We start from the raw sequence: 115,343 nt of genomic DNA on the forward strand, positions 1-115,343 counted from the left end.
CGTAAACTCTGAAGAAACAGATAACAATATTGAGTTTGTGTCATTAAGAGACCAAAAAATGCCTAAGGAGTGGGCGTAACGGTTGATGGTTGACAGTTGTTGGTTGTTAGTTTGCCTTTGTTTCAACCTTATGAGTGTAAAAATTTATTAAATATTAAAAATCGAAATTATGTCTTTATCTGTTTTGAATACCTACGAAAGTGTAGCTGCTAGTGATGTTACCGTTTGGTTTAAGGCCGCCCCAATTTCTAAGTTTCCTAAAAACGGTGGCGCTTGCATAAAATACAAAGACAAGCAGATCGCTGTATTTAATTTCACAAGAGAAGGAAAATGGTACGCTTGTCAAAATTTATGTCCGCATAAAATGGAAATGGTGCTTTCAAGAGGTATGATCGGGGAAGAGAATATGGAGCCTAAAGTTGCTTGCCCGCTTCACAAAAACACCTTTTCGCTACAAACCGGTGAAAATTTAAATGGTTCTTTGGATGCAATTGCTACTTATCCGGTAAAAATAGAGTCGGACTTTGTGTATGTTGGTTTTTCTGAATAGTTTTGAGTAAATAATTGACTTATGGCGATGACAGATAAATTACTTGTAGCATTTCAAAAATTCGACGCCGCCAATACCCAAGATCCTAATACCGAAATTTTCGAGGGAACTACCTACCCAAAGGAAGTTCTTTACGGAATTCGAATGACCGAACGGTTAAATAAATTTGATGAAAACGCGTCTGAAGCACTACGCCTTACTGCCCGTTGTCAGCATATCTGCAGATGGGAAATACCTAGAGAGTCTTATGAAATGAATCGCGAAGGATACTTGAGATGGCGACAAGAACTTAAAAAATTTCATGCTAATAAGGCATCTTCGATTTTAGAACATGTCGGTTATGATGATGAAACCATAGCTAATGTCAAGTTTATTTTAGAGAAAAAACAACTAAAGAAAAACGAAGAAACCCAAACTTTAGAAGATGTTATCTGCCTAGTATTCTTAGAGTTCTATTTTGAACCTTTTGCGCATAAACACCCTGAAGACAAAACGATTGACATCCTTCAAAAAACATGGAAAAAAATGTCAACAAAAGGTCAAGATGCCGCTTTAAAATTACCGCTCTCTAAATTCTCTTTAGATTTGATTAGCAAGGCACTACAGGCTTAATAGTAAATTACGATTTCTTTATGGCTAATAATGAGCATAATATACCATTAGACACGGCTACATTTATACGTATACGTAAATGGTACTTGTTTGCATTGGCTGCCATTGCTCTTACCGTTATTATTGCCCAAGTGCTTATTCAACTACACTTAAAATCACAATCTGGCGATTCTGAGCTTATAAATGTAGCCGGTAGACAACGTGCCTTTAGTCAGAAATTAGTCAAGGAAACGTTGCTTCTAAAAGAGATTACAGACCCCGAGGAAAAAAAAATGGTCTTGTCTGAAATTGACAAAACGCTTGAAGTTTGGAAAAAATCTCACCTTGGCCTTCACTTAGGTGACGCTTCTTTTAACCTGCCTTATGAAGATGACCCAAAGGTTCAGTTGTTGTTCACCGAACTAGAACCTCATCATGCGGCGATGGTCAAAGCTATTGAACATATTCTTGTAACACACAAACAAAACATAAACACTGCCGTTCAAGAAAATGATCTGAACAACTTATTGATAAATGAGCGTCCGTTTTTAAGTATCATGGATCAAATTGTAAACGAATATGATGCCCGTAGTAATGAACAACTTCAAAAACTAAAGCAAAAAGAGTATTGGTTATTGGCATTTTCCCTATTGATTCTTCTGTTAGAAATCTTTTTTATTTTTCGCCCATTATCCATCCAAATTAAAAATACTATTGGTCATCTAATGGGTAAGGATTTGGAGTCTAAAGGTCAGCTAGATAAAATTCAAAGTTTATACAATGAAAAAGAACGCTCTTTAAAAGAACTTCAAGAACTCAATTTCGTGATCGATAATGCAGCACTATTTGCTAGTATTCGTAAAGATGGTTCCATTGTATTCATTAGTAAGAAATTTTTAGATTTATTGGGGCATGATACGGCACCTGTAAACAAACCCATTTCTGAAATACTTACTATTGAAGAAGGTCAGCAATCGTACCTTAAAGAGGTGTTTAAAATCAATCGAAAAAATGTAATGCGTAATGAAGAGCTGCAAGTGGTAACCACAAAAGGCGCTACAATTTGGTTGGATATGTCTATCGTACCAATGCATCAATCTACATTAGAGCAAGATATTTTAATTCTATGCTCAGACATTACAGAGCGTAAAGAAAATCAACTTAAAGTACAGCAATTGACCAAGCAGAATTTTGAGGAGCGCATGCAACAAAAGAAGGTGCAGGCAAGCCAAATTGTAGAGGGTCAAGAAGAAGAACGCAAGCGTATTGCCAAAGACATTCATGATGGTATTGGGCAAATGCTAACCGCTCTTAAATTTAATATTGAATCTATAGATATTGAAAATACTGCTAAAACCGGGGAGAAAATCGCCTATTTAAAAGCATTAACATCTGACCTAATTAAAGGAGTTAGAACAGCGACTTTTAATCTTACTCCGCCAGAATTGAGTGACCACGGTATATTCCCAGCAATTCATAAAATGACGACAGAACTGTCTAAATTGACCGGAAAAAATATCTTGTTTAAAAACAAAACTGACGACAATATAAGGTTCGACTCTCTAGCAGAAACGAATATTTATCGTGTTACCCAAGAAGCGGTAAATAATGCCATTAAATACGCAGATGCAAATTACATATTGGTTACCTTAAATTACTCCTATCCTATTTTGAGTGTAGTTATAGATGATGACGGAAAAGGTTTTGACGATACTATTCTTGGTCAATTACCAAAAAATAATAGTGAAGGTGGTATGGGTCTGTTTTTTATGAAAGAACGTATAGACTATATTAACGGCAGACTTTTTATAACCTCTGAAATTGGGAAAGGAACGCGAGTTACCATCAATTACAAAACAGAAGAAAACAAAACACTACATGGAACGGAATGAGCTTTACCCCGTATTTTTAAAAGTATCTAACCTGCATATTTTAATTGTTGGCGGTGGCAATGTTGCGCTAGAAAAATTGACTTTCTTATTAAAGTCGAGCCCAAAAGCACAGGTAGAAATGGTGGCACCCATGTTCCGCGAAGAAACCATTGCACTCGCGAATAAATTCGATATTAAAATGAATGTGGCGAATTTCGATGTTTCTTATTTGAAAGGGAAACATATCGCTATTGCCACCACAGATAATGTACCGGTAAATGAACAGGTATATCATCATTGTAGAGAAAGGCAAATATTAGTAAACGTAGCTGATAACCCGCCTTTTTGTGATTTCTACATGGGTGGCATCGTTACTAAAGGGAATGTAAAAGTGGCTATTTCTACTAATGGAAAATCACCGACCACAGCCAAAAGATTACGTCAGTTTTTTGAAGACGTTATTCCTGAAAATATAGACGACCTCGTTAAAAACCTCAACGAATTTAGAAAGACCATAAAAGGTGATTTCGAAGAAAAAGTCGAAACCTTAAATGAGTTTACCAAAGGGTTGGTGAATAAGAAAGAGGAGTAGGCTATTTCTCAAAACTAAGATGGGCAACGTCGTGACTACAGCTGTAATGCGCATTGTCCGCTGCATAAACTGCTGAATCTGCTGAACTTTGTGCTTCTTTCATTAAACGCTGTGCTTTACGCATGTAGAATTGTAAGTTACCTAGGTTATTCGCCTTAGCAGCATTCTTAACATTTTCAAAAGCTTCGGTTGAAAAATCGCGAGAATCTATAGTATGTCTTTCGGCATCGATAGTATAGCTCATGGCATCTTCTAAACCACAAGTTTGAGAATCGTATTGCGCTTCTGATGCTAAAGTTACAGCTTCATCTGCTGCATTTACTGCCTGCCCCATTAATAGCATTGCTGTTCTAGTATTTTTTCGCGCCGTACTTATAGAGGCGTCAAAAGAAGCAATCTCAACAGCGGTACTCAATGAATCTGAGAGCTGACTAAATTGCGACATGTACTGATGTACATCGCTGATTTCACTTTTAAAAACTTCGCATTGGGCTTGAACATACGTTGATGTAAAAAACAGTACAGCAACTTTTAAATAGGTTTTAATCGTAATCATATTTGGGGGAAAATTTGATTGTTAAAGATACTAACTACATTATTTTACAAATCGTATTATTATTAGGCCAACTGCATAAAATAAAGAAAATTCTTGTTAATTAAACTTTAAGGTTCTCATAACCATTGCTCAAAACAATGCCTAAGTTTCAATACCTTTAACCGTTGAATCGTAGTGCTAAAACATGACCAAAGAATCCATCCAAAAAATACTTTCTGAATTTAATCTCAACGGAAGTTCATTAAATTGGACGCCCTTGACAAGCGGACTCATTAATGACACGTATTTAGTTGCGGATGAGGATGGTAAACAATACATTCTTCAAAAGATAAATACCCAGGTGTTTAAAAATGCTGGTATTCTGATGGATAATATTCAATTTGCTTTACCTGTCCTTCAAGCAGAGGATTACAGCCAAATTACTTTTCTGAATACAACCGCAGGAACCAATCATCTAATTCAGGATAATGATTTCTGGCGGATGATGACCTACATACCCAATAGTACCACTTACAATACAACTACCGAAACCTCAACTGCCTTTGAAGCGGGACGCATTATTGGCAAGTTTCATCAGCTCTTGCAATATTCAGATACGGCACTATTTAATGATACACTACCCAAATTTCATAATCTAGATTTTAGAACTCTAGAGTTTCAAGAAGCAATGCAGAATGCTGATGCGCAAAAAATAGAAATTGCCGGCGTCGCCATTAAAAAGGCACAGTTATTTCTCAAAGAACTTCAATATTTAAATACTAGTAATTTACCCTCTAGAATTTGCCATAACGATACCAAGCTTAATAATATCTTATTCTCTAAATCAAATAATAAAGCATTGTGCCTTATTGACTTAGACACCATTATGAAGGGCTATTTCTTCTATGATTTTGGTGATGCCATTAGAACTGTAGTAAACAATGCTCCTGAAGATGAGCAGAACCACGAACTTATAAATTTTAATGAATCATTGTTTAAAGCTTTTGTAGATGGCTTAGCTGCTAACAGTTCATTTTTAACTGCCGCTGATAAAGACAGTCTACCCTTAGGTACCGTTTTTATGCCATTTATTCATGGTTTACGAGCACTTACAGATTACCTGAACAATAACAAATATTACAAAGTCACTTACGAGAATCAAAATTTAGATCGTTGTTACAGTCTCTTTAATTTTGCTGAAAAAGCATTAGCTAAAAAAGAGTTTATGGCAGCTTATATCGCAAAAGTCCTTGGTTAATTATTTTTCATTAAATCATCTAACAACTTGCGTATTTTTTTACTATTCCAATCTGCAGCGCCAGTTTCTTTTATGATGATTTTTCCTGTAGCATCGATTACATAATTAGTGGGGATACTATTCTCTCGTAATATTTCGGGAGCTTGCATTTGTGGAAAATATATAGGTAGTTCATAACCTCTCTTTTCAATAAACCACTGTACTCTTTCTGGTTCTTCTTGAGTCAATAATATAAAATTGACCTTGTCTCCGTAGTCTTTATACAAATCTTGAATTCCTGGTAATTCTGCAATACAAGGCGGACACCAAGTTGCCCAATAACTGACAAAAGCAACCTTGCCTTTACCTACCGATAAGCTTTGAGTTTCACCTTGTAAATCAACAACGGCATATTGAAACGGAGCAACCTCATTTTGGTCTTTTTCATCTTTAATACTGGGTGACCAAACCGCAACTTTCAGTTTATTGACGGCTACCTGTATTGGTGTTCTAGTCTGCGGAGTGATCAACAACAAAATGAACACGGCAAATATGATATCACTGATTTTAAATTTTCGCTTTTTCATGTAATGTGTGAGTCGAAAAACTTGGTGACTGTTTACAGAGATTTTAATTTGACAAACAAAACAACACTATTTTACCGCTTTAATGTATCATATAGCCTATAAAAAGTATTATTGTTCAAATTATATTGTTATTGTGGCTTCTTACTTTCTTTAAGGAATCCGTTAAATACCACACCAAATAAGGCAAGCCAAAGTAAACGGAAAACCCAAATATTCATGTCAATTCCAAAAAATTGACCTGTATCGCTGTCTCCAACAAAACTATATGCTATTTCAATTATCGCGATGACCATTCCAACAATTGATAATATTTTTCTCATAATTCTAATTTTGTATTCCTAATTAATTGGCTAAAAACTTAACTCTTATTTTCTGGAATCTAATTCCTTTTTTAGCGCATTCATATTCTTTATATTTAGAGGCATGGTGGCAAACAGAGCAATAGGAACCGCCACTAAGGGAGTAAATCCATCGCGAATAGAAATATAGATGAAGAAAATTAAAGAGCATATCAAAACTATTGCTAAAAGCCAAACTATAGTTTTTGCTGCAGTATACTTTTTAAGCAGTTCTTCTGTACTCAATTTAGAGAGCGATTCTTGATTCATGTTCTATAACTTAAATTTATATCACCAGTTTCCTTTCTCGTATAAATCTAAGAAAGCTGCTGTTGAAACTCCTAAAAAATCCACCAAAAAATGAGAGAAGATAGTCCAACGCAAACTGTTTGTCTTTTTGTAAACCCATGCCCAAACAATACCCATAATCAGGGTAGAGATTACCAATTCAAATCCGCTATTGACGACGGAGTTGACTCCGAATGCTGCATGATTAATTGCAAATAGAATCCCAGTAAACAATACTGAAGACCAATTAGACCAGGTTTTGGTATAATCTAAAAGCAGTCCGCGCCAATAGAATTCTTCAATAAAAGGGTTAAATAATGCAAGTAGAATCCATGGTAACCAAATGGTCCAATGATCTAGCAATTGATAGTGCATTAGAAAAAGTGGCAACGGAATTAATCCGACAATTACCGCTATTAATTTCCAACCGAAGGCTCCCCTAACTTTCATTAGCCAATTCGTGATCGACTCTTTTCCTCCGTATTTAAAAATAAAGAAAAGCCAAAGTGCCCAACCTATACCAATCATGGGTATAAATGCCCATTTTCCCATGAACTCGCCGAAACCAAATGCAACCGCAAAATTTACGGCAATAATCAAAAAAGGTGATGCAATTACTAGCTCTCTTTTAGTTATCGCCATTGTTTTACTTTAAAATTTAATTGCAGTTCGCTTGTGTTGCCTTATTCCTCCATTGAATCCAATATTCCTGTAAGCCTTCTGGTGTGGTTTTCAAATCACTAATATGCAGTACATCACCAATCAATAAAACATTGCTTAATTCTTTCTTTCTAGTAGCTAATGACGGGGCATGGTTCCAACCTCCAACATGGTCAAAAGAAGTAAAGGCATTGCATGGTTCGGCAACTGAAATAAAAGGAATTATCAATTTATAGGTAACCGTACCTGAGCCCATACCCAATGTGGTCATTTCAATACTTGAAAAATCAACTTTGATATAAACGCCGCTGTTATAGCATTCTTTTAATTTATCACCAACTTTATGCGACATTGTATTGGAGAACTGATGGGCAACATCAGACCCGTTTATAAATTCCGGTCCATAATACGAACCTTTGCAACCATTTTCATCACATTCAATAGTAGTGGTATTTATATCATTAGTCTGACCATAAACCATAGTAGACAAGCAGCTTAAAATAAAGGGTAATAACAGATAATATCTTAACATAGAAATCCTTTACTTAAGCTTCATTAATACTATTGCTCGTTCTCTTCTTCTTTAGACTTATTGTATTTAGTAAACTCCACTTTTTTATCTTCTAAAATTTTATAAAAACGGCGGTGAGATATTTTTAGATCTTTGGTTATTTGAGCTACCTTCTTCTTTTTCTTCTTATACAGTTTTATCTCTGCCGTTACGGCTTTGTTAAAGTAATATTTGTGAAGCGCGTCTACTACCTCTAGCTCTGTTTTTCCGTTAGTGCTAACGAACTGGTCAATTTCAGATTTTATCTCTTGTAAGCCTTTCATATAGTTACTTATTTTTCAGGCACAGTAGCTGAGAACTTATTTATAAGATCAGCATACTTATCTAAATCTTCTAGAGAATGATTACCATAATCATTAACAACGTCGAACTTTATATTGTTGTTTGCCAAGAAAGTGGCTACTCTTTCAAGCTCTTCGGGGGAACCTTTTATTTCAATTTTTGCCATTATTAAAAATGCATTTTATTAAGTGTTTGCCTAATTTAAGATTATTCTTTTGAATTTAAGCAGTAAAATAACTTAGCTACTTATATTCCTTTTAAAGTTAATCGCTTTATTACAGTTTTCGCTGCTACGCAGTCTAGTCAATGAATTATGTTGAATATTAATTTTTGATTTTTACCTGAATGAGGTAATTGTAAGGTAAGAAGTCTTTTTTTTATCGGCTGCAATAAAAAAAGCCCAATAATAAATAGCAACACTAATGAATTCTGGGGGAACTTTAGTATACCAATATTAAGGGCTGCCTCAATTTAACATTTTATTAGGAAATACAGAAATCAGTTTTTGAATTTAATTTAATGTAATTGCATATAAACTACTTAAAAACCAAGAAAGCAGCCCTTTAGGCTGCTTTCTAATATCTAAAATATTTTTCAATTTGCTTAGTCACCTACATAAGTAAAGGTCGTTAGGTATGTTTCGCTATCGCTACCATCAGCAGATGCGGATGAAACGGTCGCTGCTGTTGGATAATCACCATCATAAGTATATGACATATTAATGGTGTATTCTATTTCACCTTCTTCATTTTTGTACACTATTTGCGACGGATTGTTATTTGGGAACAATGCTTTTGCTCTTACAATTTCTTCTGCCTGTGGAGCTGCTGCAAAATTTAATTTAATTTGATCTAATACATCAATCATTCCTGCTGCTTCTGCGGTTTTGTAAAATGGGTTTGGTTTGTCGTCATAAGAGATTTCTGCTGTGTAATACACTACTTCTTCTTCACCGGTCATATAATCATAATCGTACTCTATAAATTTGATTACAGACGGATTACCATTACCATCATATTCTTCTATTTGTCCGGTTTCAAAAGCGTCATATGGCGATTCATATAATTCTTCTACATTACCGTTATCTACGTTACCGGTTACATTACTTAAATCTCCGTCTTCATAGGTAAAATTAGTAGTGTCGGTTCCGTCAAAGACAGAGGTTAATTGTAAATCGTTATTGTATGAAAATAAAATGTTTCCGTTGTCTTCTGAATCTTCTGCAGACGTTACATTTATTGAGCTAATAAGCTTTGTTTCTACATTTCCGTTAACTTCTTCAAACTCTTCTGAGGTTGACTTTTCACAGCTAAAATTAATAACTGCAATAGAGGAAAGTAATAATAATTGATTAAATGCTTTCATGGTGATTTTGGTTTTAATTTATTTGTTAGGTCTATACTTAACAAACCGATATTAAAAATATTGCATGTCTATATATTACGGTTTTCCGTAATATTTGTAACAAGTCAATAACCATGGTATTTGTAGGAATATTTACTTATAAAAGTATTTTTTAATATTCAACTGTCTAAATAAACATTAGACTAGACCTTTTACAACTACTCTGCAGCTCCTTCAAAAATGGAGTTGAAAATAAGTTTGTACGTTCCTCTTGGTTGCGCTCTAAATTGAGGTCTAAAGGCAAACAATACTACAGCGCCTTTTCCATATTTCGCTTTTACCATAGCTGGCTTTTTAGCGATATATTTTTTCTCGCCCATTGCCCAGCCGCTCATCAACAAATCTTTTTCTGCATAGTTAGCAATAACCTCAACTTCTGGTAAAGGAGCATCTTTGATATCTTCTGTACCGCCTTCTCCTTTTTTATCTTGCTTATCAATTACAAAAGCACGACTCTTATTAAATGAAACCGCTACAGTGTCTTGCATACCAAATGCTAACGGATGTGTGGTATCTATTCCTGTTTTAATCAATGAACCAGGTATAAAGAACTCTGTGCTCTCTGTACCTTCTGTTGCGTCTTTTAATGGTAAACCAAATTGCTCTATGACATAATTACTAGCTTCATCGAACGCTATTAACGTTCCGCCGTTTTTTACATAATTACTTAGCGCTACCGACCCTTCTAAACCGATACCACCAGTAAATTTCTCTGGCATTTTTAACGGGGAATTACCATGTAATATGGACTTTGGTCGTTGCGATGGTAGTATCAATACATCATACTGCGACAAATCTTTTGTTTGAATATCGGTATCATGAAGAGTATCAGTCTCGAACGAATATTCGTCCATTATAAAACGAGTCCATCCTTCATCCATATTAGAAACCCATGATTTGTACAATCCTACTTTTGGCGCATGTACTTTAGTTAGTTCTACTTTTGGTTCTGCGGATAATCCTATTACTTCTAAACCATATTCAGAAGCTAAATCTTCAACAGAAGCACTACCGCCAGAAACAATATAAGCACCTGCCGGATATGTTGTTTTTCCTGATTTAAAGGATGCTTTGGTTTTATATGCCGTACCACCTGCTTTTAATACTTTGTTGGTTACTATAACCGATGCATTACTGTTAGCACTAAGCAAATATCCGAAGGAAGCATTCCCTTTTACAACACCTTCATAATACGATGCTGCGTCTAAAACCTTTTCTGTCTCTACTTCAAAAGGCTCAGCAATTTTATCTACAGTAATTCCCATTTGCATTGGCAACGTCCAACCTGCTAAGTCATACGGAGTATCTGGTGGGCCGCCTGGATATTGAAAACGTGTGGGGTAATTTTGCTTCTCTAACAGATCCATCAAGTACGGTCTAAATGCTTGTGCCGTATAAATTACATAAGCGCCTTTTTCATATTTCTTTCCGTTGACTTCAAAGCTTTTGGTGGTTTTCTCAATTTCAATTCCACCCTTAAGCAACACATTTACCAAGTTCACAGACTCAAAAGCATCCCACTGTTCTTTTCCAATAACATAAGCAAACGGACCTTCTTCTTTTGACTTCTCAATTGCCGAAGCTCCCATTTTGTAAATATTATATAGGTAGTTGCTCTTACGATCTGCTGCTAAATCTAAGGTTGCCCATGTAGCGGTCAACATATAATCTACCGCATCGCGAAAATGAGACTCACCACCTTTCCATGGGTCCGGATACATGATATCTGTACCATCGGTTGGTGTACCGCCAGCAACGGTTTTAGGTAATTTCTCTGGATCATAAAATCTTGGAGTCGGGCTTGTGTGACCCACTTCGGTTAAAATTCCGATCATGTTATGGTAGTAAGGCACAGTACGGCCACCACCGTTCCAGAACATCGTATAAAAATTATCGGCAATAGCACCTGGCATATTCTCTAACGAAAATCGTTTGGTCATTGCAGAACCTAATTCACTGACACCCGCAGTAATAGCTGGGTGAATTCTTGGGTTTACTGGATCTGCATATGGCGGTAAAGATATTTTTGTCCAAGATGGAGAAGATTGGTGGTGGTTATACACAATCTGTGGATACCACTCATTGTACAATATCTTAGTAACATTATACGTCTCTGGCATGGTATTCATGAACCAGTCTCGGTTGTTATCATGACCCATGTAGTAGTGATATAAAATTGGAGGTCGCGATGTTTCATATGCGGTACCTAAATTCTTTTTGTACCAATCCACAACAATGTCCAACCCATCAGGATTCATTACAGGCATCAATATCGTAATGACATTCTCCCTTATTTTTTTCATTTCTGTAGTTTCAGAAGTGGTCAAGGTATACGCCAATTCAGAGGTCATTTGACCATGAGCCAACTCCGTAGAGTGCATACCACCATCAATCCAAACCACAGCTTTACCTTCTTCAGATAGCTTCATAGCCTCATCATTTGAAACCTGAACACGAGCTAGTTTAGTACTAATGTCTTTCCACTTATCTAAATCTTTTAGGTTCTCCTCACTAGAAATAAACAAGATGTACATTTTTCTACCGAGTACGGTGGTTCCTATCTCCACTTTTTTAACACGTTCAGAAGAAGCGTCTAGTTTAGAAAGGTAGTCTTCAATTTGGCTGTAATCTGCCAATTTATAGTCGGCACCAACCTTAAAACCGTAGACATCTTCTGGAGAAGGTACAGTTTGCGCCATCGTCACAGATATGCACGAAATAGCAAGTACAATGGTCAGCAATGCCGCCTTGCACCAAGAGTTTTTTGTAGTCATTTTTCGAATTAGTTTGTTTGAACTAGTAAATTAAGAAATAGTAGAGAGCTAGGTAAATGTAACTAGGAAAGATTGTGTTAAAAGAATTGTTAATTTCTAATTGCGTGATCTGATGGGGGTGTTGTTGAGGAAATGGTTTGTAGAAGCATGTTATGAATCATTTTCTATTGTATGTAAATTCTATGACGAAATGTTATAGTGTGCAAAAATGTGCCAAGAAAACATGAATCGGGGTGCGCAACCTATTGCAGTATATTGTAAAGTCGCTCAGAGTAACTAAATTAGTTATTTTATTAGTATTTGGAATTAATAGTAAGTTCCTCTTCTTTATATGTTACAGATGATATAATTTTCAACCTTTCCAAATTATTTGCAAATTGTTCATTTAAATTATTTCTTAAGAATTTAGTTCTCTTTTTTGGCTTCAAAACTCTGTTGTAATTATCTGGTAATTTTTTTATCAATTCAACAGCCTTTGAAGCATCTAAATTATGAGAGTAGAAATTAAATAACTTTAATCTATCTACTACCGAATCGGTTTTACTAAATAATCCTACCAAAAAAAAGTGATTTAGCCCATATGTTTCAGTATCTGCATAAATATGACATGCAAGTTTAGCTAATTCATCATTGCCAAGAACAAAATCATCGTCTAATCCTATAATGATATTAGACTTTTGCTTGTCAGCTAAAATTTTAGATTTTAGTAACAATATATAATCTGATTCAAATAGACTATAATCCTCTGCTGAGTTTAGGAAAATATCTAAATTCAATTCAATTAAAGTTATATGTAAATTAGGAAAGCCTTCTTTTAACTTTTGAAAATAATCCAAAGATAATTTAATGAATTTTCCTTTTATCATTGATTCCACCTTATCATAAGAAAGACCATTAAAACTTAAACCAATCCAAGAACTATAATATAAATCTCTAACAATTTCATGACTCTCTAGTAACAATTCATTAGAATATATAACAACTAGAGCAAATTCCTTTTTCAATGACTCAGCAATATTTAATTTTTCAAGATTTTCATTACCAAGTGACCGAAAGTTATTTTTTTGGTTCATGAAGTCGATTAACGTTTTATTCAAAGTGTTTTCCTGACACGCCAAATAATAATCATAAACATTTAACCATGAAGGAAAAATAGCAGATTTCTCAATCAGTTTAGTTTTTACTTCAAGACTATTTATTTCTGAAAGTTTTGAAAAGGTATCTGGATATAATTGCAATAAAGCCAACTTGTTTTCTAATGATATAGAATTCGAATTGATGAGTAGTAGCATCGATTTTTCTGACTCTTTAAAATCTCCATCTAAATTTAAAAGAACATTGGATACAAAATAGTCCAAAGAACTGTTTACATAATCTATTAAATTTTCATTTTTAAAATCAATAATTGTCTTGTAAGTTGGTATAATCTTGCTTTTTGTAGATTTTGTTTTTGGTAAATTTTCTAAGATAATTTTAAGATTGTTATGATTGATATCATAATAATTATTTTCAAAAATGTAGTCAAATAAAGAAACTGATGAATCCTTTTGTGGGTAGGAAATAATCTCAAAATTTATATTCAGTTGTTTAATGACCTTTTTTATTTTAGATTCTTCAGAATTATTTTTAAATAGACTAAAAAAATCTTTCTTTTTAGCAATATATTTTTCAAGAATTGAATTGACATTATTTTTTTCTATACCTCTTAAATCAGAATAGAGTAGTATTTTCACTAAATAATCATCAATCTTTTTCTTAGGAAATCTACTTTCCAATTCAATGTGAGTCCAAAAACCTGTCCAAGCGTTAGTCAGATAATTAATAAAAACATCTACTTCGTGATTTTCATAGGAAATGAACTTATCTACAAAATCATTATTATACTTACCTTTTATTGATAATAGTTCCATTATTTTATCAATTTCACTCTCATATTTGAATTTATTTTTCAAAAGGTAGTTTATCAATTGAAAATTAAGAATAGCACTTTTGCTATAATTTCTAATTGATGAGATTTTTTTGATTATATTTTGTAACCTTTCTAACTTATAATCGAAAGGTAAATTCTTGCCACTTATTACGCTCCTAACAAAAATATAATCATTTTTAGTCAAGTTTATTCCGTGAAATAGAGATATATAATCATCATAATTTTCATTGATATTACCATTCAATATTAGACTTCTTACTAGATTATTGTATTTATCCAATGGCGGAATAAAAAATTCATTTAGATACGGTTCTATATTTATTCTTTTAAAAATCTCATTTATTTCTAGGCTCTCTATGTCATTAATCTCATTTCTAAGTATTTGAGCTTGAACTTTTAATGATTCTAATTTAGAAGTCGTTTTATCTTTTACCAAATCCGATCTTTGAATATAAGTTTGATGGTCATTAACAGATTTACTTAATTCAGAAAAAGAAAACGTTTTTAAGGAATTATCTCTAATGTATACGTTTGAATGACTATAAACAACATGCCTATACCTAACTGTATTTTGTATAATCATCTGGTCAAAATTATCATCGTTAGCCAAATCTGCTATGGGTATCCATTTCTGTGCTATTTGTAATTCGGTAATTCCCTTTATCTCATTGTATATCGAGTTAATATAAACTGCTTTTAATTCCCTTATATTTAGGTTAAAATGTTCTTCAACCTCAATGATGCGTTCATTAGTTTGAATCAATTCAATTTCGATTTTTGATTTCAATTCATCTACAAACCTGTTTTTATTCGAAATTAGTCCAAACAAGGCACCACTTCTCTTCCCTAAATCTGAGAAATCACTGGGGTGTATGTTTTTATATATTATAATAGCTAAAAGATTGTCCTGATTCAAAACATCTCCTAAACTATCCTTATACAATTCATACTCATGAAAAATATTAAGGAGTAGTCGCATATCAATGTCATCAATAAAGGTAACAACCTCTTCAATAAAGCTTTGCGAAAAAGAGTCCACTAAACCTGCCTCTTTTATCAAAGTAGTTAATTGCTCATTTGCATTTGAAGGATTAATAAAAGGTATAACGGGAATAATGTAATCGAAAAATTTTACTCTTTCTTTTCCTTTAAAAATATCATCACGAATTCCATAGATGAAAACTATGTGTTTTTTTATAAGTTTCGAATTATTTAAAAGCAGGTTAACTTCTCTAAGTTTGGTGAAAATTTCCGTGTTTTTAAATCTATCTAAATCCTCGATTATTACGATATTAAATTTTGTTTTTTCAAAAAAATAAATAATTTCATCTACATGCTGATTAAGAATAGATTTCGTAATATCTTCTCCTAATTCTAATTCTCCTTTAAGGCTTATTCTGTTTATCTTAGAATTACTTAAGACTCTGATTGTGTCTTTTGTAAATATGGCAATACCTAAGAAAAATGATATAAATAGGACTGTAGCAACTAGATCTATATTTAACCATTGATAATCCCAAAAAACAGGATTAAGTTTTTCTATATAATCAAATTTATATATGATTATAGTAGATATGAGCCATAATACAAACCAAAACATAGACCAAAAAAGGCTAAAATCAGTTATATTAATTATACGTTTAAAACGTGAATCAGGAATTTCTTTTGGGTCAACATGATAGATTATTTGTTGAAGAATACTTAATTCAATTAATCTTTCTATATTATCTGATTCTTCAATTTTAGTTTTAAATGAAGCAAGTGAAATATTTATAAATTTATAATCGTTCTTGTTTCCAGGTTTATTAATATTTTGAAAAGTTTTAAGAATTGTAGTTTTTCCTGAACCATATGAACCTGTAAGAGCAATGTTGGACAATTGATTGCTGTCTATAGCTTCTTTAATCCTATCCAAATATGGCTTTATTCTTAAAATATCTTCATCGGACGTTAGTATTTTAGGAGCAAGTGACCGAACACGATTATTAATAAGTTTCTTTGAAAAGAATAGAAAGTGTGCATATTGCTTTAATAGTCGGAATTTCGTAGTTACTTCACTTATTAAGTTTTTTTTTATCATGCAAGAAATCTTTAGCTTGAAAGAAGCAATGAATTTAGATAATTCTTACAAGAAAAAATGTTTTATGCTACTGACAATGTCCTATTTCAGTATAATTAGCTTGCTAGAAAAATAATATTTCACAAATTTAAGTCTTAAACACATTTATTTTGACAGTCATATATTAGCAGTAAACGTAATTTGAAATTTAACAAACCATACAAAAACCGTACATTTCTAAAAACAAAAAATCCATAACTCCTTATAAATAAGTGTGTTATGGATTTAATCCGTGGTCCCACCTGGACTCGAACCAGGGACCACCTGATTATGAGTCAGGTGCTCTAACCAGCTGAGCTATAGGACCGGTTATAATTCAATATTTCAATTCTTTTTTCACCACCTGTCCCGATAGCTATCGGGAGAGTCAGGTGCTCTAACCAGCTGAGCTATAGGACCGGTAACAATTCTAAAATTGCTCTGTAAAACTTTTTCGATTAAAATCGATAAAGACTGGTGCTCAAACCAGCAATTTCAGAACTCGCGAATTGCGGTTGCAATATTACTACTTATTTTTAATCGACACAAACAAAATAATGCTTACTCCCTAATTTCTTGACACAACTCTATCAACACCCCGTTTGCAGTCTTTGGGTGAACGAATGCAACAAGCTTATTATCTGCCCCTTTTTTTGGCTTTTCATTGAGCAGTATAAAACCTTCTTTCTTTAGCCGTTCCATTTCTGCAACGATATCTTCTACTTCAAAAGCTACATGATGTATGCCCTCACCTTTTTTTTCTAAGAATTTGGCAATAGGTCCGTCTGGTTCTGTGGCAGCCAAAAGTTCTATTTTATTAGGTCCGTTTTTAAAGATGGATGTCATTACACCTTCCGACGCGACTTCTTCTTGTTTATAGGGTGCTACACCCAACAATTTCTCGAAAAGTGCATTAGAATCTTCCAAGTTCTTCACTGCTATACCTAAATGTTCAATCTTTTTCATGCCTTATTTGCTTCAGTGTACACCATATAGGGGTTAAGATACAATTTCTATGTATTTTTGCAGTATGGAAACGCAAAGACAACGTAAAATAGCTGGGGTCATTCAGAAAGATATTGTAGATATTCTACAAAAGGCTGCCATTGATGGCGGACTACGAAGTACGCTTATCTCCGTTTCTAAGGTTGCGGTGACTACCGATTTATCTATCGCGAAAGTATACTTAAGCATTTTCCCGAATGATAAAGCTGGCGAATTGATGGAAGGTATAAAATCTAACCAACCGCTTATTAAACACGAGCTTTCTCAACGCACCCGTAACCAATTACGTAGAGTGCCTGAGTTGTTATTTTATCTTGATGATTCTTTAGATTACATTGAAAATATTGAAAAGTCATTAAAACGCGAAGAGAACCCCATAGAAAACAGAGATTTGTTACCTAAACGTAAAAAATCTTGATCGGTTGAATTTTCCTCTCTATATCGCTAAAAGGTATGTGCGTTCTAAAAGCACCCAGAACGCAGTTAACATTATTAATTTTATCACCTTTTTAGTTATAGTTATTGGTTCTGCAGCACTGTTTATTGTGCTTTCGGCTTTCGCCGGATTAAAAACATTTAGCCTTTCGTTTACCGAATCTTTTGACCCAGATTTAAAAGCTTCTCCCGTAACCGGAAAGATTTTCACCATTACTCCTGAACAAGAACAACGTTTACAGTCTGTAGACGGACTAGCATTTTACTCCAAAGAGCTAGAGGAAAAAGTATCTCTTGAACATAGAGGCAAAAACCATATTGCCTACATAAAAGGTATTGATAGTAATTACACCAAAGTAACCGGTGTTGATAGTACACTGTATATTGGCGACTGGACTATTAATGACACACAAGTAGTAGCTGGTTTGGGCATTGCCAATATTCTTGGGGTAACCATTAATCAGTTTCGTAGCCCAATGCAGATCTATGCTTTTAAACCTGGTAAAGGTTCTCTTTCACAAACTATGAACACATCAACGCTCTATAATCAACTACCCATGGTTATTGGCGGAGTGTATGCTGTAGAGGCAGATTTAGATAATAAATATGTGTTTGCAGATTTACGATTGACGCAAGCGTTACTTGAAAAAGATTCGCTTTCCATTTCTGGAATTAATTTTAAGATGGATGAAGGCATTGAACCTAGTGCTGTACGTTCAGAGATTAAATCCATTCTTGGTGCTGGTGTACAATTAAAAAACAGACAACAACTAAATAGTACGCTCTATAAAATGTTGAATACTGAAAATGTTGCTACATACCTCATTTTTACTTTGGTACTTATTATTGCACTTTTTAATGTTGTTGGCGCGATCATTATGATGATTTTAGATAAGCAGCAGAATTCAAAAACCTTGTACAGCCTTGGTACGACAATTAAAGAATTACGTAGAATTTACTTTGTACAGGGAATTCTAGTAACCGGTTTTGGTGGATTTATTGGTGTGCTAATTGGTGTGCTAATCGTTTGGTCGCAACTTGCTTTTAGCTGGTTGAAAATTACGCCGTCGTTAGCTTACCCAGTAAAATTTGAGTTCATCAACATTGCCATTGTTCTTGCTACCATTATTGTGCTAGGTATTATCGCTTCTAAAATTGCAAGTAGCCGAATCAATAAAAAATTGGTTGATCTTTAAACAGCAGTAAACTTGTGGTCCCCAAACTTTTCCAAGACCTCATCAAAAGCTGCAAATACTGATGCAGAATCATCGCTAGTCACCATTTTCATACGATACTCCTTAAAATTAGGAATGCCTTTAAAATAGTTGGTATAATGTCTACGGGTTTCAAAAACGCCTAATATTTCACCTTTCCAATCTATAGACATCTGTAAATGACGGCGCGCGGCATTTACACGCTCTTCCATAGTTGGTGGAGCTAAATGGGTACCTGTTTCAAAAAAGTGTTTAATTTCCCTAAATATCCAAGGGTAACCAATACTTGCACGACCTATCATTGCACCATCTAGTCCGTATTCATCACGCATTTTTAGGGCTGCTTCCGGCGAATCTACATCACCGTTACCAAATACAGGTATATGCATTCTAGGGTTGTTCTTGACGTCTCTAATAGGGTTCCAATCAGCATTGCCCTTATACATTTGTGCACGTGTTCTACCATGAATTGAAATTGCTGCGCAACCTACATCTTGCAAGCGTTCTGCAACCTCAACAATTCGTATAGAATCATCATCCCAGCCTAGTCTTGTTTTTACCGTAATAGGCAAGCTACTATGCTCTACCATCGCCTTGGTTAAGGAGACCATTAAATCGATATCTTTTAATATACCGGCTCCGGCTCCTCTAGAGACTACTTTCTTAACCGGGCAGCCAAAATTAATATCGATGATATCTGGTTTAGATTTCTCTACAATCTCAACAGACTGTAGCATACTCTCTAAATTTGCGCCAAATATCTGAATACCTACAGGGCGTTCCTTTTCATAAATATCTAACTTCATGACGCTTTTTGCGGCATCACGAATTAATCCTTCAGACGAAATAAATTCTGTATACACGACATCGGCACCTTGCTCTTTACAAAGGGCGCGAAATGGTGGGTCGCTCACATCTTCCATCGGTGCTAAAAGCAACGGGAAATTAGGCAGTTGTATGTCTCCTATTTTGGGCACTGGCGTATTTTAATTTTGGGTTGCAAAGTTATATAAAAATACGGGAAGGTTATTACCAATGGTATTGGATTAATAATAGGGTTTAAACGGCTATTACAAGAGATTGATATATTTGTTTTAGTCATTAAAGAAAAAAGCAGGTAAAGTCTTTATGATTTTAGCCGGCGTTTATTGCCTAATAAGTCTTGGCGTTTGCGGCGCTATGATGGCATAGCAATTATAAACGCTTGCCCTCATCGGTATTCTTCTTCTTAGAATTATCGCGAATTTTAGTGTTGCCGAACTTATATCTAAAGCCTAGAACAAGCAATCGGCTTTCTAACCTAGTACTCGTTGTGTTTTGTTGATCCAGATAATTTCTAGTTGAAAATGTATTTCCATTATTAAAAATATCTTCAATACCTAAAGAAATACTTGCGTCTTTGTTCCAAAAGGTTTTTTTAAACGATAGCCCTACTTTACTAAAAGATTCGAATGTAGCATTACCACTAATATAAGGCGATAAATACGTAAAGGTTACATCAGCAAAGAGCGATTCATCTTTAAGAAGGGTAAAGTAGTTGTTGGCACGAATTAAGGTGGTCCAAGTGGAGTTCTCTACAATTGAATTGGTATTCAAGTCTATAAAGCTGTCTTTGTCACGATAATGGCTAACAAGGGCATATAGATACCAGTACGAAGTAAGTTCTTTCGACACACTTGCGTCTATACCATAAAAATAATTGGTTTCTAAATTTACAAATTGAGTTCTAAGTGTATTGGTTTCGTTGTCTTGAATAATCTGTTGCGCTTGTTCATTCGATTTTCTGTTGACAAATAGCACCACTTTATAATCTCGGTCATACACATAATCGAACTGCACATAATCGCTATACGCCGGTTTTAAATTAGGGTTGCCTTCGTAAAGAGAATTTGCCGTCAAATAGAATTGAAATGGATTAATGCTGCTATATCTCGGTCTTGTAATTCTTCTATAGTATTTTAAATAAAAGGCATTCTTTTCTTTCTTATATGAAAGCGCCATATTAGGGAAAAGGTTGAAATAAGAAGTTGTATTTAGGGAAGCAGACATGTCTAAATTACCTTCGGTGTCAGTATACTCTGCTCTAAGTCCAATATTTAACTTCCAACTTTCCCAATTGTTATTTAAGCTGACATAGCCCGCATAAATTTGTTCGTCATAATCAAACAAACCAGATTCTGTAGGGCTTATTCCGTTAACCGAATCATCAAAACCAGATTGTATAATACTCGCCTCAGAATTAATGGTTGCCACTCTCAAACCCGTTTCCATTCCTGATTGTTTTGATAGTGGTAGCGTAAGGTCTGTTTGAGCGCTAAAAAGATTAATTATTTGATCAGATCCTATATTTAGTGTGTTTTCTGATGTACGATCTGTAAAACCTTGTACAATGTTATTGCTCAATACCTGGTTTTGTTTAGAATCATTGTATGTAAAGTGTACATTAGTAGTGATTTCTGCACCTTTATCATTCAATTTATATACCCAATCTAAATAGTTAGATGTGTTATATGTATCATCTTTTAGAACGTTGAGACCGTCAAGTCTAGCAGTTAAATCGCCATCGATAGTATTGATATCTGTAATTGAGAAATAATCTGTATTTCCGTTCGGTGATAAATTACTGGTAGAAGTTATACTTAAAGTATTCTTATCATTTAATTGAACATCTAAAAAGAGATTGATATTGTGGCTTTTCTTCTTATCGATTATTTTTTGTTCAGCTGTCCAAATTTCGTTCTCTAGTCCGTTTTCCAAGTAGGTTGTTACGTCGGTATATCTCGTCCAGTTTCTGTTGTGGCTAAAGCTATAGTTGGTAGAGAAATCTATTTTTTTTCCTTTAAAAAAATGGTCTGTTCCTAAAGTGTGTTTTGGTAAAACCCCTTGTGAATATCTTTTGAAAATGGCACCATTATAACCGGCAACCAAATTTTTCTTCATTTTAATATTAATCAGCAATCCGCCTTCAGCACTGTACTTGGCTGGCGGACTAGTAATTACTTCAATAGCCTCTACATTACTTGCAGAGCTACCCGTTAAAAGATTTACAATATCGCTTTCTGGTAAGTTCACTAGCTTACCATTGATCATAACATTTACATTGGGGCTACCGTTAATGTACAGGCGATTATTCATGACCATAACACCAGGGGTGCGTTTAAGAACATCCCAAATATCACCATCAGATAGTGCCGTATTTTCAACACTAAAAATATGACGGTCTGCCAATTGTTCTAATACCGGCTTTTTTTGAGTGACCACAACCTCATCTAGCTCTTGAGCACTTTGAAGAATTAAGGGCTTAAGTTCCATATTTTCGGTCACTGATATTTCAGAGGTCTCTACGGTATTTGCTATGTAACTAGCAACAATGTTATAGGTGCCAGCAGTAACGGCTTTAAACTCATAAAAACCGCGGTCATTAGTAACCGTGCCTTTAATGAACTCACCTTCGCCAGTTAGTAAAATTACATTCGCTAAAACAACTGGGTTTTGATTGTCATCTACTACTACACCATTAATAATAAAATCTTGGGAAAACGCTAGAGAAAACGTAAGACAAAACAGTAGTGTAATATAAAAATTCCTAGTCATTTGGTGTTCGTATACCAACTAAATGTAGGAAAGTAATATTGAATTATCTTACAGTATTCTTAAAATTTTCTTAATAAAATTTTAACCTATTGACAACTAAATAGTTATAATTACTCGAGGCGTTCACGCTCTATTTTATCTATATCGCGTTGGTTATCTTCTAAGCGAAAATTACCAAAGTTGTACGTGAAGCCAAATTTTACATATTGGGTTTCGGGAGTCGTTATATAACCATTGTCTTGATCTAAATAATTAGAAGATACATACCCATTATATTTACCCAATAGGTCGTTTGCACTTACACTTAATACAGCTCTATTATTCAAGAACGATTTTCTTAGCCCTGCGGTTAAATTTGTTGTCTCTTCTTGTATATATGAACCTTGCAACCAGCCTGACATATAAACCAAACCTAATTCCCCTTTAAAAGTTCCATCTTTAGATAGCGTTATATAATTAGCAAGGTCTACATACGCTCCATTAAAGTCATTGGTAAAAGAATACTCATCACTTTGTAATGCAATAAATGTTTCCTCTTCATGAAAAAGTGAAATATAACTGTACAAATACCAGTTGTTAGTGATGGACTTACCATATGAAAAATCAAACCCGTAGGAGGTACTTTCCAAAACATTTTGAGTAACATCTCTTAATACTAGATTATCGTTATCTTGAAAAGTAAGTGTAGAAATATACTTGCCATTGTCTCGATAATAGAAGTCAAAGAAGTATTCTTGATTAAGGGTATAGTTCAAATTAAAATTATTGCTAAAAGCTGGGGTTAAATTAGGATTGCCTTCTTCAAAGCTTCGCTCGTTAATATAGGTTCTAAACGGATTCAGATCTTCATACCTAGGGCGTTCTACCTTTCTAGAATAATCAAATGACAAACTATGGTGGTCATTAATGTTGTGCAGAATATAGAATGAAGGAAAAAGCTCGAAATAACTTAACTCGTTAATGTTGGATACATTTACAGAAACCCCAGAACTCTCTGTTTGTTCTGCACGTAACCCTGTTTTTATGCTCCATTTTTCCCAGTCTTTCGAAAGACTAAAATAACCGGCATATACGCTTTCGTCATAACTATAATCATCAGAAAGATTTGGTATAAACTCCGTACCATTATTCTGTAAAAAATAATCTAATCTACTTTCAGAATCAATAAAAGAACTTTTTGCGCCTGTTTCAAAAAATACAGTACCTAAATAATCAGTATAATCTACTTGAGCTGTTTTTATTTCTATCTGCTGATTGGCAATGGTCGAGAAATTAAAATCGCGCAGAAATGAGCCATTAGGTTGAAAATAATCTGAATTTACATTTTGATTTCGGTCTAAATCAAAATTTGTGTAATGTGCATTTACAGTTAAATTTCCTTGGTCTTTAAACTGATGTTTAAAAGTAAGGTCACCCGAAACATTATGCTTATTCTCACTTAAAAAACTAGCTGTAGTAAAAATTGAATCTAAAACTCCTGCGCTGTTTCTAATAGTAGTTTCCTGAGAAAAATCAGCATCCTTTTTTGGCTGATACTGTGCATTACTTGTTAAACTCAGAGAATTCTTTTCATTAAATTGATAATCTACCGATACGCCTGCGCTATGAGTATTAGTGCGTATTATTTGATCAAAATCTGTGTCCCAAATAGAAAAAATACCAGTATCGTTTATATAATTTGTATTGTTCAGCGTATTTTTAAATTCCTTTTTGGGCGTGAAATTATAACTCGCATTTACATTTAATTTTTTGGTCTTGTAAAAATGCGATGTTCCAAAATTGTATTTTGGAAACACCCCTTGTGTATACCCAGCATTAACATTGCTTTTATACCCTACAGATAAATTTTTACTGGTGACAATATTTAAAATTGAACCACCCTCGGCATCATAACTTGCTGGTGGATTATGAATGACCTCAATAGATTTTATATTCTCGCCTTGGTAATTTTCTAACAGACTTCTAACTTCTTCTGAAGACAATTGAACTTTACGGTTATTGATATATATGGTGGTTGCCCTATTACGCACTTTAAGGTCATCGCCCATGACAATTACTCCGGGAGTCTGATTAAGAATATCCCACGAACTACTCTGAGAAATAACCGTATTTTCCACATTAAAAACTATACGGTCAACTTCCCTTTTAACTACAGGTTTATTACTAATAACCGTAACTTCATTAAGTTGTTCTGCCTGCTCCTCTATAATCAAAGCACCTATTTTAGTGTCTTTAAGTATCTCTATCGCTAAGTTTTCTGAGGCTTGACCTACATAAGATGCTTTTAGAAAATAAAGTCCCTCGGTAATGCCAGAAAATAAAAAAGTACCATTTTCGTCTGCAGATGTGCCTTTTACCAACACAGAATCTGATACGTTCAATATAAAAACAGAAGCAAACGCAACGGGTGATTGATGTTGGTTCTTGATTTCGCCTTTTAATTCAAAGGTTTGACTATACCCTACATGGGTCATTGCTAAAAAGAAGCATATAATAGCGGTTAGTAGTTTCAAATGTAATTCGGGGTTGGTGGTCAAATCTAATTAAAAAAACGTTGTAATCCTTTACAATATATGTAATCCAAACCAATCTATACAATAATAAATACGTAACTGCACTCAAGCTTAGCGCTATAAATTAGATTATATTTGCAATTGCTCTTTAAGGCCGGGCATTGATCCTGGTTTAAATTGGCTTTATTATTACTGTTACCGCTATGAAAAACATTAGAAATTTCTGCATTATTGCACATATTGACCATGGTAAAAGTACCCTGGCAGACAGACTGTTAGAGTTTACCGGTTCTGTTACCGATCGAGAGAAAAAAGAACAGTTGCTAGACAGTATGGATCTTGAAAGGGAGCGTGGTATTACTATTAAAAGTCATGCCATTCAAATGGAATATACCTACAAGGGTGAAGATTATATTTTAAACTTAATCGACACTCCTGGTCACGTAGATTTCTCTTATGAAGTTTCTCGATCAATTGCTGCCTGTGAAGGTGCATTGTTAGTGGTAGATGCTGCACAGAGTATTCAAGCACAGACAATTTCTAACCTTTATTTAGCACTAGAAAACGACCTTGAAATTATACCTGTTTTAAACAAGGTTGATTTACCAAGTGCCAACCCAGAAGAGGTAACAGATGATATTGTAGACCTTTTAGGCTGTAAAGCCGAAGATGTTATACCTGCATCTGCAAAAACTGGTATTGGTATTGAAGAAATATTAAGCGCTATTATTGAGCGTATTCCTGCGCCAAAAGGCAACCTAGACGAACCATTACAAGCACTTGTGTTTGATTCTGTTTATAATCCTTTTAGAGGTGTTGAAACCTACTTTAGAGTTATAAATGGCGAAATTAAAAAAGGTCAAAAAATAAAATTCGTTGCAACAGACAGAGATTACTACGCTGATGAGGTAGGCACTTTAAAGTTGACCCAAGAGATTAAAAAAAGTGTAAAAGCAGGTGATGTTGGTTATTTAATAACGGGGATAAAAGATGCTCGTGAGGTTAAAGTAGGTGACACGATTACTGATGCCGCAAACCCTACAAAAAACCCGATCGGCGGATTTGAAGATGTAAAACCAATGGTTTTTGCAGGTATTTACCCTGTGGATACTGATGAGTTTGAAGAGTTACGTTCTTCTATGGAAAAATTACAATTGAACGATGCCTCTCTTGTTTTTGCGCCAGAAAGCAGTGCTGCACTTGGATTCGGATTTAGATGTGGTTTCTTAGGAATGCTACACATGGAAATTATTCAAGAGCGTTTAGAGCGCGAGTTCAATATGACGGTAATTACGACGGTACCCAATGTTAGTTACCATGCATTTACGCGTAAAAATCCTGATACCCCAATTGTTGTAAACAACCCAACAGATTTACCTGACCCGTCAAGTATTGATCATGTTGAAGAACCGTATATAAAAGCTACCATAATTACGAAAGCTGATTTCGTAGGTAACGTGATGTCTTTGTGTATTGAAAAACGAGGTATAATTACCAATCAAACCTATTTGACTACCGAACGTGTTGAACTTAATTTCGATATGCCTTTGGCAGAAATAGTTTTTGACTTTTATGACCGTTTAAAAACGGTATCTAAAGGGTATGCATCTTTCGATTACACACCTATAGGTATGAGACCTTCTAAATTAGTACGTGTAGATATTTTATTAAATGCACAACCTGTAGATGCTCTTTCTGCTTTACTACATGCCGATAATGCTGTACTTATTGGTAAGAAAATCTGTGCGAAGCTTAAAGAACTGATACCAAGACAACAGTTTGATATTCCTATTCAGGCTGCTATTGGTGCAAAAATTATCTCTAGAGAGACTACTAAAGCCCTACGTAAAGATGTAACCGCCAAATGTTATGGTGGTGATATTTCTCGTAAACGTAAACTTCTTGAAAAACAAAAGAAGGGTAAAAAACGTATGCGTCAAGTTGGTAATGTAGAAGTGCCACAAGAGGCATTTATGGCGGTATTAAAGCTAAACGATTAAGCTACTCTAACCACTTTCTAAAATCGGAAGTGGTAGAAGTGCTCGTCATTGCTTTTTCTTTACACCCTTTTATGGTTATAAGTAATCGGTTTTTGAAGTGACTCTCAATCTGTTCTATATAGTCGACATGTACGATTTCGCTACGGTTGATTCTAAAGAACTTTTTTGGTGGTAGTTGTTCTATGATACTACCAATTGTTTGAGATATTGGGTGCCTTTTACCTTCTTGATCAGTAGCTATACAAAAATCGCCAGAGGCTTCAATCATACTTATTTCTGAGGTATTCAAAAGCTGAATGCCATTTGGGCGCTTTATAACAAATCGTTTCTTGAAATTATTTTGATCTTCTTGTAATGCCAGTTTTAAAGCATTAAAAGTGTCGCTACTTAATTTACTGTCATATTCCCCTTGCTTAAAGAGCGATTGATATTTTTCTAATGCCTTCATAAAATCAGCATTAGAATATGGTTTTAAAATATAGGCAATACCGTTTGTGTTAAAAGCCTGAAATAAATAATCATCGTAAGCGGAACAGAATATTATAGGGCAAGTAACCTCTACCTCATTAAATAAGTCAAAAGAAATACCATCTAACAACTTTATATCAGACATAATTAGGTCGTATGAATTTGATGCTAAAAGTGTTTTGCCTTCCACAATTGAACGTGCCCAATGACTTGTTATTTCATCATCAAAAAATGTATTAATGTGACTCAACAATTTCTGATAAGCGGGAATTTCATCTTCTAATATTAAAAGTGTCATATGCTTTTAATTAGTTGCTTAGTTTAATTATCGGAATAGAAATTTCATACTCCGTTTCGCTTTCAACAATTTTTGGTGTTTCTTTTGAAAGTAATTGGTATCTCGATTTCAGGTTTAAAAGTCCTGTGCCGAAACTGTCTTTCGTTTTTGTAAAATTTGATTTTTTGTTCGCCACAGTTAACCAACCTTCATCAATATCTATAATCACCTGTATTTTGTTCTCACCATTTACCTTATTGTGTTTTACCACATTTTCTAGCAATGCCTGTACAGCCCCTGTTGGTAAAAATTTGTTCGAAAAATCAATATTCTTATTCACATGAAAATCATAATCATCGCCGAACCGTGTTTGAATTAGGAAGATATAATTCTCTGCCAAATTCATTTCTTTAGATAGCTCCATCACCTCGGCATCTTTTGTCTGTATTAGATATCTATAGATTAATGACAAGCGATTAATATATTCTTTTGCCTTTACAGCATCGCTATCTATCAATGCATCTAATGTGTTGAGGTTATTAAAAAGAAAATGTGGATCTAATTGCGAACGTAAAAGTTTTAGCTCATTCTCTTTCTGCTGTTTTTGAATTTTTACGACTTGAGTTTGGCTTTCATAAAACTTCTTGGTTAATAATATTCCCAGAGGAATGCCAACATTATCTGCCCCCACAAAAAGCCCGTTCAGAATAGCTCTATGCCAAATCGGAAATTCATTACAATCATTTTCACATGACCAATACCCGGCAAGATTCTCTATGAAACCAGTAACGGTTAATATTAAAATAGCTAAACTGATGAATGCAAAATAGTTTGGCTTATCTAGTAAATAGTTTGGCATTAACCAATACATAAACAAACCAATGGCAATACATGCCATTACAATATACGTTGGAATATCAACTATGAATTCTAACGGATCATTACCATAAACGTAATATTGCCAAACATTTAAAAGTGATGTTACACCTATAATAATACCTAGCAATATAAAGTCTGACCTATTTAGTTTAGTGTTCATATAATGCTATGTATTAATTATCTTGTTTAATACGGTTTTGTTCGTCTTTTGAAGAGTTCTCTCGCTTATTGTTTTTTCCGAATTTAGAACCAAAACTATAGTTCAATTGTAAAAATACGTTGTTTCTTGCCCAATTAGAAACTACCGTAGCATCTACATTATCATACTTAACAACCCCATTAAAAGGTCTTTGTATCAATTCTTCGAACTCTAAACTTACTTTTAATTTATCATCAAGAAAACTTTTGCTAAAAGCAATATCAATACCAGCAAGCCAGTCATATTCAATAATACCCTCTAACCCGCCAGATGTATAGTATGTAGATATTTCAGAATTAATTTCCCATGGTAGTTCATATTCAGCTCCTGCAAAACCCGTAAAACTCCATTTAGAAAGGTCTAATATAGGTTCTAAGTTTTCAGAGGTATATGCGTTATGATTCGCTTGCACGCCAACATAACCATCTATGTTTTCTATAAAATCTAATGGCGCGAAAAAACTGAAACTCCAGTTTTTATTATCAGCCAAATTAATCATGGTTCTAGAGGTTTCTGCCGAGGCATCATTTTGGGTAATAATTTCAAATAATTGATCCGAGGTTTCTCTGTAGTTGATATTGAAAAATGGTTGGTTATCAAAGGTTAAATTAAACTGATAGCTATTTGTGAACGCAGGTTTTAAATTAGGGTTTCCTTCTTCAAATGTAAACGGGTCATAGAAATACACAAAAGAATTAAGTGAGCTGTAAGATGGTCTTTGAATACGGTAACTATACGCCAAATTTGCACTGATTTCATTTGTAATTTTTCTACTGAGACTTGCACTCGGAAACAACTTTGATATTTTTCTAGTTCTTGTCTCGCCTGTTGTTGTAGCAGTACCTTGGGTGTCACTTTCTTCCCAACGCAATCCCCCAGAGAAGGTCCATTTATCAACCTTTACGTTCATTTTAGAGTAAAATGCAAGAACCGTTTCATCTACCAAGAACCGATTACTTTCGGCAGGTCGAAACTGAAAAACTCCTTCCTCATCCTCAGTTAACGATTGTAAGTCACTATCTGATTTAACGTCTGAAAACTTAACACCGGCATCCCAAGAAAAATTATCATTTACTGTTCGCTTATAGTCGGTTTTATATGTGTTTATTTTAAAGGATGCATTTTGAAAATAACGCCTATTATTAAAGGGCTGTGTTGAAGCACCTACTTGATATAAATTATTTTCATTGTCATAACTATAATCTACATAATTGTAATCTAGCACTAATTTATTCTTATCATCTTTAAACTCGTAATACGGATTCAAAGATTTAATGTTTCTATTTCTATCGAAACTATTATCGGTTAATAGTGTAATGTCTGATGTTGCGTTTGAAATCGTTGTGTTATTATTAGATACTCGGTCAGAATCATTGTTTATAATACTACCCTTTATACCAATCGTGTGTTTATCTGACAAGTAATAATCAATACCTGCATCCACATTAAATATTCTAGGATCAAACGCTGATTTTGAGGTTTGTTTATAAGTATCGTTCAAAACTTTACGTGAAAGCGTTAGATCATCTCTTGATGTAGATTTTTGATACCCTGCGCTAAGCTGCCAATTTAGTTTGTTCTTATAGCTCGCAATAGATGCGCTGGTGGCATACTCAAATCTATTCTCATAGCCCACCATTTGCTTTACGTTACCATGCGTCCCCAACTTTACATTATTCTTTAAAATGATGTTTAGAATTGGCCCTGAGCCTTCAGCATCATACTCAGAACCTGGTTGTTGTATTAGCTCTACTTTAGATATATTATCTGCTGGCAAATCTCTTAATAAACTTGCGGTGTCCATATAATCGGTAGTCTTACCGTTTATTAGTATTCTAATATTACCTTGACCCGCATAACTTACATTACCGTTGGTCATAATAATACCCGGCACCTTTTTTACTACATCTTGAAGATTGGTATTCACCATATCTGAATTTTCAAGATCAACAATAAGCTTTTCTGCAGTTTGCTTAATTTGTGGTCGTCTACTTTTTACAACAACCTCATCTAAGTTTTGAGTTTCTTCGTTCAGCGTAAAATCTATTCTTAATTTTGACTGAGGTAATTGAAATTCGTTAGATTTTTTAGTTTCGAACCCTAATACCGATGCTTCTATTACATAAATACCATTTGCAATATTTTCAAATAAATAAGCGCCTGTTTCATTACTAATTACACCGGTAATAGCTTTTTCGTTCCCGACTTCATATAAGATTATGTTTGCGAAAGAAAGTGGTGTGTTTAATGAATCTTTAATTGTACCTGTGATGGTATTTTGAGCGATGGAAGCCGCTGTGATGAGTAGCGCTACTAATAGAAATGTTGATTTTAGTTTCATGACAGTTCGTTTTTTAATTGATACTGTAAAACTATAGTCAGACCTCTATTATTTAAAGTACATTCTGCCCAATCGGGATAAAAAAGGGTCGAACCGGGTTTCTCTATATGATTAACTTACTGTGGAATATTGCCTACATCTCAAGTAAACAGTGTAGATGTGCCACAAGAGGCATTTATGGTGGCGTTAAAATTAAATGATTAAAAAGAAAGTTTTTTTGTCTAATTATTAATAAAGTATTTTAGAATTGCAGCTAATAATGATGTTGAAAAACAATTATTTACACAAAAAATGCCCTACAAAATATATGTAGGGCATTTCTAAACTTAAAGTATACCTATATTAAAAATCTGAAAGTAAGTTCAAGGCTTCACAAGTGGCATCAACAACTTGTTGAGGTGATAATCCGTCTAAATCAGATTCATCTAATGTACCAGCGCTTTGGCCACCAACTGTTAAATCATATGTTCCGTCGCCATTATCACAAATTTCAACTTTTTGATCTGAGGCTGTACATGATTTACATTCATTGTCTTCATCTTTCGAACAACTAGTGAATGATACTGAAGCCGCTAAAGCTAAAAATAAAACTACTTTTTTCATAAAAACATTTGATTTTGGTTGATTATTATAAAATAACTAACGAAATGTTTTTATAGTTTATTGCCAAAGTAATATTCAAATAGGCATTCTAAATCTCTAAAAATGAGTTTATAATATTTTTATTAAGCATACAATAGTTCCCTTATCAGCAATTATCTTATATAGACTTAGATTAAAAGTATTGATGTTTAATTCTCTTGAGCTTCTTCTTTCTTTATGTCCTCCAACGGAAACATTTTACCCAAATATGCCAACTTAAATCCTTTTTGAATATCGGTAAAGTCTTTGTTGAAAGCGGTAATGATTTGTATATCGCCCTCTGGGTTTACTAAGAACAAGGGCACAATATCTGCATCTGCTTTTGTAATCTCAATTAAACCCTCGTAATGCTCTGTGTCATGAAGTTCTATCTCATGTATTGAAGGATATTTTCTTGCCGCTTCCATCAATTTAATAAAGTCATCGGTATGCGAAAACAATCCCTCTTTTGGGTTGTTCTCTGGATCTGACATCTCATCAGCATCTACCAATCTAAAAGAACCGTTTTCGCCAAATGCATCTTGAAACTTATCGATTGCATATCTGTTAATATCTGAATTTGCGGTCAAGGCCATTAAATAACCTATGTCATTAAGCTCAATATTATCGGTTAGGTTATCTGAATAAATATTTGCAGAAATAGCTTCTAAGCCTAACTTGTTGGCCTTGTCAATATTAGTCTGGTTGTTATCTATTAAAACCACATGCCTGTTATTCTTATGTAAGTAAACACCAATTAAACGCGATACTTTAGAGGCTCCTAAAATTAAAATTCCTTCAGACTTATTTAAAAACACCCCTATTAACTTCGCAAATATTCTAGCTGTAGTCGCATTAAGCAACACTGTACCCAAAACTATCATAAAAACCAAAGGTGTAATATATTCTGCACCGGCTTCGCCCCTTGCCAATAATTTAGACCCGAATAATGATGCTATACCCGCCGCAACAATACCTCTAGGCCCTACCCAACTAATAAATAATTTTTCATTGAATTTTAAATTAGACCCTATAGAACTTAGAAAAACGCCTAGCGGTCTAATTATAAGTACGATGGATAAAAACAAAGCGACTGTTTTCCAAGTATATATTAATTCTAGATCTGCAATGTTGATGTTAGCTGCTAGTAATATGAATAATATAGAGATCAGGAGGATACTTAATGACTCTTTAAAATAGAGCAATTCTTTAATATTCGGTAAGTTGGTATTCCCCATTACCATACCCATAACTACAACCGCTAACAAACCAGATTCATGAGCGAAAACATCTGACATTACGAAAACCCCCAATACGACAGATAATGAGACAACGTTTAATAAGTAATGCGGGATAAAGCTTTTCTTGATTAAAAATGTAAGCGCATGGGCAAAAGTGAAACCGAAAGTAAACCCGAACAATAAAATTTTACCGAACTCTATCAATGCAGTCATTGTATATGCTTGACCTTCGCCTACACTTATAAATTCATAGACCAATACCGCGGCTAATGCACCAATGGGGTCAATTAATATTCCTTCCCATTTTAGTATGGCCGAAACGTCTTTTTTAAGTGGAATGTTTCTTAAAATAGGAGTAATTACAGTGGGTCCTGTTACAATTATTAAAGCTGAAAACAAGAAACAAAGCTGCCAAGAAAGTCCGAATAAAAAATAAGCCGCCAAAGAAGCGCCGAAAAATGTCGTTAAGCTACCAAGGGTAATTAACTTGGTAATTACGGGGCCAATATTTTTAATTTCAGAACGCTTTAGTGTAAGTCCGCCTTCGAATAAAATAATGCTAATGGCCAGTGACACAAAATAATATAGACTTTCGCCAGGAAAAAGACCTTTGGTTCCGTTCCAAATTGGCTCAATAATTTTAGAACCATCTTCGGTGTACAAGGTCGATAACGGACCAACGATTAAACCAATAAGAATTAAAGGTAAAATTGCTGGTAATTTTAGGCGCCATGCCACCCATTGAGCAAGTATTCCTAAAATGATAATTCCGGCAAGCTCTAGCATTTAATTTATTTTTGATAAAAATAAGAATTCTAGGTCATTATATATCATAATTACCAAACCATAACAAGCATATTTAAACCATCGATTTAAGGGGCCGATATGACTTCTTGTTAATTAGCCCTATATTCGGGCGCATAACCTTACAAATGACTGCTTATCAAGTTATATAAATCTATTTTATTCGGCTTCGCATTTTCCCCTTCACTCAAGGTAAACATACTAGAATCTACACGTATTGCATACTACCTAAATTGCAAACTTATTCTTATTCATGTTGGTAAAAAGACTGTAGAAAAATCTACCGAAATCGATACCATTATTTCTCAAACAGAACATTCAGATTCTTGTGTTGAAGTAATTTGGAAAGAAGGCAACCCTGAAACTGTAATTACAAAAGCCTGTATAGAACTCAATATCGATTTGTTGATTTTAGGCGCTTTACAGCACGAAAATAAATTTCAGTTTTATGTAGGTTCAATTGCCAGAAAACTTACCCGAAAGGTAAACTGTTCTGTTTTATTATTAATTAAACCTGCAGAGAAAAGAGTACCCTGCAAACACATTGTAGTAAACGGACTAGACGCGCCCGAAACTCCTATAGCCATTAAACATGCGTTTTATATTTCTAACTTATTAGGGGCTCAACAAATTACCATAGTAGAAGAGGTTTTACCAAAAGAAATTCCTGTGGACGTTGAAGATGACCGCTCACTAAAAAAAGCCAATATTATTAAGCAACGAATTAGACATAGAGAAGACTCTAGGGTCAAAACTATTGTTTGTGCATTACCTGAAAATATTACTAAAGGTATTACCGTAAAAACACAGAGCATTTTTGGTAAAAGAGGCTATTCGATAGGTCATTATGCCGAGATTGTACGAGCAGACTTATTAGTAATGAATGCACCAGTAAAAACCAGTGTTTGGAATCGAATATTTCCACATGATATTGAATATATTCTATCTGATTTACCCACCGATTTATTAATTGTTAGAACTTAGATTTGACGGCTAAAAAGAAAAAATCCTCTAATTTTATAGCTACGCTGCCTAAGAACCTATTTTCAGGTTTCGTAGTGTCATTAATTGCTTTGCCGCTAGGGTTGGGATTAGCTCTTGCCAGTGAAGCTCCGCCTATCTCAGGTATTATTGCCGCAGTTGTAGGTGGGGTTGTTGTGGCAATTCTAGGAGGCTCTAATGTTACCATTACCGGACCAGGAAACGGTTTGGTGATTGTGCTTTTAGGGGCAATTACAACTCTTGGTGGTGGTGATCTGTATGCCGGGTATCTATTTACACTTGCTGCCATTGTATTCTCAGGTATTCTAATGCTATTACTTGGGTTTCTTAAAATGGGTAGATTGGCAGACTTTTTTCCGGCATCTGCGATTGAAGGTATGTTGGCCGCCATTGGTTTAGGAATTTTAGCCAAGCAGTTTCATATTATGATCGGGCATAATAATGAACACGGTAGCATTGTTCATCTATTATTGCAGATACCAGAGGGAATAATGGGTCTTTATCAAAACTATCATATAGAGGAACTTATCGCTGCTGGTATAGGTGTAATTGCCCTATTTATCATGGCATATTACTCTAAAATAAGAAACAAGTATTTACACCTGATACCCGCACCCATGTGGATTCTAATATTATCTGTTGGGTTCAGTTATGTGTTTGCTTCATTAGGGCTGCCTTATCCATTACAAAAAGAATTTTTGGTTAATATACCAGACAATGTATTGTCTAACTTAGCTTTTCCTGATTTTTCTAAGGCATTAGAAATTGATTTCATAACCACTGTTTTTGCCATAACGCTTATAGCAAGTATTGAATCTCTTTTAAGTATTAAGGCGGTAGACAAACTTGATCCTGAACGAAGAAGGTCGAATGTGAATAAAGACCTAAAGGCTCTTGGGCTTGCCACTTCTCTTAGTGGTATGGTTGGTGGGTTAAATGTGGTTACCGTCATCGCAAGAAGCTCGGTAAATGTGAATAACGGCGCTACCAACAGATCTGCCAATATTTTTCATGCTCTGTTTCTAGTCATATTTGTTTTGCTTTTTCAAGATCAATTAAGGCGAATTCCTTTAGCGGCACTAGCGGCTATATTGGTATATACGGGCTATAAACTTGCAACTCCAAAAAACCTGCCAAAAATTGCAAGTATTGGAAAAGAACAAATTGTCATCTTTCTAGCAACTTTGTTGACCACATTATTTACCAACCTTATCACCGGTATTGCAATGGGTATATTGATCACTTTTATAACTCATGTGATACTTAATAGAAATTTGTCTCTTTTTGTAAATCACCTTACCAAGCCCAACATACTTATGTTTAAAGAAAAAGATGCGGGCACTTATTATATAAGTGTTAAATATTTCGCCTCTTTTCTTAATTTTTATAAGCTAAAAAATAAGCTAGATATTATACCTGAGAATGAAAATGTAATCTTAGATTTTTCACTTTGTAGTTTTGTGGATCACACGGTAATGGAAGGCCTAGAAAATTATGTGGATACCTTTAACAAAAAAGAGGGTAGTATAGAAATTATTGGGCTAGACAAACATGGTGCCGATTCTAAGCATCCGTTTGCGATTCGTAAAGTATTGCCTTTTAGCAAAATTGGCTCTATCGAGAAATATTTTACCAAAAGACAGCGGCTATTAAAAACCATGGCCCAAGAATACAATTGGTCTTATGAGCCTAAAAGATCAGATGAAACTGCGTTTTTGAATAAATTTATTTTCTTTAAAAACAGAAAAGTTCCATACTATTATAATCGATTTTATGACGAAACCCAAAATTTCAACTTATTCGATATTGAATTTAATGAAGGGGAGTTTATTGCAAAAGAGGTTGTAAAAACAACCATCTTACATATTAAATTAGACCATACCATACCCGTGTTTTCTCTAGACCGAGAAGGACTATTAGATTTTGTTTATGGCAAGGCTGGTTTTGAAGACATTGTATTAGAAAATCATCAAGATTTTAATAAGCGTTTTTTCTTGAGTGGAGAACAAAAAAAGGAAATTCAAGAACTATTTACAAATGAGCTCATAATCTTTTTAGAGAGTAACCCTTATTACCATATTGAGGCTAATGGCACATCTATCCTTATTCTAAAAAAGGAACGCTTATTAAGTGTTAAAGAGATTAAGGCAATGCTGTATTTTGGCAAACAACTTAATCAACTTCTTTGCTTAAGTGTTTCTTCATAGTGCTGTTTTGTTTTACGAATACTGCCTAAACGTTTCGTTAAACCCACTATTTATCAGTAATTAGTTAAACACTTTTTATCATAATCACTAAAAATGTTAAATTCTAAATTGCAAACCGCTTTATAATCAATAATTAAGTGTATTATTTACATTAGTTTAATCTTACAAAAGTTGAAGAAAAAACGTTATTATAGTTATGACTTTTTTAACTTCGTAAATATCGTATGGTTTAAGTTTTTACTAACAGTATTGTTTAAAAGAAATTATACACTTCATATTAATAAAAATGTCTGAACCCTATAAGCGGTCTGTTTTTAAAAACCCTTTATTTTACGGTCTTGTTGCGTTTTTCTTTGTTTTTATAATCACCCAGTTCATCGCCTTTCAAAAACATGAACTTTATCAAAAAACAGAACTCCAGATAGTAAATGAAAGAGTATCTAAACTTAAAATAGACCTACAGAACGTATTAGGTCAAAGTTATAATGTCACCCAAACTTTAGCATTTATTGTTGACCAATATGGTTTGCCAAATAATTTTGACAGTATTGCTCAAATTCTTTTAAATAGTAACAACAGCGTTGATGCTCTTGAATTGGTTAATGCCGAAGGTGTAATTACACACGTTTATCCTATTAAAGGGAATGAGGTTCTTGGTATGAATGTGCTAAACGATCCTGACAATAAATTTGGAGCTAAAATTACTCTTGAAAAAGGAGATTACTATACAGCCGGACCCATATACTTAAAACAAGGTGGTTCAGGTGTTATTGGTCGCAGACCGATGTATAAGAATGGGGAATTCAATGGCTTCGTTGCTGCCGTGGTACGCCTATCTACCATTATAAATGCGGTTCAATTAGATTCTCTTGAGCAGACAAAATTCTCTTATAAACTGGTTAAAATAAACACAGATAATTCTGAAGAGACTTTTTATACATCAAAAAATAGTTCTCAAGAAGGTGCTATTGGCGTTCCACTTACCACCAGCCAAGGCGAATGGAAATTGTATGTCTACTCCAATAATACACAATCAAATTCTGGCGCAATTCTATTTGCCGTTCTCGGTCTATTATTATCTATCGTTTGTGGTGTTTTATCGTGGTTTCTAATGCGTCAACCTGCTAAACTAAATAAACTCGTTGATGAAAAAACAGCACTCTTAAAAGATAGTAAAGAACGATACAGGCTATTAATTGAAGGTGCTTCTGATGGTATATTCCTTATTGATTTTCAGGGTAATATTGTGGATGCAAACCCTTATGGACTAGAAATGTTAGGCTATGATAAGGAGCTTTTATTAACGAAGAATTTAATAGATATTACTATTCCAGAAGACACTAAAAAAAACCCTCGACGCTATAAAGAAATGCGTGAAGGCCAAACTATACGATCAGAACGAAGATTGGTAAAAAAAGACGGCACCGTATTTTACGTAGAAGTAAGTGCCAAAAAAATAAACGACACAACAATTTTAGGTATTGTCAGAGATATAAGCGAACGAAAAGAATTAGAGCTAGCCGCAAAAGAAAATTTAGCAAGATTTGGCAAGGCCTATAATAATAGGTTTGTAGGTATGGTCATTAAAGATCACAACAGTTGTGTGGTAGACGCTAATTTTTACTTTCTAAACCTTATAGGGTATTCGCTAGATGAAATTAAAGGAAAAACCCTTGGTGAAATCGGGCTGATTAATTTTTCGCCCGCTTTAGATACCAACCCTGGTCAAAAATCTGTAATTGAATCAGAAGGTGTCGATAAAGCTGAGTTAGATTTTACAAATAAAAAAGGAGAGACATTACATTTAATAACTTCTGCCGAACCTTATAACTATTTAGGTGAAAAATATAGTCTAAGCACCTTCATTGACCAAACAGAGGCGAAAAGAGCCAACTTGGCGATACTTGAAAGTGAAAGAAAATATAAACAGTTTACCGAACGAATTTCAGATGCCTTTGTTGCATTTGATCAAAACTGGTGTTTTACCGATATTAATATTAAGGCAGCCAAGTTGGTTGGCATGAACCCCACAGAAATGTTGGGTAAAAATGTATGGGACGAATACCCAGAATTTAAGAATTCAGATGCGTATAGCGCATTTAAAAAGGCTATGGTTGATCAGGTTTATACTCATTTTGAACAATACCACCCAAAAGCTGACCTTTGGGTCGAAAACCACCTCTACCCTTCGCCTAACGGACTTTCGGTATATTTTAAAGACATCACTTACAGAAAAAAGGTTGAACAAGAAAAACAGCAATTAATCTCTATTATTGAGAATAGCCCAGGGTTTATTGGTCTCGCAACTTTAAAAGGTGAATCCGTTTTTATGAACGATGCCGGTAAAAGGATGATTGACCTCCCTGTTGATTTTGACATTAAAAACAGTACCATCTTTGATTTTTTTGAGGATGAATATAGAGATGTTATAACTAATGAACATATGCCCATCATTATGGAAAAAGGCTTATGGTCGGGCGAAGTTCCTCTTAAAAATTTTAAAACTAAAAAAACTACCCCTTTTGAATTTTCTGGTTTCTTAATTAGAGATAAAAAAACTGACCAACCTATTGCCATAGGAGCTATTGGTTTTGATTTAACAGAGCGTAAAAAAAATCAAAAAGAAATACTTGTATTACAGGGCAAAATGGATGCGGCCATTCGTATTGGTAAAATTGGGTACTGGGATTTTGATTTAGAAACAAAGTCATTCATTTGTTCGCCTTTAATGTACACGATTTATGATATAGATCAAGACACGGTTTTGACCATACCTTATTTAGAAAGTATTATTCATCCAGAAGATTTAGAAAAACATCGCCAAAATCTAGCCGATATTATAAAAGAGAAGTGCAACCATAATTTCACCTATAGAATTATCGTTAGAGACGGCTCAATTAAATATGTAATGGTTGAGGTTGAAGTTTTAAGAGACTCCAATAACAAGCCACTTATATTTAGGGGTACTGTAATTGACATCACCAAACAAAAGGAAGCCGAAGTTGAAATTCTAGATTTGCAGTCAAAAATGAATGCGGCTATCAGAATTGGAAATATAGGCTATTGGCATTGGGACATGAACAGCGCTAGAGTAGAATGGTCTAAAGAGATGTATGCTATACATGAAATAACTCCAAATACTCCAATGACACCAGAATTGGTAAGAAAAATTATATATCATGAAGATGTACTTGTTTTAGATACTAAACTTGCTGAGAAAAAAGGTGAAGGTATGGCTACACCTAGTAATTATAGAATTCAACTTAAAGACAATTCTTTTAAATACTTTTTAGCTTTTTCTGAAATAATTTATGATGAAAATGGTGAGCCTACAGTTTATCACGGTACAGCAATGGATATTACCAAAAGTGTTATTTCAGAATTAGCACTTAAAGAAAGTCAAGAAAAATTCTCTAAGGCCTTCCATACTAACCTAATGGGCATGCTTATTTTAGATAAACAAAGACGAGTAATTGACGCCAATGAAATGGTATACTCTATACTAGAGACCTCAAAAAAAAAATTACTTGGTAAGACAGTTTTAGAATCTCAAGAAATTTTTATAAATGAAAACGAGAGGAGAAGAGTTTGGGAAAAACTTATAGAAGAAGGCGAGATATTGAACGAAGAGTATAAGATTCAACTCAAAAGCGGACTAAAAAAAACCCTTCTACTGTCTATTACTCCATTTCAATTAAAAGGCGAAGTCAGTTACTTGGTTAATATTTTTGACGACTCAAAAAGAAAAGAGGCTGAAAGTAATCTCGAAACTCAATTTCATGAACTACAAAAGACAAATTCAGAATTAGACAGTTTTGTTTATAGCGCTTCTCACGAATTAAGAGCCCCTTTATCATCTGTATTAGGGCTAATAAATCTCATTCAACTTGAAGATATTGACCCAAAGTTGTTTCAGCATTTAAACATGATGGAAAGGTCTATCGAAAGATTAGATGATTTCATTAAAGATATTATTGAATATTCTAGAAATAAACACCTAAAGGTAGAGTTAGAAACCATAAATTTTACTACTTTAATAAAGCACTGTCTAGAGAGCTTTTGGTACTTAGAGAATACCGATAAAATAAATATAGAAGTTCATATATCTGACAGTAAAAGTTTTGTGTCTGACAGTAAGAGAATTTCGGTTTTATTAAATAATTTTATTTCAAATGCAATCAAGTATCATGATTTAGATAAAGAATCACCCTCTATTTGGATCAATATTAAAACAAACAATAAAGAGGCTACTATAGTAATTAAGGATAATGGTGTTGGTATGGCAGAAGATCAACTTGAAAGAATATTTGAAATGTTTTACAGAGTATCTTCTAAGGTAATGGGATCTGGTATAGGTTTGTTCATCGTTAAAGAAGTTATAACAAAATTAAAAGGTACTATTGAAGCTACATCAAATATTGGAGAAGGATCAACGTTTACTATAAGAATACCAAATGAATCAGGCAGATTATAATATGGCAAAGGATATAAATATTTTATTGATAGACGATTCGGATGTGGACAATTTCATTAACAAGGCCATTATTTCGAAAGAAGATAATATTTCTCAAATTACAACTATGACATCTGGTCATGATGCTCTGGCACATTTAACAAGTATTTGCGATAAGACCGAAGCCTACCCAGATGTAATTTTTCTAGACATTAAGATGCCAAGAATGAATGGTTTCGAGTTTCTAGATGAATACATTAACCTGCCAAAAGCATTGACAGAGCATTGTAAAATTTATATCTTAAGTTCGTCTATGGACTCTTTAGATTCAGAAAAAGGCAAAGAGTACTCGGTAGTTACAAAACATTTAATAAAACCATTAGCACATCACCAAATTGGAAATTTACTTGCTGAAGACTAAACAACCACTTACCAAATAATTGAAATACTGCCTAACCTTTACTATGCTCCAAAACTTGGCGCAGTTTATTATAAATAGTAAAATCTTCACTTTTCCATGGGTTAAATGATAATATATTCTTAATAATCTTAAGATATCATTCGCTTTTATTATTTTGCCCCTTATGAAAATTTATCCCATTGAAACCGGTAATTTTAAATTGGACGGTGGCGCTATGTTCGGTGTTGTGCCTAAGACAATTTGGCAAAGAACAAACCCAGCAGACCAAAACAATTTAATTGATATCGCTGCAAGAAGCCTCTTAATTGAAGATGGAGACCGATTGATATTAATTGATACGGGCATGGGTGATAAGCAATCTGATCAATTTTTTGGCTATTACTATCGCTGGGGCGATTTTACAATTGATAAATCTTTAAAACAACACGGATTTCATAGAGACGACATTACCGATGTATTTTTAACCCACCTTCATTTTGATCACGTTGGCGGTGCCATTCAATGGAACAAAGATAAAACTGGATATGAACCTGCTTTCAAAAATGCAAAGTTTTGGACCAATGAAAAACATTGGAAATGGGCCACTGAACCCAACCCAAGAGAAAAAGCTTCTTTCTTAACAGAGAACTTAATACCGATGCAAGAGAGTGGTCACTTGACCTTTGTTAATAAAGTAGATGCTTCATTTTTAAAAAATAGCCCGCTTGGTTTTGATATTCGATTTGTAGACGGGCATACCGAAAAGCAAATGTTACCACAATTTTCATATCAAGGTAAGACAATTGCCTACATGGCAGATCTTATACCCACAGTAGGTCATATTTCATTACCCTATGTAATGGGGTATGATACTAGACCACTTATGACCATGTCAGAAAAAAATATATTCTTGAACGACGCCGCAGAAAATAACTACTATCTGTTTTTTGAACATGATGCTCATAATCAATTATGTACTTTAAAACATACCGATCGTGGTGTTCGGCTAGATCAAATTTATACTTTCAACGAGCTTTTCAATTAACAACATACAATCATAATTAACTATAAATTACTAAAAGTTACCCTAGTATGACAAATACATATTTTAAATCAATCTTCGCCCTTACAATAGCTGCGATATTAACTAGTTGCGGTAGTGCAGGTACAGCAGGCGGAAGCGGATTAATTCTTACTCCTGTAGAAAACATAGATTCTACTCCTTTAAAAATTTCAGACCTTACTACAAGTGAGAAAAATAATTGGGGTCACTTAGACCTTGTAGCAGACACTATACCTGGTATGAGTGTTGATAGAGCTTACAGTGAAATCATAAAAAACAAAAAAGGAACGAAAACCATTGTTGCCGTTCTCGATTCTGGTATCGATTTAAAACATGAAGACCTTGTTAATATTTTGTGGACGAATACCAAAGAAAAAGCAGGTAATGGTATTGATGATGATGGTAATGGTTATATAGATGATATTCACGGGTATAACTTCTTAGGTGAATCTTATAATGAGCAATTAGAATATGTACGTATGCTTCGCTTAAATATTGGAGATGCCGCTACTTTATCAAAAGCTAAAACAGAACTAGATGCTAAATACAACGAGGCTTTACAAGGCAAAGAGCAATACGAGTCTATTTACCAAGCTGTAAAGAATGCAGATAACGATGTTAAAAAGTACTTGAAAAAAGATACGTACAACAAGCAAGATCTTGCTGGTATAAAAGCAACGGATGAAGCTATGCAGCGAAATGTTGCCATACTAAACCAAATGTTAAGTATTAATGAAACAATACCTGGTGTACTTGACGATTTAAATAAAGGACTTAAGTATTACACCGAACAACTAAACTACAATCTAAATAAAGATTTCAACGGTAGATCTACTGTTGGTGATGACCCTTATAATTTAGCAGATGTAAATTACGGTAATGGCAACCCAATGAACAGGGTGGATGATGAAAGTCATGGTACGCACGTTGCAGGTATTATTGCTGCTGAGCGTAATAATGGTAAAGGTGTAAACGGCGTTGCCAATAACGTAGCCATTATGAGTATTAGAGCAGTGCCTAATGGAGATGAGTATGACAAAGACATTGCAAGAGGTATTCGCTATGCTGTTGATAATGGTGCCCGTGTAATAAACGGTAGTTTCGGAAAGTCATTTTCACCCAATGCCGAATGGGTAAACGATGCTTTAAAATATGCCGCGAAGAAAAATGTTCTTTTCGTACATGCAGCTGGTAATGATGGTGCCGATTTAGATGATCCTACAAATCCAAACTTTCCTAACGATCAAATTAAAAACGGACCAGAATTTGCCGATAATGTAATTACTGTTGGTGCGTTGAATCCTAAGTATGGTTCTGAAATGGTTGCTAGCTATTCTAATTATGGTAAAATAAATGTTGATGTTTTTGCACCAGGTACAGATATCTATTCTACCTACCCAAACAACGAGTACGAATATTCACCTGGTACCTCAATGGCTTCTCCTGGTGTTGCCGGTATCGCTGCTTTGGTAATGTCTCAATATCCAAACTTAACGGCTGCACAGGTCAAAAAAATCATATTACAATCTGGGTTGCCTATTAAAACTAAGGTCGTATTAGGTAGCAATGGCGGTAAAAACGGATCTTTAGACGAAGTGTCTACTTCTGGTAAAATCGCAAATGCATATAATGCTTTGGTATTAGCAAGTAAAGTAGCTGCCGGACAGGTTAAATTATAATTTTATACAACTCTCATGATTAAATCATTTCTTACATTTTTTACGGTAGTTTTCACTGTTGCATTATTTGCCCAGAATAAAACCGATTATTGGCAACAACATGTTGATTATACTATGGCGGTAGATATGAATGTTGATAATTTTCAATATACCGGTACACAGACTTTGGTATACACGAATAACTCACCCGATGAGTTAAAACGTGTTTACTTCCATTTGTATTTCAACGCTTTTCAACCTGGTAGTGAAATGGATATTCGTCTGCAGAGCATCGCAGATCCAGATGATAGAATGACAACACCCGATAAAAAAAGTAGAATTGCATCGCTTACCGACACTGAAATAGGATACTTACACGCCACCTCATTAACGCAAGATGGAAACAAGGTTTCTTTTTCTGAGGAAGGAACCGTGTTGGTTGTTGATTTGGCTAAACCTATAGCGGCTGGTGCGAAGTCTACTTTTAATATGGAATTCAAGGGTCAAGTGCCTTTACAAATTAGACGTTCGGGCAGAAATAGTGAAGAAGGTGTAGCCTTATCTATGAGCCAATGGTATCCAAAATTAGCTGAATATGATTTTGAAGGTTGGCATGCTGATCCATATATCGCTCGTGAATTCCAGGGAGTTTGGGGAGATTTTGATGTAAAATTGACCATTGATAAAGAGTATACCGTTGGTGGTACAGGTTATTTACAAAACCCTAACGAAATAGGTCATGGTTATGAAGCACCTGGTACTAAAATTAAAAAACAAAAAGGCAAGACATTAACCTGGCATTTTAAAGCGCCAATGGTTCATGATTTTATGTGGGCAGCAGATCCAGAATATATTCATGATATTCAACAAGTACCTGACGGACCTGTGCTTCATTTCTTATATAAAAACGATCCTGAAATTTTAGAGAACTGGAAAAATCTTCAACCAAAAACGATCCAGGCTATGGAGTTTTTTAGCAAGAACATTGGTAAATACCCATATGACCAATACTCGGTTATTCAAGGTGGTGATGGTGGTATGGAATATGCAATGTCCACTTTAATAACAGGTAATCGTAAATTTGGTAGCCTTGTTGGTGTTATGGCGCATGAAATGGCACACTCTTGGTTTCAACATATATTAGCAACAAACGAAGCGAAACATGAGTGGATGGATGAAGGGTTTACTTCTTTTATCTCTAAGCTTTGCATGAGCGAAATAATGGACTACGAAAAAGAAAATCCTTTTGAGGGTACTTACAAAGGGTACAGAAATTTAGCGCTTTCTGGTAAAGAACAGCCTCAAGGTACGTATGCCGATCGTTATGCTCTTAACTTTGCTTATGGTGTTTCTGCATATAGTAAAGGCTCTATATTTTTATCTCAATTGGGCTATGTTATCGGTCAAGATAAATTGATGGAAACTATTCGTCAATACTACGATGAGTTCAAGTTTAAACACCCAGTGCCTAACGATATTAAACGTGTTGCAGAGAAAGTGTCTGGTTTTGAACTAGATTGGTATTTAACCGATTGGACACAGACAATTAATACTATTGACTATGCAATTAAAGAGGTTGCTGCATCAGAAAGCAACACTAAGGTAACTTTAGAACGTATTGGTTTAATGCCAATGCCTATAGATATTTTAGTGGTATATAATGATGATTCTAGAGAAACCTTTTATGCACCGTTACGCATGATGCGTGGTGAAAAAGAAAACCCTTATGAGGGTATTGAAAGAACTGTAATTGAAGACTGGCCTTGGGCTTACCCAACCTATAATTTTACTATCAACAAACCAATGTCTTCAATAAAAGCAATTGTTATTGATCCTTCGCAATTAATGGCAGATGTCAATTTAGAGAATAATGTTTGGCAGGCAGAGTAGTAAAGCCTATTAAAATTTTAGATATTTTTGCCCCCTACACGGGGGCAAACTCTTTTTAATACTTGTTATAATGGATGCATCCTTCGGAAAAAAGGAAAAACTTAAAAGCAAAAAACTCATCACACAATTGTTCGATGAGGGAAGAGGTGTTTCTGTATATCCGCTGAAATTGATTTATCTATCCGTAGAACAAAAAGAAGTGCTTATTAAAACAGGGGTTACCGTATCTAAACGAAATTTTAAAAGTGCAGTCGATAGAAATAAGATTAAACGACTACTTAGAGAGTCTTATAGACTTAATAAAGCACTGGTTTTTAACAATACAGATGCAAACTTTGCGTTTCTATTTTTATATCTTGGTAAGGATATGCCCACCTTTGAGCAGTTAGATCATAAAATGAAGCTCGTTTTAAACAAGTTTAAGCTACAGATTAATGAAAAAAATAGTAAGTAAAAAAGTACTTGTACCCATAATTGCCATCGCTTTTCTATTCGTAGGAAGTAGTTATAAGAGTGACTTTTTTGAAATAGCCAAACAGATTGAAATCTTTACCACCTTGTTCAAAGAATTGAACATGAACTACGTGGACGAAACCAACCCGGCAGAATTAATGGATACCGCCATTAAAAATATGCTGAATGAATTGGATCCCTATACCAAATTCTTAAACGAACAAGATGTTGAAACGTATCGCATAAACAATGCTGGTGAATACTCTGGTATTGGTGCCATGGTACGTTCTTTTGATGATAAATTACTAATCATTGAACCACACCAGGGATACCCCGCAGATAAGGCAGGATTAAAGGCCGGTGATGAAATAATACAGATTGGTGATATCAAAGTAGCCGATTTTGAAGATAATGCCAGTGAGCTTTTAAAAGGGGCGAATGGCTCTACCGTAAGTGTAACTTATAAAAGACAAGGAAAACTAAATACTACGGCTATTACCCGCGAAGGTATTGAAGTAGATGCCGTGCCTTTCTTTAAAATGATCGATAACAAAACCGGATATATTGTTCTCGCAAAATTCAATGCCAAAGCAACCGAACAAACAAAAGCGGCTCTTTTAGATTTAAAAGGTAAAGGTGCAGAAAAAATAATATTAGACCTTAGGGACAACCCTGGCGGATTGTTATCTGAAGCTATTAACGTGACTAACCTATTCGTACCAAAAGGGGAGTTGGTGGTGACCACGAAATCGAAGGTCAAAAAATTCAACCGAGAATATCATACTAACAATCAACCTGTAGATGAAGAAATTCCGCTAGTTGTTTTAGTAAACGGTAGCAGTGCTTCTGCCAGTGAAATTGTTTCTGGTAGTTTGCAAGATTTAGACAGAGCGGTAATAATGGGGGCTAGAAGTTTCGGAAAAGGCTTAGTACAACGCCCTCTAAAATTGACTTACGGTACTCAACTTAAAGTTACCATTTCTAGATATTACACTTCTTCGGGTCGTTGCATACAATCGTTAGATTATTGGAACAGAGATGAAAGCGGTAAAGCTGTACGTAATACTACTTTCAATGATTTTACGACCCGTAACGGTAGAAAAGTACAAGATGGTGGCGGTATTTTACCAGATATTGAAGTAGCTACTTCTAAAACAAATGACCTTACTTTGGCACTGTTACAGAATAATGTCATTTTCGATTATGCTACTAACTACCATTATGCACATAAGTATAGTGCTGTTGCCGACTTTAAATTTACAGATGCCGATTTTAGTGCCTTTAAGAACTATGTAAAACAGAGTAGTTTCTCTTTTGAGACCAAGGCAGAACTGGCAATTAAAAAAGCACTCTCTGGCGAGGAAAATGACTTTTTAGGTTCAGATGTTCAGGATAGTTATAAAACGTTATTAGCGAACATAGAAAAAGGTAAAATCAACGCTTTAGACAAATACCAAAGAGAGATTCAAAAGAATCTTGAAGATGAAATCGTTAAGCGTTATTTCTACAGAGATGGCTTGTACCAATATTACTTAAATAACGACGATGCTATTTTAGCTGCTATCGAATTATTAAGCAATAACTCTAAGTACGCCGCTATTTTAAAATAGGGGTCTTTACTTAATTCATAAGCTACCGACCTAATTATAGGTACATGCTTTTGAATCTGAAACCTCGTAATACTCTTTGTAATTGTTTGCTTTTGGGTCTGTGCATCCTTTTAGATTGCGGATTTTAATAGCTCTAAAATCAATTGGCTGGCCTTCACTTTGTAAAGCAATAAAGCCTTCTGTTAACAACTTACCGTCTTCTTTCATTTTGGGGTCATAACCATTAGCTACTTCACCCCCTATTTGAGGTTTTGTATATTCTAACACTGTTTTACCGTTAATGATATGTTTAACCAATGAATCGTGATAAACTATTAATTCTGCTGTTACCCACTGATCCCCGTAATATGTATCGGATGTTGAATTAATACAGTGTCTAGGGTCAATTTTACCTTCATAAACAACATCGGTACCTGGTGAACACATATTACCGGTTGGGCGTTCTATTCCCTCTTTTACACCTGCTAAAAATTGTATTTCTACACTAATGGGCCAATCTTGTTCTTTCAACATTGTTTGGGGATCTTGTGAATGAAACATTACTCCGCTATTCAGAATTGTATATTCTGGTGCGCCTGTATATAATTCACCTACAAATCTATATTGTACCGTAAAATGAAAATCTGAAAAAGGCTTATCATAATATAAATGCGAAAATCTATTATTAAAATCTCCCTCGTATTTATCATATCTCACCTTTACCATATCATCTTCTGCACGAAAAGTATCTGCATAATTATCCCCAACTTCATAATGGTAAACTTTTGTTGTCCATCCGTTTAAATCATCACCATTAAACATGGTTTCCCATCCATCGTTTGTTTCTTGAGAATTAATAAATACGCATCCTAAAAAAAATAAAAGGGAAAGACCTAGTATTTGCGATTTAAGTAGTTGTTTTTTCATGTTGATGGTGTTTGGTTGAATTATAAAAAAAGGGGACTGATGCAAAAAATACATATATAAATATACTCAATGTTCTTATATATTAGGTGATGCAATTATTGAAACATTCCAATCAATACCAGTACAGCTGTTCATTTATTATTGTTACTTTTAAAAGTACAAACTAACAATACCCACAATACTTTTACTCAAAATGAGAAATCTTCTATTACTAGCTATCAGTCTATTTTTTCTTCAATTTTCGCAAGCACAAGAAGCTAAAACGGAATCTAAAACGAAACCCATACCAGAAGCAAAATCTTTTGTAACCAAGCATAAAGGTGTTTTTGGCGGAACAGCTTTAGACTACACCACAACAGCTAAAGAAACTTTTTTAACTAATAAAGAGGGAGATTCTATTGCTTCATTTTGGTCAGTGGCTTATACTAAAACCACCATGGGAGATGCCGCTAAAAGACCGGTAACTTTTGTATTTAATGGCGGACCAGGATCTGCCTCTATGTGGTTGCATATGGGTTTTTTCGGACCTAAAATTGTAAAAGTAGATTCTGATGCCAAATCTGATGATGGCGCCGCACCATATAATTTAGTGAACAATGACCATGGTCTGCTTGATATTACCGATCTAGTTTTTATTGATCCCGTAGGTACTGGTTACAGCAGATTAGTAGGAAAAGGAGAAGGAAAAGATTTCTACGGATTAAAAGAAGATGTAGATTCTTTTGCTCAATTTATTAGAACATGGGTTACTGAAAACGAACGTTGGTTTTCACCTAAATATTTAGCTGGTGAAAGTTATGGTACCACACGTGCCGCAGCTTTAGGAAAAGCTTTAGAAGGTTCTGGTCAAAATATGGCTTTAAACGGAATGATATTGATTTCACAAGCTTTAGATTATGCAGGTTCTACTTCTGTCTCGAACAATATTACATCGTTCATTACCTACTTACCAAGCATGGCAGCAACAGCCTGGTATCATAAAAAAGCAGGGCAGGGCAAATCTCTAGAAAGTTTTACACAAGAATGTAGAGATTTTACATACAACACCTATATACCTTCTTTATATAAAGGCAATTCATTAAGTGAAGCAGAAAAGAACTCGATAGCTGAAAAACTTTCTTATTTCACAGGATTGGATAAAACATATATTCTACAATCTAACTTGAGAATATTAATGGGTCGTTTTCAGAAAAAACTATTAGAAGAAAAGGGTTTGGCAATTGGTAGATTAGACGGACGATTTATGGGCGATGAGGAAGATAAAGTTTCTGAGAATCCGCATTTGGGCGATGCCGCTAGTTATCAAATAATTGCTGCATATACCGCAAGCTTAAATCACTATTTCGCTTCAGCTTTAAAAGTGAAAATGGATAGACCCTATATTACTTCTGGTGGTGGGTCGAACTGGAGATGGAGAACCGTACCCGATGGACAATATTGGGAACCGATGCCGGTAAATACCGCTCCGGATCTAGGTGAAACGATGCGTAGAAATACAGCTATGAAAGTAATGGTAGCAAGTGGATATTATGATTTAATTACTCCGTTTTTTGATGCTGAATATACTTTTGATAGAAACGGTATCGTAAAAGATCGAGTACAAATGAAGTATTATGAAGGTGGTCATATGATGTACACTCATGAACCAGATCTTATTAAATTAAGTAAAGACATACGCGAGTTTATTACTGCATATTAATAAAAACAGAAAGACTATTTCTTAAGAATAAGCACATGTTCCTCACTACATTTTAGGTTGTAAAAGCTTACTATATCTCTAATGTGCTTTTTCTTGTATTCTTTATTTTGAATTTTCTCCACTAAAACAGGACAATCTGAAAAATAGGTCGAAGCTGCATTTTTGAAATTCTTACTAAAAAGTTGGTTCGATCCTAAGTGTGTAATTTCTCCACTTACACCTTTTCTAACATATAGATTTTTAATGTCATAGTAATTACCATGCGCCATATTCATTTGTCCATTTGCACCACCAACAAACATTGGTGCAGAGTAACCTGTTTGTTCGAGAACATAAAGACTTACTTTGCCTATTTCTAATTCTCTTACTACATTAAAATAACCTTCTCGAGTTTCTAAATAAATATACTTAGAAGCCTCTTTTCTATCATTTATAACTACCTGCTCAATATTTTCGAAATGATATTTTTGTGCTTTATCCCTTTTAAACTTTTTAAATTTTACCTGGTCTCCATTAATGAGTTTAGCTAAACCTTGAAGTTTAGTTCCGTCCTTAAAATAAATAGTGGCTGCATCTTTTTGAGCGATGGCAAAAGATGATCCTACAAAACAGCAGATTAAAACGAGAAGAATTGTTTTTTTCATAGTACGTAAATGATCGTTCTATATTAAAACGAGCTCATTATTACTATGTTTTATTATTTACCTTAAAATCGATGAAACACCTATTTTTGAAAACACCTTTAATCTATTATCGGTTTTGTAATATTTAGGTTTTGAAGCAATGGATCATCTTCATTTAATAAGCGTTGGGCTCTTAAATATCTACCTACATTAAAAGCATCATAATTTGGGGAATCTTTATCAACACTGCTTATACGTACCATCTCAGATGAATGTATAAATTGGTTATCACCGATCCACATACCTACATGAACTACTCTCTCTGAGGTTGTTTCTGTTGCTTTTCTTCCGAAGAACAACAAATCTCCCTTCTGTAATTTGCTGAAATCTGCTATAGAATCTATAGGCTTGCCAGCATGCACTTGTTGAGATGCATCGCGCGGAATTACCATGCCATTTAAGTAATAAATAGTCTTAGTGTAACCACTACAATCAACACCTTTTGTAGAAGTACCGCCCCATAAATACGGTACACCCATTAAGGTTTTCGAAGTAGCAATAAGTGAATCTGCATTGTAGCTTAAATTTGATAACCAGGTATCATATTCTTCTGCTTCATCTTTAGAAATGTACCCCTGTCTACCATCTGGAAATTCAATTTTAAAAAATTCATCATCACTACTTAATAGTTTTAATAAGCTTCCGGCAACAATATCTGATGTTCTATTCTTACCCTCTTCAGAATTATATGCATGTCCATAAGTATCCGTAAAAATAATTTTATCTGCAGTTGTCCACCTTTTAATATCATCAGCATTCATTAATTGAATTCCGCCTGGGTCGACCCACGCTAAATACATGTCTGGTGTTTGTATCAAGTACCAATCTCCTTCTTTTTTTAAGACATTAACAACGGTACCTAAAGTTGCCTGTGTTGCCAATTCTGCCGAATGTTTAGGGTTACTTCTAAGGTTTGCTGCTGAAATATTAATAACAGCTTTGATCATACCATCTAATTCATCTGCAGGTAAAATCTTTATATCGTTGGTTGCTTTAATCCCTTTTTCTTTTAAAACACTATTTAAAGAATCTACAGCTAACGGTAAATTAGTTTCACCCACCAAAGTAAAACCTGACGGACCATCTAATACTTCTAAATTAAAAAGTGCGGTACGTTTATCTGGTGCAAATACATTCTTTATGTTCTCAATTTCATTGACCAATAATTTCTTTTCATCCATATGAACTCCGCATGCTGTATTTAAAGCAATCAAAATCAATACAAAAGACCTCTTTAAGATTATTCTCTTCATCTGTAAAATAATTTCTAATAGTATTAGCCTTGTGAAATTATGTAATTTTATCGCAAATGAAGAAACTAAAGGTCATAGAACTTTTTGCAGGCGTTGGTGGATTTCGCTTAGGATTAGAGGATACCGAGAACTACGAAGTAGTTTGGAGTAACCAATTTGAGCCTAGTACGAAAACACAACATGCCTCTACTGTTTATGAAGCTAGGTTTGGTCATGAGAATCATAGAAATCAAGATATTTCTGAAGTACCTACCAATGAAATACCAGATGCCGATATTTTAGTTGGGGGTTTTCCTTGTCAAGATTATTCTGTTGCAGCTACATTAAATAACTCTAAAGGTCTTATTGGTAAAAAAGGGGTTTTATGGTGGAGCATTCATCGAATTTTATCGGAAAAGAAAAATCCGCCTAAATACTTATTTCTTGAAAATGTAGATCGATTATTAAAATCTCCATCAAACCAAAGAGGTCGAGATTTCGCTATTATGCTTAAAAGTTTAGATGACTTAGGTTATGCAGTTGAATGGCGGGTTATTAATGCTGCAGATTACGGAATGCCGCAAAGAAGAAGACGAATTTTTTTCTTAGGATACCATAAATCTACGCCGCTTTACAAACAGTTTAAAAAAGCTATAGCAAAAGAATGGATTTTTGAAAAGGGAACGATTGCAACCGCATTTCCGGTAACAAGCACCTCTTCACAATTGACATCTTTTGATATTACGGATGACCTTGTTTCACTATCTGAAAATTTTAATTTGGGTGAAAAATTATCTCCATTTCAAAATACCGGAGTATTCATTAAAGGAAAAGTATACACCACTAAAACAACGGCTAGTTATATTGGTAAAAGAACGGTTTTAGGAGATGTTTTACAGCAAGAAAAAATACCTGAAGAATTTTATATTCCTGAAGAAGAACATGATAAATGGTTTTATTTAAAAGGTGCAAAGAAAGAAACCCGGACTTCAAAATCTGGTTTTGCTTACCATTATAATGAGGGTAATATGATATTTCCTGATGCGTTAGACAATGCTTCAAGAACAATAATAACTGGTGAAGGTGGTAAAAGCGCGTCGCGCTTTAAACATGTTATCAGCACTAAAAAAGGGTTACGTAGATTAACTCCCATTGAATTAGAACGTTTGAATATGTTCCCTGATAATCACACATTACTTCAAGGTATTTCAAATACCAAAAGAGCATTTTTTATGGGAAATGCTTTGGTTGTTGGCGTGGTCAAAAAAATTGGTGAAGTACTTTCTAAAAACATAAAGACAGTCTAATAATTCCAATTTTTTTAGATATTAAAAGTTATTTAGTCCTATTGATAAAAATTATTAAATATGCTCTTATAATTTTAATATTAAACACAACATATTGTTAATCAACGTTTAAAATTAGGAATTGTCCTTTTTTTTGTTATCTTGATAGGTATGGTAAAAGTAGAAAAGTCAGAAAACATAGCATTTTTAGAAAAATCAATTCAACATTTAGAAGCTACCGGTTTTGAGAATATTAAAGCTGATATGGAAGGCTATGAAACCCCTAAATCATACTCTAGAAAAGGAAAAGAAGACAATATTACACCAGATATCGTGGCCATTAAAAATGGTAGAAAATATTATTTTGATATAAGTCTTAAATCTCCAAAGACAAGATTATTGAAATCGAAATGGTTGTTTTTAGATACTTTAAGTAGAATGAACTCTAACCGATTTAGAATTATTACAACTAAGGGTCATTATAAATTTACCGACACTATGTTAGAGGATATTAACTTAACTAATAAAACTCCTATTAAAATATAAATATTATATTTTAATAACACTTATAAAAAATGCCCGCAAATTGCGGGCATTTTTATTTTTTGATTTACTTATTAAAGCTTTATCAAATTTACATATCCTGAAATAAAATTCTCTACTTGAATAGGTTCTGTAAAACGTTTGTTTTTATCATCAATGTCGATCTGAATAAAATATCTATCATCAAGATAGGCTAAGTAACTCACTTCATCAGATTCTCCTCTTATAGAACCAAAACGGGGTGATATTATTATTTCATTATTAAATTTATTTAGTGAACTAGTAAGATGTGCACCCATCAATGCTGAAGATGTTGTAGCATCAAAGGGCATTAGAGTTATATCTTTTAGTATTTTACCTGAATTACTTTGAAAATATGGATCATTAAAATCATAAATAGTTATATCTATTTCTTGACAGGTGTCTGGCATACAATATATAAATTGTAGTCTTCCTTGATAAGGATCTATTTCATTAGAACTACAATAGGTTATTTCTTTAAAAACATAACCTGCATAAATAGTTATTCTAGGAAACATCGCGTACAAATGTGCTTTTTCATTTTTACAACCAAGTTGATCTAAAGCTGTAATAACTATTTCACCTCGATCTTTTAAACTTCCACATTCAAAATTCCCGCCATCATTACATTCGTTTGATTGTGAGAAAATAGAATAAGAATTAACTAAAAAGATCAAAATAAAAAATGTCTTTTTCATAGTAATATAATATGGTTTGGTATTTATCAACTAACAATTTAATTAATCAAAATCTGTATCTATTTTTATTTTTTTATCATTCTTATATGAGGTATGCCGTCTTCTAAATAGCCGTCACCTATAGTCTTAAAACCTAAATCGTTATAAAATTTTTCAAGATAAGCTTGTGCCGAAATAAGTATTTCATTCGTATTAAAAAGTTCATCTACCGCTTTTATTGAAGCTTGCATGATAACTTTACCATAGCCATATTTTCTATACTCTTTATGTACCGCAACCCTACCAATACTTGCTCGGTCAAAATAATCACCAGGTTTAAAAATACGCGTGTATGCCACCACTCTAGCATCTTTAAATCCTATTACATGAATTGCCTTTTCATCTTTACCATCTAAATCTAGATAAACGCAATCTTGTTCTACCACAAAAATATCGCTACGCAATTGCAGAGCATTATATAACTCATGAATATCGAATTCTTTAAAAGGTAATATCTTAATATCTAACATAAATTATCTTCGTTAACTAGTATTGTTTATATCTATACCCAATTAAATATTTGATTTACAATTGGTTATAACAACTATTTTAGGTTATCAACATAGTTATAATAACTATCTACTGAAGTGGAATCTTTTCAATTCTGCGTTCATGCCTACCACCTTCAAAAGAGGCGTTTAAAAAGGTAGATACCATTTCAAGTGCTTGGGGTAAAGAAATATACCTTGCCGGTAAGCTTAGTATGTTAGCATCGTTATGTTCTCTAGCTAATTTTGTTATCTCTTTTGTCCAACATAAGGCAGCTCTTACATTTTGTTGCTTATTAGCGGTCATACAAGCCCCATTACCACTACCACAGATTATAATGCCATAAGCGGCAATACCATTTTCAACATCAAGTGCAACAGGGTGTGCAAAATCTGGATAATCAACACTATCGGTACCATCTGTACCATAGTTGATAACCTCAATCTGTATAGATTTAAGTAAACCTATTATAGCTAACTTGTATTCTGTACCAGCGTGGTCGTTACCAATAGCTATTTTCATATGCATATTATTTAAAGGTTAATAGTTCATTGTTTATAACCAGTGGGGATGGTATAAAACCATGCTAAAGGTACAATAATCAGACATTCACAACAAAAAACGAGGGGTTCACAACATTTGTTATTATCTAATTAATTTAAATTGTTAATTAGTATGTTATAAGCAAGATTACTTAATGCATAAATTGTTTAGAAAAAGTTGCTAAAAAATTTGCTTATTAAAGTTAACATCTGCTTACACTATTAATCCTCTGAAGACGAATTTAAATATTAGAAACTATTAGAGGATTTTCATCAAAATAACAACCCTAGTTAACATTAAAATTACATTTAGTTATTAATAAATTCATGTTAATAGCACTTATAAACCATGTTTAATAACTTCTCAAAATACTGATTCTCAATTGTAGATTATATAAATAGATTGTCAACAAGTATTAGTATCTCATAATGTCAAGTAATATTGAAATAAGTTATTCCAGATATTAACAAGCTATAATAATCATTAATATTTAATTTAATTTAAAAGAAAAAATGCCAATTATGATATATATGTTGATAACAACTTATTTCCTTAACTTTTCAATAAGAAGTTGATTAATAGGTAGTGGATTATAATTCGTAATTTTCCAACAAATTAAAAGTTTAATGTCGAAGAAGAATAAGAAGGCGAAGAACCATAGAAAGAACGAAATTACTAAAGGAATTTTTACAGTTCTTGAAAAGGATCCGAATAAAAGTTTCAACTATAAGCAGATTGCTGCTAAAATTGATATTACCGATGCTCAAGAAAGAAATACCCTTATACAAAGGTTGACTGAGCTGAAAGAGAAAAAAAGAATTAAAGAAGTTGATAGAGGTCAGTATCAAGTTTTAGAAGATACTAAATCTTATCACGAAGGTACTGTAGACGTTACAGGAAAAGGAAATGCATATATCGTAGCCGAAGGTATGGATGACGATATTTTTATTCCTGCTAATAAATTAAATAAAGCTTTTCATAAAGATAAAGTAGAAGTTTATATCTACCCTAGAAGTAAAAGTAAAAAACTTGAGGGTGAGATTGTAAAGATACTTGAAAGGTACAAGACGACTTTTGTTGGTATAGTTGATATGCAAAAGACTTTTGCTTTTGTACGCCCAACAGATTTTAGAATGTACACTGATATTTTTGTTTCAAAAGATAAATTAAATGGAGCAAATGATGGTGAGAAAGTTTTAGTTGAAATTACCGATTGGCCAGATGATGTAGATTCTCCTTTTGGTAAGGTTACCGAAGTATTAGGTATACCGGGCGAACATGATACCGAAATTCATTCTATTTTAGCGGAGTATGGTTTACCGTATTCTTTTCCTGCAGATGTACAGAACCTTGCCGATGGGTTAGATACCAGTATTAAAGAAGAAGAAATTAAAAAACGTAGAGATGTACGCGATGTTCTTACGTTTACCATTGATCCAAAAGATGCTAAAGATTTTGATGATGCATTATCGTTTCAAAAATTAGAGAATGGTAATTATGAAATAGGTATTCATATAGCCGATGTTTCTCATTACTTATTAAAAGATACTATTTTAGATGATGAAGCTTATGAAAGAGCAACATCTGTTTATTTAGTTGATCGCGTAGTACCTATGTTACCAGAAGTACTTTCTAATAATGCGTGTTCATTAAGACCTAATGAAGAAAAGTATACTTTTTCTGCCATATTTGAGCTAGATAAGAATGCAACCATAAGAAATCAATGGTTTGGAAGAACTGTAATCGATTCTAATGAACGTTTTGCATATGAAGAGGCTCAGTATATCATTGAGACAGGTAGTGGCGATATACCAGAAGATATATCGATAAGAGACGCAGCCTATTCTGTATCTAAAGAAGTTGTAGAGGCTACTTTAGAGATGGACAGACTTGCAAAAATTATGAGAGATAAGCGAATGGATCAAGGTGCTTTGTCTTTTGATAAAGTTGAAGTTCGTTTTAATCTTGATGAAAATAGCGAGCCAATCGGTGTTTACTTTAAAGAATCTAAAGATGCTAATAAACTTATTGAAGAGTTTATGCTATTGGCAAATAGAAAAGTGGCGGAGTTTATTGGTAAACAAAAACCAAAAAAGACTTTCGTTTACAGAATACATGATGATCCAGACCCAGATAAGTTAATGGCTTTGAACGGTATCGTTTCTAAATTCGGACATAAATTAGATTTTAAGGATAAGAAATCTATAAGTTCTTCTTTAAACCAATTACTACAAGATGTAAAAGGTAAAAAAGAACAAAATATGGTCGATACACTTACGATACGTAGTATGAGTAAAGCGATTTATACTATTGATAATATTGGGCATTATGGGTTAGCTTTTGATTATTATACTCATTTTACATCTCCGATTAGAAGATACCCAGATGTAATGGTGCATCGATTATTACAGCATTATTTAGATGGTGGAAGTTCTGTAAATGATGAAGAATTTGAGAAGAAATGTAAGCATTCTTCAGATATGGAATATTTAGCTTCAAGTGCTGAACGAGATTCTATTAAGTACATGCAGATCAAGTTTATGCAGGATCATAAAGATGAAGAATTCCGCGGAGTTATAAGTGGTGTTACAGAGTGGGGAATCTATGTTGAAATCATTGATAATAAATGTGAAGGCATGATTCGTATTAGAGACATCAAGGGAGATTATTATATCTTTGACGAGAAGCAATACGCTATCGTTGGTGAACGCACCAAAAAGAAATATACCTTAGGTGATGAGATAACCGTTATGGTTAAAAGTACCGATTTAGTCAAAAGGCATTTAGATTTTGCTTTAATTCCGGATAAGAATAATTAATTTGGAATAGATTTTGGTATTACAAGGCTGAATTGGAAAAACTATTATAAATTAAAGTTTTTCTAAAAAAATTACACGTAAAAGAATGAAACAAATAGTTGTTATAATGTTTCTCTTTGGATGTCTTTTGGTTACAGGCCAGGAAAATAAGATTACCCAAAATTTAGAGCCCTTTAAAGAATTAAAAGGATTTGATGGTTTATCTATTAATCTTATTAAATCTACAGAAAACAAAGTCATTATTACTGGTGAAAATACCAGTAAAGTAGCCGTTGTTAATAACGAAGGTATTTTGAAAATACGGATGCAAATCGGTAAAATTTTCAGTGGATATAAAACGTTTGTAGATTTATATTATACAGGAGATATACTGGTAATCGATGTTAATGAAGATGCTAGAATTGTTACTGAGCAGATTATTCAACAAGAAATATTAGAGTTAAAAGCTCAAGAAGGTGGCGAGTTGATTGTTAATGCAGAGGTTGAACAAATGTTGATAAAGTCTGTTTCTGGCGGAATTATAAGAACTACTGGGTCGTCTAACTTTCAAGATGTTCAAATAAATACAGGTGGTGTTTATGAAGGTAAAAATTTCGAAACAAACTTTTCTACAATTGATGTAAATGCAGGGTCTAGAGCAGAAATTAACGCCAGAGACTATGTAAAGGCAACAGTCAAAGCAGGTGGTGAGGTTCAAGTATATGGCAATCCAGAGAATTTAGAAGAAAAAACGGTTTTTGGCGGTACTATTAAAAGAATGTAAACGTAGATGTTAGAAGATATTCAGGCAGCAATTCCTTTAGGCTTTTTCTTAAGCTTTATGGTAGGGCCTGTATTCTTTGTTTTGTTACAAACGAGTGCTGTAAAAGGATTTCGCGCTGCTATCACTTTTGATTTAGGTGTATTATTGGCTGATATTTTATTTATCCTAGTAGCTTATTTTAGTAGTTTTCAACTCCTTGAAAATTTAAGTAATCAACCTGGGCTGTATGTCTTTGGTGGTGTAATTCTTTTAGTTTACGGGCTATTTACTTTTTTTAAAGTGGATAAAAAAGAAATACCAGATGAGTCTAAGAAGATTAGAAAATCAGATTTTTTAGGTCTTTTTATAAAAGGCTTTTTACTCAATTTTATTAATATTGGAGTTCTTGTATTCTGGTTGGGTATTATAATTATTATAGGACCAACATTAGATAATCATCCAAATAGATTCTTTACTTTTTTTGCTACTGTACTACTTTCTTATTTTATAACAGATATTTTTAAAATACTTTTAGCTAAACAGTTAAAGAGAAAATTAACGGTTAAAAGAATTGTATTTATAAAGAAGATTATTGGGATTATATTAGTGATATGTGGCATTGTTCTTATTGTAAAGGGATTTTTACCTAAAGATCAATTTAATATTGAACATGAATTAGAAAGATTCGAAACTAATTCAATAGAATAAAAAAAGCCGGTCATTGACCGGCTTTTCTATGTATGTAGTTAAGTTTTATTTCTTGTAGTTATCGTTAAGTAACTTCACAATCTCATCGGTTAAGTCATTAGTATCTTTACCATAAAGAACACTACCACCGTCTCCTCCACCAAGAATGTAAGAGTAACCTTTTGATTGACCGTAAGCCTTTATTTCTTTTTTAACTTTCGAAACTATACTATCCATTTCAGTTTGACCTTCCATTTGTAATTGTTGGTCTTGTTGTTGAAGTTGTTGACCAATAATTTGACCTCTTTGCTGCATTGCTGCATATTCTTCTTGAGCTTTTGTTTGAGACATTGATTGAGCTTTAGCTTGAAAAGCTTGTGCTTCAAATTGAAAAGCTTGAGATATACTATCTCTAGTTTTTGCTAAGGCATCTGCCTTAACTTTAAATTTAGATTCTACATCAATTTTTTGTTGATACTCATCCATCAATTTTACGTTATCTACGTATCCAATTTTTTCTTGTTGGCAAGAGGCTAGCAATGCGATAGCGAAAATTACAATTAGGTTTTTCATTTTTTCATTTTTATGTGGTGCAAAAGTAATAAAGCTTTTAGAATGAAAATATTTTTAAATCGAGATAAATGATGAGATTTAAGCAGTAATAGATAATACTTATAATAAATCTTTAAAATATTGATTTTATTTATTTTTTACAGTCATTTTAAGGCTTATTTAAAGCATTTTTATTATTTATCTAATATAGTATATAGATTTAATTAAATAATTAGTTAAAACGTCTTTAAATAGGTTTTTACTCTTTTTTTAGGACATATATTAGGGAAGAATACTCTCCTGTTGACTTTGCCTTCATATTTGAACGGAAACCTCTATAAAACGCTCTTAAGTAATTTGAAGAACCAGTTTTATATTTTTCTGATAATAGTGAAACGTAGTAAGAATCAAAATACATTGGTAGCGTTTTAACTACTTCTATTTTCTTACTTGTAAAAATATTTTTTATTGCATTTTGTGAAAAGTGCCAAAGATGTCTTGGTGTATCATAAGCCGCCCAAAACTCTTTGTAGTATTGAGCGTCATATGATTTGTAATTTGGAACAGCAATTATGAGTGTCCCGTTTTTATCTAACAGAGATGTTATTTTGTTTATCTGTTTGTCTAAATCTGGTAAATGTTCTAGTACATGCCACAGGGTAATTACTTCAAATTTTCTATCATTTAGATCTTCTAATGATTTATAAACTTCTAGTTTTTTGTCTACTGCTTTCTTTCTTGCACTATCGTTTAACTCTACTCCTACTGTTTTCCAATTTTGGTTTTTTGCATTAATTAGAAATTCCCCAGTTCCACATCCTATGTCAAGTAATTTTTTTTGAGTGTTGGAATATTTATTTAGGAGTTTAACTTTTTTGTTTAAGGTATATTTTTTTACAGTTTGATAAACTTTTTCAAGTAGACTATTTCCATTATCAGAATGTGAAATGTAATTATTAGGGTCGTAGTATTTTTCTAAATTATTAGGTGCAGGTTTTGTAACGAGCATCTCTGAATTAGAATCATATTCTAATTCAAAGATTTCCTGCGTTACCAAATAATCTTTGGTTGTTATTTTTGATATGTTGTTAGCCATGTTTTAATTAAAAAATGCGGAATCTGATACTATAATTTTTCAATTGTTCCACGTGGAACAATTCGCCCTACCTTCCAAGAAAAACTAAAAGTACACTGATGTCACTCGGAGTAACTCCGCTAATTCTTGAAGCTTGAGAAATGGTAACCGGTTGAATTTTTGTCATTTTTTCTCTTGCTTCAAACGATAAAGATTTCAATTTTGAGTAATCAAAATTAGCAGGAATCTTTACTGCTTCTAGTCTATGAAGTTTGTCAGCATTTACTTTTTCCTTTGCAATGTAACCAGAGTATTTTATTTGTACTTCTGCCTGTTCAAGTATTTCACCATCAAAATTATTTTCTTTTACAAAGTTAGATACTTCATCTAATTGCAGCATGTGATCCATTGTTACATTAGGTCTCGAAAATGCTTTGTACATTTTGTCAGACTGTTTTACTAAAGCAGAATCAACACTTTCGAAAATAGGATTAATGTCTTTTGGCAATACACTTGTTTCTTTAAAGAAGTTAACAAGAGCTTCAGATTGTTCTAGTTTTTGCTCCATCCTTTTCATTCTTTCATCTGTAGCAAAACCTATAGCGTGACTTAAAGGTGTTAATCGTAAATCAGCATTATCTTGTCTAAGTAAGGTTCTATACTCCGCACGAGATGTAAACATTCGATATGGTTCTTCCGTTCCTTTTGTAATTAAGTCATCTATTAAAACTCCAATATATGCTTCATCTCTTTTTAGAATTAAAGGGTTTTCCTCCTTCAATTTTAAGTGCGCGTTTATACCTGCCATTAATCCTTGCGATGCTGCTTCTTCATATCCGGTAGTTCCATTTATTTGTCCTGCGAAATATAAGTTTTTAACTAGCTTAGTTTCTAACGTATGTTTCAATTGTGTTGGCGGAAAGTAATCGTACTCTATGGCATAACCTGGTCTAAAGAATTTTACTTTTTCAAAACCTACCACAGAACGTAGTGCTTTGAATTGAACATCTTCTGGTAAAGAAGTTGAAAATCCGTTTACATATACTTCTACAGTTTCCCAACCTTCAGGTTCAATAAACATTTGGTGACTGTCTTTATCTGCAAATCGGTTTATTTTATCTTCAATAGATGGGCAGTATCTCGGTCCTAAACTTTTTATTCTACCGTTGAACATTGGTGATCTATCAAAACCTTCACGTAACAAATCATGAACCATTGCACTTGTATGTGTCATGTAGCAATCACGTTGATGTGCTAATGGTTTTGTATTTGTATAAGAGAATTTTTCAGGAATTGCATCACCAGGTTGAACGATCATTTTAGAATAATCTAAAGATCGACCATCTACCCTTGGCGGAGTTCCTGTTTTCATTCTTCCACTTTCAAAACCTAATTCAACTAATTGTTCTGTTATTCCAGTGGCTGCTTTTTCTCCTGCTCTACCTCCACCAAATTGTTTTTCACCAATATGAATAAGTCCGTTTAAGAAAGTTCCGTTAGTTAATACAACAGCTTTTGAACGTATGTCAATTCCTAAAGAGGTTTTTACACCAACTACTTTGTGATTTTCTATTAACAATCCAGAAACCATTTCTTGATAAAAGTCTACGTTCGGTGTGCGTTCCAACATCAAACGCCACTCTTCTGCAAAACGCATTCTATCGTTTTGTGTTCTTGGACTCCACATTGCAGGTCCTTTAGATTTGTTAAGCATCTTAAATTGTATGGCAGATTTGTCAGATACAATTCCACTATACCCACCAAGAGCATCTATCTCTCTAACAATTTGTCCTTTTGCAATTCCACCCATTGCTGGGTTACAAGACATCTGTCCTATATTTTGCAAATTCATGGTTACTAATAAGGTTTTTGAACCCAAGTTTGCAGCTGCTGCTGCCGCTTCTGCACCGGCGTGTCCTCCGCCAACTACAATTACATCATATTCTTCTCCAAACATATCTTCTATTGTTCCACGTGGAACAGCTTTATTTTTTCTTCTTCTTTAGCGCGCATTTCGGCAGTAGCTGCATCCGATTTATCCGAATAACCCATAAGGTGTAAAACCCCATGAATCATTACGCGTTTTAATTCATTATCAAATGAAACATTAAACTCTTCTGCGTTTTCTTTCACGCGGTCAATTGAAATATATAGGTCGCCCGATACATTTTTTCCTGACACATAATCAAAGGTGATAATGTCTGTTAGATAATCGTGTTGTAAGTAATCTTGATTTATTTTAAGCAAGTAGTCATCACTACAAAAAATGTAGTTGAGTTCAATTATAGAAAACCCTTCGGTATTACAAGATTCTGTAATCCATGAATCGAAGTTATTTTCTGCTACAAGTTTAAATTCTGTTAGGTAATTGTAATTAATCATTTGCTTTGAAGTACTCTTTAACCTTAGATTGAAAATTTTGCCGCAAAGGTAAGCTTTGCCTATTTAAAATTTCAACTTCATTAAGATAATTATCTAATAATGAGGGTTTAGTAGTAATAGGATTTGTGAAGTCTTTGGTATTCCTATTACTTTCTCGCTCAGATTTCTCTCCTTGCTTAAGTGCTGCGTTCTCTAATTTCAACAATTCATACTGTATAGTATTGGCTTTGTTGATGGTACGTTGTGTTATTCCATTTTCTAAAAGGTCGTTCTCAAAATCTTCCATCTGTTTGATCAATTTTTGACCTAGTTTTTGGTCGCCAGAATTAATCATATTTTCAAGTTGTTTTTCTAGTTCTTGCCTTAATTTTTGCTGATTTTGATAGATTTCGTATATTTCTTTTAATTCGGTTTCACTCATTGCCCCTTGCCCTTGCCCGTTTGTAGCGTTAGACCCATTATTTCCTTGACCGTTTTCTCCACCCTGTCCATTTTCACCATTTTTTCCACTTTTTCCTTCTCCATTTTTACCGTTTTCACCGTCGCTTCCGTTCTCTCCATCTTTTCCATTAGCCCCCTGTTTACCACGTTCCCCTTGTTTTCCACCTTCACCATTTTCTCCATTTTTACCCTTTTTTCCTTCCCCATTTTTTCCTTCTTCACCTTCACTCCCCGATTTACTTTTTTGACCCATTTTTTCACCTAATTGTTGTTGACCTTTGATGATATCTGGTAATTGAAAACCACCTTCGCTTTGTCCAGAACCTTTTCCCATTTGCATGCTAGAATTCATATTGTCCATTACTTCTGCGAGAAAATCTGCAAGGCTATTTGCCGCTGTTAGCACATATTTCTGATGAGAAATCCCTTGAAACATTTGACCATCTGCCATGGTTTCTAAAGATTTATCAATGTTGTAGTATACTTCCGTAATTTGTTCGTTTACAAATTCTGAAAGTTCAGCTTGCCTAAGTGATAATGCAAAAAGACTATCATCGACATGTTCGAATAAACCTTTTAATTCATTTTGATCGCGAACTGTTTCAGAATATTGAGTAGCATCTTGGTCTTCTCTAGCTGTTAGTCGGTCATATAAAGTTTCTTGTTTAAATGAAAATATGATAAGGTTATCAAGAATTTGTCTCAACATTTCTGCATCTTCAGTTACAGATGAACCACCGCCTGCACCAGAAGATGATTCGCTTAGTTGTTCACTCATTTCTTTCATCTTATCTGCGGCAGATTTTTGCTTTTTATTTGCGTCAGAACTGGTTGGTTTATTTTGGTCCTCAGAGGTATTTTTTTCAAGTTCTTCAAGTGCCTCTTTTTGGTCTTCTTCAACACTCTCTTTTTTCCCTTTTCCGATATTTATATCAATTGGTTTTTTGAGCTTTTCATTGTCCTTTTTTAGATCGTCTAGTTCAGCTGAAATTTTATCAAATTCCTCATTTAGTTCTTTCTGTTTTGCAGCGGTATTATTTTCATTTTTTTGTTCTGAAAGCTCTTCTTGTTTTTTAGCTAACTCTTCTAAATCGCGTGCAATCTGAGATGCCTTTTCTGTAACATAATACCGTTTGGTTAATTCTAATAACTGTTCAAGGCTACGTTGACTATTTTGTTGTTTTTTTCCTAGTTCTTCTAATTTTTTGGTAAGGTCTTCCTTCTTTATTTTATCAGCTACTTTATTAAGTTCTTCAAGGAGTTGCTGGTTTTTTCTAGCTTGTTCTTCTTGTCGTTCTAAACGTTCTTGTAACAATTGGTTTAATTTGTCATCTTTGTTTTCTTTATTCAAATTTTCTTTTAATTCTTTACTGAATTTTTGCATGAGTTGTTCTTGCTGTTCTTGCTTTTTTAAGTAGTCTTTTATTTGATTTTTATCATTAAAATTTAGACTGTTTTTTTCTTTATGATTTTGGTTAATCTCTTCTAAAGATTCTTTCTGCTCTTTAGATTTTTGTAACGATTTATCAAGGTCTTTTATTAGTGATTGTTGAGACTCTAAATCCTTATTTTTTAATTGATTTTCATCTAGCAATACTTGTTGGTATATTTGACTTTTTGTTGTCTTACCATTATGTATAGCATCGTTGTCTGTAACCTCGAAATAAAAGCCATAATTTTTGCCTGCTTCAAGTTCTAAACCAGAGGGGAAAGTGTAATAAAATTGCTCATAGTTTGAAGTAGGTTTCAATAAGTTTAAGGTATTCTTCTTTTCTTCTTTTCCAACTTCAAAATACACAACATCTATTTTGCGTAAACCATAATCATCAGTTGCGTTTCCGGTGTAATAAGAAACATTCGGATTCAAACTATCTAGAACTTGATTAACCTTGATTGTAGGGTAACTATCTTTAATTACTTTAAGATTATAGGTTAGACGTTCGTAGTCTTCAACATTTTTGTTGGTTGTTGTTAGTTCATAATTAAATTCATTGTAAATGGGTTTTTCTAATTCGAACGTATTATTTTCTCTTGCAAGCTGTATTACTGTGTCTTTTGTAGTGAGATTAATCTCATCGGTATTTTCACCTTTTATTTTCCATTGTATTTTGGTACCTTCAGGTATTACAGCGTTTCCCGTGCTTTTTATACTTTCATTCGATTTGTTTAGATACGAAGGATATGTAAGATCCATGGTGAAATCTAAGATGGAAGGTGTCTCTAAAGCTGTAAGTGTATATTCTCTAGAATCTACCTCATTTGCTTTGAATTTAAAGTTTGTGGTAGTTATCGGGGGTGTGAATATATATTCATAGAATCCATTGTTTTGTTGCAAAAGAATCTGTTTGCCATCTATTTCTATATACACATTTTCAGGTTTTACTTCACCTTTTGTAGTAACCTGTATGGTAAAGGTTTCATCTTGTAATGTTTTTAAATTATCTGATAATAGTTCGAATTGAAATGGTGCGGGTTTTTCATACGCCATCTCATAGTTCACAACCCGTTCATAAGTGCCAAAAAAACTGTTCCAATTACCTGACACGAACAATAGCCCTATTATGGCAATCGGAATTATAGCATATTTCAAGTATTTTAGGGATTCTTTAAAATCTATAGCATTCGAAAACGGAATTGGGTCTAGCTGTTTTGATTTCTGGTTTATACTTGCGAGCAATAATTCTGACTGTTGCGGGTCATTTGCTAGATCTAGTAAATTTGTCAGCTTATCTCCTACTTCAGGAAAATGCCTCCCGATCATTTGAGCTGCATCTTTTGGACCGATACCCTGTTTTAGTTTAAATAAGTAGAATATTGGGATAAAAATGTATTTGAAGAGTAGAAATAACTCTACGGCTATAAAAATTCCGAAAAGTATCATTCTTCCCGTTGTATTCATCCACAGAAAATATTCTACTCCTAAAATCAATAAAAAAAATAGTAATCCGAAGGCTATAAATAATAATATACCTTTCAGTAGAACTTGAGAGTAGTGTTTTTGAATAAACTGATTTAATCGCTCTAAAATGTTCTGATAGTCTTGCAATTGTTCTTTTTTATACCAAGATAACGGTTATCACCAATGTTTGTTGGGAAATATTTGTTAAATCAAAACACTGTGTATTTGATAACTACGCATCTAACAGTAATTTTTCAAGATGAGGACATTAAAATCCTATTTATAAATCTTTAGATACAAAGTAGCGGTTATGTATCTTTGTGGTCTTATAAAAAAAGTATGTCGAAGAAAGTTCGTGTTCGTTTTGCCCCTAGTCCTACTGGGCCTTTACATATTGGTGGAGTTCGTACCGCTCTATTTAATTATTTATTTGCCAAAAAACATGACGGCGATTTTATTCTTAGAATAGAGGATACCGACCAGAATAGGTATGTAGAAGGTGCCGAGCAGTATATTATTGATTCTTTGAATTGGTGCGGTATTCCTTTTGACGAAGGCATAGGTAAAGACGGCGGTTTTGGACCATATAGACAGAGCGAGCGTAAATCGTTATATAAAAAATATGCCGATGATTTAATTGAAAGTGGTCATGCATATTACGCCTTCGATAGTGCCGAAAGTTTAGATGCGCATAGAAAAGAGCATGAAGAAAGCGGAAAAACATTTATATATAACTGGCATAATAGATTAAAACTTGACAATTCGTTGTCATTAATGCCAGAAGAAGTTAAAAATCGCTTAGATAATGGTGATGATTTTGTAATTCGATTTTTAAATCCACCAGATGAAAAATTACATTTAAAAGACTTAATTCGAGGTTCAATTCAAATAGACACCAACGTTTTAGACGACAAGGTATTATTTAAGAGTGATGGTATGCCAACCTATCATTTGGCTAATATTGTTGATGATCACTTAATGGAAATTACTCATGTAATTCGTGGTGAAGAATGGTTGCCTTCTATGGCGTTACACAAACAATTGTATGATGCATTTGGTTGGGATGCTCCAGAATTTGCACACCTACCTTTGATTATGAAACCGGTTGGAAAAGGAAAGTTGAGTAAACGTGATGGTGAAAAAATGGGTTTCCCTGTTTTTCCGCTTTCTTGGAACGAATCTATTGGATATAAAGAATCAGGCTATTTTCCTGAAGCGGTTATAAATTTCTTGGCTTTATTGGGTTGGAATCCTGGTACGGAACAAGAATTATTTTCTTTAGATGAATTGGTAGAAGCCTTTAGTTTAGAGCGTGTAAATAAATCTGGAGCGCGTTTTGACCCAGAAAAGACCAAATGGTACAACCAACATTATCTTCAGCAAACAGCTGATAATGAGTTAGCTAAATTGTACTTACCAATGGTAAATGCTCATATTTCAGGTAGCGAAAATGCGAGTTTAGACTATGTAACAAAGGTAGTTACGCTGATAAAAGAACGTGCAGTTTTTGTGTCAGATTTTTGGGAATTAAGCGATTACTTTTTTATAGCACCTACTGAATACAATGAGAAAGCAGCGAAAAAACAATGGAAAGAGGATACCTCTTCAATCATGAACGATCTTATTTCAGTACTAAAACCAATAGATGATTTTTCTTCTGAAAATACTGAGACCATAGTAAAAGCGTGGATTGCCGAGAAAGAATTGTCCTTTGGAAAAGTGATGCCTCCTTTACGCCTATTCTTAGTTGGTGATATGAAAGGACCTCATATTTTCGATATCATGGCGATGATAGGTAAAGAGGAAAGTATTTCTAGAATAGAATCAGCTTTAAACAAATTGGGATAAATATAATTTTCAGGAAAACGAAGTAAATATTACGGGCTTATTCAGCATATAATACTCTGAGGTTTTCCTGAAAATTTTATAAAGGTTCTTTTCAAGCGCTATTGGGCTTTTTATGGGAGGTTTACTCTTTTGAAAATTCACCCAAAACTTCCATAGCTTTTTCGGTATCTTTAGTAGCTACAAAAATGTGGTCGTGATAATAGGCAGCAACTACATTACAACTTATGTTGTATTTTGTTAATGCAGTAGAAACGGCAGCTGTTAAACCAACAGCATCTAATGCAGAATGAACGGTTAAAGTAATCCATGATGCGACGAATTCGTAGTCGAATTTTAATTCATCCGCTTTTTCTTTTTTAAGTATAATGGTGACACCTTCTGTTTCTTTAAACTCGAATAAAATATCGTCTCTAGAAATTTGTGAGATATCTTGAAGAGTCAAGAAAACATAAGTTCCTTCGTTCAAACTTGGTTTTAAACTCTTCAATAGAATAGTAAGATTAGTTTCTCCTGCCATTTTAACTTATTTGCTGTGTTTTCAAAAAAAATTCGACCCTTCGGGTCTATTTATTAAAGAAGACCGTTTAAAAGCTTCTATTCTCAATCGAATATGGGCCATTGCGAAATTTTTATTCTGCTTTCCATCTGTCTGATGACCAGGTTTCCATTTCTGTTGTAGATAGAAATGTCCATGCAATTATTCTGCTTAGTTTATTACCCTGGCCCATAGGGGTGGTTTTATGCTCAATAACTCCTACTTTTTCTAATCTGTCATAAAACGCACGTAGATTCGATTGCTTTGAAACCAAAGTTGAAAACCATGCGCAATTTTTAGCATATTGAGCACTTTCATTTATCATGTTAAGTACAAAACGTTTTTCACCCCCGTCTGTCCAAAGTTCGCCGCCTTGTCCGCTAAAATTTAACTCCGGTTTCTTAACCCTTTTTTTCTTCAGATTACTCAATTTTCGTAATGTACCCGCCTCTGCCTCTGCTTGCGTGGCATGAAAAGGAGGATTACAAATAGCTAAATCGACTTTTTCATCAGCATTTAAAACTCCCGAAAATATATGCTCGGGTTTCGATTGTAGTCTAAATTCAACCTTACCATGCAAAGAAGGGTTTGAGGTCACTATTTTTTGTGCAGCCTCTAATGCCTTTGGGTCGATATCGGTACCTATGAACGACCAGCCGTAAGTGTTATTTCCGATTATTGGGTAAACACAATTTGCGCCGACCCCGATATCTAAACAAGTAATGTTTTCTCCTTTAACTAATTTTCCATTATTACTGGCGGCTAAAACATCTGCAATATGATGTATATAGTCGGCTCTGCCCGGTATTGGCGGACACAAAAAACCATCTGGTATATCCCAGAAATCTAAGCCGTATTGAGAAATTAAAATTGCTTTATTAAGGGCTTTTACGGCAATGGGATTAAAAAAGTCTATCGTTAAGTTTCCGTATTTGTTTTTCTCTACAAACGGCTTTAAATCAGTGTTTATTAATTTAAGCGCTTTTAGATCGTAACGACCGGTATGTTTATTTCTTGGGTGTAATGTGGGCTTTTCTGCACCCTCATTTTTTTTCGTATCTGCCATAGTTAATCAGCCTTAATTGAGACCCCAAAGCTAACCCTAATTTTTAAGCAGTTGTATTATTTCTTCGCATGCGCTTTGGACCGTACCACAACCAGAAACCTGTAATCGTAAACAGCAGGAGCGCCAAACCCATTATAGATGTGTAGAAAACCTTAATTTGTTTGTTACTGGTACCTAAGTAATCATCTAAAATAGAACCATCATGAACTTGTTCTATTAGGTCAGAATATCTTCGTTCTATATGTAGCAATTTACCTGTAGCACCATCTAATTGTAATCCCCAAAAATGATTTTCATATACGAATTTGACCATCCCTTTGTCTTTCCTTATATCAATTCTATCAATTTTGGTTGACAATTCTGGTGATACGTTTTCTAAAAGATACAAATTGGCGAGAGTGTGTAAACTATCAATAGGTAGCCAATGTTTTAATTCGGTCGAAGTACCTTCATATGATTTTGATAATAGTATTCCCCCACTGTGTTTTTTCCAGCCTAAAAGAAGTCCGGTTATTGAAATAATAAAGAAGAAAATAAATAATGCTGCGCCTGTTGTTCTATGTACTTTTCGAAAAATACGTAACCATTTAGCTTGTATTTGTCTTTTAGATGACTCCGCCATAAATAACAATGATATAGCTATGCAATATAACTAGATTTTGCAGGCTCGAAGAGTCCAAAAATGTTAAAAGAATCGCTGCTTAGCTAAAATCTATTGAGATTTATTACACGTTAATTAATTCTAATTTCGAAAAGCGTTTTGCAAAACCTTTTGATTAATAGTAGTATAGTTATATTTTCTTGAGAAAAGAGGAAAATGTTAAGTAGGATAATCCGTATATTTAAGTGCCATATTTAGAAAAGAGGATGCTAGATAAATCCCCATATAATTACACAATAAGATTTATCTATTAAAATCTAAATTACCATAAGTTAATTATCGATAATTTTACTGTACAGAATTAAATACAACTAAAAATAAATATAATCATGAGTAGTACTAACGGAAAAGGTGAAGCTTGGGATGTTAATGATCCTGCAGCAGCGAGTTGTCCATTTTTAAATGGCGAAATGCATCAAGCAGCTGGTGGCGGAACAACCATTAAAGATTGGTGGCCAAATATGTTAAATCTTAATATTCTGAGATTGCATTCGAAAATGGCTGACCCAATGGATGATGATTTTAATTATACCGAAGAGTTTAAATCTTTGGATTTAGCAGCTATAAAAAAGGATTTAACTGAGTTAATGACCAATAGTCAAGACTGGTGGCCTGCTGATTATGGGCATTACGGACCATTCTTTATCCGTATGGCTTGGCATAGTGCAGGTACTTACCGAATTTCAGATGGTAGAGGCGGTGCAAGTTCAGGAAACCAACGTTTCGCGCCATTAAATAGCTGGCCAGATAATGCCAATTTAGATAAGGCTAGATTATTACTATGGCCAATAAAGCAGAAATATGGAAAGAAAATTTCTTGGGCAGATTTAATGATTTTGACCGGTAATGTTGCTCATGAAAGTATGGGTTTACCAATGTTCGGTTTTGCTGGTGGTCGCGAGGACATTTGGCAGCCAGAAGAAGATATTTATTGGGGATCTGAATCTGAATGGATGGGAAACAAGCAACGTTATGATGGCGATGGTTTGGAGTTAGAAAATCCACTTGGTGCTGCACATATGGGCTTAATATATGTTAATCCTGAAGGGCATAATGCAAACCCTGACCCATTAGAAGCTGCTCATTATATTAGACAGACATTCAAAAGAATGGCGATGGACGATTATGAAACAGTTGCCCTAATTGCTGGTGGACATACATTTGGTAAAACACACGGCGCCGCTAGTCCTGACGATTATGTTAGTTCTGAACCAGCTGCGGCAGATATTACGGAACAAGGTTTAGGATGGAAGAATAGTTTTGGTACTGGATCAGGTGCCGATACAATTACAAGTGGCATAGAAGGTGCTTGGACTCAGACACCCACGAAATGGAGTCACTATTATTTCCAAAATTTATTCGGTTTCGAATGGGAATTAACGAAGAGCCCGGCTGGTGCATGGCAATATAAGCCTGTTGGTGATGCGGGCGCTGGTGAAATGCCAGATGCACATATTCCTGGTAAAACACACCAGCCGTTTATGTTGGTTACCGATTTGTCTTTACGTGTAGATCCTGCTTATGAAAAGATTTCTAGAAACTTTTTAGAAAATCCAGATGAGTTTAAAGATGCTTATGCAAGAGCATGGTATAAATTGACACACCGTGACATGGGTCCTGCAGATCGCTATTTAGGTCCAGAAGTTCCAAAAGAAGAATTACTTTGGCAAGATCCAGTGCCGGCAGTTGATTTTGAATTGATTAATGATGCTGATGTTGCTGGGTTAAAGAAAACTATTTTGTCTTCTGGTCTTTCAACTTCTGAATTGGTTTCTACTGCTTGGGCATCTGCTTCTACTTTTAGAGGATCGGATAAACGTGGTGGCGCTAATGGTGGTCGTGTTCGCTTAGCTCCTCAGAAAGATTGGAAAGTAAATAACCCAACGCAATTAGCGAAGGTAACTTCTATGTTAGAGAAGATTCAAAAAGATTTTAACGATAGCCAGTCAGGTAATAAGAAAGTTTCTTTTGCTGATTTAGTAGTACTTGCAGGTTCTGCGGCAGTAGAAAATGCGGCTAAATTAGCAGGTTTTGATACTACTGTTGCATTTACAGCCGGTCGTACCGATGCTACTCAAGAGAAAACCGATATTGAAGCTTTTGATGCGCTTGAGCCAATAGCTGACGGATTTAGAAACTACACGAAACAAAAACTATCTGTTCAAGCTGAAGAGTTATTGATTGATAGAGCGAACTTGTTAACCTTGACTGCACCAGAAATGACAGTTCTTATTGGCGGACTTCGAGTGTTGGGAGCTAATTATAATGGTTCTAACAACGGAGTGTTTACTGATAAGCCAGGTTTACTTACCAATGATTTCTTTATTAATTTACTGGATATGGGTACTACTTGGAAGGCTACTTCTGACAATGACACCGTATTTGAAGGAAGCGATCGTAAAACAGGTACTGTAAAATGGACAGGTACTAGAGCTGATTTAATTTTTGGTTCTAATTCAGAGTTACGCGCTTTAGCCGAAGTTTATGGCACAGAAGATTCGAAACAAAAATTTGTTCGCGATTTTAGTAGAACATGGACGAAAGTGATGAATTTAGATCGTTTTGATATTTAATAGTAAACTTAACCCTGCAAAAAAGGCAGCTCGAAAGAGCTGCCTTTTTCTTTTAAAATATTTGCTTTTATTGAAATGATTCTCCAAAAGTTAGTAAGTTACTGTCAGGGTCTAGAAGAGCGAATTCCCTTTGCCCCCAAGGTTTCAACTCTAATTTTCCATTTGGGTGAATAGCCACATTATCATTTAATAACGATTGGTATAATGAATCGATTGTATTGGTGCGTATATATACTTGACCGTAATTTTCTTTTGGATTTAGGGCTTTGAACAAAAAGAAATGTATTTCGATGTCATCTTTTTGTAACATTAAATACTCAGGATAATCAACTGTTCCAACTTTTTCAAACCCTAGAGAGTTGACATAATAGTCTTCAGTTTTGTTCCTGTTTCGCATCGGTAATTTTGGATGTATAGAGACAAGCATCGTTTTTGTGTTATGGTTAGGTTTAAAATTATGAATTAAAACAGGAACTATACGTATTAGAAAATCTTGTTGTTGTTTAGAGGTAAAGGGTAAATAGAAAAGTAATTGCAGATTATGTGTTTATTCGGGCTATTCTGTAACAAATATGGAAAGAATGCTACTAATACTATGAAGGCTTTTAGTATCTTCCATTATTAACTATAAAAGAAAAAATCATGGGCTCATTTATTTGGATTCCGATTGCGTTTTTAGTGATTTTCACTATCCTATCGGGTGTATTTATCGTAAAACAGCAAACTGCAGTACTAATTGAAACATTCGGAAAATTTACTAGTGTAAGACAGTCCGGTATTCAATTTAAAATTCCTTTTGTGCAACGAATTGCTGCACGTATTGGTTTAAAAATTCAGCAATTAGATGTTATTATAGAAACTAAAACGCTGGATGATGTTTTTGTTAAACTTAAAGTATCTGTACAATATGTTGTAATCAAGGAGAAGGTTTACGAAGCGTATTATCAATTAGAATATCCACACGAACAAATAACTTCTTATGTATTTGACGTTGTTAGGGCAGAAGTACCTAAAATGAAGTTAGATGATGTTTTTGTTAAAAAAGATGATATTGCTATTGCGGTAAAATCTGAACTGCAACAGGCAATGTTAGATTATGGATTTGATATTATTAAAACCCTAGTTACCGACATTGATCCAGATGCACAGGTAAAAGAAGCCATGAACCGTATAAATGCTTCTGAGCGTCAAAAAACTGCTGCGCAGTTTGAAGGTGATGCTGCTCGTATTTTAATAGTTGAAAAAGCAAAAGCCGAGGCTGAAAGTAAAAGATTACAAGGTATGGGTATTGCAGATCAAAGAAGAGAAATCGCTCGTGGTCTTGAAGAGTCGGTAGAGGTATTAAATAAAGTAGGTATTAATTCTCAAGAAGCTTCTGCACTAATTGTGGTAACACAACATTATGATACGTTACAGAGTATTGGTGAAGCTACCAATACGAATTTAATATTATTACCAAACTCACCTCAAGCCGGTAGTGATATGCTGAATAATATGGTTGCTAGTTTTACAGCAAGTAATATGATTGGCGAAACAATGAAGAAAACAAATAAGCCTAAGCTTAAAGAATAATCAGTTTCAGGTTTAGCTTTTTAATATGTAACCCGAGGACATATGTTCTCGGGTTTTTTTATGCTTTTACATATAGTTCTGAGCTTTTGAACCTTTGAATAATTAGTCCTAGCGAAAACTGATTTTAATGGCTTTAGGGCGCAGTTTTATTTGCATTAATACCAATTAGTCTAAAAAAAGAAAACCACCTGTAGACGTGTTGTCTATAGGTGGTTTTTTATAATAAATCGTAATGAAAATAGATTCTAACGATAAGGAATACTTATACTGTATTATCTATTGAATTTTAGCCCAAGAATCGCGTAAACCAACAGTTCTGTTGAAAACTAAATTATCTGCAGTGGTATCTGGGTCAACACAGAAATATCCGATACGTTGAAATTGAAAACGATCACCTGGCTTGGCATCTTTTAATGCAGGTTCAACATATCCTGTAATTACGGTTAAAGAATCAGGATTTATAAAATCCATGAAATCTTTGTCTTTATGAGTATCGGGACTCTCATCTGTAAATAGACGGTCGTATACTCTTACTTCTGTTTTTACCGCATGTGCAATAGACACCCAATGCAATGTTCCCTTTACTTTACGCAAACTTTCTTCGGTACCACTTCCACTCTTACTTTTAGCGTCATAAGTACATTGTACCTCAGTTATATTCCCTTCGGTATCCTTTGTACAGCTTTCCGCTTTAATAATGTATCCGTTTTTTAAACGTACTTCTCCGCCAAGTTTTAATCGGAAGAATTTTTTATTTGCTTCCTCTTTAAAATCCTCTTGTTCTATATATAGTTCTCTTGAAAATGGCACTTCACGTGTACCGGCAGTATCATCTTCTGGAGAATTTTCGGCTTCTAACCATTCCGTTTCTCCTTCAGGATAATTAGTGATAACCAATTTCAATGGATTCAAAACACCCATAACTCTATGAGTAGTTTTGTTTAAATCTTCTCTGATATTAAACTCCAATAAAGACACATCTATAAGATTATCTCTTTTTGCGATACCTATAGTATCTACAAAATTACGAATAGATTCTGGAGTGTATCCTCTTCTTCTTAGTCCAGAAATGGTAGGCATTCTTGGATCATCCCATCCAGTTACCACTCCCTTTTCTACCAATTGCGCCAATTTACGCTTACTTACTACGGTGTGGCTTAAATTACGACGAGCAAACTCACGTTGTTTAGGTCTTACTTTAGTTTCATCATATACTTGATCTAAAAACCAGTTATATAACTCTCGGTGCATTGCGAATTCTAACGTACAGAACGAATGAGATACTTGCTCTATATAATCGCTTTCACCATGTGTCCAATCATACATTGGGTAAATACACCAATCGGTATTTGTTCTGTGGTGTGCTTTATGTAGAATACGGTACATAATTGGGTCGCGCATCAACATATTAGAAGAAGCCATATCAATTTTGACTCTCAATACATGAGTGCCTTCATTAAACTCACCGTTTTTCATCTTTTCGAAGAGCTCTAAATTCTCTTCGATAGATCGATTTCTATTCGGACTATCGGTACCCGGCTCTGTTGGCGTACCTTTTTGGATAGCCATATCTTCAGAAGATTGATTATCGACATAAGCTTTACCTTGTTTCACCAATTCAACCGCCCAATCGTATAATTGCTGAAAATAATCAGAGGCATACCGTTCGGTATCCCACTTAAATCCCAACCATTCTACGTCTTTTTTGATAGCATCTACGAATTCTTGCTCCTCTTTTGCAGGGTTGGTATCATCAAACCTCAGATTTACAGGTGCATTGTATCTAAGACCTAAACCAAAGTTTAAGCAAATAGAACTTGCATGCCCAATATGAAGGTAACCATTTGGCTCAGGAGGAAAACGAAAACGTAATTCGTCTTTGGTATAACCATTTACCAAGTCCTCTTCAACAATTTGTTCAATAAAATTCAAAGACTTCGATGTCTCGCTCATGTCATTATTTTTCAAGCTACAAAAGTAGCAAAATTGCCTTAAATGGCGGGTTTAAAATAGGCACACCTTACATAAAATGCGTTTCACAACAGAAATCTTCCTTTCGACAACATAAAATTCCCCTTCGTCGTATTAAATAACATATTTGTCTAAGAAATGATGGGAATGTAAAATAACTTATTAACCGTCTTTTCAACCGTAGTGGCCCCCATAACTACAAATACCTATGAAAACTTTGAACAAACTTACCGTATTTACAGCACTATCCATGCTATTCTGCGCTTTTCAATTATCTGCGCAAGCAATAGTAATTAATGCTCCAGAACCTGCAGACAATCCGAACCTGTCAGGCAGTACCCCTTGGTCTGCCGTTTGTGCAGGTAATGGTGGTTTCAATGAATATTTTGTCAACATCACTTGGATAGGTACCGCCAATGCAGGCAACCAGTTTATTCTCGAATTATCTGATGCCAGTGGTAGCTTTGCAACCCCAGTAACTTTAAAAACTATTACAGACCAAAATACCGTAAAGGATTTTGATACTAGTTTTGCGATACCTACCGACACTCGTGGAGAAGGATATAAGATGAGGGTTAGAAGTACAGACCCGGTAAAAGTAGGTAACGAATCTGAGACATTCAATATGTATTATATGGATGTTACCTCTAATTTAAATATTAGCGAATTAGGTAACGGAGTTCCACCGGGTACCGTTTGTAGTACAGGTGCGATTACGTTACGAGTTGATAACATTGCCAACCCAGAAACCTATCAGTATATTTGGTTTAGAAGCGGTACAGAATTAACTACCGAAACAGGTCATACTTTAAACGTGACGCAATCGGGTATGTACAATGTATATATTGATTACGGACCAAGATGTACTGGGTCTGGTAATACAGATTCTAATATTGTCGATGTCACTATCGGCGGTTCTGGAACCGGTATTGCAGTTACTGCCCCGACCAAAACTTCTTTATGTAGTACAGATACAGAAATGTTAAGTATAGACCAAACTAATGCTTCTTGGAGCTACCAGTGGTTTAAAGACGATGTTGAGATTATCGGTGCAACAGCAACTTCATATAATGTGAATGCTGCGAATGCAGGTTTCGAAGGAAACTATGCAGTAGAGATTTCGGGAACAGGTATCTGTAATGAAAGATCGGCAGTGGTTGCTATAACCAATGCAGAATTATATACCGTATCTGTAGAGAATGAAATCAATATGGTTTTATTGCCTACACAAAACGAAGTATTATCTGTTACGACAACTTCGGTTACGCCAAGTTATAAGTGGTTCAGAAATGCTGTTGAAATTACAGGTGAAACAAATAGTACACTTACAATTACCGAAGATGGTGAGTACTATGCAGAAGTTACCCAAACAGGCGGTGCCTGTTCAGTGTCTTCTAAAAACTCTGAGGTAACTACAGTAGTATCTCCTGCTTCTTTTGAAATGACCATAAATTATACTGATACGTATACATCTTGTGAAACTACAAACACTATATTGGGTGTTGAGCTTATAAACGCGGTTGCTGCAGATGGTTCTAAAACAGATGTAACTAGTGCTTTACTTTCCGGATTTACCTATGAGTGGAGTAGAGACGGTGTAGCGATAAGTGGTGCAACTAATAACAGTATTAGTTTGGCGTCAAATTCTGAAAATGGTGATTACGGTTTAAATGCGGTAGTTGGTAGTTTCAATGTCGATTCTAATGTTTTACCTGTTCAATTATTAACTAATGAAACAGTAAGTATTACAAGTTCAGGAACTGTTTTCTGTAACGGTGGCGAAACCATTACCTTAAGCACAACCACCGACTTAAGTTCAGCTACATATCAATGGCGACTAGACGGAGCCTCTATTAATACTACAGATGGGGTATTAACAGTTTCTACTGCGGGTACATATACTTTAGCGATAGATAGAGATGGTTGTTCTTTAATCTCTAATGAGATTGTGGTAACACCGTTAGATGAAAACCTAATTACACTTGACCCAGGTACAGAAATAGTAATGCCAGAAGGTACTACTAGATTGGTTACTGCAAGTGGAGGTACAGCCTACAGATGGTTAGATGCAAATGCGGTAGAAGTAAGCAACTCTGATAGTGTAAACTTTACCGAAGCCGGTAGTTATACCCTAATTGCTTCTATAGACAATTGTGAGATTGTTAGACAGATAGAAGTTTCTTACTTAGACACTTTTAAAGTGCCTAATGTAATTACCGTGAATGGAGATGGTATTAATGATCAATGGATCATACCGAACTCTTATTCTAATAAAGCCGATGTCAATGTAATTATCTACAATGAACAAGGACAAGAAATTGTAAACGAATTCGATTATAAAAATAACTGGCCGCAGTCAACTACTGCGTTCACCAAACAAAACATGGTATTCTATTATAAAATTAGAAATGCCAGTGAAGTACTTAAACAAGGTACGATCACAGTAATACGTTAAGCTCACCATGCTAAAGAAAAGTGTTTTATATCTATTGTTATTTGTGTTAGCTATCATGAAGGTTAGCGGGCAAGAGGAAAATCCGTTTGTATCATACGATGTTCCTGCCCAGAACCTTTTGAAGTATAACCGATTCTTAATCAACCCAACGTTTTCAACGGTTAGGGAAGACAAATCTTATATCAATTTGTTACACCGAAACCAATCGGTACAATTTGATGATAACAATCAAAACTATTTCTTAAGCTATAGTGGACGTATCAATGATAAAACCGGATTAGGTCTTAGTCTGTATTCTCAAAGAGAAGGTATCTTAAGCAATTTTGGAGTGTTGGCTAATTATGCCTACGGTATTAAATTGAATGACAAGAGTAACTTTACTTTTGGCGCAAACGTTTCTTATTACCAAAGTGGATTTGATAACGGTAGAGCATCTACTGTAGAAGAGGATCCTTTTTTAGCCGGACTGCAAGATCAGAACCTTTTATCATTTCAGCCTGGTTTTAACCTTTCTTACGGTAAGTTCGATGTTGGTGTTTTTGCTGAAAACCTTTTTGATTACAACTTAAAGACAAGCGAATCGGTAACGGAGTTTAAAGACAAAACATACTCTGGCCACTTACAATATACTCATCAGTTTGAAAATCAAGATGGTATTTTTGAGCAAGGTCGTTTAATGCCTTTGGCAAGAGTTAGAAAAGTAGGAGAAGAAGATGTTACGTTAGGCGGAAGTTTAATTCTTGACCTTCCAAAATTAGGATGGATACAAGGTGGATATGATAGTTTTTACGGTGCAGCCGCAGGTGTAGGTTTTAACCTTAACCAAAGAATTTCTTTAGGCTATACCATGGAAAAAGGATTGTCTAACAACTTTGATAATTTTGGAGTTACGCATGAGATATCATTTGCCTATTCATTCTCTCCGAACCTTACTGAAGACAGGGTAATGTTAGAAGATGACTTTGAAGATGATTTAGTGCAAAATGATGAGGAGCCTGAGAATATTGCAACGAATGAAGAAATAGAAGAGTTGAAGATGAAATTGGCAGAAAACGATGCCATCATCGAAGAGCTGATGTTTCGTCAAGATTCGTTAGAAGCTATTCGTCAATCTGATTTAGAAAGACGTTTTGCGATGGTAATGCGTATGGTTCGTAATGAAACAAACGGAGAAAGACCAGATCTTGAGAATAAAGCAAAAGAGCTCTTTCTTGATGAGAATGGTAACAATGAAGTTGCTTCTAGCTATAACCCGAGTAATTCCGGAGATTTAAATACCGATAGTTATAATTCAAGTAATTCAGGTCAGTCAGTTACCAGCAATGCAGCTAATCAAACACAACAAGATAGGGTAGCAGTGGTATCGAACGAAAGAAAGGATTCTGTTGCTGAAAGACAAGAAGTTGCAGACACAAATACAGATACGAATTCTTCTGTTGATAACAGATATAAAGAACAAGTGAAGCCAAAAGATGCTGTAGTTGCTAATAGACCAAGAAACATCAATACTCCTGTTGCGAAAGCAACAAGAGAAGTAGCTCAAGACGGAGTAAAAAGTCAAAGGTTTAAAGACTTACCAGATGTTACAGACGGGTACTATGTAGTTGCTAATGTATACAAAGGCGGGCAGTACATGAATAATTTTATTGACGGTTTAAATGAGCAGGGTATTAATGCCGATTATATTGATAACCCTAATACAGGTTTAAAGTACGTATACTTACAGAGGTATGATACTTTTGCAGAAGCTGTAGCCGCTCATGATAATAAACTGAACGGTACATATGATGGTGCTACTTGGATTATGAACGTTGATAACAGATACACTAATGAGGCTTACGCAAGCAATGTAAATAAGATCAAAGAGAAATCTTCTAAGTATAATTCTAATGTTCTTACCTCTAGTGAAGTGGTAAGAGATAATGTAGATTCTAGAGAAGTCGATTCAAAATCTTATGTTATTGAAGGTGCCGGTTCTGGTTATTACCTTATTGCAAATGTATTCGCCAACCCTAAGAATGCTAAACGATTTGTTGCCTTGCTAAATTCATTCGGATTAAGTGCGAGTTACTTCATCAACCCTAAGAACAATTACAGATACGTATACCTTAAAAAGCACGACTCTTGGACGAATGCTCTGATATCTTACTACTCTAAGCTAAACGACGCTTACAATGATAAAATGTGGATTATGAGGGTCAATCATGAACTGCTGGTTTAGAACGACTATAGGTTAACATAACGATTATATAAAGCCCTTATCATCTTAGATGATAAGGGCTTTGTTGTTACTATTGATTACAAGGTTTAGGCTATTGACAATAGTGCTTGTTCATACCTTAATTATACTTATCATTATAATTTATTGCCTTTTGCTTCTACTAGAGTCATGTATAAAGTTAAATCGAATTTTTTCATCTAAAGACTGATTAACATACAGATTGGTATTTAAAAATTTTTCAATACTTTATTTGTTGATTTGATTTCAGATTGGTGTGATGTTTCTTTAAGTTTCAAACTAGTATTTTCCATAACTTCATAGGTCTTAAATTCAGGTGAAAATCAATTTGTAGCTTATAATTTCGAACTATATTTTTATGAAACGAATCGTAATCAAATTACTAAGATGTAATTTCAACTTACCTTTTTCAAAAGTGATTTTTGAACGGTAATCTTCTTGATGATTATTTGTTTTCATAATAAGATATTCATCTTCTAAATACCAACATATCTCTTCTTCATTTGCTAACTGAAACCAGTCACTATTTGAAGTAATCAATAGGTGCTGCTCATCTTTAAATTTAAATGTTGTTCCAATCATTTCGCAGAAATCATTTTGCATGCAAATTCCTGGTCGAGTGAATTCAACTTTTTCAATCTTCCATGTACCGATTAATTCTTTCTTCAGTATAACGTCAGTTGCAGCTTGAACTTGAATTAGTATGAGAAGTAAAATTGTGATTTCTTTCATATGTTCAAGACGAGTTAAATCACCTTCTGTTACTTGAAAGCTACAATACTGATCCTATTATGAATTGGAATCTTGTGTGAATTGATGAAAACTCATTTGGAGTAAAAAATCACATCACTTATAATTGAGTAAGTCTTATTAACGTAGGTATTTGCCAATTGACACTATAAAAAACACTTTACAAGTAACCGGAAACCAAATATATTTCCAGATGTTACTTGTTATATTAAATCTTGATAATCAAGATTATTATTATTGAAAACCAACTCGTCCATATTTATTTTCAATATCACCTACTCCTTTTATTTACAACCCGATAATTACAAACACTGTTTTCATCATATCTAATTCTATGTTCAGATAATAGTTGTGTAATTATTTCTCTGGTTTCACCTTCATCTAATTGTATATTTTCTCCTAAGTCAATTGCATTTAATTGATTCTTATTTTCAATTAATGCTTTAAAATATCTGTCTTTATTTTCCATGAATTTGTTTTTTTACGGCTATCATCATATGCGGACTAAAAGGTAAAATGTAGCTGTCGTTTTCTGTAATTTTTAATAATTCAATTAATGTCTTTCTCTTTTTATGATTTAGCATGTTTGCAAAGAAGTCTTTATCAAGCCATGCCATACCTTCAACTGCATATGTGTTCAAGTAGGTTAAATCTTGCTGTATAAATTCCTCTTTTAGTTGTTCGGGTTTGTGATAATAGGCCTCGGCCAAGAGCCAAGGAAAATCATCTGGTGGATTGTGAATTCCAGAAGTCAATTCATTCTTACACATTTCAAAGAAAGAACTTTTATGTATTAGACCATTTAAGAGCCCAACTAAAGTTGATGCCGTATAATTGATAGCGAACCCTAGAATGATACCGCCATTTTTTAAAACACGTTTAGCTTCTTTAATGGTTAATTCTCGATCTTCTTTTTTCTGAAGATGATAAAGAGGTCCATGAAGTAGTATTAGATCTGCATAATTATTTCTGAAGTCTAATTTTCTAGATTCACCTAGATGAACGGAGAACTTGTTCTTTAATTTCTTAGCCCTGTTTTCTGCTAGTTGTAAATGTTTAGCAACGGGTTCTACTAAATGAACTTCATGACCTTTTTTTGCAAGCCATTCAGCATACTTACCTGTACCGCCGCCAACATCTATAATCTTTGAAGGTGATGTAAAAAGGTGCTTTTCTATGAGCCATTTAATTCTTTCGAATTCAAATACGCCCATGCCTTTTTCTAGTCTGGTTTCTTCAGATGCTTTGTTATAGAATATCTCTATATTTTTTGATATTAACTGTTCACTTTTCATTTTTGATTCTGGGTAATAACACCACACTTAAAATTGCAAAATGCAATTGAAAGAAATAATGCAATCAATTTTTCAATCAATTGTTTCTGTTTAAATTTTTATAAAATAATGGGTTGTTATTATCTGTGCATTAGAAAGCTTCTATGCATTAGGCACTCGTTGGTCGAGTTCGTCTTTTTAGAAAGACTTAGATAATATGTAGAGTTAATATAACAGATTTGAAAGATAGCCAATCTTATTTAATACCTATCGTAGGTTATAGACTATTAACTAGGTTAGGGTTTAAATAAGACCGCTCATGTCACTTTTTAGCCTCTTTTAGGCAGAACTGTTTAGAATTTCAACAAAGAGCTTACAAATAAGGATCTGTTCTTTAAAGAGGCTTTATAGCACCTGAAGCAAGTAACTTATAATAGACCATTTACGAATTTCTATTTGTGAAATTAGCTTATAGTATGTTTCTAAAAAATACTCTTTATGTCTTTTGTTTTAATATGGAACCCTCTTTAATCACACAATTATTTTCATTTCTACGCCCCTTTTTTTGACAAAACACACACCATCTTGTAATTTAATTGATACTGCATTTATGTCGCTTATGCCTAAATTTTCATCATTTTGTAACAGGATTGCATCGAATTATTTACTATTTAAAAGCCAAATTCATTGATAAAAATTTAGGGGTTTTTAAACGATAATTGCCACTTTAAGATTCAAAAATTATCAGTTTATTTCGAGAATATGAATAACTAAAATTTATCCATTTACCACAAAAGGTAAAATATTAAAGTTTCGCTAGTGCTTACTTAATCGTTGAAATACACTCTTTTCTAAAAATCACAGCCCCATTCTATTTGCTGTTACACAACAGAAAACATCGTTGCTACAACAATAAATTCTTTAGCCAACTAGTATGGTTAATATTTGTTATTGGAGAATTCCGCGTGGAACGATGCGAAATGGATATCGAATGATAGGAAGGCTTCAACAATTTTAGAACATGACCAAACTGACTCGTTTTTTAGATTTTACCAAACACACTTCTCTTATGGTAAAACAGTACTCAAAATATTTATTTTTCATTTTATTCTTGGCACTAGGTTTACAAACCGCCTCATCTCAGGTTAAAAAAGGTTTTACAGAGCGCTATAAAGCGGATATTCGTGGAGATATTACTTTCATTGCCAATAGCATTGTTGGTAGAGATGCTTATTGTATAGGTAGTGGAAGAAGAAGAAGATGTTATCCAGATTTAACCCCTAATGACCCTTACAACAATAATAACCCTAATAGCTCAATTTCAAATGATGCATTTAATATGCGTTATATAGATGTAGATAATGATGCCTCAACCTTTAGTTCTAGTAGTGCCACGCTAACCGTTCCAGATATTGATTGTGCAATAGTTAGGTATGCCGGGTTATATTGGGCAGCGGTATATACAGATGCTGACAGATCTAATATTGGCAATATTAAATTTAAATTGCCCGGTGGAGCATACCAAGATATTGTTGGAGAAGAAATTTGGGATGGTTTCGGAGATGGTGAATTTGGGTATTATTCTCCATATGCATATTACAAAGATGTAACTTCTATAGTTTCTGCGTTAGCTGATCCAAATGGCGAATATTTTGCAGCAAACATACGTGCAGATAATACCGATTTTGTAAGAGGTGGTATCTCTGGAGGGTGGAAAATGGTGGTCGTTTATGAAAACCCGAATTTACCCAATGATAAATACATTACTACTTTTGATGGGTACGCTGGTATTGCTTCTGGTGAGACTTTGGATATACCAATAGACGGCTTTACGACATTACCTGCACCATTTCCGGTAAGGGCCAACATGGGTGTTGCTGCTCTAGAAGGGGATAACGGAATATTAGGTGATGCTTTACAAATAAATGCTAACGGTACCTTTACGACCTTAATAAATGATCGAGGCGAAAATAATAACTTTTTTAATTCGAGTATTACTATAGATGACAACCCAGTTTTAGATAGAAACCCTAATAGTTTGAACACGCTGGGTTGGGATGTTGATTATTTTAATATTCCTAATGGTACTGATAATAGTATTATTCCTAACGATGCTACGAGTGCTATTTTAAGAGCTAGTTCAACTCAAGATAAATATGATATCTTTTTTACTTCCTTTGATGTCGATATTATTGCTCCTAAAATTGTTTTAAAGAAAGTTGTACGAGAACATGGTAGTGATTATGGCGACGATAGCGGCATTATTACAGGACAAGGGGTAAACTTAGGTCAAATTATTGACTACGAACTAAATTTTGAAAATATTGGTAATGATGATGGATCTGGGTATACCATAAGAGATGTTTTACCTGTCAACGTAGGTCCACAAGGTAACCGAAGTTTTTTCAATGCTTCAGATTTTTCATTTCCTGCACCTATTTGTGAAGGTAGCCCAAGGGTTTGTCATGAGATTACATATACCTATGATCCGGCTACAAGAGAAATTGTTTTTAATATACCAGATGTATATGTAATGGAAGATGACGGGGATTATTCTTTATATTTTACGGTACAGGTAGCAGAAGACTGTTTTGATTTCATTGATGCGTGTTCAGATAAAATTGAAAATTTAGCTTACGGAACTTATACTGGTGTACAAAACTCTGCAGTAGTTACAGATGACCCTAGTGTTTCTGATTTTACTTCATGTGGTTTTACGGTACCTGGCGCAACCAATTTTCTTTTAGATGACCTTGCTGCATGTAATTTTGAAAGATCAACAGAACTTTGTGGTTTAGACACGCAATTAAATGCGGGTGACGGCTTCGATTCGTATGTATGGTATCGAGATGTGGATAATAACGGAGAACTTGACACTGCTATTGATGTGGAAATTAATGATGGTGATCCCGATAATGACCCAAGTACACTTACGGTTTCTCAAGTTGGTACGTATATCGTAGATAAAATTATAGCTGATCCTTGTAAAGGGTTTAAAGAAATTATTACAGTAGTACCTTTTGGTTCTGGAGCAACACCAAACCCTGTAACCGAATATTTTAACGAAGTAAATAGCGATACCGATCCAAGTAATGATATACCTGGTGAAATAGTTAACTGTGTAGATGGTACCGAACTTCCAAAGATATTCTTGTGCGGTATTAATGATTCTCAGCCACTGACAGTTAATATCGTTGATGCACAAAGTGTAACTTGGGAACTTTTAGACGAAGGTAGTTGTGGTGTAAATGCCGAGGCTGGTGAAGATTGTGCTAATAGAGCGCTTACATGTACATGGTCAGAAGTTGGTACAGGTAGCAATTATACTTTGAATGCACCAGGTGAATATAGGTTATCTGTAATATATGATAATGGATGTATAAGCCGTTTTTATTTTAAAGGGTTTCAAAATACAGTTGATTTTGGAGAGCCAACAAAACGAGATATTCTTTGTAATACCGATGGTAATATAACCATACCTGCTAGTAATGGTTATGCTTTTCAATTGGTTGATGCATTAACTAATAATATTATAATCCCTTTTAGTTCTAATAATGGTGCTAGTTTCGATTTCGGACCTGGTGAAGGTGGCTCTTATAAAGTTGAATATACTCCGGTTGACAACAATGGCGATGCTATTGTAGATGCATGTGTGTATTCTACCGATGCCATAGCTGTTCGTGAACGTACAGTTGGTTACGAGGTTGAAGTTACACCAGAAACCTGTATTAATTTAGGAACAATTAATTTACAAATTTCGAATGCAAACCCACCATATGCATTTGAGATTAGATTAGATGATGGTGCAAATGGAGGATTAGGAACCTTAGTAGATAGCCAAAATGGTGAAGGAGATAATAATTATACATTTAGAGATGTTAGTGCTGGTAATTATATAGCTTATTTTTCTACGGATGACGGTTGCACTTCTAGTGAAGCAATTACTATTTTAGATGAAAACAATCTAGAACTAACCGCAAGTGTATCGCAACATATTACTTGTGAAGATGGTATTATTTCAATGAATGCCACTGGTGGCGAGCCAGACTATACCTATGCAATATGGAGTTATGTAGATGAAGGTGGAACTACTGTTACATCGTATCCAAATTATTCTGATATACCAGCAACCAACTTTCGTAATAATTCTGAAATTAGTGTTTCTGGACCAGGAGATTATATATTCTTAGTTTTAGACGAAAGAGGTTGTCATGTAGAATCTAATACAGTAACAATAGAATTTCACCCTACTGCAGATTTCGACCCTTCAACGGTATCAGATGTCCTTTGTTTTGGCGAAACTACTGGTAGAATTCGGTTTAATGTCGCAAGCGCAAATGGATATACTTTGGCATTCGCTCTATTTGATGCCACAGATCAACCTTTGGCAAATAATAGTTCAGGTAATTTTCCAAACTTGGCCGCTGGAAATTATAATGTTGAGATTTCTCAGACAAGAGGTGCGGCAACTTGTATTTCAGAAGAGACATTTACGATAAATGCACCAACGGCTGCTATTAGTGGCGATGCTATTTTGGTTCAAGATTATACATGTTTACAAGATGGTATTATTGAAGCTCAAAATGTAGCTGGTGGTACTGCACCATATGAATATAGTATTGATGGAATCAACTTTATTCCAGATACGACCGTAAATGCACATCGTTTTGAAAATCTTACAGATGGTACTTATACCATTACCATAAGAGATGCTAGCAACTGTACTTTTGTTACAAACCAAATAATAATTGACAGACCAAATCCGCCAACGGATTTAACCATAACGGAGTCTCAAATTACATGTCCTACCGGAACATCTAACCTAACGGTAAACGCAATTGATGGTGCTTCACCATATGTATATACAATTACAGCACCTTCTGCGCTTAGCCCAACAAGCGCTTCAGGAAACGAGGCTGTCTTTGAAGGTTTGGCTCCAGATACATACACTGTAAGAGTTACCGATGCTGATGGTTGTTTTTATGAAGAAAATTATACGATAAATGCGATTAACCCAATATCGGCAAGTGGGCAAACAACACAACCAATTAGTTGTTTTGGTGCTGTAGATGGCGTTATCCGTTTTAATGTAAACTTCCAAGCTGGTCAAAATTTCACGTATACAATTACGGGTCCTTCAGGAGTTGAAAGAGCCGGGGGTACTGAAGCTTTAATTGATAATATCGACAATTTAGCGGCCGGTGTTTATACAATAGAAATTGTAGACGCGGATACCAATTGTACATATACTGCTAGTCATGAATTAGAAGGTCCGGCTTCGGCATTGACAATTTCTAGTTTAATAGAAACTCAACCTAGTTGTACATCAGCAGGTAGTGTAAGTGTTCTTGCTACAGGCGGATGGGGAAGTTATGTTTATGAACTTAATAATCCTGATGCTACTGTATTTGGTTCTAATGCTACAGGGGTTTTTAATGGATTATCACAATCAGGAACTTATAATGGTACAATTACCGATGCTAACAATTGTAGCATTCCTTTTACTTTCGATTTAGATCCTGCAACGGCACCAGTTTTAGTAATTACACCTAATCAAGATTGTTTTGATGATGCTGTATTATTAACCTTGACGGCTAGTGTTTCTTCTGGTGGCGATGGTACTTTTGAATATAGCTTAAACGGTGGCCCTTATAGTAGTACAAACATATTCGCAAATCTTTCTGCGGGAACATATACTATCGATGTTAGAGACGGAAATAACTGTGCAGATACAGAAAGCATTACAATAGATCCGGCGTTAACGGTAAATGCAAGCGCAAGTGATATTACCGCGTGTGGTACCGATACCGATATAACTATTGTTGGTGTAGGTGGAGATGGTAACTATGTATACGCTGTTGTTGCTGACGGAATTACGCCAACTGCTGGTGATTTTAACGCAAGTAACACAGTTACTGTTACTGGAACGGGTGACTATGATGTATATGTTAGAGATAATAGTGGAGCAGCTGATTTCTGTGAAACTTTATATGATATTACAATAGACCAAGATGCTCCTTTGGCCTTAAGTATTACTAATTCAGATATACTTTGTAGTGGTGAAAACCAAGCTACGTTGACAATTGTTGCAACAGGCGGTGAGGCTCCTTTTACCTATAGTATTAACAATGGTACAAACTATCAAAATCCAAACACCTTTAATAATCTAGGTGCTGGAACGTATAATATTCGCGTTAGAGATGTAAATAATTGCGCGGTTACCCAAGTATATACTATTTCAGAACCTTTTACACTTTCTGCATCTGCAGCGGTAACTCAATTGGTAGAATGTAACCCAGCCGATGGTGCTGAGGTAAGAATTACAAATGCGCAGGGTGGTACCGCACCGTATACATATAGTTTTGATGGTGGCAGTACTTATGACACTAGTGCAATAGGATATTTATTAGCAGGATCGCATACGGTTTATATTCAAGATGCAAACAATTGTACATATCCTATGAATGTTACGATTAGTCAAGCACCAACACCACCGAATGTAGTATTAACACCTGAAGTTGATTACTCATGTGACGGAACGGGGATTGTAACGATAACACCAGATAATCCTAATTTAGATTATACATATAATCTAAACGGAACTGTAAATACACCTGCAGATTCTAATGTTTTCACTAATGTACCTGTAGGTACTCATACAATAACTGTTGATTACATTAGTAGTACGCCTCCTGCAAGAAGTGAATTAATGCGTGAAGATTTCGGAACAGGACCAAATGTTTCTATTCCTCAAATTGATACAACGTACTATTGCTATGAATCTCAAGATGCATCATTAGGTACTTGTTCAGATACAAATTTAAATATCAACGATTTACAATATAGCGTTACAAGTAGAATTATTGCTCCTTTTGGTACATGGGTAAGTCCAGTAGATAATTCAGGTAATCCAAATGGTAGATATTTAGCGGTTAACGTTGGTGATCCTGGGGTCAACACAATAGTTTATAGCAAAACTAATATAGAGATTATACCTAATAGAGATGTTGAGGTAGATCTAGATGTTATTAACTTAGTTAGACAAGGTTCAGGATTAATTAGACCAAATATTTTGGTAGAAATTGTTGATCCTTTAGGTAATATTATCGATAGTGGTACAACTGGTCTAATTGATGAAAATACAGGAGTTAATGATTGGAGAAATATCAACATTCCACCTTTAAACCCTGGCGCAAATAGCACAATTGACATTGTTATTAGAACTATAGCAACGGGAACAAATGGTAATGATGTGGCTATTGATAATATTAAAGCTTTTCAAAGTCCAGAACAATGTTCTCAAACTGTTTTCATAGATGTAACAGTTGATGCTGGTAATGCTTTCGAAGCAGCAGTGCTTTCTTCTAAAGATTTGGATTGTAATGCAGATAACTCTGGTTCTATCACTTTTGAAGTAGCTAATTATGGTGCAAGCGGATTCGAATACAGTTTAGATAATTTTGCTAGTATTTTAGGTAGTACTACGGTATCTCCGCAAACGATATCTGGTCTTGCAGCGGGTAATTATAGAGTTTATGTTAGAGATGCGGCAAGCACTTTACCAGGATGTACAACATTTTTTGATCGTACTATTGATGAACCAACTTTAGTTGTTGCCGATGCAGATCTTACGCAAGATTTTACATGTAACAATGGTGGTGCAGAAATTACGGCTAGTGCAACTGGTGGTACTCCTGGCTATACGTATCAATTAGAAGAAGATGTTCTTGGAATTGTTACTGCATACCAAACCAATACTGTTTTTAACGGATTGCCTGCCGGCACCTATTATGTTCGTGCGAGAGATGCAAATGGTTGTTCAGATGTAAGTGACACACCAATCGTAGTTACTGCACCATTAACTCCAGTATTTACACTTCAAGAAACGATATGTTATAGTGGTAGTAATGATGCAACTATTGTTGTAGATGTTACTGCAGGAAATGGGGATTATCAATTTAGAATCAACGGCGGTTCTTTTGTAACTCCGACTCCAATAGATGCTACGACGTATACGTTCACGGGACTTTCAAACGGTACATATACCGTTGAGGTTACAGATGCTTTTGGTTGTGATGCCGTGGCTCAAACCATAACCATCGAACAACAAGTAACGGTTAGCGCAAGTGCAAGTACAATTACTGCTTGTGGTACCGATAGTGAAATTAATATTACTGCCGCTGGTGGCGATGGTAATTATGTATATGCAGTAGTTGCCAATGGTGCAACCCCAACAGCTGGTGACTATGCAGCAACCAATCCGGTTACCGTTCCTGGTGCTGGAGATTACGATGTTTATGTTCTTGACAATAATGGAGGCGTAGACGCGTGTCCTGCAATGTATGATATAAATATTGCTCAAGATGCTCCTGTGGCAGCAACGCCAACTGTTGTTGATGTTACTTGTTTTGGTGGCAATAACGGTAGTATTTCTTTAGCCCCAAGTGGTGGTGAAGCTCCATATACGTATAGTATCGATGGCGGAACTTTTGGTACTGTAAGTTCATTCAATAACCTTACGGCAGGTACGTATGATGTTCGAGTAAGGGATGTAAACGATTGTGAAGTTACTTTATCTGTTGATGTAGATGAGTTACCTGAAATGGTAGCAGAAAGTTTACAAACAGAAGATTATACATGTAACCAATTAGCAGAAATTACTGTTGGTAGCGTAACACCTACAACCGGTGGTTCTGGTTCTTATCAATATAGTTTAAATGGGGGTACTTGGACAGCGGCAACTGCTGGCGGAACAGTATTTACAGGTTTATCTGATGGTACATTTACGGTTCGAGCAAGGGATGCAGGTAATATTGCATGTGTAATTAGTCTTCCGAATATCATTATTGCTCCATTACCAGCAGCTCCTTTGTTAAGTAGTTCTGTTGATTATAGCTGTGATGGAACAGGGATAATTACAATTCTTCCAAATGATGCTACATACACATATAGCATTGATGGCAATACGCCTCAAACGAGCAATGTGTTCAATAATGCTTCAGTTGGTCAACATACCATTACTGTAGATTATGGTAGTGATTGTTCTACGGATATTATTGTTGATGTTCAAGATGGTAATGCTTTTGATGCTGCAATTTTATCTTTTGAAGATTTAGATTGTAATGCAGATAATTCAGGTACGATAACTTTTGAAGTCGAGAATTTCGGAGCAGGTGGTTATGAGTATAGCTATGATAGTGCTTTTGCAACTATCGAAGGTAGCGATACGCTCGCAACACATCAAATAACAGGTTTGGCTGCTGGTACTTATACTATCTATGTTAGAGATGTTGACAACCCAATTACCGGTTGTACAGAAATGTTGACTCAGACAATTAACGAGCCTGAAGTTTTAGCAGTTTCTAATACACCAACACAACCTACATGTATTGATGACGGTGCTGTAAATATTACGGTAACAGGTGGTACTGCTGCATATTCTTATGTAATTCAATTACCAGATGCTTCATCAACACCTGCACAAAATACAGGAATATTTACAGGTCTTGATCAGTTAGGTTTACATACGATTACGGTTACCGATGCAAACGGATGTATAGATACGGATACGTTTACCTTGGTTGCGCCGGTTAATCCTGTAGCAAGCATTTTACCAAGTTCAGATGTATGTTTTGATTCTTCTGTTTCAGGTTCAGCAACTATTGAAGTTGGTGCAGCTGGCGGAGTGGCTCCATATACCTATAGAATGGGTACAGGTATATTTAGAACATCTAATACGTTTACAAGTCTTACGCCTGGTAGTTATACTTTTGAAATTAGAGATGCCAATGGTTGTACAGACACAATAACTTTCGATATTGAAGCCCAATTAACGGCTAATCTTGCATTAACCAAAGATCTTGATTGTACTGCGTCACCAGATGCTACAATGAATTTAGTTACCAATGGTGGTTATGCGCCATTTACATATGAATTAGACGTTAACGGTGGTGGTTATGCTGCTTTCGCAGGCACATTCCCATACTCAACTTCAACAGTAGGTACCTATAGATTTAGAGTAACAGATGACGAAGGTTGTACTGCTGTTTCTAATTTGGTTACGGTTACTGCAACGGTAAATCCTGTAGCGTCAGAAACTGTTACCAACCCAACTTGTTTTGGTGATACTAACGGAATTGTTGAAATTAACATTGATCCTAATTTTGGATCTTCACCATACCAAATTAGTTTTGCGGGTAGTGCCTTTACAAACCTGAGAGTGTATACTGGTTTAGCTGCGGGTACATATGCGTATATCGTTAGAGATTCTAAAGAATGTACTTATAATGGCAGTGTAACTGTTGTTGACCCGGTATTATTCGATGCAAATGTGGTGGCTACCGATGTTAGTTGTGGCCCGACAGGTGATGTTCCTGGTAGTATTGATATCACTATTACAAGTGGTGGTGTACCTAATTTTACGTACACCCTATATGACAACCTTAATAGTATTGTTGCTACTACGGGTCCAAATCCTATTGTAAATACTGCGGCGACTACAGCTACTTTTGATGGCTTAGCGTTTGGAGATTATTATGTTCGTGTATTAGATGCCAATGGTTGTGAATTTTATCAAAACCCGGTACGAGTTCTTTCTAATCCTTACTTATCTGTTGATGCAGTTATACCTGCAGTTAGTTGTATTACTGGCGGTACTGTTGAACTTTTGGCAAGTGGTGGTTCGGGTAATTATGATTTCACGATTTATGGTGCAGGTACTATTCCAGATGCAGAGTCTGCTGGTGCTAATCCAGATGAGGAAGTAGCAACTTATAACGGACTTAACCCTGGTCAATCTTATGTTTTCCAAGTAATTGATTTTAGCACCAGTTGTTCAAGTTTCGTTGAAGTTGATATTCCAAATTTATCGGCTATTGATGTTGTCCCAACACCAACAGTAACAGATGTTGCTTGTTTTGGTGATACAAACGGGTCAATTGCTTTCGAGTTTATAGATTATGACCCCAATGTAACTACTATAAATTATGAATTAAGAGAAAGTATAAGCAACACACCATTAGGTGGTGCCTATTCGGGTAGTGTTACAGGTCCAATCGGTCCTGGTCCAACAGCTACGGAAACAATTTCGAATATTCCTCCAGGAGATTATGTATTATTCTTCCAAGAAGCGGCTACACCAGAGTGTACAAATACATTTGAATTCAGAATATTAGAACCGAACCCGGTTACCTTGACTTTGGCAGACCAAAATAATGGCTACTGTTCAGAAGATGCTAACGTGACGGTTATCGCTGGTGGTGGTAATGGTTCTTATACGTATGCATATGTTCAAGACGGAGCTACTCCGGTAGCTGGCGATTATGGTACTAATAACTATGCTGAATTAGATCCTTCTGTAAATACAGAATGGGATATTTATGTAATGGATGGTAATGGTTGTTCAACAGCTTTACCTATTGACGTTACTATTGCAGATGACCCAACCCCAGCTATTTCTGGCTTGGTTATTAACCAATGTACTGCAGATGAAGGTGAATTTATTATAGAAATTACGTTAGACGGAGAAGGGTCTCAACCATACACACTTAGTGTAAACAGCGGTTCATACCAGTCTTCTACGTTAACGACCGCAGGTACAACACATCAGTTTACCGACCTTAGTTCTGGTAGTTATACAGTTCAGGTTCGTGATTTTAACGGATGTGGAAATGTAGAAAACATTGAGATTTTCGCTCCAGTTTCTATTTCTGCTGAGGTTGTTGCACAACCATCATGTGCAGAAGGTGACGGTGAAATCTTAATAAAAGGCTTTGGCGGTTCTACAAATTACGAATATGAATTATTTGAAGGTGGTGTAAGTGTAAACGGAGCACCACAACCAACGGCTAGCTTTACAGGTTTAGATTCTGGTACCTATACTGCATTTGTATATGATACTACACTAAGCGGATGTAGTGCCCAGGTAATAATATCACTTGAATTAGCTACACCGGTATTGTTTACTACGGTGATGACCGATGTTACTTGTTTTGGTGATTCTGACGGTACTATCGTTGCAACATTAGATGCAACAATGGATAATCCTGTTTATGAATATCAATTATACATTAGAACAGCTCCATTAACATTAACTCCGGTTGGTGTGTCACAAACATCAGGCATATTTACAAATTTACCTGCTGAAGATTATGTAGTAGGTGTTACTTCTGGTCGTGGTTGCGAATTTGAAGTTGATAGTCCGGTAAATACTCCGTTGCAAATATCAAATGTAAATGCAGACGTAGTCGAATTCGGATGTACAGTTGGTAACAATTCAAACAATGCGACGGTAACTGTAGATACTGCAGCCATTACAGGTGGTAGTAATAACTATGTAACCTATGAGTTCATTGATAGCAGTTCTGCTATTGTTCAGTCTGGACCATCAAATGTATTAACGGTTACTGATAGAACAGGAGACACGTATACTATTAATGTATATGATGACAATGGTTGTTCAGGTAGCACAACAGCTACGGTATTACCTTATGATGAATTAACAGGAGCTACGGCAGATGTAACAACAACAGTTACTTGTGCGCCAGGAAGTGATGGTGTAATTACAGTTACAGCAACGTCTTCTGCTAGTGATGATACAAAATATGAATATAGTATCGATAACGGTACAAGTTATGTTCCAACCAATGTTTTTAGCGGATTGTCTGCAGGAAACTATAATTTCTTAATAAGACATACAGATACAGGTTGTATTGTAACGGCTTCAGCTATAATTGAAGAGCCAAATACGTTTACTATCGATGTTGTAAAAACAAGTGATGTAATTTGTTTTGGAACGGATACTGGTGAAGTAACTTTTGAATTAGTTGATGCTACGTATAGCACAGGATTCGATTGGGAAATTTTCCGTACCGATAATACTTCTGTCGTTAGTGGTTCAGAATTGGCAAATGGTCCAACTCCAATTATTAACTTAGGTGTTGGTGAATACTATGTTTCTATATCACAAGCTAACAATCCGTTCTGTACTAATGTTGAATATTTCAATATTGCAGGTCCTGATGCTGATATTAGTGGAAACACTGTAGTAACAGATATTACTTGTGCTTTAGGTGATGGTTCAATAACGATTACTGACGTAGTTGGTGGTTGGGGTGGCTATACATACTATGTAGGTGTAGGTATTCCTGCAACTGTAGATTTCGTGGCAGGTGCTACTTTCGATTCGCTTACAGCTGGTACTTACCAAGCATGGGCTCGTGACGCTGAAGGTTGTGAAAAATTAATTCAAGATAACATTGTACTTGATGTTCCAGATCTTATTGATGCCGATTTACTTGTTACTGTAGAGAACTGTACAAACTTACAGGGCGAAGTAACCGTAAGCAACGTAATTGGCGGACAAGGAAGTAACTATACATATCAATTGGTAATGGACGGTTCTAATTTCCGAGCACCACAAAACACGCTAGTTTTTTCAGGTCTAGGTGCTGGCATATATGAAGTAATTGTTTCAGATCAATGGGGTTGTACATTTACAACATTACCTGTAGAATTATATGAGCAGTTAAGTGCTACTACTTCAGTAGATAAAGCAATTGACTGTACAAGTATACCAGGTGGTACAATTACGATTAATGTAACGGGTGGTTCTACGAACCTTGAGTTTATAATGACACCTCCAACTGGTGCTGCAGTAACTCAGTTGAATGACCCAACATTTACAGGATTAACTGTTGATGGTGCCTATAGTTTCTTAGTAAGAGATTTAGATACTACAAACCCTGTTTGTGAATTAACGGTAACGCAAGAGTTAGCCCCTGCTATTCAGCCAATATTTACAGATTCTCATATAGATATTACTTGTTTTGGAGCCAATGATGGTTCAATTACATTGACACAAACCGAAAACGGAGTAAATCCGTTAACGTTTACAATTTCTCCTGTAGCAGGAACATTTAACCCTAGCAACAATACATTTGAAGGTTTACCTCCAAATACCTATGTAGTAACTGCAACAGGAACCAATGGTTGTAGTTCGGTATCAGGTAATATTGTAATAGATGAACCTGCATTAATTTCGAATATCAATACTTCGGTAGTTGATTTCGGTTGTACCGTGGGTAATAATCCTAACAACGCGACAATTACCGTTGACGAGACTACCATTACAGGCGGTAGTGGTAACTATGTAATCTATGAGTTCGTAGATAGTAGTTCAGCTATTGTACAATCTGGCGCGTCTAACGTGTTAATTGTTACGAACAGAGCAGGTGATACGTATACTATCAATGTTTATGACGATAAAGGATGTTCTGGTAGCACAACTGAAACCATACTTCCTTTTGATGAGATTACTAATGCAGTTGCAAATGTTTCCAATACGGTTACTTGTGATCCAATTAGTGATGGAGAATTAACAGTAGTCGTAACTTCAACCTTAAGTGATGCTACTAAATTCGAGTATAGCATTGATAATGGCGTAAACTACCAAGTATCTAACGTGTTCGGCGGATTATCTGCGGGATCGTATACGATTCTTGTGAAGCATTTAGATACAGATTGTATCGTTTCTGCGACGCAAACTCTCGTAGAGCCAAATACATTTACCATCGATGTTGTTAAAACAAGTGATGTTATTTGTTATGGCACTGCAACGGGCGCTGTCAACTTTGAATTAGTTGATGCAACATACCCTGGCGGATTTACGTGGACCATTTATGACACTGAAGGTACGTTAGCAAATACTGGCGATGATACTATTGTTATCTCTGGTACAGAAGCAACAACAAATGGACCTACGGCAGACATTAGTTTAGAAGCTGGCAGTTACTATGTTTCTATAAGACAAGATAATAGCCCGGACTGTACAAATACAGAGGCATTCACTATAAACGGACCAACAGCAGATATCAGCGGTGCTACTGTAGTAACAGATATTACGTGTAACCCTGGTGATGATGGTTCAATTACAATCATTGACGTAGTTGGTGGTTGGGGTGGCTATACGTACTATGTAGGTGTAGGTGTTCCTGCAACTGTAGATTTCGTAGCAGGTGATACTTTCGATTTGCTTACAGCTGGTACTTACCAAGCATGGGTTCGTGACGCTGAAGGTTGTGAAAGATTAATTCAAGATAATATTGTACTTGATGTTCCAGACGCGATAGCGGCAATATTAGAAGTAAACATAGAGAACTGTTCAAACTTACAAGGAGAAATTGAAGTGAGTGTGCCAACTGGCGGACAAGGAAGTAACTATACATATCAATTAAGATTAAACGGTACTGATTTCCGTGCACCACAAAACACGAGAGTATTCACAGGTCTTGGTGCTGGTAGTTATGACGTAACGATTATAGACCAATGGGGTTGTCCTTTTACAACTAATGTGGTGGTACTTTATGAGCAAATGGATGTTTCTACAACAGTAGATAAGTCTATTGATTGTACAGTAACACCAGGTGGTGAAATCACCGTAAATGTTAATGGTGGTTCTACAAACCTTGAGTTTGAAATGACGACTCCATTAGGTAGTGTTGTAACGCAAACAACAGGTGTATTTACAAACTTAACTGAGCCAGGATTATATTCTTTCATAGTTACTGACCTTGATACGACAAACCCTGTTTGTGAAAGAACAGTGACTCAGACATTAGATGCTCCAGTTGACCCAGTGCTATTAGATGCGACTATTGTAAACGTAAGCTGTTTCGGTGGAACAGATGGTAGTATTAGAGCTAATATTGACCCGGCAACCAACACCAATCCTATATACCAATATGAATTATATGATATTGCTGATTTGGTTACTGCGATAGCATCTCAAACAAATCCTTTATTTACAGGATTGATAGCTGGTGATTATCAAGTTAGGGTAATTTCTAGCAGAGGTTGTGATGACATCAAGAATGAAACTATCACAGAACCAGTAGCGTTAATGGTTAGTGCAGTGGCGACAGAATTTAGTTGTTCACCTACTAATAATGTTAATGCTGCAATCATAACGGCAACAGCAGGCGCAGGTACTGGTACCGCACCATATTTATACAGTATAGATAATATCATCTTCCAAGCATCGAATACATTCAATGTTACAAATACAGGAAGTGTACAAACAATAGATGTTTATGTTAAAGATGCAAAAGGTTGTACTACGTTCGATACGGTTACAATTCAACCTATCAACACGTTCACAGCTTCTATTGCTCAAGATGTAGCAATTAACTGTACTGTTGATGAAACAATAACAATTACTGTTGCAGATAATGGATTGACACATAACTACGATTATGAGTTGTTACCAATTGGTAATGCAACCGGTACTTTAATTAGTACAACAGCAACCTCTGCAACATATGAATTGAACACTGTTGGTTCTTATGTCTTTAGAGTTACAGATTTAGATACAGGTTGTTATGTAAATACAGCTAGTTATACTGTTGCACCGTTCGATTTCATTACGGCAACTGCAACAGCAACAACTGCAGTAACTTGTTTTGGTGAACTTAATGGAAGTTTAGAAATTGATGTTGACGGCTATACTGGTAATTATACGTACGAGGTATTTAACGCTGCGGGTACATCAGTTATTCCTGCTACAGCATCAGATACTAGTGTTAACCCAAGAACCGTAACAGGATTATCTGGTGGCACTTATTATGTTACTATTACAGAAACCGATATTCCTTTATGTTCTGAAAATACGAATAGAGTAACCATTGCTTCTCCTGACAGACCTTTAAGTGGTATTGTTACTACATTGGCAGAAGCTACATGTACTGATGATCAAGGAGAAATAAGAGTAGAAGTTGAAGGTGGATACAAGCCATATGATATTGTAGTAACCAACACTACAACTGGTGATGTTTATACAATGGATGATGTTAATGAGGGACTTTTCACAGGTTTAGCTGCAGGAGATTTCACAGTAAGCATTACCGATAATGCCGGATGTGTAGTGAACTATACAGAAACATTGGCAGCTGCTACTCCAATAGTAGCAAATGCAACTCCGCTTGTAACAGACTTAGCTTGTTACGGAGATACGGGTGCTGTTGTTACTGTAAATGTAACAGGTGGCGGCAGTGGTAGTTATGAATACCAATTGAATTATTACGATGCAACCGGTACTACAATCACAAATACAACCGGAGCACAAACCAATCCTAATTTTAGAGATTTAGGTGCAGGTTTCTATAGTGTTACCGTAGTTGATGGGTGGAATTGTGATACCACAACAAATACTGTTGAGGTAACAGAACCAACTGAAGTACAGGCTAGTTTAATAAGAACCGATGCATTAACATGTGCACAAGGTGCAGAATTTGAACTTACCGCATCAGGTGGTAGTGGTTCATACGAGTATAGTGTTGACAATATCAACTTCTTGCCAATGACAGGCAATGTAGTTTACTTACCAGAAACAGGTACGTATCAAGCGGGTAGATATCAATTCTATGTTCGTGATGCAATTAACGGTTGTGAATCTGCAATCTCTAATGCAATTACTGAAAGCGAAATACCGCCATTATTGTTATTTGTTGATGAAACTGCTGCAGTATTAAATTGTACAGGCGAAAGCACAGCTATTATTTATGCAACTGCTGATGGCGGATTAGGAAATTACCAATATGAATTGTTTACTGATAGTTCTTTAAGCGTAGCTTCTAGAATTGCCGGTCCTCAATCGCAAGGTGTCTTTAGAAACCTAGGTGCAGGTACGTATTATGTAACTGTAACTAGTGATGATTGTGAAACAGTACCAGAAACTGTTGTTATTGTAGAACCAACACCATTGGCATATACAGAAAACGTAATAGATATTACATGTTCTGGTGAAAATGATGGCGAGATAACGGTTACATTATCTGGTGGAGCTGGTGGTTATCAATATGCAATTTCACCGAACTTGAACCAATTCTATTCTGAAGGTACATTTACAGAATTGACTCCTGGAGAATACACAATCATCGCACAAGATCAAAATGGTTGTTTCGAATTCTTGACATACACAATTACAGCACCGTCAAGTTTAGAAGTAACGGCAGAGACAACACCAGAAATTTGTGTTGATAGTAATGATGGTTCTATTATTCTTGAAATAACGGGCGGTACGGCACCATACAGTACGGCATTGAATTCTAATAGCGATGCAGACTTTGTATTGAACAGAACAGAATTCTATGACATGGCTGCAGGTAATTACTTAATCGTAATTAAAGATGCCAATGGTTGTGATACTAACGTAGTAGTTGATATTGAAACTGGTGTAAACCTTAACGCTACAGTAGTGCCTGTTTATGAATGTTCTGGTGACACTCCAGATAATTATGTAAATATCACCTTAGAAGATGATACTGTAATTGGCGATGTGCTATATGCGATAGATTCTGTTGATCCGGCTGCTTTCCAGTTGAATCCTGATTTTAGAAATTCGGCACCAGGTAACCATTATATTACCATTGCACATTCTAACGGTTGTTTACAGACCATTGACTTTGTAATAGAAGCTTTTGATCCGTTAACTCTTGTTTTAGAGCAAAATAATATGAATGAAATAACTGCTGTTGTAGAGGGTGGTCGAGAAGGCTATACCTACTACTTCGATGGTTATGACAATGGTGATAATAATATATTCTATATCACAAGAACAGATACCTATGAAGTGCGTGTTGTTGATGAGAACGGATGTTCTACTGTTGCAAACATATTTATGGAGTTCATAGACATCGTATTGCCTAATTTCTTTACCCCTGACGGTGATGGGCAGAATGATTTATGGATCCCAAGAAATATTGAACAATACCCTCAAATACTAATAAAAATATTTGATCGTTATGGTAGAGTGGTTTCCGAACAATCGGTTGATTCTGAAGGTTGGGACGGAACATATTTAGACAATGAATTGCCAACAGGAGACTACTGGTATGTAGTAAAACTGAACGGCGATAGAGATGAAAGAGAATTTGTTGGACACTTTACTTTATACAGATAAAACTTAACCTAAAATGATGATGCGGAACAGTCTTTTGACACTGGTATTATTTATAAGCGTACTTTCCCTTAGAGGGCAAGAGCTTACGATACCTCAATTATCGCAATACCTTGCCGATAACCCTTTTGTAATGTCACCAACCTATGCAGGTATCGGCGACCACGTTAAAATAAGACTTAACGGACTTACCCAATGGGTTGGCATTAAAGATGCACCCGATACACAGTCTTTAGCAGCCGATATGCGTATTGGTGAAAAATCTGGTGTTGGAATGTTATTGTATAATGATAGTAATGGTGAAACCAAGCAACAAGGAGCTCGCTTTTCATTTGCGCACCACCTTACGTTAGATCGTTACGATGATGAGTTTTTATCATTCGGTATCTCGTATAATTTTAACCAGTTTAGAATTGATAATACGAATCCGGATTTAATAGCAGATCCTGCTTATGTTGGAGATAAAGCTACTACAAACCATAACTTTGATATTGGGGCATTATACAGATATGACAAATTTTATTTCAGTATCAACGCTTCTAATGTTTTAGATAAGGACTTAAGTAATTTCAACGCTTTGTATGAGCCTAATAGATTAAGAAACTATTACGTGTATACAGGTTACAGGTACATGAAGAAAAGAACCAGCAAGGTAGAGGTAGAACCTTCTATTTTGTTTCAATTATTCGAAAGTGACGGGCGTTCTGTTACCGATTTAAACTTGAAATTCAGATTTTATGATTTTGAAGATTATTTCTACGCAGGTATTAACTATCGTTTTTTGAATGATCAAATTGGTAATCCGCTTTACATCGCTCCTATAGCAGGTCTAAAGAAAAGTAATTTTTACTTCGGATATTCTTATCAAGTTATTCTTAACGAACTTCTTGGCTATAGTTCTGGTACGCATGTCATCACCCTAGGGGTAGATTTATTTCAAGGTATCAGTAATTGTCGTTGTACATATTAATCCTTCATGGAGATTCATTAAATTTGTCCTCCAGAATATAACGAATGGGTAAAGTACAATTAGAGAATATAAAAGCATATGCCCACCACGGGTGTTTGCCTCAAGAAACCAATATTGGCAGTGATTATTTGGTCAACGTATCCGTAGACACAAATTTATTAAAAGCCTCAGTTTCCGATCAGTTAAAAGATACTGTTGACTATGTACATATCAACAGAATCGTAAAACAAGAGATGGCAACGCCTTCTAAATTATTGGAGCATGTTGCAAAAAGAATAATCGACCGAATTTTTATTGAACTCCCGACCGTAGATAATGCAATGGTTTCTGTTTCTAAAATCAATCCGCCTATAAACGGAGATGTAGAAAAGGTAACGGTTTCATTGAATTTACAAAGAGGACAATCGGTACAGTAAACCATCCGACCTTAAATAAATATAATTTCTTGGTTTTTAATGCAGCTTAGATTGGGATAATTGTTTATTTTTGCTCTCGCTAAAAAATGGCATCGTGGCCGAGTGGCTAGGCGCAGCTCTGCAAAAGCTTGTACAGCGGTTCGAATCCGCTCGATGCCTCCAAAACCCTTCTAATAGAAGGGTTTTTTGTTTTCTATAATTTTATGTTCTTTAAGCTTGAAGTAGAAATACAAGAAGAATAGTTGGTATAAAATAAACTGCAATAGTTTTGGCACCTTCGTAATCTTTAGCAATTCGCTGTCCGAATAAAAGCATAAGCAATGTTATACTCGATAATATTGCGCCATATAGCGCAGTGCTAGTTTCTCCTGTACTTAAAATTTGATACACACCTACTACACATAGTAAACCGGCAACTACTTCGGTAACCAGAATAGTACCGACCAACAATGGCACCACATTTTTAAAAGGAGTTTTAGAAAAGTGTTCTTTTAGCCAAGATATATTTCCGGACCAATCTGTAATTTTATCAAATCCGCTTTGTAAAAAGGTGATAATTAAAAATAAGAGCAATAAAATTTCAGTGGCATTATTCAATACTATATTCATGGTGGTTTATTTAAGTTCAGACTTTTTTCTATGAAGCAGTCTAGTTAGTTTAATAGATAAATCGGTAAATATGATTTTAGAATTTCCATTTCTCTCCACATGGTAAATAGCATCTTCCAGCTCTTTAGTGATATCTAAAATGTTGTTTTCATGTACAAAAGGCGCAAATTTCTTTAATTGAAATCCCTCGGCATGTATTTTTAAATATGCAAGTTCTTCTGCGCCATAATTAATCATAAGCGCCTGTCTCATAACCGTAATACAGTAGCTTAGAAAGTTCTTTTGTGTTTCTCTACCGGTTTTTGCAACTTCTTCGCTCCACAATAACAATTCGTGAATAGCGGCCTTATTACCTTTTGCCTTAAAAGCTGTACGAACCCATTGTACAAACCAGTTTTCAAACACAAGGTCTTCAGAATCCTTATTTAAGAGATCAAGAGCTTTATTGTAATTACCATTTGCTTCGTGGGCCAATAGCATGGCTTCTGGTTTGCTAGCACCTTTCTCAGTTAAGGCTGAGGCAATAGCATCTTCTGCTAAAGGAGGAAAATGAACAACCTGACATCTAGATTTTATGGTCTGTATAATTTGTTCTTCGTCTTCACATAGCAGTAAGAAGATAGTTTTATCGGGCGGCTCTTCAATTAACTTTAATAATTTGTTAGAAGCTGCAGTGTTCATCTTTTCTGCCATCCAAATTAACATCACCTTATAACCACCTTCATAAGATTTTAATGATAATTTTTTTACGATATCTTGAGCTTCATCAACACCAATTTGCCCTTGTTTTTTTTCGATTTCAATATGGCGGTACCAGTCAAAGAGATTTCCATAGGGCTGTTCTAGTATAAACTCTCGCCATTCTTTCATGTAATGGTTACTAACGGCGTGAGATTTTACCTTATCAGAATTAGAAACAGGAAAAGCAAAATGAACATCTGGGTGTGCAAATGACTTGAACTTTAAATTGCAAGCTTCATTGCCACCATTGTTTTCTCCATTCGTGTTCGAACATATAATATATTGAGCATAAGCCAATGCCATTGGCAAAAGACCGCACCCTTCTGGACCAACAAATAATTGTGCATGTGGTATTCTACCGGCATCTGCACTTGATGCCAGGTGTTTTTTAATATGTGAAAGTCCTAAAATTTCATTGAATAACATAGATTCAAATATAGTTGTTTAAAGCACAACAAATTTAATGGTATTGGGTGTAAATTATCCTATTTAGCTCTTTATCAAAAGCCTTTTAATCTTTACATTTGTTACGTAACAAAAGTAAAATCACATGAAAGTATTGAACGACTTCAATTTTGACAATAAAAAGGCCTTAATAAGAGTGGACTTTAATGTTCCATTGAACGATAAATTTGAAGTAACTGATAACACTAGAATTGAGGCGGCTAAGCCTACAATTATAAAAGTGTTGGAAGATGGCGGTAGCGCTGTGCTTATGAGTCATTTGGGCAGACCAGACGGTAAATCTAATGCTGATTTATCTTTAAGTCATATCGTAGATGCTGTTTCTGAGGCTATAGGTGTAAGCGTAAAGTTCGTTTCGGACTGTGTAGGTGAAGTAGCTGAAAAAGCGGTAGCTGATTTAAAAAGTGGTGAAGTACTTTTATTAGAGAACCTTAGATTTCATAGTGAAGAAGAAAAAGGCGATGAAGCTTTCGCAGAAAAACTTTCTAAACTAGGTGATATATACGTAAATGATGCTTTTGGTACGGCTCACCGTGCGCATGCATCTACAACTGTTGTAGCCAAGTTTTTTCCAGAGGCTAAATGTTTCGGCTATTTATTGGCTAAAGAAATAGAAGCGATCGATAAGGTTATGGCTACTGGCGAAAAACCAGTATTGGCGATTCTTGGGGGAGCAAAAGTTTCTTCTAAAATTACGATTATCGAAAATATACTTGATAAAATCGACGACCTTATTATTGGTGGTGGTATGACGTATACTTTTATTAAAGCCCAAGGCGGTAAAGTAGGAGATTCTATTTGTGAAGATGATAAGATGGATCTAGCCATGGAAATTCTTAAGCAGGCCAAAGAGAAAGGTGTTAATGTTCATATACCTGTAGATGTAATTGCTGCCGATGCTTTTGATGCCAATGCAAATACGCAAGTTGTCGATGTTGATAAAATACCTGACGGATGGCAAGGTTTAGATGCCGGACCAGATACACTTCAAAATTTCAAAAAAGTGATTTTAGCTTCTAAAACAATTCTTTGGAACGGACCAATCGGTGTTTTTGAAATGGAGAAATTTGCTGCTGGTACCATTGCTGTCGGTAACTATATTGCCGAAGCTACAAAAGAAGGTTCTTTCTCTTTAGTTGGGGGTGGAGATTCGGTTGCGGCAGTGAAACAATTTGGCTTTGAAAACAAAGTTAGCTATGTATCAACAGGCGGAGGAGCAATGTTAGAAAGTTTAGAAGGAAAAACATTACCTGGGATCGCTGCGATATTAGCGTAGTACAGGGGTTATCGATAAACGGCGTATGACGAAAATTTGTGCATTTTAAGAGAATTTATTTTATTCTCATTAAAAAATGTGCGATTTTCGTTTGTTCCGTTAACGTATTTTACCCCATTATGAATAAAATAGCCTATAATTTTTCTTGTTTTTTAGGATTAGCCTTGGTGCCAATGTTAGCATTGGCCCAACAAAAGGACCCTACACTAAAGGCAGTAGATTCTCTGAATAGTAACACTACAGTTGTTAATGACTCATTAAACAACGTGGTGCCCATAACGCAGATAGATATTGTGCAAGGCTCCGCGACTGAAAAGTTAACGTTGTTCAAGCCAACAGAATCTTCTTCTTATAATCTTCAAGATCATGAGTTAGCTGCAAAGTTCGATAGCCTTTGGATGAAAGAACTTGTAGATGCGGCCCCGCTCTTCAAAGAAATGTACGAAGAAGTAATGGAACTCGATACAGTTTCTACCTTCGTTTTAGACCTACCTACAGATACCTTAAAAATGCGTTTGGCAAAACTGAATGCTAAAACACCTTTCAACGTTGAGTACAATACATCTTTAGAAAGCGTTATTAGATCATTTTTAACGAGAAAAAGAGGATTAATGGAGCGTATGCTAACCATTAGTCAGTTTTACTTTCCTTTATTTGAACAAGAATTTGACAACAAGAACATTCCTTTAGAAATGAAATACTTGTCTATTGTTGAATCTGCCTTAAATCCGAAAGCACGTTCTAGAGTAGGGGCAACTGGTTTATGGCAATTTATGTACGGTACCGGTAAAGAAATGAAATTGAACATCAATAGTTATGTTGATGAGCGTAGTGATCCCATAAAATCTACTGCAGCAGCTGCTAATTACCTAAATAGATTACATAGAATATACGATGATTGGGATTTAGCCTTGGCGGCATATAATTCTGGTCCGGGTAACGTAAACAAAGCAATACGCCGCAGTGGCGGACAACGTAATTATTGGAATATTAGAAAAAATTTACCAAGAGAGACCGCAGGTTATGTGCCAGCTTTTCAAGCTACCATGTATATCTTCGAATATGCAGCAGAGCACGGTTTAAAATCAAAGAAAGCAGATCGTGCATATTTTGAGACAGATACCATTCATGTAAAAGGACTGATTACTTTTGATCAGATTTCTGAAATGACCGGTATTAACAAGGAAGAGATCCAAGTATTAAACCCTTCTTATAAGTTAGACGTTATACCTTTTGTAGAAGGAAAAATACATGCATTACGATTACCGGTTCATAAAATGGGAAAATTTGTAGCAAATGAAGAAGCTATTTACGCCCATGTAGAAAAAGAATTGGCAAGTAAAGAAAGTCCTATTGCCGAGATTACTAAACAAGCAGATAAGAATAGTATTCAATATAGGGTCAGAGATGGCGATTTTCTTGGTAAAATTGCAGAACGTTATGGTGTTCGCGTTAGCCAGATAAAACAATGGAACGGACTACGGAGTAATAATTTACGTATTGGGCAACGATTAACCATTTACCCTAAACACAACTCTAGTTCTTCTGTAAAACCTAAGGAAACACCGACTAGAACTGCTGTTGCCAGTAATTCTAAAACACACGAAGTTAGAAGCGGAGACTCTTTATGGACGATTTCTAGAAAATATCCTGGGGTAACTATCGAAAATTTACGAAAGTGGAACGGTATTAGTGGTAATAACCTAAAGCTAGGCACTAAACTTAAATTGTGCGACTGTTCATCGTAAACCAAAACACCAATGAAAAAAAGAATTTTACTTTGTTTTTTAGCAATTTTAGGATTGTCGATCGCCTGTAAAGAAGATGGTAAGGCAGATTACCTACCAGAATCTGTGGGCGCAATGAATACCTTGACGGTAGTTATCGATAATGATTTATGGAATAGTAGTGTCGGCGACGCCATTCGTGAAAACTATACTGCAGCTGCACAGGGGTTAACCTGGGACGAGGCACTATTTAGTGTTACTCAAATTCCCCAACAAATTTTTACCGGATCAATTCGTAATACAAGTTCTGTGCTTTATGTGATGGAAGACACCTTAAATGTTGCGCACATGAAAACCAACATGTATTCAAAGCCACAAAAAGTGGGAGTAATCAAGGGTCGCAATAGAGACGAATTGATTGCTAATATTAAAAAAACAGCTCCAGAATTTATTGCTGATTTTAAAACATTGGAAATCGAAAAAGCTCAAAAACGATTTCAAATTTCATTAAATAAAGAAAAAGCTCTTGAGGAGAAATTCGATATTTCAATGAAAATACCTTCTATTTATAGAGTAGGTAGAGAAGAAGATAATTTTGTGTGGATAGATCGCCAGATTCAAAAAGGGAACATGAACATTATTGCCTATACCATGCCTTGGGATAGTTTTCAGAACGATTCTACTTTTGTACAAGATATTATAAAAATGCGCGATTCAATTGGCAGTCTATATATTGGTGGCGAAGATATACCTGGCAAGCAAAACCATATGATTACAGAAAAAGCTTTTTCTCCATATGTCTTCCCTGCTGAGGTTTCAGGAAATAAAGCCGCAGAAGTAAGGGGTATATGGGAAATGTCTGCTTACCCTATGGCTGGTCCGTTTTTGACCTATATAATTAACGATAAAGAAAACAACCGCAAATTAATATTAGAAGGATTTGTTTTTGCACCTGCAACCCAAAAAAGAGATTATATGTTCGAACTAGAAGCGATTATGAAATCGGTTAGGTTCAATGTTACAGAAGAGAAATAATTACTGTATTCTTTAATAAAAGTGAAAGGCTCAGGAATATCCTGAGCCTTTTTTATGTAAAATAGGTTCGTTTTTCAATACAAACCTAGAAGTTGTATTTGTTATATGTTACTAAAAGAAAACCCTGTAGATACTCTAAAAACTAAAGCATATGCAGCAAAAGCTATTAGTACAAAACACAACCAAGAGAATACTTTGAAGTAATGCTCTAAAATGTAGCTTCTCCAGTTTTTGAAAGCTTCAATATAAATTTCTCTAACAATAGTAATTTTTTCCATGTTCAATGATTTAGGAGTTCTTGCGAGTAAAGATGTTCAATCTTATGGCCTTTATTGAAAAGATTAGTTAAAAGGGCAAATTATTCTATAAAATGTAGTAGGTAGATTATGTGGTCTATCAACAGTAAAAATGATAGATAAACTACATATTCTACACGTTTTAGAAAATCGACATAGCGTAAAATCACAGATAAATATAAAGCCGTTCTGGTCGATACAGGAAGAAGCACTTAACTTGATATAGTTACAACAACTTAAATGTATTATAAAACAAAAGGCCCGCTATTTAGCGGGCCTTTTTTATTGATGTTATTTTATATTACATATTTACGATAATAAACTCTGATCTACGGTTAAGGTAATGTTGTTCTTCTGTACAGCGAACAGTACCATCACAATCATTTATCAGTTGTTCTTCACCATAACCTATAGCACTTTCAATTCTACTTGGATCAATACCTTGAGCTATGATATAGTCTCTGGTAGATTTGGCACGTTTGTCAGATAAGTACTTGTTATATACACCATCACCCCTTGAATCGGTATGAGATTCAATTTTAATGATCATATTAGGGGAGTCGTTCATTACTTCTACTAGCTTATTAAGTTCTACAGCAGCATCGTCACGTATATACGATTTATCGAAGTTAAAGTGAATCATTTCTGTTTTAAGCTTTTTAATGCCATTCTCAACAGCGATCATATCGTTAAGTTTTCTCATTGATACATCTACATTAACAATCTCATTATTTTTTGTAGCTGCTTCTCTAGTGTCATCAAAATAGCTGCCTTTAGTAGTTTTCAATACATATCTCGTATCGGCATCTAAATCTTCGAAAATAAAGTTACCAGTATCATCGGTTTCCATTTCTCTAAGTTTGATGTTATTCTCATCAAGTAATTCCACTAATGCGTTTGGCATTAGATCTCCAGTAATTAATTCTGTTACTATACCCGATATAGCATTTATACTGGTTGGTATTTCTTCTAGCTGTAATGTTTTAAAGGAATAGATATCATCATCGCCTTTACCACCATCGCGGTTAGAAGCAAAGTATCCTTTTTGAGTTTCTTCATCTACTATAAAAGAAAAATCATCTTTTTTGCTATTTACAGGTTTACCGACATTGCGGACTTCTAAAAAGCCAGCTTCATCATCAAAGGCAACTTCGAAAACATCTAATCCACCTAAACCAACATGACCATCAGATGAGAAGTATAGTTTCTTGTCATTGATAAAAGGGAACATTTCTTTATGTTCTGTATTAATTTCAGGACCAAGGTTTCGAGGTGAAGAAAATGATCCGTCTTCAAGTACATCTACAACGAAAATATCAGTTTCACCAATGCTACCAGGCATATCAGACACAAAGTATAATTGTTTGCCATCTTTACTTAAGGCTGGGTGACCAGTAGAATAGCTATCACTGTTAAATGATACTTCTTCAGCTTCTAACCACTCTCCATTTACTTTCTTAGAACGATAAATTTTAAGGTGGTTAATTCCGTTCTTATCACGCTTTAATTTTTTACCATAATTATTTCTTGTAAAATACATGGTTTCATTATCAGGAGAAAAAGCAACAGAAGCTTCATGATACTTTGTATTAATCTTTTTAGAAAATTTAATGGCATCTTTAAAGTCTTGTGATTCTTCGTTCACTTTGGCTACAAACAAGTCTAAATAAGGCTGATTGTTCCATTTGTATTTTCTAGTGGTAAATATGGAAGAATCTTTTGCAGATGCATAAACCATTTCATCTTCACCATAATACATAGGCGAGAATTCTGAATACTTTGAATTTATGTTCAGGTTGTCGATATCAAATTTCTCTTCCATTCTCAACAGACCGTCTAAAACTATTTCATTCTGTTCGGTATCTTGATCTATTTCTTCTCCGGCTAATTTCTTATTGTACAGTTTTAATAGACGTTTTGATCTTTTATAGTTTCCAATACCTTTTAGAGAGTGTGCATATTTAAATAAGTAATCTGAACTCATATCAGACTCATATTTAGTATATAATATGTTGTACCACTTATATGCGTTTTCCATATCAGTATTAAAGTAATGCGCATCTCCCGCTTTCTTCAGTACATCATAGGTATATGCTTTTTCTCCTTTAGATAAGGCTTGCTCATAAATTTTGGCTGCTTCGGCATACCACATTTTATCAAAATATTCATCGGCTCTTTTTATAAGCTTTGATTTAACCGCTGGGTCATTCTCTTTTAATGAAGAAAGCATTTCATAAGAAACATCTTCTACAGGTATAGATTCTGTTTCTAGTAAGTTTTCACTAGCTAGTGCTTGTTCATTTGTTGGTGTTGCTCTTAAAGCTGTGTTGGTTTCTATCTCAGATACTGTTGGCAATTCTGATAATAATTCTGGTTCAGATTCAGTGTATGAATTACTGTTGATCATTTTTAGAATCCAAACTTCATCATCATAACGATTATTGAATTGTGTAGAACAATCGCTTATGGCTTCTTCCCAAGACGTATAATGATTTAAATAAAGATAGTATAGTTGGTTTTGAGGATTTTGAAAGTATCCTGCATTAAAGCCTTTTTTATTCAGCTTCTTAATTTGTGAGTTAAGATTTTTGTTTTTAGAAAATGTACCTGAAATTATATAGTAGCCATTCTCGGTTTCTTCAATATCATGAAAAGCCCTGTAAGGAATAGACAGCTCTTCAGCGGCTCTTTGAAATGCCGCTTTGTCATCTTCATCAGTTTCATTAACCACTGGGCTATAAATAGTATTATTAACCTCAGACTCAAGTTCGCCTTGAAGATCTTGCGCTTGGGCAAAAACGATAAATACCAGAAAAAATAAATTTAATACACTTCTCATAGACATAATTCTTTGTTGAATACGAAATTCAACTGGGGTTTTAAGTATAGTACCAACGGTTAGTTATGGCTGTTTAGTACTATATGTCTAACGAAATTAGGGGTAAAGCGATATTCTAAATATTAATTGTTGTGAAAGAGGGTTTTTTTGTCGTGAATGGTCAGTATTTAGTAGCTTCATTATCGTTGACACTCCTAAAAAATCGATAAAATGCATATTTACAAATGCACTATGCCTTAGTATATGAACAAGTAATTTAGCATGACCATCAGTCCATAAAAAAAGCCCTGATATACAGGGCTTTACAAAGTTTATTTTGGAAGTAAGATTTTACTTAATCCTTTTTCTTTTCTTCTAGTTTTTCATCCTCTTTAGAGGCATCTTTAAATTCTTTTATTCCGCTACCTAAACCTCTCATTAGTTCCGGAATTTTTTTGCCTCCGAATAATAGTAGAACTACTAAAACTACAACTACTATTTGCCAAGGACCTGCAACCAAAAATACATTTGCTAATGTCATAATAAAAATTATTTGAAGTACATACCAAAGGTACTAAAAAGTTATTAGTTTGCTGCTAATATTAACTTCAAGTACTGATATTTTAGCAGATTGATGAACAACTAATTATATAATTTTCGGCGGCAGTAGGTTTTAATGCCACAATAAACGGAATACCATTTGGTATTTTAATTATGTTTTAG

79 protein-coding genes and 2 tRNA genes (1 of these 81 cut by a window edge) are annotated in these 115,343 nt (G+C 34.8%); 36 read left to right on the forward strand and 45 right to left on the reverse strand.

Annotated features, from left to right (window positions below; all coding sequences use genetic code 11):
- The 5 genes from nirB to ACPF9A_RS09540 all read left to right on the forward strand — a co-directional run.
- On the forward strand, nucleotides 1-79 hold the end of the coding sequence (gene nirB, locus ACPF9A_RS09520; protein ID WP_424003870.1) for a nitrite reductase large subunit NirB. The gene continues 2,438 nt to the left of window position 1, outside the view; 79 of the gene's 2,517 nt are visible here — the last part of the coding sequence; the start codon falls outside the window, past its left edge; its stop codon occupies nucleotides 77-79.
- A 90-nt stretch (nucleotides 80-169) separates the two neighbouring features.
- A complete protein-coding gene (gene nirD, locus ACPF9A_RS09525; protein WP_424003872.1) occupies nucleotides 170-550 on the forward strand; it encodes a nitrite reductase small subunit NirD in 381 nt (126 codons plus the stop codon).
- Between the two features lie 21 nt (nucleotides 551-571).
- A complete protein-coding gene (locus ACPF9A_RS09530) occupies nucleotides 572-1,162 on the forward strand; it encodes a DUF4202 domain-containing protein (RefSeq protein WP_424003874.1) in 591 nt (196 codons plus the stop codon).
- A 20-nt stretch (nucleotides 1,163-1,182) separates the two neighbouring features.
- Nucleotides 1,183-3,033 (forward strand): ATP-binding protein, encoded by a 1,851-nt coding sequence (locus ACPF9A_RS09535; RefSeq protein WP_424003876.1) that lies wholly within the window; start codon nucleotides 1,183-1,185, stop codon nucleotides 3,031-3,033.
- A complete protein-coding gene (locus ACPF9A_RS09540) occupies nucleotides 3,020-3,604 on the forward strand; it encodes a precorrin-2 dehydrogenase/sirohydrochlorin ferrochelatase family protein (RefSeq protein WP_424003877.1) in 585 nt (194 codons plus the stop codon). Before ACPF9A_RS09535 ends, ACPF9A_RS09540 begins: the two co-directional genes overlap by 14 nt.
- A gap of 1 nt (nucleotide 3,605) precedes the next feature.
- On the opposite strand, the gene ACPF9A_RS09545 is transcribed toward ACPF9A_RS09540, so the two are convergent.
- The gene (locus tag ACPF9A_RS09545) at nucleotides 3,606-4,160 is read right to left on the reverse strand and encodes a hypothetical protein (protein ID WP_424003879.1); all 555 of its coding nucleotides are present in this window, start codon (nucleotides 4,158-4,160) and stop codon (nucleotides 3,606-3,608) included.
- 184 nt (nucleotides 4,161-4,344) lie between these two features.
- Here ACPF9A_RS09545 and ACPF9A_RS09550 point away from each other — a divergent pair, with 184 nt between their 5' ends.
- Entirely contained in the window at nucleotides 4,345-5,397 is a 1,053-nt protein-coding gene (locus ACPF9A_RS09550; protein ID WP_424003881.1) for a phosphotransferase enzyme family protein, read from the forward strand.
- Here ACPF9A_RS09550 and ACPF9A_RS09555 read toward each other — a convergent pair.
- The 12 genes from ACPF9A_RS09555 to mce all read right to left on the reverse strand — a co-directional run bounded on the left by ACPF9A_RS09555 (nucleotide 5,394) and on the right by mce (nucleotide 17,274).
- Nucleotides 5,394-5,963 (reverse strand): TlpA family protein disulfide reductase, encoded by a 570-nt coding sequence (locus ACPF9A_RS09555; protein WP_424003883.1) that lies wholly within the window; start codon nucleotides 5,961-5,963, stop codon nucleotides 5,394-5,396. The genes ACPF9A_RS09550 and ACPF9A_RS09555 overlap by 4 nt on opposite strands.
- Before the next feature lie 128 nt (nucleotides 5,964-6,091).
- Nucleotides 6,092-6,283: a hypothetical protein gene (locus ACPF9A_RS09560; RefSeq protein ID WP_324024810.1), complete on the reverse strand. Its 192-nt coding sequence runs from the start codon at nucleotides 6,281-6,283 to the stop codon at nucleotides 6,092-6,094.
- A gap of 45 nt (nucleotides 6,284-6,328) precedes the next feature.
- Nucleotides 6,329-6,571 (reverse strand): hypothetical protein, encoded by a 243-nt coding sequence (locus tag ACPF9A_RS09565; protein ID WP_424003885.1) that lies wholly within the window; start codon nucleotides 6,569-6,571, stop codon nucleotides 6,329-6,331.
- Nucleotides 6,572-6,592: 21 nt separating this feature from the next.
- The gene (locus ACPF9A_RS09570) at nucleotides 6,593-7,231 is read right to left on the reverse strand and encodes a CPBP family intramembrane glutamic endopeptidase (protein WP_424003887.1); all 639 of its coding nucleotides are present in this window, start codon (nucleotides 7,229-7,231) and stop codon (nucleotides 6,593-6,595) included.
- A 16-nt stretch (nucleotides 7,232-7,247) separates the two neighbouring features.
- Nucleotides 7,248-7,781, reverse strand: coding sequence for a hypothetical protein (locus ACPF9A_RS09575; RefSeq protein WP_424003889.1), 534 nt, complete (start codon nucleotides 7,779-7,781; stop codon nucleotides 7,248-7,250).
- 29 nt (nucleotides 7,782-7,810) lie between these two features.
- Nucleotides 7,811-8,083, reverse strand: a complete 273-nt coding sequence (locus ACPF9A_RS09580; RefSeq protein ID WP_424003890.1) for a hypothetical protein — start codon at nucleotides 8,081-8,083, stop codon at nucleotides 7,811-7,813.
- Between the two features lie 8 nt (nucleotides 8,084-8,091).
- Nucleotides 8,092-8,268 (reverse strand): hypothetical protein, encoded by a 177-nt coding sequence (locus ACPF9A_RS09585; RefSeq protein ID WP_170861923.1) that lies wholly within the window; start codon nucleotides 8,266-8,268, stop codon nucleotides 8,092-8,094.
- 437 nt (nucleotides 8,269-8,705) lie between these two features.
- The gene (locus tag ACPF9A_RS09590; protein ID WP_424003892.1) at nucleotides 8,706-9,467 is read right to left on the reverse strand and encodes a hypothetical protein; all 762 of its coding nucleotides are present in this window, start codon (nucleotides 9,465-9,467) and stop codon (nucleotides 8,706-8,708) included.
- A gap of 197 nt (nucleotides 9,468-9,664) precedes the next feature.
- Nucleotides 9,665-12,280, reverse strand: coding sequence for a M14 family zinc carboxypeptidase (locus ACPF9A_RS09595; protein ID WP_424003894.1), 2,616 nt, complete (start codon nucleotides 12,278-12,280; stop codon nucleotides 9,665-9,667).
- A gap of 293 nt (nucleotides 12,281-12,573) precedes the next feature.
- Nucleotides 12,574-16,290 (reverse strand): hypothetical protein, encoded by a 3,717-nt coding sequence (locus tag ACPF9A_RS09600; RefSeq protein WP_424003896.1) that lies wholly within the window; start codon nucleotides 16,288-16,290, stop codon nucleotides 12,574-12,576.
- Nucleotides 16,291-16,562: 272 nt separating this feature from the next.
- A tRNA-Ile gene (locus ACPF9A_RS09605) sits at nucleotides 16,563-16,636 on the reverse strand.
- Nucleotides 16,637-16,869: 233 nt separating this feature from the next.
- Nucleotides 16,870-17,274 carry a methylmalonyl-CoA epimerase gene (gene mce, locus ACPF9A_RS09610; protein ID WP_424003898.1) on the reverse strand — a complete coding sequence of 135 codons (405 nt, stop codon included), beginning with the start codon at nucleotides 17,272-17,274 and terminating at the stop codon, nucleotides 16,870-16,872.
- 64 nt (nucleotides 17,275-17,338) lie between these two features.
- On the opposite strand from mce, the gene rbfA reads away from it, so the two are divergent.
- Both rbfA and ACPF9A_RS09620 read left to right on the forward strand, forming a co-directional pair.
- Nucleotides 17,339-17,731 (forward strand): 30S ribosome-binding factor RbfA, encoded by a 393-nt coding sequence (rbfA, locus tag ACPF9A_RS09615; RefSeq protein WP_424003900.1) that lies wholly within the window; start codon nucleotides 17,339-17,341, stop codon nucleotides 17,729-17,731.
- Between the two features lie 4 nt (nucleotides 17,732-17,735).
- Nucleotides 17,736-18,944, forward strand: a complete 1,209-nt coding sequence (locus ACPF9A_RS09620) for an ABC transporter permease (protein ID WP_424003902.1) — start codon at nucleotides 17,736-17,738, stop codon at nucleotides 18,942-18,944.
- Here ACPF9A_RS09620 and dusB read toward each other — a convergent pair.
- From dusB to ACPF9A_RS09635, 3 genes are all read right to left on the reverse strand, one after another.
- Nucleotides 18,941-19,939: a tRNA dihydrouridine synthase DusB gene (gene dusB / locus ACPF9A_RS09625; RefSeq protein ID WP_424003904.1), complete on the reverse strand. Its 999-nt coding sequence runs from the start codon at nucleotides 19,937-19,939 to the stop codon at nucleotides 18,941-18,943. The two genes, ACPF9A_RS09620 and dusB, sit on opposite strands and share 4 nt — an antisense overlap.
- A gap of 217 nt (nucleotides 19,940-20,156) precedes the next feature.
- The gene (locus ACPF9A_RS09630) at nucleotides 20,157-22,556 is read right to left on the reverse strand and encodes an outer membrane beta-barrel family protein (RefSeq protein ID WP_424003906.1); all 2,400 of its coding nucleotides are present in this window, start codon (nucleotides 22,554-22,556) and stop codon (nucleotides 20,157-20,159) included.
- Nucleotides 22,557-22,666: 110 nt separating this feature from the next.
- The gene (locus ACPF9A_RS09635) at nucleotides 22,667-25,069 is read right to left on the reverse strand and encodes an outer membrane beta-barrel protein (RefSeq protein WP_424003908.1); all 2,403 of its coding nucleotides are present in this window, start codon (nucleotides 25,067-25,069) and stop codon (nucleotides 22,667-22,669) included.
- Between the two features lie 203 nt (nucleotides 25,070-25,272).
- Here ACPF9A_RS09635 and lepA point away from each other — a divergent pair, with 203 nt between their 5' ends.
- Nucleotides 25,273-27,069, forward strand: coding sequence for a translation elongation factor 4 (lepA, locus tag ACPF9A_RS09640; RefSeq protein ID WP_424003910.1), 1,797 nt, complete (start codon nucleotides 25,273-25,275; stop codon nucleotides 27,067-27,069).
- A gap of 1 nt (nucleotide 27,070) precedes the next feature.
- On the opposite strand, the gene ACPF9A_RS09645 is transcribed toward lepA, so the two are convergent.
- The 5 genes from ACPF9A_RS09645 to ACPF9A_RS09665 form a co-directional block, all read right to left on the reverse strand.
- Nucleotides 27,071-27,835, reverse strand: coding sequence for a LytR/AlgR family response regulator transcription factor (locus ACPF9A_RS09645; RefSeq protein ID WP_424003912.1), 765 nt, complete (start codon nucleotides 27,833-27,835; stop codon nucleotides 27,071-27,073).
- 10 nt (nucleotides 27,836-27,845) lie between these two features.
- Nucleotides 27,846-28,853: a sensor histidine kinase gene (locus ACPF9A_RS09650; RefSeq protein WP_424003914.1), complete on the reverse strand. Its 1,008-nt coding sequence runs from the start codon at nucleotides 28,851-28,853 to the stop codon at nucleotides 27,846-27,848.
- Nucleotides 28,854-28,866: 13 nt separating this feature from the next.
- On the reverse strand, nucleotides 28,867-31,233 hold the full coding sequence (locus tag ACPF9A_RS09655; RefSeq protein ID WP_424003916.1) for an outer membrane beta-barrel protein: 2,367 nt from the start codon (nucleotides 31,231-31,233) through the stop codon (nucleotides 28,867-28,869).
- 342 nt (nucleotides 31,234-31,575) lie between these two features.
- Entirely contained in the window at nucleotides 31,576-31,836 is a 261-nt protein-coding gene (locus tag ACPF9A_RS09660) for a hypothetical protein (RefSeq protein ID WP_424003918.1), read from the reverse strand.
- A 188-nt stretch (nucleotides 31,837-32,024) separates the two neighbouring features.
- Nucleotides 32,025-33,881, reverse strand: a complete 1,857-nt coding sequence (locus ACPF9A_RS09665) for a cation:proton antiporter (protein WP_424003920.1) — start codon at nucleotides 33,879-33,881, stop codon at nucleotides 32,025-32,027.
- Nucleotides 33,882-34,199: 318 nt separating this feature from the next.
- Between ACPF9A_RS09665 and ACPF9A_RS09670 the strand changes: the two genes are divergently transcribed.
- From ACPF9A_RS09670 to ACPF9A_RS09710, 9 genes are all read left to right on the forward strand, one after another.
- Nucleotides 34,200-34,883, forward strand: coding sequence for a universal stress protein (locus tag ACPF9A_RS09670; RefSeq protein ID WP_424004447.1), 684 nt, complete (start codon nucleotides 34,200-34,202; stop codon nucleotides 34,881-34,883).
- A gap of 2 nt (nucleotides 34,884-34,885) precedes the next feature.
- On the forward strand, nucleotides 34,886-37,108 hold the full coding sequence (locus ACPF9A_RS09675) for a SulP family inorganic anion transporter (RefSeq protein WP_424003922.1): 2,223 nt from the start codon (nucleotides 34,886-34,888) through the stop codon (nucleotides 37,106-37,108).
- Nucleotides 37,109-37,394: 286 nt separating this feature from the next.
- The gene (locus ACPF9A_RS09680; protein ID WP_424003924.1) at nucleotides 37,395-41,582 is read left to right on the forward strand and encodes a PAS domain S-box protein; all 4,188 of its coding nucleotides are present in this window, start codon (nucleotides 37,395-37,397) and stop codon (nucleotides 41,580-41,582) included.
- On the forward strand, nucleotides 41,563-41,982 hold the full coding sequence (locus tag ACPF9A_RS09685; protein ID WP_424003926.1) for a response regulator: 420 nt from the start codon (nucleotides 41,563-41,565) through the stop codon (nucleotides 41,980-41,982). The genes ACPF9A_RS09680 and ACPF9A_RS09685 overlap by 20 nt, the downstream gene beginning before the upstream one ends.
- Nucleotides 41,983-42,145: 163 nt before the next feature.
- Complete coding sequence (locus ACPF9A_RS09690) at nucleotides 42,146-43,006, forward strand: MBL fold metallo-hydrolase (protein WP_424003928.1); 861 nt, start codon at nucleotides 42,146-42,148, stop codon at nucleotides 43,004-43,006.
- A 47-nt stretch (nucleotides 43,007-43,053) separates the two neighbouring features.
- On the forward strand, nucleotides 43,054-44,703 hold the full coding sequence (locus ACPF9A_RS09695; protein ID WP_424003930.1) for a S8 family peptidase: 1,650 nt from the start codon (nucleotides 43,054-43,056) through the stop codon (nucleotides 44,701-44,703).
- A gap of 15 nt (nucleotides 44,704-44,718) precedes the next feature.
- Nucleotides 44,719-46,572: a M1 family metallopeptidase gene (locus ACPF9A_RS09700; protein WP_424003932.1), complete on the forward strand. Its 1,854-nt coding sequence runs from the start codon at nucleotides 44,719-44,721 to the stop codon at nucleotides 46,570-46,572.
- Between the two features lie 70 nt (nucleotides 46,573-46,642).
- Nucleotides 46,643-47,026, forward strand: coding sequence for a ribonuclease P protein component (gene rnpA / locus ACPF9A_RS09705; RefSeq protein WP_424003934.1), 384 nt, complete (start codon nucleotides 46,643-46,645; stop codon nucleotides 47,024-47,026).
- The gene (locus tag ACPF9A_RS09710) at nucleotides 47,007-48,635 is read left to right on the forward strand and encodes a S41 family peptidase (protein WP_424003936.1); all 1,629 of its coding nucleotides are present in this window, start codon (nucleotides 47,007-47,009) and stop codon (nucleotides 48,633-48,635) included. The genes rnpA and ACPF9A_RS09710 overlap by 20 nt, the downstream gene beginning before the upstream one ends.
- A 30-nt stretch (nucleotides 48,636-48,665) precedes the next feature.
- Here the strand turns inward: ACPF9A_RS09710 and ACPF9A_RS09715 are convergent, their stop codons facing one another.
- Nucleotides 48,666-49,541 carry a 3-keto-disaccharide hydrolase gene (locus tag ACPF9A_RS09715; RefSeq protein ID WP_424003938.1) on the reverse strand — a complete coding sequence of 292 codons (876 nt, stop codon included), beginning with the start codon at nucleotides 49,539-49,541 and terminating at the stop codon, nucleotides 48,666-48,668.
- A gap of 193 nt (nucleotides 49,542-49,734) precedes the next feature.
- On the opposite strand from ACPF9A_RS09715, the gene ACPF9A_RS09720 reads away from it, so the two are divergent.
- Entirely contained in the window at nucleotides 49,735-51,240 is a 1,506-nt protein-coding gene (locus tag ACPF9A_RS09720; RefSeq protein WP_424003940.1) for a S10 family peptidase, read from the forward strand.
- Nucleotides 51,241-51,254: 14 nt separating this feature from the next.
- Here the strand turns inward: ACPF9A_RS09720 and ACPF9A_RS09725 are convergent, their stop codons facing one another.
- Nucleotides 51,255-51,884, reverse strand: a complete 630-nt coding sequence (locus tag ACPF9A_RS09725) for a hypothetical protein (RefSeq protein ID WP_424003942.1) — start codon at nucleotides 51,882-51,884, stop codon at nucleotides 51,255-51,257.
- A gap of 98 nt (nucleotides 51,885-51,982) precedes the next feature.
- Complete coding sequence (locus tag ACPF9A_RS09730) at nucleotides 51,983-53,176, reverse strand: NlpC/P60 family protein (RefSeq protein WP_424003944.1); 1,194 nt, start codon at nucleotides 53,174-53,176, stop codon at nucleotides 51,983-51,985.
- 56 nt (nucleotides 53,177-53,232) lie between these two features.
- On the opposite strand from ACPF9A_RS09730, the gene dcm reads away from it, so the two are divergent.
- Both dcm and ACPF9A_RS09740 read left to right on the forward strand, forming a co-directional pair.
- Nucleotides 53,233-54,462 (forward strand): DNA (cytosine-5-)-methyltransferase, encoded by a 1,230-nt coding sequence (gene dcm, locus ACPF9A_RS09735; protein ID WP_424003946.1) that lies wholly within the window; start codon nucleotides 53,233-53,235, stop codon nucleotides 54,460-54,462.
- Nucleotides 54,463-54,612: 150 nt separating this feature from the next.
- Nucleotides 54,613-54,987 carry a hypothetical protein gene (locus tag ACPF9A_RS09740; protein ID WP_424003947.1) on the forward strand — a complete coding sequence of 125 codons (375 nt, stop codon included), beginning with the start codon at nucleotides 54,613-54,615 and terminating at the stop codon, nucleotides 54,985-54,987.
- A 71-nt stretch (nucleotides 54,988-55,058) separates the two neighbouring features.
- On the opposite strand, the gene ACPF9A_RS09745 is transcribed toward ACPF9A_RS09740, so the two are convergent.
- The 3 genes from ACPF9A_RS09745 to ACPF9A_RS09755 form a co-directional block, all read right to left on the reverse strand.
- Complete coding sequence (locus ACPF9A_RS09745) at nucleotides 55,059-55,703, reverse strand: hypothetical protein (RefSeq protein WP_424003949.1); 645 nt, start codon at nucleotides 55,701-55,703, stop codon at nucleotides 55,059-55,061.
- Nucleotides 55,704-55,768: 65 nt separating this feature from the next.
- A complete protein-coding gene (locus ACPF9A_RS09750) occupies nucleotides 55,769-56,212 on the reverse strand; it encodes a GNAT family N-acetyltransferase (protein WP_424003951.1) in 444 nt (147 codons plus the stop codon).
- A 109-nt stretch (nucleotides 56,213-56,321) separates the two neighbouring features.
- Nucleotides 56,322-56,753, reverse strand: coding sequence for an RpiB/LacA/LacB family sugar-phosphate isomerase (locus tag ACPF9A_RS09755; RefSeq protein ID WP_424003953.1), 432 nt, complete (start codon nucleotides 56,751-56,753; stop codon nucleotides 56,322-56,324).
- Nucleotides 56,754-57,400: 647 nt separating this feature from the next.
- On the opposite strand from ACPF9A_RS09755, the gene rnr reads away from it, so the two are divergent.
- The 3 genes from rnr (at nucleotide 57,401) to ACPF9A_RS09770 (ending at nucleotide 61,043) form a co-directional block, all read left to right on the forward strand.
- Entirely contained in the window at nucleotides 57,401-59,593 is a 2,193-nt protein-coding gene (gene rnr / locus ACPF9A_RS09760; RefSeq protein WP_424003955.1) for a ribonuclease R, read from the forward strand.
- A gap of 85 nt (nucleotides 59,594-59,678) precedes the next feature.
- Nucleotides 59,679-60,356, forward strand: coding sequence for a head GIN domain-containing protein (locus ACPF9A_RS09765; RefSeq protein ID WP_424003957.1), 678 nt, complete (start codon nucleotides 59,679-59,681; stop codon nucleotides 60,354-60,356).
- Between the two features lie 6 nt (nucleotides 60,357-60,362).
- The gene (locus ACPF9A_RS09770; protein ID WP_424003959.1) at nucleotides 60,363-61,043 is read left to right on the forward strand and encodes a LysE family translocator; all 681 of its coding nucleotides are present in this window, start codon (nucleotides 60,363-60,365) and stop codon (nucleotides 61,041-61,043) included.
- Nucleotides 61,044-61,088: 45 nt separating this feature from the next.
- Here ACPF9A_RS09770 and ACPF9A_RS09775 read toward each other — a convergent pair whose 3' ends face one another.
- The 5 genes from ACPF9A_RS09775 to ACPF9A_RS09795 form a co-directional block, all read right to left on the reverse strand.
- A complete protein-coding gene (locus ACPF9A_RS09775) occupies nucleotides 61,089-61,595 on the reverse strand; it encodes an OmpH family outer membrane protein (protein ID WP_424003961.1) in 507 nt (168 codons plus the stop codon).
- Between the two features lie 238 nt (nucleotides 61,596-61,833).
- Entirely contained in the window at nucleotides 61,834-62,670 is an 837-nt protein-coding gene (locus tag ACPF9A_RS09780; RefSeq protein WP_424003963.1) for a class I SAM-dependent methyltransferase, read from the reverse strand.
- Between the two features lie 67 nt (nucleotides 62,671-62,737).
- Nucleotides 62,738-64,606, reverse strand: a complete 1,869-nt coding sequence (gene mnmG, locus ACPF9A_RS09785) for a tRNA uridine-5-carboxymethylaminomethyl(34) synthesis enzyme MnmG (RefSeq protein WP_424003965.1) — start codon at nucleotides 64,604-64,606, stop codon at nucleotides 62,738-62,740.
- Between the two features lie 5 nt (nucleotides 64,607-64,611).
- Complete coding sequence (ybeY, locus tag ACPF9A_RS09790; protein ID WP_424003967.1) at nucleotides 64,612-65,031, reverse strand: rRNA maturation RNase YbeY; 420 nt, start codon at nucleotides 65,029-65,031, stop codon at nucleotides 64,612-64,614.
- On the reverse strand, nucleotides 65,024-68,518 hold the full coding sequence (locus tag ACPF9A_RS09795) for a DUF4175 family protein (protein ID WP_424003969.1): 3,495 nt from the start codon (nucleotides 68,516-68,518) through the stop codon (nucleotides 65,024-65,026). The genes ybeY and ACPF9A_RS09795 overlap by 8 nt, the downstream gene beginning before the upstream one ends.
- 192 nt (nucleotides 68,519-68,710) lie before the next feature.
- On the opposite strand from ACPF9A_RS09795, the gene gltX reads away from it, so the two are divergent.
- Complete coding sequence (gene gltX / locus ACPF9A_RS09800; RefSeq protein ID WP_424003971.1) at nucleotides 68,711-70,219, forward strand: glutamate--tRNA ligase; 1,509 nt, start codon at nucleotides 68,711-68,713, stop codon at nucleotides 70,217-70,219.
- Between the two features lie 121 nt (nucleotides 70,220-70,340).
- On the opposite strand, the gene ACPF9A_RS09805 is transcribed toward gltX, so the two are convergent.
- The 3 genes from ACPF9A_RS09805 to ACPF9A_RS09815 form a co-directional block, all read right to left on the reverse strand.
- Entirely contained in the window at nucleotides 70,341-70,736 is a 396-nt protein-coding gene (locus ACPF9A_RS09805; protein WP_424003973.1) for an ACT domain-containing protein, read from the reverse strand.
- Between the two features lie 112 nt (nucleotides 70,737-70,848).
- Nucleotides 70,849-71,820, reverse strand: coding sequence for a 23S rRNA (adenine(1618)-N(6))-methyltransferase RlmF (gene rlmF / locus ACPF9A_RS09810; protein ID WP_424003975.1), 972 nt, complete (start codon nucleotides 71,818-71,820; stop codon nucleotides 70,849-70,851).
- 43 nt (nucleotides 71,821-71,863) lie between these two features.
- Nucleotides 71,864-72,442 (reverse strand): PepSY domain-containing protein, encoded by a 579-nt coding sequence (locus tag ACPF9A_RS09815; protein WP_424003977.1) that lies wholly within the window; start codon nucleotides 72,440-72,442, stop codon nucleotides 71,864-71,866.
- A gap of 368 nt (nucleotides 72,443-72,810) precedes the next feature.
- On the opposite strand from ACPF9A_RS09815, the gene katG reads away from it, so the two are divergent.
- Complete coding sequence (gene katG, locus ACPF9A_RS09820; protein ID WP_424003979.1) at nucleotides 72,811-75,054, forward strand: catalase/peroxidase HPI; 2,244 nt, start codon at nucleotides 72,811-72,813, stop codon at nucleotides 75,052-75,054.
- A 67-nt stretch (nucleotides 75,055-75,121) separates the two neighbouring features.
- Here katG and ACPF9A_RS09825 read toward each other — a convergent pair whose 3' ends face one another.
- Complete coding sequence (locus ACPF9A_RS09825; protein WP_424003981.1) at nucleotides 75,122-75,481, reverse strand: bleomycin resistance protein; 360 nt, start codon at nucleotides 75,479-75,481, stop codon at nucleotides 75,122-75,124.
- Between the two features lie 215 nt (nucleotides 75,482-75,696).
- Between ACPF9A_RS09825 and ACPF9A_RS09830 the strand changes: the two genes are divergently transcribed.
- On the forward strand, nucleotides 75,697-76,626 hold the full coding sequence (locus tag ACPF9A_RS09830; RefSeq protein ID WP_324024754.1) for an SPFH domain-containing protein: 930 nt from the start codon (nucleotides 75,697-75,699) through the stop codon (nucleotides 76,624-76,626).
- A gap of 276 nt (nucleotides 76,627-76,902) precedes the next feature.
- Here the strand turns inward: ACPF9A_RS09830 and ACPF9A_RS09835 are convergent, their stop codons facing one another.
- Complete coding sequence (locus tag ACPF9A_RS09835) at nucleotides 76,903-78,579, reverse strand: glutamine--tRNA ligase/YqeY domain fusion protein (RefSeq protein WP_424003983.1); 1,677 nt, start codon at nucleotides 78,577-78,579, stop codon at nucleotides 76,903-76,905.
- A 226-nt stretch (nucleotides 78,580-78,805) separates the two neighbouring features.
- On the opposite strand from ACPF9A_RS09835, the gene ACPF9A_RS09840 reads away from it, so the two are divergent.
- Both ACPF9A_RS09840 and ACPF9A_RS09845 read left to right on the forward strand, forming a co-directional pair.
- Entirely contained in the window at nucleotides 78,806-81,052 is a 2,247-nt protein-coding gene (locus tag ACPF9A_RS09840) for a gliding motility-associated C-terminal domain-containing protein (protein WP_424003985.1), read from the forward strand.
- Between the two features lie 7 nt (nucleotides 81,053-81,059).
- On the forward strand, nucleotides 81,060-83,273 hold the full coding sequence (locus ACPF9A_RS09845) for a PorP/SprF family type IX secretion system membrane protein (protein WP_424003987.1): 2,214 nt from the start codon (nucleotides 81,060-81,062) through the stop codon (nucleotides 83,271-83,273).
- A 366-nt stretch (nucleotides 83,274-83,639) separates the two neighbouring features.
- On the opposite strand, the gene ACPF9A_RS09850 is transcribed toward ACPF9A_RS09845, so the two are convergent.
- The 3 genes from ACPF9A_RS09850 to ACPF9A_RS09860 form a co-directional block, all read right to left on the reverse strand.
- The gene (locus ACPF9A_RS09850) at nucleotides 83,640-84,023 is read right to left on the reverse strand and encodes a hypothetical protein (protein ID WP_424003989.1); all 384 of its coding nucleotides are present in this window, start codon (nucleotides 84,021-84,023) and stop codon (nucleotides 83,640-83,642) included.
- Between the two features lie 289 nt (nucleotides 84,024-84,312).
- Nucleotides 84,313-84,510, reverse strand: a complete 198-nt coding sequence (locus tag ACPF9A_RS09855; RefSeq protein WP_424003991.1) for a hypothetical protein — start codon at nucleotides 84,508-84,510, stop codon at nucleotides 84,313-84,315.
- Nucleotides 84,500-85,336, reverse strand: a complete 837-nt coding sequence (locus tag ACPF9A_RS09860) for a class I SAM-dependent methyltransferase (protein WP_424003993.1) — start codon at nucleotides 85,334-85,336, stop codon at nucleotides 84,500-84,502. The genes ACPF9A_RS09855 and ACPF9A_RS09860 overlap by 11 nt, the downstream gene beginning before the upstream one ends.
- Nucleotides 85,337-86,336: 1,000 nt before the next feature.
- Between ACPF9A_RS09860 and ACPF9A_RS09865 the strand changes: the two genes are divergently transcribed.
- The 4 genes from ACPF9A_RS09865 (at nucleotide 86,337) to ACPF9A_RS09880 (ending at nucleotide 105,815) form a co-directional block, all read left to right on the forward strand.
- Entirely contained in the window at nucleotides 86,337-104,270 is a 17,934-nt protein-coding gene (locus tag ACPF9A_RS09865; RefSeq protein ID WP_424003995.1) for a T9SS type B sorting domain-containing protein, read from the forward strand.
- A 19-nt stretch (nucleotides 104,271-104,289) separates the two neighbouring features.
- Complete coding sequence (locus ACPF9A_RS09870; RefSeq protein ID WP_424004449.1) at nucleotides 104,290-105,237, forward strand: PorP/SprF family type IX secretion system membrane protein; 948 nt, start codon at nucleotides 104,290-104,292, stop codon at nucleotides 105,235-105,237.
- Between the two features lie 44 nt (nucleotides 105,238-105,281).
- Complete coding sequence (gene folB / locus ACPF9A_RS09875; RefSeq protein WP_424003997.1) at nucleotides 105,282-105,653, forward strand: dihydroneopterin aldolase; 372 nt, start codon at nucleotides 105,282-105,284, stop codon at nucleotides 105,651-105,653.
- 88 nt (nucleotides 105,654-105,741) lie between these two features.
- Nucleotides 105,742-105,815, forward strand: a tRNA-Cys gene (locus tag ACPF9A_RS09880).
- Nucleotides 105,816-105,863: 48 nt separating this feature from the next.
- On the opposite strand, the gene ACPF9A_RS09885 is transcribed toward ACPF9A_RS09880, so the two are convergent.
- Nucleotides 105,864-106,262 (reverse strand): DoxX family membrane protein, encoded by a 399-nt coding sequence (locus tag ACPF9A_RS09885; RefSeq protein WP_424003999.1) that lies wholly within the window; start codon nucleotides 106,260-106,262, stop codon nucleotides 105,864-105,866.
- Nucleotides 106,263-106,268: 6 nt separating this feature from the next.
- Complete coding sequence (locus ACPF9A_RS09890) at nucleotides 106,269-107,429, reverse strand: ATP-binding protein (protein WP_299798833.1); 1,161 nt, start codon at nucleotides 107,427-107,429, stop codon at nucleotides 106,269-106,271.
- Between the two features lie 124 nt (nucleotides 107,430-107,553).
- Between ACPF9A_RS09890 and ACPF9A_RS09895 the strand changes: the two genes are divergently transcribed.
- From ACPF9A_RS09895 to ACPF9A_RS09905, 3 genes are all read left to right on the forward strand, one after another.
- A complete protein-coding gene (locus ACPF9A_RS09895; protein WP_424004001.1) occupies nucleotides 107,554-108,744 on the forward strand; it encodes a phosphoglycerate kinase in 1,191 nt (396 codons plus the stop codon).
- A gap of 119 nt (nucleotides 108,745-108,863) precedes the next feature.
- Complete coding sequence (locus ACPF9A_RS09900; RefSeq protein ID WP_424004003.1) at nucleotides 108,864-110,492, forward strand: LysM peptidoglycan-binding domain-containing protein; 1,629 nt, start codon at nucleotides 108,864-108,866, stop codon at nucleotides 110,490-110,492.
- Between the two features lie 12 nt (nucleotides 110,493-110,504).
- The gene (locus tag ACPF9A_RS09905) at nucleotides 110,505-111,506 is read left to right on the forward strand and encodes a DUF4837 family protein (RefSeq protein ID WP_424004005.1); all 1,002 of its coding nucleotides are present in this window, start codon (nucleotides 110,505-110,507) and stop codon (nucleotides 111,504-111,506) included.
- 101 nt (nucleotides 111,507-111,607) lie between these two features.
- On the opposite strand, the gene ACPF9A_RS09910 is transcribed toward ACPF9A_RS09905, so the two are convergent.
- The 3 genes from ACPF9A_RS09910 to tatA form a co-directional block, all read right to left on the reverse strand.
- Nucleotides 111,608-111,784 carry a DUF6747 family protein gene (locus ACPF9A_RS09910; RefSeq protein WP_424004007.1) on the reverse strand — a complete coding sequence of 59 codons (177 nt, stop codon included), beginning with the start codon at nucleotides 111,782-111,784 and terminating at the stop codon, nucleotides 111,608-111,610.
- A 319-nt stretch (nucleotides 111,785-112,103) separates the two neighbouring features.
- Nucleotides 112,104-114,641: an OmpA family protein gene (locus tag ACPF9A_RS09915; protein WP_424004009.1), complete on the reverse strand. Its 2,538-nt coding sequence runs from the start codon at nucleotides 114,639-114,641 to the stop codon at nucleotides 112,104-112,106.
- A 334-nt stretch (nucleotides 114,642-114,975) separates the two neighbouring features.
- On the reverse strand, nucleotides 114,976-115,161 hold the full coding sequence (gene tatA, locus ACPF9A_RS09920) for a twin-arginine translocase TatA/TatE family subunit (RefSeq protein WP_424004011.1): 186 nt from the start codon (nucleotides 115,159-115,161) through the stop codon (nucleotides 114,976-114,978).
- Nucleotides 115,162-115,343: the final 182 nt, after the last annotated feature.

Origin of the sequence: Maribacter sp. IgM3_T14_3, from assembly GCF_049603095.1 — a bacterium.
Classification (GTDB): domain Bacteria; phylum Bacteroidota; class Bacteroidia; order Flavobacteriales; family Flavobacteriaceae; genus Maribacter.

Coding starts and splice junctions, on each gene's coding strand:
- ACPF9A_RS09540 (WP_424003877.1), top strand. CDS start 3,020: ATGGAACGGAATGAGCTTTACCCCGTATTTTTAAAAGTATCTAACCTG.
- ACPF9A_RS09815 (WP_424003977.1), bottom strand. CDS start 72,442: ATGGCGGAGTCATCTAAAAGACAAATACAAGCTAAATGGTTACGTATT.
- ACPF9A_RS09775 (WP_424003961.1), bottom strand. CDS start 61,595: ATGAAAAACCTAATTGTAATTTTCGCTATCGCATTGCTAGCCTCTTGC.
- ACPF9A_RS09530 (WP_424003874.1), top strand. CDS start 572: ATGGCGATGACAGATAAATTACTTGTAGCATTTCAAAAATTCGACGCC.
- ACPF9A_RS09765 (WP_424003957.1), top strand. CDS start 59,679: ATGAAACAAATAGTTGTTATAATGTTTCTCTTTGGATGTCTTTTGGTT.
- ACPF9A_RS09665 (WP_424003920.1), bottom strand. CDS start 33,881: ATGCTAGAGCTTGCCGGAATTATCATTTTAGGAATACTTGCTCAATGG.
- ACPF9A_RS09900 (WP_424004003.1), top strand. CDS start 108,864: ATGAATAAAATAGCCTATAATTTTTCTTGTTTTTTAGGATTAGCCTTG.
- ACPF9A_RS09730 (WP_424003944.1), bottom strand. CDS start 53,176: ATGAAGAGAATAATCTTAAAGAGGTCTTTTGTATTGATTTTGATTGCT.
- dcm (WP_424003946.1), top strand. CDS start 53,233: ATGAAGAAACTAAAGGTCATAGAACTTTTTGCAGGCGTTGGTGGATTT.
- ACPF9A_RS09600 (WP_424003896.1), bottom strand. CDS start 16,290: ATGATAAAAAAAAACTTAATAAGTGAAGTAACTACGAAATTCCGACTA.
- ybeY (WP_424003967.1), bottom strand. CDS start 65,031: ATGATTAATTACAATTACCTAACAGAATTTAAACTTGTAGCAGAAAAT.
- ACPF9A_RS09805 (WP_424003973.1), bottom strand. CDS start 70,736: ATGGCAGGAGAAACTAATCTTACTATTCTATTGAAGAGTTTAAAACCA.
- ACPF9A_RS09595 (WP_424003894.1), bottom strand. CDS start 12,280: ATGACTACAAAAAACTCTTGGTGCAAGGCGGCATTGCTGACCATTGTA.
- ACPF9A_RS09850 (WP_424003989.1), bottom strand. CDS start 84,023: ATGAAAGAAATCACAATTTTACTTCTCATACTAATTCAAGTTCAAGCT.
- ACPF9A_RS09750 (WP_424003951.1), bottom strand. CDS start 56,212: ATGTTAGATATTAAGATATTACCTTTTAAAGAATTCGATATTCATGAG.
- ACPF9A_RS09770 (WP_424003959.1), top strand. CDS start 60,363: ATGTTAGAAGATATTCAGGCAGCAATTCCTTTAGGCTTTTTCTTAAGC.
- ACPF9A_RS09745 (WP_424003949.1), bottom strand. CDS start 55,703: ATGAAAAAGACATTTTTTATTTTGATCTTTTTAGTTAATTCTTATTCT.
- rnr (WP_424003955.1), top strand. CDS start 57,401: ATGTCGAAGAAGAATAAGAAGGCGAAGAACCATAGAAAGAACGAAATT.
- nirD (WP_424003872.1), top strand. CDS start 170: ATGTCTTTATCTGTTTTGAATACCTACGAAAGTGTAGCTGCTAGTGAT.
- ACPF9A_RS09780 (WP_424003963.1), bottom strand. CDS start 62,670: ATGGCTAACAACATATCAAAAATAACAACCAAAGATTATTTGGTAACG.
- ACPF9A_RS09755 (WP_424003953.1), bottom strand. CDS start 56,753: ATGAAAATAGCTATTGGTAACGACCACGCTGGTACAGAATACAAGTTA.
- ACPF9A_RS09860 (WP_424003993.1), bottom strand. CDS start 85,336: ATGAAAAGTGAACAGTTAATATCAAAAAATATAGAGATATTCTATAAC.
- ACPF9A_RS09895 (WP_424004001.1), top strand. CDS start 107,554: ATGAAAGTATTGAACGACTTCAATTTTGACAATAAAAAGGCCTTAATA.
- ACPF9A_RS09835 (WP_424003983.1), bottom strand. CDS start 78,579: ATGAGCGAGACATCGAAGTCTTTGAATTTTATTGAACAAATTGTTGAA.
- ACPF9A_RS09855 (WP_424003991.1), bottom strand. CDS start 84,510: ATGGAAAATAAAGACAGATATTTTAAAGCATTAATTGAAAATAAGAAT.
- tatA (WP_424004011.1), bottom strand. CDS start 115,161: ATGACATTAGCAAATGTATTTTTGGTTGCAGGTCCTTGGCAAATAGTA.
- ACPF9A_RS09845 (WP_424003987.1), top strand. CDS start 81,060: ATGCTAAAGAAAAGTGTTTTATATCTATTGTTATTTGTGTTAGCTATC.
- rbfA (WP_424003900.1), top strand. CDS start 17,339: ATGGAAACGCAAAGACAACGTAAAATAGCTGGGGTCATTCAGAAAGAT.
- rlmF (WP_424003975.1), bottom strand. CDS start 71,820: ATGGCAGATACGAAAAAAAATGAGGGTGCAGAAAAGCCCACATTACAC.
- ACPF9A_RS09655 (WP_424003916.1), bottom strand. CDS start 31,233: ATGAAACTAAAATCAACATTTCTATTAGTAGCGCTACTCATCACAGCG.
- ACPF9A_RS09650 (WP_424003914.1), bottom strand. CDS start 28,853: ATGAACACTAAACTAAATAGGTCAGACTTTATATTGCTAGGTATTATT.
- ACPF9A_RS09865 (WP_424003995.1), top strand. CDS start 86,337: ATGACCAAACTGACTCGTTTTTTAGATTTTACCAAACACACTTCTCTT.
- ACPF9A_RS09885 (WP_424003999.1), bottom strand. CDS start 106,262: ATGAATATAGTATTGAATAATGCCACTGAAATTTTATTGCTCTTATTT.
- ACPF9A_RS09685 (WP_424003926.1), top strand. CDS start 41,563: ATGAATCAGGCAGATTATAATATGGCAAAGGATATAAATATTTTATTG.
- mnmG (WP_424003965.1), bottom strand. CDS start 64,606: ATGTTTGGAGAAGAATATGATGTAATTGTAGTTGGCGGAGGACACGCC.
- lepA (WP_424003910.1), top strand. CDS start 25,273: ATGAAAAACATTAGAAATTTCTGCATTATTGCACATATTGACCATGGT.
- ACPF9A_RS09870 (WP_424004449.1), top strand. CDS start 104,290: ATGCGGAACAGTCTTTTGACACTGGTATTATTTATAAGCGTACTTTCC.
- ACPF9A_RS09560 (WP_324024810.1), bottom strand. CDS start 6,283: ATGAGAAAAATATTATCAATTGTTGGAATGGTCATCGCGATAATTGAA.
- ACPF9A_RS09830 (WP_324024754.1), top strand. CDS start 75,697: ATGGGCTCATTTATTTGGATTCCGATTGCGTTTTTAGTGATTTTCACT.
- ACPF9A_RS09580 (WP_424003890.1), bottom strand. CDS start 8,083: ATGAAAGGCTTACAAGAGATAAAATCTGAAATTGACCAGTTCGTTAGC.
- ACPF9A_RS09535 (WP_424003876.1), top strand. CDS start 1,183: ATGGCTAATAATGAGCATAATATACCATTAGACACGGCTACATTTATA.
- ACPF9A_RS09660 (WP_424003918.1), bottom strand. CDS start 31,836: ATGAAAAAAGTAGTTTTATTTTTAGCTTTAGCGGCTTCAGTATCATTC.
- katG (WP_424003979.1), top strand. CDS start 72,811: ATGAGTAGTACTAACGGAAAAGGTGAAGCTTGGGATGTTAATGATCCT.
- ACPF9A_RS09905 (WP_424004005.1), top strand. CDS start 110,505: ATGAAAAAAAGAATTTTACTTTGTTTTTTAGCAATTTTAGGATTGTCG.
- folB (WP_424003997.1), top strand. CDS start 105,282: ATGGGTAAAGTACAATTAGAGAATATAAAAGCATATGCCCACCACGGG.
- ACPF9A_RS09740 (WP_424003947.1), top strand. CDS start 54,613: ATGGTAAAAGTAGAAAAGTCAGAAAACATAGCATTTTTAGAAAAATCA.
- ACPF9A_RS09890 (WP_299798833.1), bottom strand. CDS start 107,429: ATGTTATTCAATGAAATTTTAGGACTTTCACATATTAAAAAACACCTG.
- mce (WP_424003898.1), bottom strand. CDS start 17,274: ATGAAAAAGATTGAACATTTAGGTATAGCAGTGAAGAACTTGGAAGAT.
- ACPF9A_RS09910 (WP_424004007.1), bottom strand. CDS start 111,784: ATGGAAAAAATTACTATTGTTAGAGAAATTTATATTGAAGCTTTCAAA.
- ACPF9A_RS09585 (WP_170861923.1), bottom strand. CDS start 8,268: ATGGCAAAAATTGAAATAAAAGGTTCCCCCGAAGAGCTTGAAAGAGTA.
- ACPF9A_RS09915 (WP_424004009.1), bottom strand. CDS start 114,641: ATGAGAAGTGTATTAAATTTATTTTTTCTGGTATTTATCGTTTTTGCC.
- ACPF9A_RS09555 (WP_424003883.1), bottom strand. CDS start 5,963: ATGAAAAAGCGAAAATTTAAAATCAGTGATATCATATTTGCCGTGTTC.
- ACPF9A_RS09630 (WP_424003906.1), bottom strand. CDS start 22,556: ATGACTAGGAATTTTTATATTACACTACTGTTTTGTCTTACGTTTTCT.
- ACPF9A_RS09565 (WP_424003885.1), bottom strand. CDS start 6,571: ATGAATCAAGAATCGCTCTCTAAATTGAGTACAGAAGAACTGCTTAAA.
- ACPF9A_RS09545 (WP_424003879.1), bottom strand. CDS start 4,160: ATGATTACGATTAAAACCTATTTAAAAGTTGCTGTACTGTTTTTTACA.
- ACPF9A_RS09645 (WP_424003912.1), bottom strand. CDS start 27,835: ATGACACTTTTAATATTAGAAGATGAAATTCCCGCTTATCAGAAATTG.
- ACPF9A_RS09720 (WP_424003940.1), top strand. CDS start 49,735: ATGAGAAATCTTCTATTACTAGCTATCAGTCTATTTTTTCTTCAATTT.
- ACPF9A_RS09725 (WP_424003942.1), bottom strand. CDS start 51,884: ATGAAAAAAACAATTCTTCTCGTTTTAATCTGCTGTTTTGTAGGATCA.
- ACPF9A_RS09550 (WP_424003881.1), top strand. CDS start 4,345: ATGACCAAAGAATCCATCCAAAAAATACTTTCTGAATTTAATCTCAAC.
- ACPF9A_RS09825 (WP_424003981.1), bottom strand. CDS start 75,481: ATGCTTGTCTCTATACATCCAAAATTACCGATGCGAAACAGGAACAAA.
- ACPF9A_RS09690 (WP_424003928.1), top strand. CDS start 42,146: ATGAAAATTTATCCCATTGAAACCGGTAATTTTAAATTGGACGGTGGC.
- ACPF9A_RS09840 (WP_424003985.1), top strand. CDS start 78,806: ATGAAAACTTTGAACAAACTTACCGTATTTACAGCACTATCCATGCTA.
- rnpA (WP_424003934.1), top strand. CDS start 46,643: ATGGATGCATCCTTCGGAAAAAAGGAAAAACTTAAAAGCAAAAAACTC.
- ACPF9A_RS09710 (WP_424003936.1), top strand. CDS start 47,007: ATGAAAAAAATAGTAAGTAAAAAAGTACTTGTACCCATAATTGCCATC.
- ACPF9A_RS09590 (WP_424003892.1), bottom strand. CDS start 9,467: ATGAAAGCATTTAATCAATTATTATTACTTTCCTCTATTGCAGTTATT.
- ACPF9A_RS09575 (WP_424003889.1), bottom strand. CDS start 7,781: ATGTTAAGATATTATCTGTTATTACCCTTTATTTTAAGCTGCTTGTCT.
- ACPF9A_RS09700 (WP_424003932.1), top strand. CDS start 44,719: ATGATTAAATCATTTCTTACATTTTTTACGGTAGTTTTCACTGTTGCA.
- gltX (WP_424003971.1), top strand. CDS start 68,711: ATGTCGAAGAAAGTTCGTGTTCGTTTTGCCCCTAGTCCTACTGGGCCT.
- ACPF9A_RS09570 (WP_424003887.1), bottom strand. CDS start 7,231: ATGGCGATAACTAAAAGAGAGCTAGTAATTGCATCACCTTTTTTGATT.
- ACPF9A_RS09695 (WP_424003930.1), top strand. CDS start 43,054: ATGACAAATACATATTTTAAATCAATCTTCGCCCTTACAATAGCTGCG.
- ACPF9A_RS09680 (WP_424003924.1), top strand. CDS start 37,395: ATGTCTGAACCCTATAAGCGGTCTGTTTTTAAAAACCCTTTATTTTAC.
- ACPF9A_RS09715 (WP_424003938.1), bottom strand. CDS start 49,541: ATGAAAAAACAACTACTTAAATCGCAAATACTAGGTCTTTCCCTTTTA.